The 112344-nt window shown below is 65.5% G+C and carries 111 protein-coding genes, 1 tRNA gene and 3 pseudogenes (1 of these 115 cut by a window edge); 44 read left to right on the top strand and 71 right to left on the bottom strand.

Annotated features, from left to right (window positions below; translation table 11 throughout):
• Positions 1 to 61: 61 nt before the first annotated feature.
• From ROV95_RS08880 to nudE, 7 genes and pseudogenes are all read right to left on the bottom strand, one after another.
• The gene (locus ROV95_RS08880) at positions 62 to 505 is read right to left on the bottom strand and encodes an NfeD family protein (RefSeq protein WP_180877680.1); all 444 of its coding nucleotides are present in this window, start codon (positions 503 to 505) and stop codon (positions 62 to 64) included.
• A 1-nt stretch (position 506) separates the two neighbouring features.
• A pseudogene (locus ROV95_RS08885) lies at positions 507 to 1467 on the bottom strand (SPFH domain-containing protein).
• Positions 1468 to 1533: 66 nt separating this feature from the next.
• Positions 1534 to 1836, bottom strand: coding sequence for a DUF962 domain-containing protein (locus tag ROV95_RS08890; protein ID WP_019660087.1), 303 nt, complete (start codon positions 1834 to 1836; stop codon positions 1534 to 1536).
• Positions 1837 to 1961: 125 nt separating this feature from the next.
• On the bottom strand, positions 1962 to 2291 hold the full coding sequence (locus ROV95_RS08895; protein ID WP_010482716.1) for a YnfA family protein: 330 nt from the start codon (positions 2289 to 2291) through the stop codon (positions 1962 to 1964).
• A complete protein-coding gene (mazG, locus tag ROV95_RS08900) occupies positions 2288 to 3127 on the bottom strand; it encodes a nucleoside triphosphate pyrophosphohydrolase (protein WP_111102081.1) in 840 nt (279 codons plus the stop codon). The genes ROV95_RS08895 and mazG overlap by 4 nt, the downstream gene beginning before the upstream one ends.
• 13 nt (positions 3128 to 3140) lie before the next feature.
• Positions 3141 to 3944: a 3'(2'),5'-bisphosphate nucleotidase CysQ gene (gene cysQ, locus ROV95_RS08905; protein ID WP_021203306.1), complete on the bottom strand. Its 804-nt coding sequence runs from the start codon at positions 3942 to 3944 to the stop codon at positions 3141 to 3143.
• Entirely contained in the window at positions 3941 to 4504 is a 564-nt protein-coding gene (nudE, locus tag ROV95_RS08910; protein ID WP_019660090.1) for an ADP compounds hydrolase NudE, read from the bottom strand. The genes cysQ and nudE overlap by 4 nt, the downstream gene beginning before the upstream one ends.
• Before the next feature lie 77 nt (positions 4505 to 4581).
• On the opposite strand from nudE, the gene bioA reads away from it, so the two are divergent.
• Positions 4582 to 5973, top strand: coding sequence for an adenosylmethionine--8-amino-7-oxononanoate transaminase (gene bioA, locus ROV95_RS08915; RefSeq protein ID WP_312544025.1), 1392 nt, complete (start codon positions 4582 to 4584; stop codon positions 5971 to 5973).
• Complete coding sequence (locus ROV95_RS08920) at positions 5964 to 6701, top strand: 16S rRNA (uracil(1498)-N(3))-methyltransferase (RefSeq protein ID WP_312544026.1); 738 nt, start codon at positions 5964 to 5966, stop codon at positions 6699 to 6701. Before bioA ends, ROV95_RS08920 begins: the two co-directional genes overlap by 10 nt.
• Positions 6702 to 6803: 102 nt before the next feature.
• Here the strand turns inward: ROV95_RS08920 and ROV95_RS08925 are convergent, their stop codons facing one another.
• From ROV95_RS08925 to pilG, 7 genes are all read right to left on the bottom strand, one after another.
• Complete coding sequence (locus ROV95_RS08925) at positions 6804 to 7268, bottom strand: chemotaxis protein CheW (RefSeq protein WP_005410712.1); 465 nt, start codon at positions 7266 to 7268, stop codon at positions 6804 to 6806.
• A complete protein-coding gene (locus ROV95_RS08930; protein ID WP_021203309.1) occupies positions 7265 to 8605 on the bottom strand; it encodes a chemotaxis protein CheB in 1341 nt (446 codons plus the stop codon). Before ROV95_RS08930 ends, ROV95_RS08925 begins: the two co-directional genes overlap by 4 nt.
• A complete protein-coding gene (locus tag ROV95_RS08935) occupies positions 8592 to 15302 on the bottom strand; it encodes an Hpt domain-containing protein (RefSeq protein ID WP_312544028.1) in 6711 nt (2236 codons plus the stop codon). The genes ROV95_RS08930 and ROV95_RS08935 overlap by 14 nt, the downstream gene beginning before the upstream one ends.
• Positions 15303 to 15402: 100 nt before the next feature.
• Positions 15403 to 17439, bottom strand: a complete 2037-nt coding sequence (locus tag ROV95_RS08940; protein WP_019660096.1) for a methyl-accepting chemotaxis protein — start codon at positions 17437 to 17439, stop codon at positions 15403 to 15405.
• Between the two features lie 41 nt (positions 17440 to 17480).
• Entirely contained in the window at positions 17481 to 18011 is a 531-nt protein-coding gene (locus ROV95_RS08945; RefSeq protein ID WP_019660097.1) for a chemotaxis protein CheW, read from the bottom strand.
• Positions 18011 to 18373 (bottom strand): response regulator, encoded by a 363-nt coding sequence (locus tag ROV95_RS08950; RefSeq protein WP_005410717.1) that lies wholly within the window; start codon positions 18371 to 18373, stop codon positions 18011 to 18013. Before ROV95_RS08950 ends, ROV95_RS08945 begins: the two co-directional genes overlap by 1 nt.
• An 18-nt stretch (positions 18374 to 18391) precedes the next feature.
• Complete coding sequence (gene pilG / locus ROV95_RS08955; RefSeq protein ID WP_005418455.1) at positions 18392 to 18793, bottom strand: twitching motility response regulator PilG; 402 nt, start codon at positions 18791 to 18793, stop codon at positions 18392 to 18394.
• Between the two features lie 240 nt (positions 18794 to 19033).
• Here pilG and gshB point away from each other — a divergent pair, with 240 nt between their 5' ends.
• Both gshB and ROV95_RS08965 read left to right on the top strand, forming a co-directional pair.
• Positions 19034 to 19981, top strand: coding sequence for a glutathione synthase (gshB, locus tag ROV95_RS08960; RefSeq protein WP_019660098.1), 948 nt, complete (start codon positions 19034 to 19036; stop codon positions 19979 to 19981).
• Positions 19981 to 20865 (top strand): energy transducer TonB, encoded by an 885-nt coding sequence (locus ROV95_RS08965; protein WP_312544032.1) that lies wholly within the window; start codon positions 19981 to 19983, stop codon positions 20863 to 20865. The genes gshB and ROV95_RS08965 overlap by 1 nt, the downstream gene beginning before the upstream one ends.
• 493 nt (positions 20866 to 21358) lie before the next feature.
• Here the strand turns inward: ROV95_RS08965 and tsaB are convergent, their stop codons facing one another.
• The 5 genes from tsaB to mrcB form a co-directional block, all read right to left on the bottom strand.
• Positions 21359 to 22072: a tRNA (adenosine(37)-N6)-threonylcarbamoyltransferase complex dimerization subunit type 1 TsaB gene (gene tsaB, locus ROV95_RS08970; protein ID WP_180877684.1), complete on the bottom strand. Its 714-nt coding sequence runs from the start codon at positions 22070 to 22072 to the stop codon at positions 21359 to 21361.
• 9 nt (positions 22073 to 22081) lie between these two features.
• Positions 22082 to 24130, bottom strand: coding sequence for an ATP-dependent DNA helicase (locus tag ROV95_RS08975; RefSeq protein WP_312544033.1), 2049 nt, complete (start codon positions 24128 to 24130; stop codon positions 22082 to 22084).
• Between the two features lie 523 nt (positions 24131 to 24653).
• Positions 24654 to 26014, bottom strand: a protein-coding gene (locus ROV95_RS08980) for an IS3 family transposase (RefSeq protein WP_260833086.1) whose coding sequence is annotated in 2 segments (ribosomal slippage) — positions 24654 to 25544 and positions 25547 to 26014 — 1359 coding nt in all. Because the reading frame shifts where the segments join, the coding sequence is not laid out codon by codon here.
• Between the two features lie 162 nt (positions 26015 to 26176).
• The gene (locus ROV95_RS08985) at positions 26177 to 26713 is read right to left on the bottom strand and encodes a hypothetical protein (protein ID WP_312544036.1); all 537 of its coding nucleotides are present in this window, start codon (positions 26711 to 26713) and stop codon (positions 26177 to 26179) included.
• Positions 26710 to 29151, bottom strand: coding sequence for a penicillin-binding protein 1B (gene mrcB, locus ROV95_RS08990; RefSeq protein ID WP_021203724.1), 2442 nt, complete (start codon positions 29149 to 29151; stop codon positions 26710 to 26712). The genes ROV95_RS08985 and mrcB overlap by 4 nt, the downstream gene beginning before the upstream one ends.
• A 96-nt stretch (positions 29152 to 29247) precedes the next feature.
• On the opposite strand from mrcB, the gene ROV95_RS08995 reads away from it, so the two are divergent.
• The gene (locus ROV95_RS08995; RefSeq protein WP_312544037.1) at positions 29248 to 31347 is read left to right on the top strand and encodes a glycosyltransferase; all 2100 of its coding nucleotides are present in this window, start codon (positions 29248 to 29250) and stop codon (positions 31345 to 31347) included.
• On the opposite strand, the gene ROV95_RS09000 is transcribed toward ROV95_RS08995, so the two are convergent.
• Together ROV95_RS09000 and ROV95_RS09005 are read right to left on the bottom strand one after the other, a co-directional pair.
• A complete protein-coding gene (locus ROV95_RS09000; RefSeq protein WP_134731868.1) occupies positions 31344 to 32909 on the bottom strand; it encodes a hypothetical protein in 1566 nt (521 codons plus the stop codon). The two genes, ROV95_RS08995 and ROV95_RS09000, sit on opposite strands and share 4 nt — an antisense overlap.
• A 30-nt stretch (positions 32910 to 32939) precedes the next feature.
• The gene (locus ROV95_RS09005) at positions 32940 to 35096 is read right to left on the bottom strand and encodes a bifunctional (p)ppGpp synthetase/guanosine-3',5'-bis(diphosphate) 3'-pyrophosphohydrolase (RefSeq protein ID WP_058982213.1); all 2157 of its coding nucleotides are present in this window, start codon (positions 35094 to 35096) and stop codon (positions 32940 to 32942) included.
• Positions 35097 to 35226: 130 nt separating this feature from the next.
• Between ROV95_RS09005 and ROV95_RS09010 the strand changes: the two genes are divergently transcribed.
• Entirely contained in the window at positions 35227 to 35763 is a 537-nt protein-coding gene (locus tag ROV95_RS09010) for a hypothetical protein (RefSeq protein ID WP_312544039.1), read from the top strand.
• A gap of 112 nt (positions 35764 to 35875) precedes the next feature.
• Here the strand turns inward: ROV95_RS09010 and hrpA are convergent, their stop codons facing one another.
• Entirely contained in the window at positions 35876 to 39958 is a 4083-nt protein-coding gene (hrpA, locus tag ROV95_RS09015; RefSeq protein ID WP_312544041.1) for an ATP-dependent RNA helicase HrpA, read from the bottom strand.
• A gap of 86 nt (positions 39959 to 40044) precedes the next feature.
• On the opposite strand from hrpA, the gene ROV95_RS09020 reads away from it, so the two are divergent.
• The 6 genes and pseudogenes from ROV95_RS09020 to ROV95_RS09045 all read left to right on the top strand — a co-directional run bounded on the left by ROV95_RS09020 (position 40045) and on the right by ROV95_RS09045 (position 46989).
• Positions 40045 to 40593 carry a Dps family protein gene (locus tag ROV95_RS09020; RefSeq protein ID WP_005418469.1) on the top strand — a complete coding sequence of 183 codons (549 nt, stop codon included), beginning with the start codon at positions 40045 to 40047 and terminating at the stop codon, positions 40591 to 40593.
• A 508-nt stretch (positions 40594 to 41101) separates the two neighbouring features.
• Complete coding sequence (gene recQ / locus ROV95_RS09025; protein ID WP_312544043.1) at positions 41102 to 42907, top strand: DNA helicase RecQ; 1806 nt, start codon at positions 41102 to 41104, stop codon at positions 42905 to 42907.
• Positions 42908 to 43102: 195 nt separating this feature from the next.
• Positions 43103 to 43486 (top strand): CopL family metal-binding regulatory protein, encoded by a 384-nt coding sequence (locus ROV95_RS09030; RefSeq protein WP_312544045.1) that lies wholly within the window; start codon positions 43103 to 43105, stop codon positions 43484 to 43486.
• Between the two features lie 75 nt (positions 43487 to 43561).
• Positions 43562 to 45373 (top strand): copper resistance system multicopper oxidase, encoded by a 1812-nt coding sequence (locus ROV95_RS09035; RefSeq protein ID WP_312544046.1) that lies wholly within the window; start codon positions 43562 to 43564, stop codon positions 45371 to 45373.
• The gene (locus ROV95_RS09040) at positions 45370 to 46395 is read left to right on the top strand and encodes a copper resistance protein B (protein WP_111098886.1); all 1026 of its coding nucleotides are present in this window, start codon (positions 45370 to 45372) and stop codon (positions 46393 to 46395) included. The genes ROV95_RS09035 and ROV95_RS09040 overlap by 4 nt, the downstream gene beginning before the upstream one ends.
• Positions 46396 to 46476: 81 nt before the next feature.
• A pseudogene (locus tag ROV95_RS09045) lies at positions 46477 to 46989 on the top strand (GNAT family N-acetyltransferase).
• Between the two features lie 73 nt (positions 46990 to 47062).
• Here ROV95_RS09045 and ROV95_RS09050 read toward each other — a convergent pair.
• Positions 47063 to 47371, bottom strand: a complete 309-nt coding sequence (locus ROV95_RS09050; protein ID WP_014038203.1) for a zf-TFIIB domain-containing protein — start codon at positions 47369 to 47371, stop codon at positions 47063 to 47065.
• Between the two features lie 150 nt (positions 47372 to 47521).
• Here ROV95_RS09050 and ROV95_RS09055 point away from each other — a divergent pair, with 150 nt between their 5' ends.
• Positions 47522 to 48289: a CPBP family glutamic-type intramembrane protease gene (locus ROV95_RS09055; RefSeq protein ID WP_312544047.1), complete on the top strand. Its 768-nt coding sequence runs from the start codon at positions 47522 to 47524 to the stop codon at positions 48287 to 48289.
• 92 nt (positions 48290 to 48381) lie between these two features.
• The gene (locus ROV95_RS09060; protein WP_312544048.1) at positions 48382 to 48804 is read left to right on the top strand and encodes a response regulator; all 423 of its coding nucleotides are present in this window, start codon (positions 48382 to 48384) and stop codon (positions 48802 to 48804) included.
• A 38-nt stretch (positions 48805 to 48842) separates the two neighbouring features.
• Here the strand turns inward: ROV95_RS09060 and ROV95_RS09065 are convergent, their stop codons facing one another.
• On the bottom strand, positions 48843 to 49781 hold the full coding sequence (locus ROV95_RS09065) for an alpha/beta hydrolase-fold protein (protein ID WP_312544049.1): 939 nt from the start codon (positions 49779 to 49781) through the stop codon (positions 48843 to 48845).
• An 82-nt stretch (positions 49782 to 49863) separates the two neighbouring features.
• Positions 49864 to 50703 (bottom strand): alpha/beta hydrolase-fold protein, encoded by an 840-nt coding sequence (locus ROV95_RS09070; protein WP_191862572.1) that lies wholly within the window; start codon positions 50701 to 50703, stop codon positions 49864 to 49866.
• A 173-nt stretch (positions 50704 to 50876) separates the two neighbouring features.
• On the opposite strand from ROV95_RS09070, the gene ROV95_RS09075 reads away from it, so the two are divergent.
• From ROV95_RS09075 to ROV95_RS09090, 4 genes are all read left to right on the top strand, one after another.
• On the top strand, positions 50877 to 51215 hold the full coding sequence (locus tag ROV95_RS09075) for a hypothetical protein (protein ID WP_111102131.1): 339 nt from the start codon (positions 50877 to 50879) through the stop codon (positions 51213 to 51215).
• Between the two features lie 393 nt (positions 51216 to 51608).
• Positions 51609 to 51752 (top strand): hypothetical protein, encoded by a 144-nt coding sequence (locus tag ROV95_RS09080; protein ID WP_021203155.1) that lies wholly within the window; start codon positions 51609 to 51611, stop codon positions 51750 to 51752.
• 132 nt (positions 51753 to 51884) lie between these two features.
• Entirely contained in the window at positions 51885 to 52394 is a 510-nt protein-coding gene (locus ROV95_RS09085; RefSeq protein ID WP_312544052.1) for a hypothetical protein, read from the top strand.
• Positions 52395 to 52557: 163 nt separating this feature from the next.
• Entirely contained in the window at positions 52558 to 53274 is a 717-nt protein-coding gene (locus tag ROV95_RS09090) for a hypothetical protein (RefSeq protein WP_312544053.1), read from the top strand.
• 867 nt (positions 53275 to 54141) lie between these two features.
• Here ROV95_RS09090 and ROV95_RS09095 read toward each other — a convergent pair.
• From ROV95_RS09095 to ROV95_RS09120, 6 genes and pseudogenes are all read right to left on the bottom strand, one after another.
• Positions 54142 to 55234: pseudogene (locus ROV95_RS09095) on the bottom strand (IS3 family transposase).
• Positions 55235 to 55864: 630 nt separating this feature from the next.
• Entirely contained in the window at positions 55865 to 57001 is a 1137-nt protein-coding gene (locus ROV95_RS09100) for a DGQHR domain-containing protein (RefSeq protein WP_312544054.1), read from the bottom strand.
• Positions 56998 to 57579 (bottom strand): hypothetical protein, encoded by a 582-nt coding sequence (locus ROV95_RS09105; protein ID WP_312544055.1) that lies wholly within the window; start codon positions 57577 to 57579, stop codon positions 56998 to 57000. The genes ROV95_RS09100 and ROV95_RS09105 overlap by 4 nt, the downstream gene beginning before the upstream one ends.
• Positions 57580 to 57588: 9 nt before the next feature.
• On the bottom strand, positions 57589 to 58428 hold the full coding sequence (locus tag ROV95_RS09110; RefSeq protein WP_312544056.1) for a Dam family site-specific DNA-(adenine-N6)-methyltransferase: 840 nt from the start codon (positions 58426 to 58428) through the stop codon (positions 57589 to 57591).
• 96 nt (positions 58429 to 58524) lie between these two features.
• Positions 58525 to 58983 (bottom strand): hypothetical protein, encoded by a 459-nt coding sequence (locus ROV95_RS09115; RefSeq protein WP_312545103.1) that lies wholly within the window; start codon positions 58981 to 58983, stop codon positions 58525 to 58527.
• 77 nt (positions 58984 to 59060) lie between these two features.
• Positions 59061 to 59237 carry a hypothetical protein gene (locus ROV95_RS09120; protein WP_312544057.1) on the bottom strand — a complete coding sequence of 59 codons (177 nt, stop codon included), beginning with the start codon at positions 59235 to 59237 and terminating at the stop codon, positions 59061 to 59063.
• Positions 59238 to 59406: 169 nt separating this feature from the next.
• On the opposite strand from ROV95_RS09120, the gene ROV95_RS09125 reads away from it, so the two are divergent.
• Positions 59407 to 60072, top strand: a complete 666-nt coding sequence (locus ROV95_RS09125; protein WP_312544058.1) for an SOS response-associated peptidase — start codon at positions 59407 to 59409, stop codon at positions 60070 to 60072.
• A 3-nt stretch (positions 60073 to 60075) separates the two neighbouring features.
• Here ROV95_RS09125 and ROV95_RS09130 read toward each other — a convergent pair whose 3' ends face one another.
• The 22 genes from ROV95_RS09130 to ROV95_RS09235 all read right to left on the bottom strand — a co-directional run bounded on the left by ROV95_RS09130 (position 60076) and on the right by ROV95_RS09235 (position 86448).
• Complete coding sequence (locus tag ROV95_RS09130) at positions 60076 to 60867, bottom strand: DNA adenine methylase (RefSeq protein ID WP_004152743.1); 792 nt, start codon at positions 60865 to 60867, stop codon at positions 60076 to 60078.
• Positions 60868 to 61237: 370 nt separating this feature from the next.
• Positions 61238 to 62263 carry a hypothetical protein gene (locus ROV95_RS09135; protein WP_312544060.1) on the bottom strand — a complete coding sequence of 342 codons (1026 nt, stop codon included), beginning with the start codon at positions 62261 to 62263 and terminating at the stop codon, positions 61238 to 61240.
• Between the two features lie 785 nt (positions 62264 to 63048).
• Complete coding sequence (locus ROV95_RS09140; RefSeq protein ID WP_312544061.1) at positions 63049 to 63339, bottom strand: hypothetical protein; 291 nt, start codon at positions 63337 to 63339, stop codon at positions 63049 to 63051.
• A 1028-nt stretch (positions 63340 to 64367) separates the two neighbouring features.
• A complete protein-coding gene (locus tag ROV95_RS09145; RefSeq protein ID WP_312544063.1) occupies positions 64368 to 67967 on the bottom strand; it encodes a hypothetical protein in 3600 nt (1199 codons plus the stop codon).
• Positions 67968 to 67970: 3 nt separating this feature from the next.
• Positions 67971 to 68387, bottom strand: a complete 417-nt coding sequence (locus tag ROV95_RS09150; protein ID WP_043402241.1) for a hypothetical protein — start codon at positions 68385 to 68387, stop codon at positions 67971 to 67973.
• Positions 68387 to 72136, bottom strand: coding sequence for a Laminin subunit alpha-2 (locus tag ROV95_RS09155; protein WP_312544065.1), 3750 nt, complete (start codon positions 72134 to 72136; stop codon positions 68387 to 68389). Before ROV95_RS09155 ends, ROV95_RS09150 begins: the two co-directional genes overlap by 1 nt.
• Positions 72129 to 72779 carry a hypothetical protein gene (locus ROV95_RS09160; RefSeq protein WP_312544066.1) on the bottom strand — a complete coding sequence of 217 codons (651 nt, stop codon included), beginning with the start codon at positions 72777 to 72779 and terminating at the stop codon, positions 72129 to 72131. Before ROV95_RS09160 ends, ROV95_RS09155 begins: the two co-directional genes overlap by 8 nt.
• 71 nt (positions 72780 to 72850) lie before the next feature.
• Entirely contained in the window at positions 72851 to 73651 is an 801-nt protein-coding gene (locus ROV95_RS09165; RefSeq protein ID WP_312544067.1) for a hypothetical protein, read from the bottom strand.
• Positions 73652 to 73664: 13 nt separating this feature from the next.
• Positions 73665 to 74147: a hypothetical protein gene (locus ROV95_RS09170; protein ID WP_312544068.1), complete on the bottom strand. Its 483-nt coding sequence runs from the start codon at positions 74145 to 74147 to the stop codon at positions 73665 to 73667.
• Complete coding sequence (locus tag ROV95_RS09175) at positions 74140 to 74475, bottom strand: hypothetical protein (RefSeq protein ID WP_312544069.1); 336 nt, start codon at positions 74473 to 74475, stop codon at positions 74140 to 74142. The genes ROV95_RS09170 and ROV95_RS09175 overlap by 8 nt, the downstream gene beginning before the upstream one ends.
• A complete protein-coding gene (locus ROV95_RS09180; RefSeq protein ID WP_312544071.1) occupies positions 74472 to 74963 on the bottom strand; it encodes an endopeptidase in 492 nt (163 codons plus the stop codon). The genes ROV95_RS09175 and ROV95_RS09180 overlap by 4 nt, the downstream gene beginning before the upstream one ends.
• Complete coding sequence (locus ROV95_RS09185) at positions 74960 to 75301, bottom strand: hypothetical protein (protein WP_049423649.1); 342 nt, start codon at positions 75299 to 75301, stop codon at positions 74960 to 74962. The genes ROV95_RS09180 and ROV95_RS09185 overlap by 4 nt, the downstream gene beginning before the upstream one ends.
• Positions 75301 to 75732: a structural protein P5 gene (locus ROV95_RS09190; RefSeq protein ID WP_235651097.1), complete on the bottom strand. Its 432-nt coding sequence runs from the start codon at positions 75730 to 75732 to the stop codon at positions 75301 to 75303. The genes ROV95_RS09185 and ROV95_RS09190 overlap by 1 nt, the downstream gene beginning before the upstream one ends.
• Positions 75733 to 75812: 80 nt before the next feature.
• Positions 75813 to 76184, bottom strand: a complete 372-nt coding sequence (locus ROV95_RS09195; protein WP_312545105.1) for a DUF2190 family protein — start codon at positions 76182 to 76184, stop codon at positions 75813 to 75815.
• Between the two features lie 15 nt (positions 76185 to 76199).
• Complete coding sequence (locus tag ROV95_RS09200; RefSeq protein ID WP_312544072.1) at positions 76200 to 78182, bottom strand: prohead protease/major capsid protein fusion protein; 1983 nt, start codon at positions 78180 to 78182, stop codon at positions 76200 to 76202.
• Positions 78179 to 79669, bottom strand: a complete 1491-nt coding sequence (locus ROV95_RS09205; RefSeq protein WP_312544074.1) for a phage portal protein — start codon at positions 79667 to 79669, stop codon at positions 78179 to 78181. Before ROV95_RS09205 ends, ROV95_RS09200 begins: the two co-directional genes overlap by 4 nt.
• 1 nt (position 79670) lies before the next feature.
• Complete coding sequence (locus tag ROV95_RS09210; RefSeq protein ID WP_312544076.1) at positions 79671 to 79886, bottom strand: hypothetical protein; 216 nt, start codon at positions 79884 to 79886, stop codon at positions 79671 to 79673.
• Positions 79887 to 79965: 79 nt separating this feature from the next.
• The gene (locus ROV95_RS09215; RefSeq protein ID WP_199157845.1) at positions 79966 to 80283 is read right to left on the bottom strand and encodes a hypothetical protein; all 318 of its coding nucleotides are present in this window, start codon (positions 80281 to 80283) and stop codon (positions 79966 to 79968) included.
• Entirely contained in the window at positions 80280 to 82205 is a 1926-nt protein-coding gene (locus ROV95_RS09220; RefSeq protein ID WP_312544082.1) for a phage terminase large subunit family protein, read from the bottom strand. Before ROV95_RS09220 ends, ROV95_RS09215 begins: the two co-directional genes overlap by 4 nt.
• Positions 82202 to 82846 carry a hypothetical protein gene (locus tag ROV95_RS09225; protein WP_312544084.1) on the bottom strand — a complete coding sequence of 215 codons (645 nt, stop codon included), beginning with the start codon at positions 82844 to 82846 and terminating at the stop codon, positions 82202 to 82204. Before ROV95_RS09225 ends, ROV95_RS09220 begins: the two co-directional genes overlap by 4 nt.
• A 342-nt stretch (positions 82847 to 83188) precedes the next feature.
• The gene (locus ROV95_RS09230) at positions 83189 to 85603 is read right to left on the bottom strand and encodes a DUF5906 domain-containing protein (protein ID WP_312544086.1); all 2415 of its coding nucleotides are present in this window, start codon (positions 85601 to 85603) and stop codon (positions 83189 to 83191) included.
• A gap of 407 nt (positions 85604 to 86010) precedes the next feature.
• Positions 86011 to 86448: a hypothetical protein gene (locus ROV95_RS09235; RefSeq protein WP_253119652.1), complete on the bottom strand. Its 438-nt coding sequence runs from the start codon at positions 86446 to 86448 to the stop codon at positions 86011 to 86013.
• 164 nt (positions 86449 to 86612) lie between these two features.
• Here ROV95_RS09235 and ROV95_RS09240 point away from each other — a divergent pair, with 164 nt between their 5' ends.
• Positions 86613 to 86858 (top strand): hypothetical protein, encoded by a 246-nt coding sequence (locus ROV95_RS09240; RefSeq protein ID WP_312544088.1) that lies wholly within the window; start codon positions 86613 to 86615, stop codon positions 86856 to 86858.
• 7 nt (positions 86859 to 86865) lie between these two features.
• Here the strand turns inward: ROV95_RS09240 and ROV95_RS09245 are convergent, their stop codons facing one another.
• Positions 86866 to 87192 (bottom strand): hypothetical protein, encoded by a 327-nt coding sequence (locus tag ROV95_RS09245; protein WP_312544089.1) that lies wholly within the window; start codon positions 87190 to 87192, stop codon positions 86866 to 86868.
• A 77-nt stretch (positions 87193 to 87269) separates the two neighbouring features.
• On the opposite strand from ROV95_RS09245, the gene ROV95_RS09250 reads away from it, so the two are divergent.
• Together ROV95_RS09250 and ROV95_RS09255 are read left to right on the top strand one after the other, a co-directional pair.
• Positions 87270 to 87803: a hypothetical protein gene (locus tag ROV95_RS09250; protein WP_312544090.1), complete on the top strand. Its 534-nt coding sequence runs from the start codon at positions 87270 to 87272 to the stop codon at positions 87801 to 87803.
• A gap of 82 nt (positions 87804 to 87885) precedes the next feature.
• Positions 87886 to 88110: a hypothetical protein gene (locus ROV95_RS09255; RefSeq protein WP_312544092.1), complete on the top strand. Its 225-nt coding sequence runs from the start codon at positions 87886 to 87888 to the stop codon at positions 88108 to 88110.
• A 9-nt stretch (positions 88111 to 88119) separates the two neighbouring features.
• Here the strand turns inward: ROV95_RS09255 and ROV95_RS09260 are convergent, their stop codons facing one another.
• A complete protein-coding gene (locus tag ROV95_RS09260) occupies positions 88120 to 88413 on the bottom strand; it encodes a hypothetical protein (RefSeq protein ID WP_312544094.1) in 294 nt (97 codons plus the stop codon).
• A 279-nt stretch (positions 88414 to 88692) separates the two neighbouring features.
• On the opposite strand from ROV95_RS09260, the gene ROV95_RS09265 reads away from it, so the two are divergent.
• From ROV95_RS09265 to ROV95_RS09365, 21 genes are all read left to right on the top strand, one after another.
• The gene (locus ROV95_RS09265) at positions 88693 to 88917 is read left to right on the top strand and encodes a hypothetical protein (protein ID WP_049456195.1); all 225 of its coding nucleotides are present in this window, start codon (positions 88693 to 88695) and stop codon (positions 88915 to 88917) included.
• Positions 88914 to 89186 carry a hypothetical protein gene (locus tag ROV95_RS09270; protein ID WP_312544097.1) on the top strand — a complete coding sequence of 91 codons (273 nt, stop codon included), beginning with the start codon at positions 88914 to 88916 and terminating at the stop codon, positions 89184 to 89186. The genes ROV95_RS09265 and ROV95_RS09270 overlap by 4 nt, the downstream gene beginning before the upstream one ends.
• Positions 89183 to 89431, top strand: a complete 249-nt coding sequence (locus tag ROV95_RS09275; RefSeq protein ID WP_312544098.1) for a hypothetical protein — start codon at positions 89183 to 89185, stop codon at positions 89429 to 89431. The genes ROV95_RS09270 and ROV95_RS09275 overlap by 4 nt, the downstream gene beginning before the upstream one ends.
• A complete protein-coding gene (locus ROV95_RS09280) occupies positions 89428 to 89577 on the top strand; it encodes a hypothetical protein (protein ID WP_312544100.1) in 150 nt (49 codons plus the stop codon). Before ROV95_RS09275 ends, ROV95_RS09280 begins: the two co-directional genes overlap by 4 nt.
• A gap of 176 nt (positions 89578 to 89753) precedes the next feature.
• Positions 89754 to 89900 (top strand): hypothetical protein, encoded by a 147-nt coding sequence (locus tag ROV95_RS09285; protein WP_262222446.1) that lies wholly within the window; start codon positions 89754 to 89756, stop codon positions 89898 to 89900.
• Positions 89901 to 89915: 15 nt separating this feature from the next.
• Positions 89916 to 90188, top strand: coding sequence for a hypothetical protein (locus tag ROV95_RS09290; protein WP_057500285.1), 273 nt, complete (start codon positions 89916 to 89918; stop codon positions 90186 to 90188).
• Positions 90185 to 90511 carry a hypothetical protein gene (locus tag ROV95_RS09295; protein WP_043402299.1) on the top strand — a complete coding sequence of 109 codons (327 nt, stop codon included), beginning with the start codon at positions 90185 to 90187 and terminating at the stop codon, positions 90509 to 90511. Before ROV95_RS09290 ends, ROV95_RS09295 begins: the two co-directional genes overlap by 4 nt.
• A complete protein-coding gene (locus ROV95_RS09300) occupies positions 90508 to 90747 on the top strand; it encodes a hypothetical protein (RefSeq protein ID WP_312544105.1) in 240 nt (79 codons plus the stop codon). The genes ROV95_RS09295 and ROV95_RS09300 overlap by 4 nt, the downstream gene beginning before the upstream one ends.
• Positions 90744 to 91232: a hypothetical protein gene (locus tag ROV95_RS09305; RefSeq protein WP_312544107.1), complete on the top strand. Its 489-nt coding sequence runs from the start codon at positions 90744 to 90746 to the stop codon at positions 91230 to 91232. Before ROV95_RS09300 ends, ROV95_RS09305 begins: the two co-directional genes overlap by 4 nt.
• Before the next feature lie 7 nt (positions 91233 to 91239).
• Entirely contained in the window at positions 91240 to 91632 is a 393-nt protein-coding gene (locus ROV95_RS09310) for a hypothetical protein (protein ID WP_312544109.1), read from the top strand.
• Positions 91629 to 93254 carry a hypothetical protein gene (locus ROV95_RS09315; protein WP_312544111.1) on the top strand — a complete coding sequence of 542 codons (1626 nt, stop codon included), beginning with the start codon at positions 91629 to 91631 and terminating at the stop codon, positions 93252 to 93254. The genes ROV95_RS09310 and ROV95_RS09315 overlap by 4 nt, the downstream gene beginning before the upstream one ends.
• Complete coding sequence (locus ROV95_RS09320; RefSeq protein ID WP_312544113.1) at positions 93251 to 93493, top strand: hypothetical protein; 243 nt, start codon at positions 93251 to 93253, stop codon at positions 93491 to 93493. The genes ROV95_RS09315 and ROV95_RS09320 overlap by 4 nt, the downstream gene beginning before the upstream one ends.
• Positions 93486 to 93683, top strand: coding sequence for a hypothetical protein (locus tag ROV95_RS09325; RefSeq protein ID WP_312544115.1), 198 nt, complete (start codon positions 93486 to 93488; stop codon positions 93681 to 93683). Before ROV95_RS09320 ends, ROV95_RS09325 begins: the two co-directional genes overlap by 8 nt.
• Entirely contained in the window at positions 93676 to 93903 is a 228-nt protein-coding gene (locus ROV95_RS09330) for a hypothetical protein (RefSeq protein ID WP_312544117.1), read from the top strand. Before ROV95_RS09325 ends, ROV95_RS09330 begins: the two co-directional genes overlap by 8 nt.
• Positions 93896 to 94153: a hypothetical protein gene (locus tag ROV95_RS09335; protein WP_312544119.1), complete on the top strand. Its 258-nt coding sequence runs from the start codon at positions 93896 to 93898 to the stop codon at positions 94151 to 94153. Before ROV95_RS09330 ends, ROV95_RS09335 begins: the two co-directional genes overlap by 8 nt.
• On the top strand, positions 94146 to 94373 hold the full coding sequence (locus ROV95_RS09340) for a hypothetical protein (protein WP_312544121.1): 228 nt from the start codon (positions 94146 to 94148) through the stop codon (positions 94371 to 94373). The genes ROV95_RS09335 and ROV95_RS09340 overlap by 8 nt, the downstream gene beginning before the upstream one ends.
• Positions 94366 to 94614 (top strand): hypothetical protein, encoded by a 249-nt coding sequence (locus ROV95_RS09345; protein WP_153856549.1) that lies wholly within the window; start codon positions 94366 to 94368, stop codon positions 94612 to 94614. The genes ROV95_RS09340 and ROV95_RS09345 overlap by 8 nt, the downstream gene beginning before the upstream one ends.
• Positions 94607 to 94969, top strand: a complete 363-nt coding sequence (locus tag ROV95_RS09350; RefSeq protein WP_312544126.1) for a hypothetical protein — start codon at positions 94607 to 94609, stop codon at positions 94967 to 94969. The genes ROV95_RS09345 and ROV95_RS09350 overlap by 8 nt, the downstream gene beginning before the upstream one ends.
• Positions 94966 to 95727 (top strand): hypothetical protein, encoded by a 762-nt coding sequence (locus ROV95_RS09355; RefSeq protein ID WP_312544127.1) that lies wholly within the window; start codon positions 94966 to 94968, stop codon positions 95725 to 95727. Before ROV95_RS09350 ends, ROV95_RS09355 begins: the two co-directional genes overlap by 4 nt.
• Before the next feature lie 292 nt (positions 95728 to 96019).
• Complete coding sequence (locus tag ROV95_RS09360; RefSeq protein WP_099560257.1) at positions 96020 to 96235, top strand: hypothetical protein; 216 nt, start codon at positions 96020 to 96022, stop codon at positions 96233 to 96235.
• Positions 96235 to 97389 (top strand): integrase, encoded by a 1155-nt coding sequence (locus tag ROV95_RS09365; RefSeq protein ID WP_312544129.1) that lies wholly within the window; start codon positions 96235 to 96237, stop codon positions 97387 to 97389. Before ROV95_RS09360 ends, ROV95_RS09365 begins: the two co-directional genes overlap by 1 nt.
• A gap of 86 nt (positions 97390 to 97475) precedes the next feature.
• On the opposite strand, the gene ROV95_RS09370 is transcribed toward ROV95_RS09365, so the two are convergent.
• A tRNA-Lys gene (locus ROV95_RS09370) sits at positions 97476 to 97551 on the bottom strand.
• Positions 97552 to 97729: 178 nt separating this feature from the next.
• Here ROV95_RS09370 and ROV95_RS09375 point away from each other — a divergent pair.
• A complete protein-coding gene (locus ROV95_RS09375; RefSeq protein WP_312544130.1) occupies positions 97730 to 98728 on the top strand; it encodes a DUF2268 domain-containing putative Zn-dependent protease in 999 nt (332 codons plus the stop codon).
• A 64-nt stretch (positions 98729 to 98792) separates the two neighbouring features.
• Here the strand turns inward: ROV95_RS09375 and queC are convergent, their stop codons facing one another.
• From queC to leuS, 15 genes are all read right to left on the bottom strand, one after another.
• Positions 98793 to 99458 carry a 7-cyano-7-deazaguanine synthase QueC gene (queC, locus tag ROV95_RS09380; protein WP_107231785.1) on the bottom strand — a complete coding sequence of 222 codons (666 nt, stop codon included), beginning with the start codon at positions 99456 to 99458 and terminating at the stop codon, positions 98793 to 98795.
• A 78-nt stretch (positions 99459 to 99536) separates the two neighbouring features.
• The gene (gene queE, locus ROV95_RS09385; protein ID WP_021203149.1) at positions 99537 to 100238 is read right to left on the bottom strand and encodes a 7-carboxy-7-deazaguanine synthase QueE; all 702 of its coding nucleotides are present in this window, start codon (positions 100236 to 100238) and stop codon (positions 99537 to 99539) included.
• A 304-nt stretch (positions 100239 to 100542) separates the two neighbouring features.
• The gene (ybgF, locus tag ROV95_RS09390) at positions 100543 to 101361 is read right to left on the bottom strand and encodes a tol-pal system protein YbgF (protein ID WP_019660125.1); all 819 of its coding nucleotides are present in this window, start codon (positions 101359 to 101361) and stop codon (positions 100543 to 100545) included.
• Between the two features lie 3 nt (positions 101362 to 101364).
• Complete coding sequence (gene pal / locus ROV95_RS09395) at positions 101365 to 101883, bottom strand: peptidoglycan-associated lipoprotein Pal (protein WP_005418510.1); 519 nt, start codon at positions 101881 to 101883, stop codon at positions 101365 to 101367.
• Between the two features lie 64 nt (positions 101884 to 101947).
• The gene (tolB, locus tag ROV95_RS09400) at positions 101948 to 103267 is read right to left on the bottom strand and encodes a Tol-Pal system beta propeller repeat protein TolB (protein ID WP_019660126.1); all 1320 of its coding nucleotides are present in this window, start codon (positions 103265 to 103267) and stop codon (positions 101948 to 101950) included.
• Between the two features lie 283 nt (positions 103268 to 103550).
• Positions 103551 to 104606, bottom strand: coding sequence for a cell envelope integrity protein TolA (gene tolA / locus ROV95_RS09405; RefSeq protein ID WP_312544131.1), 1056 nt, complete (start codon positions 104604 to 104606; stop codon positions 103551 to 103553).
• Positions 104596 to 105024 (bottom strand): protein TolR, encoded by a 429-nt coding sequence (gene tolR / locus ROV95_RS09410; protein ID WP_006438804.1) that lies wholly within the window; start codon positions 105022 to 105024, stop codon positions 104596 to 104598. The genes tolA and tolR overlap by 11 nt, the downstream gene beginning before the upstream one ends.
• A 24-nt stretch (positions 105025 to 105048) precedes the next feature.
• On the bottom strand, positions 105049 to 105828 hold the full coding sequence (gene tolQ, locus ROV95_RS09415; protein ID WP_005410752.1) for a protein TolQ: 780 nt from the start codon (positions 105826 to 105828) through the stop codon (positions 105049 to 105051).
• 10 nt (positions 105829 to 105838) lie between these two features.
• The gene (gene ybgC, locus ROV95_RS09420) at positions 105839 to 106270 is read right to left on the bottom strand and encodes a tol-pal system-associated acyl-CoA thioesterase (protein ID WP_019660128.1); all 432 of its coding nucleotides are present in this window, start codon (positions 106268 to 106270) and stop codon (positions 105839 to 105841) included.
• A complete protein-coding gene (gene ruvB / locus ROV95_RS09425) occupies positions 106260 to 107300 on the bottom strand; it encodes a Holliday junction branch migration DNA helicase RuvB (RefSeq protein WP_233653833.1) in 1041 nt (346 codons plus the stop codon). The genes ybgC and ruvB overlap by 11 nt, the downstream gene beginning before the upstream one ends.
• Positions 107301 to 107441: 141 nt before the next feature.
• On the bottom strand, positions 107442 to 107852 hold the full coding sequence (gene rsfS, locus ROV95_RS09430) for a ribosome silencing factor (protein ID WP_005410536.1): 411 nt from the start codon (positions 107850 to 107852) through the stop codon (positions 107442 to 107444).
• A gap of 58 nt (positions 107853 to 107910) precedes the next feature.
• Positions 107911 to 108576 carry a nicotinate-nucleotide adenylyltransferase gene (nadD, locus tag ROV95_RS09435; RefSeq protein ID WP_019662112.1) on the bottom strand — a complete coding sequence of 222 codons (666 nt, stop codon included), beginning with the start codon at positions 108574 to 108576 and terminating at the stop codon, positions 107911 to 107913.
• A gap of 3 nt (positions 108577 to 108579) precedes the next feature.
• Positions 108580 to 109617, bottom strand: a complete 1038-nt coding sequence (gene holA, locus ROV95_RS09440; protein WP_312543908.1) for a DNA polymerase III subunit delta — start codon at positions 109615 to 109617, stop codon at positions 108580 to 108582.
• A 9-nt stretch (positions 109618 to 109626) separates the two neighbouring features.
• Complete coding sequence (gene lptE / locus ROV95_RS09445; protein WP_019662114.1) at positions 109627 to 110211, bottom strand: LPS assembly lipoprotein LptE; 585 nt, start codon at positions 110209 to 110211, stop codon at positions 109627 to 109629.
• Between the two features lie 134 nt (positions 110212 to 110345).
• Positions 110346 to 112344, bottom strand: partial view of a leucine--tRNA ligase gene (gene leuS, locus ROV95_RS09450; protein WP_026347280.1) — the 3' portion only. It continues 644 nt past the right edge of the window; only the last 1999 of its 2643 coding nucleotides appear in the window; its start codon lies off the right edge, out of view; the stop codon is at positions 110346 to 110348.

Raw genomic sequence — 112344 nt, forward strand, 5'->3', positions numbered from 1 at the left:
TCGCGCCGCAGCGCAGCGCCGGAGCCGAGCCCACGCGACGCCCGCACGAAGAGGCCCGGCTCTACAAGGAGCGGCCCGCAGCCTCAACCTGCAGCGTGCTGCCCTTTACCGCCAGCACCCGTACCCACGTACCCGCCGGCAGCTCCGGGCCGCTCACCGGCCAGGACGCGTCATCGATGCTGACCCGGCCCTGCCCGCTGACGATGCCCTGCTGCAAGGGCACCACCCGACCGACCAGCTGCTCGGCACGGCGGTTGAGCAACGGCGCATCGCTGGGCCGCGCCCTTTTCCTGCCCCAGCGCCGGTAGCACTGGATCGAGACCACGCTCAGCACGACGAAGGCAACGACCTGCCACAGCAACGGAATGCCGCTGAACACCGCAACCAGAACGAACACGGCCGCTGCGCCAATGCCGATCCACAGCATGAACGCCCCGGGTGCCAACGCCTCTGCCGCGAACAGCAGCAGCGCCAACGCGCCCCAACCGACGACTTCCCAGCGCATGTCAGCCTCCGATCGGCGGTGGCCGCTTGCCTGCGGCCTTGGTGGTCTGGTCGCCCAGTGCCTGCTTGGCCAGTTCGGCCACGCCAGCGATCGAACCGATCACGCCGCTGGCCTCCATCGGCATCAGCACCAGCTTCTGGTTCGGCGAGCTGGCCAGTTCCTTGAACGCCTCGACGTACTTCTGGGCGACGAAGTAGTTGATCGCCTGCACGTCACCTTCGGCAATCGCCGCCGACACCATCTGGGTCGCCTTGGCTTCGGCCTCGGCCAGGCGCTCGCGGGCCTCCGCATCGCGGAACGCGGCTTCGCGACGGCCCTCAGCCTCCAGCACGGTAGCCTGCTTTTCGCCATCGGCACGCAGGATCTCCGACTGGCGCGAACCCTCTGCCTCGAGGATCTGCGCGCGCTTCTCGCGCTCGGCCTTCATCTGCCGCGCCATCGCATCCAGCAGGTCGCGCGGCGGCTGGATGTCGCGGATCTCGATGCGGTTGACCTTCACGCCCCAGGGATTGGTGGCATGGTCGACCACGCTCAGCAGCTGGGCATTGATCACCTCGCGCTGGCTGAGCGATTCATCCAGGTCCATCGAGCCGATCACGGTACGGATGTTGGTCTGCACCAGGGCGATCATCGCCACTTCCAGGTTGGCCACCTCATAGGCAGCCTTGGCGGCATCCAGGACCTGGAAGAACACCACGCCGTCCACGCGCACGGCGGCGTTGTCCTTGGTGATCACTTCCTGGCTGGGCACATCCAGCACCTGCTCCATCATGTTTCACCTTGCGCCCCACCCCGTACACGATCGGGATCAGGAAATGCAGGCCCGGCGTCATGGTGTGCGTGTAGCGCCCGAAGCGCTCGACGGTCCATTCGAAGCCCTGGGGCACCATCCGTACCGCTTTGAACAGGATGACCACGGCCACGAAGGCCAGTACCACGGTAAAGAACATGGTCGGGAACATCTCGCTTTCCTTATCTGTGACGTCCAGGCCCCAGCATAGCGCGTGAAGGCCACATTCACAGCGGAACTACCAAGGCACGCGCCCGCGCAGGATGTCGGCGAACATCACCCAGTCGCCCATGAACGAGTACAGCGGATGCTGGAAGGTGGCCGGACGGTTCTTCTCGAAGAAGAAATGGCCGACCCAGGCGAATCCATAGCCGCAGGCCAGCGCAGCGAGCAACAGCATCGGCTGCCCGCGCAGGCCCGCTGCCATGACCAGCACCAGCACGCCGCAGCTGCCGATGAAGTGCAGCCGCCGCGAAACCGGGTGGCGGTGCTCGCTGAGATAGAACGGATAGAACTCGCGGAAGCTGGCGAAGCGGGACATGCGCGTGCTCCGGGAACCAGGGCCGCCACCATCATGCACCATCGCTGCCCTTGCAGCATCGAGCCATGCTCGGCTTGCGCGCGCCGGCGCAGTGGGAAGGAAGAGCGGCCGAGCATGGCTCGGCCCTACACCGATGAGGTGCGCGGACCGAACATGATCACTGCCATGCCGGCCAGGCACAGGGCGGCACCGAACAGGTCCCACCGGCTGGGACGGATGCCGTCGACCAGCCACAACCAGAACAGCGCCGTGCCGATGTAGACCCCACCGTAGGCGGCATAGACCCGCCCACTGGCGGTCGGGTGCAGGGTCAGCAGCCAGGCGAACAGCGCCAGGCTGGCGGCCGCCGGCAGCAGCAGCCAGATGCTGCCGCCCTTGCGCAGCCACAGCCACGGCAGATAGCAGCCGACGATCTCGGCCAGCGCGGTCAGCAGGAACAGGCCGAGTGTCTTCACGCTTTCTCCGCTGCCTTGGCTTGCTGCCACAGCGCTTCCTGCGCCTCCAGGTCCATCGCGGCCAGCGCTTCCCCCTGCGCGTCGGCCTGCGCTTCCATCGCACGGAAGCGACGTTCGAACTTGTGGTTGGCCCCGCGCAGCGCCGCACCCAGGTCGATGTCGGCATGGCGGGCCAGGTTGGCGCAGACGAACAGCAGGTCACCCAGCTCTTCCTGCAGGCGCGCCTTGTTGCCGGCGATATCCCCGCGCTCGAACTCCTCGCGCAGCTCCTGCAGTTCCTCGGCCGCCTTGTCCAGCACCGGCAGCGGACCTGGCCAGTCGAAACCGACCTTGGCCGCGCGCGACTGCAGCTTCACCGCACGTTGCCACTCCGGCAAGCCGCGCGAGATGCCGGCCAGTGCGGAGGTGTCCTGCTCGCCCTTGGCCGCACGCTCGGCACGCTTGATCGCCTCCCAGTTGCGCGTCACGCCGTGGGCATCGTCGACGCTCACCTCGGCGAACACGTGCGGGTGGCGGCGCTGCATCTTGTCGCTGATCGCGCGGGCCACGTCTGCGAAGGCGAAGCTGCCCTGCTCTTCGGCCATGCGCGCATGGAACACCACCTGCAGCAGCAGATCGCCCAGTTCATCGCAAAGATCATCGAGATCGCCGCGATCGATCGCATCGGCCACTTCGTAGGCTTCCTCGATGGTGTATGGCGCGATGGTTGCGAAGTTCTGCTCCAGGTCCCAAGGGCAGCCGCCCTGCGGGTCGCGCAGGCGCGCCATGATCGCCAGCAGGCGCTCCAGCTCATGGGTGGCGGCGCTGCCGGTGGTGGGAGTGTCGTGCGCGCTCATGCGGCCTCCAGGGTCAATCGGACAACCAGTCGCGCCATGGCAGGCTGGTGTCACCAAGGGCAATGAAATCGCCGTTCAACAGGGTTTCGCGGCGGTTGTAACGGAACGGCTTGCCGGTCGCGGCCGACAGCACCGCGCCGCCGGCGGCGTGCAGCACGCACTGGCCGGCGGCGGTATCCCATTCGGAGGTCGGGCCCAGCCGCGGGTAGACATCCAGGCCACCTTCGGCGATCCGGCAGAACTTCAGCGACGAGCCCTGCGCGATGGTCTCGATGCGGCCCATCCTTGCAAGCAGGGCCTCGGTTTCCGGTGAGCGGTGCGAGCGGCTGGCAGCAACCCGCAGCGGTGCGGTGGCCGGCGTGCGGGTGCGCAGCACGGTGTCGTGCAGGCCCTGCCGGCGATAGGCCAGCTCGCCGCGCATGGCATGCCAGACGATGCCGGTCACCGGGGCCAGCACCACGCCGAAGGCCGGTGCGCCCTGGTAGATCAGCGCGATGTTGACACTGAACTCGCCGTTGCGCTTGACGAATTCACGGGTGCCGTCGAGCGGGTCGACCAGCCAGTACGCGCCCCAGTGGCGGCGCTGCTCCCAGGCCACCTGTGCCGATTCTTCGGACAGGATTGGCAGGTCCGGGGTCAGCTGCTGCAGGCCCTGTTCAATGACCTGGTTGGCCGCCAGGTCGGCACTGGTGACAGGGCTGCTGTCGTCCTTGATCTGTACATCGAAGCCATCGGCATAGACCTGCATGATGGCCCGTCCGGCGTCCTGGGCGATGGCGATGGCGGTCTCGCGCAGGTCCGTGGTCAGCTTGATCATCGCAGTCCCTGCAGCCACTGGCGGGCGATGAACAGTGCCGCCAGCGAGCGCCCCTCGGAAAAGTCCTCGCGCAGCATCAGCTGGTCCAGCTCGGCCAGCTTCCACGGGATGACTTCCAGTTCTTCCGGCTCGTCGCCGGCCAGCTTTTCCGGGTACAGGTCGCGTGCCACCACCAGCCACGACTGGTGGCTCATGTAGGTCGGGGCCAGGGTCATCGCGCGCAGCACATCGACCCGGCGCGCGCCGAAACCGGCCTCTTCCTTCAGCTCGCGGTCGGCGGCCTGCTCGGGGGTCTCGCCGGCATCGATCCGCCCCTTGACCAACCCCAGTTCATAGCGGTGCATGCCGGCAGCGTATTCACGTACCAGCAGTACGGTCTCGTCGTCGAGCATCGGCACCACCACCACTGCGCCATGACCTCGGCTGACCAGACGTTCGAACCGGCGGCGTTCGCCGTTGGAGAACTCCAGGTCCAGATGCTGCCGCTGGAAGGGGCCGTTCTCCTCATCGGTGATCCGATGGATGATCGGCAAGCGACGCCCGGCACGGTCATCGTTCATGTGGAATCTCCGCGGCGGCCGGCGCCTGCGCCGGTGCCGATAGAATGTGCAGGCAGCAACATGTTCATGAGCCCGAAATGCTAGCAGACCCAACCCCCTCCTCGCTGGCCCAGCACTGGCGGCAACGCGATCTGCAGGTGCTCTGGCACCCGTGCACGCAGATGCGCGAGCACCCGCATACCCTGCCGCTGGTGCCGATCGCCCGTGGTGAAGGCGCATGGTTGATCGACCACGACGGCAATCGCTACCTGGACGCCGTCAGCAGTTGGTGGACCAACCTGTTCGGCCATGCCGAACCGCGCATCGGTGGTGCCATTGCCGCCCAGGCCAGGCAACTGGAACAGGTGATGCTTGCCGGCTTCGGCCATGAGCCAGCCATCAGCCTGGCCGAACGCCTGCTCGCACTGGCCCCACGCCAGCCTGGCCGCGAACCACTGGCCAAGGTGTTCTACGCCGACAACGGGTCCGCCGGCGTGGAAGTGGCGCTGAAGATGGCCTTCCAGTATTTCCAGAACCGAGGGGAACCGCAGCGCACGCGTTTCATCGCATTGGAGAACGGCTACCACGGCGAGACCCTCGGCGCGCTGGCGCTGGGAGACATTCCGCTGTATCGCCGCGTTTATGCGCCGCTGCTGGCCGAAGCGCTGTTCGCGCCCTCGCCCGATGCTTTCCTGGCTGAGCCCGGTCAGAGCCCGGCTGAGCGTGCACGGCAGGCCGCCGATGGCCTTGCCACGCTGTTCGACCAGCACCCGGGCGAGATCTGTGCGGTGATCCTGGAACCGCGCCTGCAGTGCGCCGGCGGCATGCGCATGCATGACCCGGTCTACCTGCAGCGCGTGCGCGAACTATGCGACGCCCATGGCGCGTTCATGATCGCCGACGAGATCGCCACCGGCTTCGGCCGCACCGGCACCCTGTTCGCCTGCGAGCAGGCCGGGGTGATGCCGGACCTGATGTGCCTGTCCAAGGGCCTGACCGGCGGCTTCCTGCCGCTGGCCACCGTGCTGGCCACGCAGGCGCTGTACGACGCCTTCCTCGACGACTCACGCGAGCGCGCCTTCCTGCATTCGCACAGCTATACCGGCAACCCGCTGGCCTGCGCGGCGGCATTGGCCACGCTGGACATCTTCCGCGACGACGATGTGATCGCCCGCAACCGTGGCATCGCCTCGGTGATGGGCACGCTGGCCGCACCGTTCAGCGACCATCCGCACGTGGCCGACGTGCGCCAGGCCGGCATGGTGGTGGCCTTCGAGCTGTCGCGCGACGGCAACAAGCGCACGCCCTTCGACCCGGCCATGCGGCTGGGCCTGCATGCCTACAAGGCCGCGCTGAAACGTGGCGTGGTGCTGCGTCCGCTGGGCGACGTGCTGTACTGGATGCCACCCTACTGCGTGGACGACGAACAACTGGAGCTGCTGGCACATACCACGCTGGCGGCGATTGACGAGGCGATTGCATGCGCGTGACCCGCTGCCCCATCCACCTGGCGCTGCACAGCGGCCAGACCGTGACCCTGCCGGAAGAGACGGCCAACCATCTGGTGCGGGTGATGCGCCTGCGCGAGGGTGATACCTGCGTGCTGTTCAACGGCGATGGCCACGACTACAGCGCCACGCTGACTGCCGCCGGCAAGCGCGAGGTGCAGGTGCGCATCGATGCGGTGCAGGCGGTGGACAACGAATCGCCGCTGGCGATCACCCTGCTGCAGGGCCTTGCCCGAGGCGAAAAGATGGACCTGATCCTGCAGAAGGCCACCGAGCTGGGCGTGGCGGCGATCATTCCGGTGAATGCCGAGCGTACCGAGGTGAAGCTGGATGCGGCTCGGGCGGAGAAGCGCGTGTCGCACTGGAACAATGTGGTGACCTCGGCCTGCGGCCAGTCCGGGCGCGCGCGCATTCCGCAGGTGGGCCCGCCGCTGTCGCTGGCACAGGCCGCGGCGGCACTGCCGGCCGATACGCTGCGGCTGACCCTGGACCCGCTGGGTGCCCATCGCCTGTCGACGCTCGACGCGGCGCCGGCGGGCGGCATCGTGATCGCGATCGGTCCGGAAGGGGGCTGGTCGCCGCGCGACCGGGATCAGTTGGCAGCGGCAGGCTTCCAGGGCCTGCAGCTGGGGCCACGCATCCTGCGTACCGAGACCGCCGGGCTGGCCGCGATTGCCGCATTGCAGGCGCGGCTGGGCGATCTGGGGTGAGGCTGATTGGTGGTAGTGCCGGCCGCTGGCCGGCATCCAAGGGATCATGAGGTTGCCGGCCAGCGGCCGGCACTACCGGGAACCCGACCGGCGGATTGCCGATCAAGCCGCCAGCGAATCCAGGGCGGCTTCCAGTGCGTCCAGGTTCGGCAGCAGCGCGCTCTGCTCACCCAGCAGCACGCGCATGTGCACGATCTGCGGCAGGGTTTCCTCGGAAGCATCGGCCAGCAGGCCATCGCGCGGCACCGAGATCAGCTGCGGGAAATTCTGCGTCAGCAGCGCGTAGTACGGGCGCTGCGCGTTGCCGCTGAGGGCCTTCAGCACCACCACCTTGTTGTGGCCGCCCACGGCTTCCTCGCCCAGGCCGGAAAGGCGCGCGAACGACACCAGCGGCACCTGCCAGCCGTGCCAGCCGATTTCGCCGACCAGCCAGCGCGGGGCATCGGAAACCGGCTGCACCGGCACCCGCGACATCATTTCGGCCACGGTGGCATTGGGCAGCAGCACGCGTTCGTTGCCGGCCTGGATCAGGACGCCTCGGATTTCGTCATTGCTGGCATAGCTCATGGTGCGTCTCCGTTATCGTCTTCCACGCCCCAGCGCGAGGCGATGGCCTGCGCCAGTTCCTGTGGTTCACCGGCCACCATGCCAGCGGCGACCACCGCCGTGGCCGCGGCAGGGTCATAGCAGCCCTCGCCGACCTGCCCGGCCACCCACGCACCGGCGGCGGCCAGATCCAGTGCCGGCCCCACAAGCGCAAGGTCGGCGCCGCTGAGCAGGACCAGCGCGGTGTGCTCAGCCGGCAGCGCGGCAATCGAGATCCCTTGCGCGTCGCTGACGAAATGCAGGCCGTCGCTGGCTGCCTGCACGCCGATGTCATCGGCCAGCACGTGCACTTCACCGGGTGTTGCACGCTGGCCGACTTCGGCCAGCTGCACCGGCAGCGGCGACACGCGCGCCATCTGCTTGACCAGGTTTCCGTAGCGGCCACCGTCCAAGCGCATATGCACCAGTACCGGGACGCTCAGCGACGCAGGCAGCGCGCCCAGCAGGCGACGCAGTGCATCCGGGCCGCCGATGCCGGCCAGCACCAGCAACGATCCGGCGCGTGCGCCCACGGGCGCACCAGCATCCAGATCGACCAGGCTCAGATGGCCGGTATCGAAGGAAGGCAGCGGTGCCTCCGGCGCGGCGTGTTGCGAAGCGGCTGCCGGAACGTCGGCCACGTCATCGACCAGCGACCATGCGGTGTGGTCGAAGGAGATCGGCGGAATGGGCGGTGCTGCGGGCGCGATCTCCGCCAGCGATGGCGGTTCGGGGGCCTCCAGCGGCTCAGGCACGACCGGCTGCAGCGCCGCCAGCGCCTGTTCCAGCGCAATCGGTTCGTGCAGCTGCGCAGGCGGCGAGTACAGGCTGTCAGCGGGGACCTCGTCGGCCCAGCTCGATGCCTGGTCCAGGTGCGCCTGCAGCGCTTCTTCCTGCGGTGCCGGTGGCGGTGCCGGATGGCCCGGCGCCAGTTGCAGGCTGGGTTCTTCTTCGGCCCCCGGCGGCAACACCTGCTGATGGCCATGCAGCTTCGCGGCCAGATGACGGCCCCAGCGCTGGGCCTCCCAGCCATCACGACGTGCGGCCAGTTCGGCCTCGTCGAAGACCAGGGTCAGGCCCGGTGCGGACAACACCGTTTCCAGGCGCTCCAATGCGTCCTCAATGGCGGTCTCCAGCGCAATCACCACGACCTGAGGTCGGGCGTCGTGCAGCAGCTGCGGCTCAAGGCTGTTCGGGTCGTCTTCCAGCACCAGCTGCACATCCGCATGCGACAGTGCCTCGCGCAGGCGCTCGCGCGCCGCGCCGGGACGGGCCAGCAGGGCAACGGCCGGAGCCGCCTGGGTTTCACTCACGGACACGGGCGATCCCCAACAGGTCGTACACGTTACGCATCAGGTCCAGTTCCTGGTACGGCTTGCCCAGATAACGCTGGACACCGATCTCGAAGGCGCGCTGGCGGTGCTTGTCACCGCTGCGCGAAGTGATCATCACGATCGGCACGTCCCTGTAGCGCGGGTCGGCACGCATCGCGGTAGCCAGCTCGTAGCCATCCATGCGCGGCATCTCGATGTCCAGCAGCATCAGGTCCGGTACCCGCTCTTCCAGTCGCTCCAGTGCTTCCACGCCGTCGCGCGCAACGCTGACCTCGAAGTTGTGGCGTTCGAGGATGCGGCCGGTGACCTTGCGCATGGTCAGCGAGTCGTCGACCACCATCACCAGCGGCACCTGGCGCTCCTGGCGCGGCGCATTGGCCAGTACCGGCAGCGTCGGGTTGGCGAGGAAACGGCGCACCAGCGGCGCCACGTCCAGGATCACCACCACGCGGCCGTCGCCGGTGATGGTGGCGCCGTAGATCCCCGGCACCGACGCGATCTGCAGGCCGACCGGCTTGACCACGATTTCGCGGTTGCCCAGCACCTGGTCGATCGCGACGGCGGCGCGCAGATCACCGGCACGGACCAGCAGCAGTGGCACCTGCTCCTGGCCATCGGCACGCGCCGGGGCCTGGCCGACCAAGCTGCCAAGGTCGTACAGCGGATAGTCTTCGCCGCTGTAGCGGTAGCTGCTGTCGGCAGCCTCGAAGCGCTCGCGCGACAGGCGGCCGATACCACTGACCGAGGCCACCGGCACTGCGAAGGTGGTTTCGCCGATCTGCACGAACACCGCCTGGGTGACCGCCAGCGTCTGCGGCAGGCGCAGGGTGAAGCGCACGCCCTGCCCACGCACTGACTGGATATCGACCGAGCCACCCAGCTGGCGCACTTCGTTGCGCACCACGTCCATGCCCACGCCACGGCCGGCCAGCTGGCTGACCTGGTCGGCGGTGGTGAAGCCTGACGCGAAGATGAGGTTGTCCAGTTCCTGCTCGTTCGGCTGCGCATCGGCGGCCAGCAGGCCGCGGTCGATGGCGCGGCGGCGGATCGCTTCGCGGTCCAGGCCAGCGCCGTCATCGGCCACTTCCAGGACGATTTCCGAGCCTTCGCGGTGCAGGCGGATGGCGATCTCGCCCTCCTCCGGCTTGCCGGCGGCGCGGCGCTGTTCCGGCGCTTCCAGGCCATGGGCCACCGAGTTGCGCAGCATGTGTTCCAGCGGCGCGACCATGCGATCGAGGACGTTGCGGTCCAGTTCGCCGTGGGTGCCTTCCAGAGTCAGGTGGACCTGCTTGCCGGTATCCATGCCGGCTTGGCGGACCACGCGGCGCAGGCGCGGCACCAGGCCATCGAACGGCACCATGCGCGCGCGCATCAGGCCATCCTGCAGCTCGGAGCTGACGCGCGACTGCTGCTGCAGCAGCGAATCGTACTGGCGCGACAGATCGTCCAGCACGCCCTGCAGGCCGCCAAGGTCGGCGGCGGACTCGTTCAGCGCACGGCTGAGCTGCTGCAGGGTGGAGAAGCGATCCAGTTCCAGCGGATCGAACTTCTGGTCGGCCTGGTCCTGCTCGCGCTGGTAGCGGGCGACGATCTGCGCCTCGGTTTCCAGGTCGAGGCGGCGCAGCTGGTCGCGCAGTCGCGCATTGGTGCGCTCCAGTTCGCCCATCGCGCCGCGGAAGGCGCCGAGCTGCTGTTCCAGGCGCGAGCGGTAGATCGCCACTTCACCGGCATGGTTGACCAGGCGGTCGAGCAGGTCGGCGCGCACGCGCACCTGTTCCTGCTGCGGACGTGCCAGGGGGTCTTCATCGACCGTACCCTCGGCCGGCAGCGGTGCCGACAGCGGCGCGTCGACAATCGGCGTCAGCGTGGCCGCAGCCTGCGCCGCCACGGTCTCGGCCTCGCTGGCTGCACGCGCGGCCGTGGCGGCTGCAGCAATATCGGTGGTGGTGCGAACCTCGAAGGCCTCCACCAGATCCAGCGCCGGCTCCACCACGCGGTGGGTGCCGGTACGGGTGAGCAGCTGGTGCAGGCGGTCAAAGCCGCGTTCCAGCAGCTGCACGTCGCGGCGCTCGATTTCGGTACGGCCAGCGGCCACCGCTTCCAGCAGCGATTCGATGCTGTGGCCGAGGTCGCCAATGGCATTGATACCGGCCATGCGAGCGCCCCCTTTGAGGGTGTGCAGGTCACGCTGCAGGCCGGCCAGCACCTCGCGATCCTGCGGTGCATCACGCAGCTCGCTGATCAGGCCATCACAGTGGTCGAGCAGGTCCCTGCCTTCCTCGACAAAGATGTCGACCAGCTCGCGGTCGTACACGCTGAAGTCAAGCGCATCGGCATCGGCATCGGCACCGTCTTCGGCATCCGCCGCAACAGGCGCCTGCTCAACATCCGGCGCAGGGGGCTCGATGTCGGCCGCTGCGATCTCCGTGCCGTCACCGGTGTTGATCGTGCCCTGGCCCGGCGCCTCTTCCATTTCGAAGAACCGCACCGGAGCACCACTGCCAACGCGTGCCTCTGCGCTGAACGCCTCAATCACCGTCGCCGGGGACGGCTGATCGGCGCTCTCTCCTTCACCGACCGCCGCCTCCCCGCCGACGTCCGCATCCTCGGCAAAGGCATCTGCCTCGCCCGGCGCGAGTTCGCTGGCCTGGAGGCCGATCACGGGCCATTGCCCGTCGTCGTCCAGGGTCCGCTCTTGCTCGATCACGTGCAGGCCGGCCTCGAGCGCGGCTGCCAGCGTGACCGGTTCTGCGAAACCCGGCACAGCCATTTCATCCTGCAGGCTCGACAGCTCGCTGTCGAGTGGCAATGCAGCAGCGTCGTCAATGACGCTGTCATCGCCGCTGCCCGAATCAAAGGACAAGGACGTATTCAGGTCGATCGCGTCAACTTCCGCAGACACCGGCAGCTCTTCCGCGTCGCGGTCGTCGACCGGCAGCGCACTGGCGTCGAGGTACGGCGACAGATCGTCGGCCATGGTCAGATCAGCGTCGTCGACGGTCTCGATCGTGGGCGCGGCAGCTGCGTCGGCCCCTTCGACAACAGGCGCACTCTCCACCGGCTGGATCGATTCAATCGCGCCGGTGTACGCCACTGCGGGTTCATCTTCTCCCTGCACCGACGGCCAGCCGGCATCGAAGTAACGCGAAAGATCGTCGCTGGCGGTCAACTCGCCGACTTCCAGGCCACTGTCGGCGGCGACGTCCGGCGTCCTGAGGTCGGGCGCAGATGGAACCGGTTCCAGCGCATCTTCGGCAAGCGGCTGCGGTTCGGCAATGAGATCGGGAGCCGCATCGGAAGCAACGCGCATGCTGGTTTCGCCCAGCGCGTCCAGGCCGGCCAGCGGCGCTTCGGCTTCGGATGCCTGCTCGACATCTGGCGCCGGTTCGGTGCCCTCTTCATCCTCGTCTTCCGACGCGAACAGCGGCCAGCGCGCTTCCGGCAGCTCGCCAGCCAATGCCTGCAGCCGCTGCACCAGCGCATCCTGCGGCGCAATGCGCGGGTGTTCGGCCTGCAGCGCCTGCATGGTCGCGGTGATCGCCTGCGCAGCTGCGTCCAGCGCGGCGACACCCTCGTCGCCAGGTACCACATCGGCGGCCAGAGCCCGCTTGATGTAGGACTCGGCGCCGCCGGTAACGGCGGTGATTTCCGGCACTTCGGTCATCGCGAAGGCGCCGTTCATGGTGTGAACCGCACGCAGCAGTGCGTCGCTGACCGGCTGCGGTGCCTGCTGTGCCGAGCGCAGCCACTCCTGCAGGGTCGCCTGGTGGACTTCGACCTCGGCCTCGAGGATCTCGCGCAGCACGCTGTCGATGTTGGCCGGGGTCCCGGCGTCTTCGGCCACCGCCGAGGCATCGGCCTGCGCCGACGCAGCGGCCTCGGCGTCCAGCAGGCGGCTGATTTCGTCTTCGCCTTCGGACTCGGCCAGTGTCGCTGCCGGTGCGGCCGCAGCCGGCAACGGCACGTAGAAGGTCTCCTCGCCGGCGCCGACCCGATCGGCGATGGCCTGCATTGCCTGCAGGTCCACGCTGATGCGCTGGCCATGGCGCAGCGCGGCATTCAACTGCGGCAGTGCGGCGTGCGCATTGTCGACCATTGCCAGCACGGCCGGCGTGGCCGGCCGGCTGCCATCGAGCACGCGGTTGAGCATGCCCTCGATCTTCCAGGCGAACTCCCCCAGGGTGCGCGCGCCGACCAGTCGGCCACTGCCCTTGAGGGTGTGGAAGATGCGGCGGATCGGCCGCAGCCGGTCCATGTTGTCCAGCTGCGTGCGCCATGCCGGCAGCAGCGTGCCAAGGTTGGCCAGTTCGTCGTCGAACTCTTCCAGGAACACCTCGCGGATGTCCTCGTCGATGTTCTCGGCATCGTCGTCGAAGCCGGCCTCGAAGCCGGCCTCGGTCCCAGCCACGACCGGGATGTCCGCAGCGGGCGGAGCCGCCATGGCCTGCGGATTGAAGTCGGCCGCCGCGGCGCTCAGCTCGGCAAAGAACTGTGCGTCGGCTTCGCTGAAATCGATCGGTGCGATGGTGTCGATATCAATCACCGACACCGCCGGTGCCGGTGCATCGGAGGCCGGCGTCAGCACCTCGGCCATCGGCGCGGCCGCGTGCTCCGGCACATCCGCCGCAACGGCGTCGACTTCGGCAACCACGGGGCTTTCGTCCAACGGCTGGGGCGTGGCGTCATCGACGGTCTCCAGCGACGGATGCAGTCCGGCGTCGTCGTCCAGCGACAGCGTCTCCATGGCGTGCAGCGACAGCACGTCGTCGGCGTTATCCAGCGCATCGGCGTCGAAACGGAACACCACGTCGTCACGGGCAGCAACCACATCGTGCTCGGCAGCCACCGGGTCGAACACCGGCGCTGCAAAGCCAGTGGTGTCAAAGGGTACCGACGCGTCGACGTCGTGCTCGACATCCGCCACTGCCACATCAGCCGATACCGGTGGTGTCGCCTCCGACAGCGTCCATTGCGGCACCGATTCCATTCCGGTTTCGGCGCGTTCGATGCTGACCGGATCGAAACTGGCGAAGGTCGGGCTGCGTTCGTCTTCGGCACTCGCGGCCGGATCGGCGTCCGGATGGAACGGCGCGAGATCCCACTGCGGCACCTCGGGCGCAGGCGCGCTGGAGGCGGCGAAGACCAGCGCCGCCTCGCGGTCGTCATGCAGCGACAGCGGTGTGGATGCAAGGTTCCCCAGCGCACCGAACATCAGGCGGTTGTCCAGCACCTCCGGTGCAGGCGTGGCCGGTGGTGGATCAAAGGTGAAGTCCGGCAAGGGCACCGGCACAGTGCCGGCGGCGGGCGCGGCTGGCTGAACCTGAATCTCGATGCGCTCCGGCTGCAAAGGCTCGGCCTGCAGCGCGACCGGCTCCCGGTCCACCAGCAGCGATGCGAACGGAACCGGCGCGGCGGCAACCGGTTCCACCGCGTTGCGGTCCGGCAACGGCCAATAGCGCAGCGCTTCAAGGCTGCTGCGGGTGATGTCGAGGATGTCCTCGCGGCCCGGACGGCGGTCGCGCAGGGCTTCCAGGTAGTACTCCAGGCTGGCCATGGCATCGGCCAGGGTGTCCAGCTGGCGGCCACTGGGCACGCGCTGGCGACCGATCAGCTCGGCCTCGATGTACTGCTGTACGCCACGCAGGTAGTCTGCGGCGGTGCCCAGATCGAGCATGCGCAGCGCACCGGATACATCACCCAGCAGGCGCGGCACATCCTGCAGCTCGGCATGGTTCCAGCTGGTTTCGATGAACGCGACGAAATGCTCGCGGGCGGCGGCGAAGTTGGCGATGGCTTCATGCGCCAGCACCTCCACCGTGCGGCGGTTCTCAACCGCGCTCGGATCGTCCTCGCCACTGCCGCCAGCGCCCAGATGGGCGACCTGGTCGTCCAGCGAGGCGTCCACGTAGAGCAGTGCCCCGGCGATATCCAGCAGCAGGTTCTCATCGATCTGCTGGCGCCCTTCCACCACCCCACGCAGTGCGTCACGCTGCTGCACGACCACGCTGCGGGCCACGCCCAGGCCCATCATGCCCAGCGTATCGGCCACCGCCCCGAGCTCGTTGGCCTGGGTCTGCAGCTGTTCCGGAGCACCGCCGGTGCGCAGGTGCAGGTCCAGCGCATCCTTGATGCGCAGCAGTTCCTCCTTCACCGCACTGCCGACCGTGTCCAGCAACTCGCGGTTGCGCCCGCTCAGGCTGCCGCGGGCATGGTCCAGCTCGGCCTCGGTGGCGGTGACGCTGTCCGGTGCGAATGCCAGCAGCACGCTGTCATGCACGCCTTCTTCGCCACGCGCGGCACGGATCTCGTTGAGCAGCGGCATCAGCACGATCGGGATGTCGCGGTGGCCGTTCTGCAGGCGCTCCAGGTAGTCGGGCAGCAGCACGCTGCCACGCATCAGGGTCGCGCAGGCTTCATCACGTTCGGCCACGCCGTCGGCCCCGATGGCATTGGCCAGTTGTTCCAGTTCCTCGGCCACCATCGCCGGTGCATACAGCTCGACCATGCGCAGGGTGCCCTGCACCTGGTGCAGGTAGCCGGCGCAGATGCGCATGCGGCTGGCATCGCTCGGGTCTTCGGCGTAGTACTCGACCTCGTTGCGCACCTGGCGCAGGGTCTCGTCCAGCTCGGGCTTGACCCAGCCCAGCGCTGCGTGGCTCATCGCATCGCGCAGACTGCTCATGGACGCGCTCCGTTCGCCGCCGCGCGGTGGCCGCGCGAGTTCTGGCGTGGGAAATGGAAATGCTTCATCGACTGGTTCCTTGCTCGCCGCCCTGCCCGCGTCACGCCGGCAGCTTGAAGTCGGCGACCGAACGACGCAGGTCGGCCGCCAGCTGCGCGAGGTGGCCGATCGATTCGGCGGTCTGCCCGGCGCCCTGCGAGGTCTGGCCGGTGATCTGCCGGATCACGCCCATGGTGCGGGTGATGTCCGAGGCCGCGGCCGACTGCTGCTGGGCGGCGATGGAGATGTTCTTGATGAGGGTGTTCAGTGCATTGGACACGCGCTCGATCTCGGTCAGCGCGGTGCCGGCATCCTCGGCCAGGCGTGCACCGGACACCACTTCGGCGGTGGTCTGTTCCATCGAGGTGACCGCTTCGTTGGTGTCGGCCTGAATGGCCTGCACCAGGTTCTCGATGCGTCGGGTCGCGCCGGAGGTACGTTCTGCCAGGCGCTGCACTTCGTCGGCCACGACCGCGAAACCGCGACCCGCTTCACCGGCCGAGGCCGCCTGGACCGCTGCGTTCAACGCCAGGATGTTGGTCTGTTCGGAAATGTCGTTGATCAGTTCCACGATCGAGCCGATTTCCTGCGACGACTCACCCAGGCGCTTGATGCGCTTGGAGGTTTCCTGGATCTGGTCACGGATCTGGTCCATGCCCTGGATGGTCTCGCGCACCACGCCGGCACCTTCGGCGGCAATCACCACCGAGCGCTGTGCCACGTCGGCCGACTCGGCCGAGTTGCGCGACACCTGTTCGATGCTTGCCGCGATTTCGCCGATGCGGTCCGACGCCGAGGTGATCTGGTTGGCCTGGTGGCCGGCCGCCTCTGCCAGCTGCATGGCGGTGGCCTGGGTCTCCTGGGTAGACAGCGCGACCTTGGCCGAGGTGTCATTGATGGTGGTCACCAGGTGGCGCAGCTCGTCGACGGCGTAGTTGATCGCGTCGGCGATGGCACCGGTCATGTCCTCGGTCACCGAGGCCTTCACCGTCAGGTCGCCCTCACCCAGCGAGGAGATTTCGTCCAGCAGCCGCATGATCGCCTGCTGGTTGCGGCTGTTGAACTCCACCTGGGTCTGGTAGCGCAGTTCCTGCTCGCGCGAGCGGCTGCGCACGTTGGTGGAAACGAAGCCGATGATCGCGATCAGCGACAGCGCACCGGAGACCACACCGATCCAGAAGTTCGGGAACAGGCGGGTGTCAGACACCGAGCCGAACGAGGAGAACGCGTCGAACAGCTTGCGGCTGTCATCCAGCATGTGGGCCGAACCCTGGCCCAGCGCGGTGGCGGCGGACTGCGCCGCGAACAGCTGGCGCGAGCTGGCCAGGATCGCGTCAGCGTCCTGCTTCATCGCTTCCCACTTCTGCTGCGACTGTTCCAGCGCGGCCACGGCAGCGGCACCGCGCACGGCGGTGATGCCCAGTTCCTCGTTGCCATTGCGCAGGCCGTCGAGCACCTGCGAGAACACGGTGATGTCACGCGCCAGCGCATCGCCGGCCGTAGCAGCGCCGCTGCCACCGGCGCGCATTTCGGTTACGCGGCGGGCCATGGAGCCGGCCACCACGACCTGCTGCAGTGCGCTGTACACCTGCGACGAGGGCGCGCCGGCAGCGGACATCGCACGCACCAGCTCGTTCAGCTGGGCCTGCAGCCCCGGCACGGCGCCGGTGAAGTTGTTGGCGTTGCCGGCCAGGGCCAGCACCGCCGGTTCACTGGCCACCAGCTGCCCGGCCTGCTTGCCCAGCGGCGCCCAGGTCTCGCCCAGCGTGGCGATCGCACCGGACACGCCCGGCTCCTTGCCATAGCGGCCCTGCAGGGTCGACACATTCTGTTCGATCGCGTTGCGGGTGGCCTTGAAGGCAGTGAACGCCTGCGCGTTGCCGCCCACCGCGTCACGGCCCTGGTTGGCCAGCTGCTGCGACAGCACCTGCAGGTCGGCCGCCTTGGAACCGGCATCGGCCAGGCGACTGCCCTGCCAGGTAGCGACGCCGGTGTTGACGCCGAACAGGATCATCGATGCCAGCAGCAGGAACAGCCAGAGGTTGCTGCCGCCCAGCCGCAGCTTGCCGGTCTTGGTGGCGTCCGAAGCAGTACTCATCGTTCAACCTCGATCTTCAATGCAGGGGGCGATGCCCGGCCTCAGGCCGCGGCTTGCCGGAATTCAGGGGTGCGCGACAGCAGCGAAAGCGAGAATACGCCCCAGTCGTGGCCGTCGGCATGGAAGGCGCGATCGACGAAATGGCCGTAGCGCCCTTCGGCCAGCATGCCGGCCTCGATCTGCTGGTCCAGTTCGAAGCTGCGCTGGCCGAACAGTTCATCGATGGTCAGTGCGACGTCGCCACCGGCCTGGCGCATGATCAGCACGCGCTGGCCTTCCTGCTGCACGGTACGCACGCCTTCCAGGAAGTACTTCAGGTCGACCACCGGGAACAGGTTGCCGCGCAGATTGCCCACGCCGAGCAGCCAGGGCTGCGCGCATGGCACCGGGGTCACCGGCGGCATCGGCACGATCTCCACCACTTCGCGGAAATCGGACACCAGCCGGCGCTGGCCGACGCGGTAGCCCACGCCACGCCAGAGGTCCTGGGCGAACTGCCGTTCGGGCAGCTGCACCGCGTGGGCCAGGCTGCGGCGTTCATAGGCTTCGAGGATGTCGAAAGGCGAGCGCATCAGGCCACCAGTTCGTTGATCCGCGCGATCAGTTCATCCTCGCGCGGCGGCTTGACGATGTAATCGGCCGCGCCCTGGCGCAGGCCCCAGGCCTTGTCGGTTTCCATCGCCTTGGTGCTGACGATGATCACCGGGATGTGCTTGATCGCCGCGTCACGGGCCATCGCGCGGGTGGCCTGGAAGCCGCTCATGCCGGGCAGGACCACGTCCATCAGCACCAGCTGCGGCACCTGGTCGCGGACCAGCTGCAGTCCATCCTCGGCGTTGTCCGCTTCCAGCACCTCGTGGCCGGCACGGCGCAGCCACTGGGTGAACACCGCGCGGTCGGTCGGTGAATCCTCGATCAGAACGATACGAGCCATTGTGCCTTTCCCCCCTGGTCAGGCGTTGACGTATGTGCGGATGGCACCCAGCAGTTCTTCACGCGTGAATGGCTTGGTCAGGTATTGCTCCGAGCCAACGATGCGTCCCCGCGCCTTGTCGAACAGGCCATCCTTGGACGAGAGCATGATGACCGGGGTCGCCTTGAACAGCTGGTTGCCCTTGATCAGCGCACAGGTCTGGTACCCGTCCAGGCGCGGCATCATGATGTCGACGAAGATGATCTGCGGTTGCTGGTCTGCGATCTTCGCAAGCGCTTCAAAGCCGTCGGTGGCGGTGACCACCTCGCAGCCTTCCCGCTTGAGCAGTGTTTCCGCAGTCCTGCGGATGGTCTTCGAATCATCGATGACCATCACCCGGAGTCCTGCGAGTTCCCCGCCCGCAGTCGTGTTTTCAGTCATTGCCTATCCCCAAGCGCACGGCCCGATCTCTGGCGGGGGCCGCTACGAAAGCGTATCTATATCGCACTTTCCGCGCCCGCTTCAAGGCCGCCCCATGGCGCGGGGCATGGCAGCCTCCTGAACGTGACGGGTTTCGCAATGAGTGCGCGAGCGCCGGGCGGACGCTGCGTTGCAGTATGGCAGGGAGGCGCGCGACCGGCGTTGCCGCTACCATCAACGCCTTGCCTGACAGGTGCGCCCATGCCGTTGAACGTCATCGTGGTGATGGACCCCATCGCCCACATCAAGATCGCCAAGGACACCACCTTCGCCATGCTGCTGGAAGCCCAGCGCCGCGGCCATGCCCTGCACTATGTGCGCCCGGGCGGCCTGGCCCTGGAGGGTGGCGTGGCAGTGGCCCAGACCGCGCCGCTGCAGGTGCGCGACGACCCGGCTGGCTGGTATGAGCTGGGCGCATTCAGCCGTACCGAATTCGGCCCCGGCCAGATCGTGCTGATGCGCAAGGATCCGCCGGTCGACGCCGAGTACATCTACGACACCCAGGTGCTGGACGTGGCTGCGGCCGCCGGTGCCTGCGTGGTCAACAATCCGCAGGGGCTGCGCGACTACAACGAGAAGCTGGCCGCGCTGCTGTTTCCGCAGTGCTGCCCGCCGACCCTGGTCAGCCGCGACGCCAAGGCCTTGAAGGCCTTCGCGCTGGAGCATGGCCAGGCCGTGCTGAAGCCGCTGGACGGCATGGGCGGCCGCTCGATCTTCCGCAGCGGCCAGGGCGATCCGAACCTGAACGTGATCCTGGAAACCCTGACCGACGGCGGCCGCAAACTGGCACTGGCCCAGAAGTTCATTCCCGACATCACGGCCGGCGACAAGCGCATCCTGCTGGTCGATGGCGAACCGGTCGACTACTGCCTGGCGCGCATCCCGCAGGGCGACGAGTTCCGGGGCAACCTGGCTGCCGGTGGCCGCGGCGAAGGCCGTCCGCTGAGCGAGCGCGACCGCTGGATCGCGGCCCAGGTCGGCCCGGAGATGAAGCGTCGCGGCATGCGCTTCGTCGGCCTGGACGTGATCGGCGATTACCTGACCGAGGTCAACGTGACCAGCCCGACCTGTGTACGCGAACTGGACGCACAGTTCGGCCTGAACATCGCCGGCACCCTGTTCGACGCGCTTGAGGCCGGCCTGCGCTGATGGCAACCGCACCTGCCGTCCTGCCCCCGCCACCACGCGAAGCGCAACGGCTGGGGGCGACCATCGCGCTGTCGGTGCTGGTTCACGCGCTGCTGATCCTGGGCGTGGGCTTCGCCGTGAAAGGCGATGCACCGCTGGTGCCCACGCTGGAAGTGATCTTCAGCCAGACCCGCACCGCGCTGACGCCGAAGCAGGCCGATTTTCTTGCCGCAGCCAACCAGGATGGCGGTGGCGAACACGACCGCGCACAGCGTCCGCGCGACAACCAGGCCGGCATCGTGCCGCAGGCACAGCCCGGTTTGAGCCCGGTCCCACAGCAGCAGCAATCGGCCGCGCCGGTCCCGCCGCCACAGGCACGGGTGGTCAGCAGCCGCAATGGCGAAGAGGCGGTCGCGCAGGCCCAGTCCCGCCCCACGCCGGATCAGCCCGAACCGGACGCCCCGCTGAGTGCGCGCGAACAGCGCGATGTGGAAATGGCCCGACTGGCCGCAGAAGTGCATCTGCGCTCGGCGCAGTACGCCAAGCGCCCGAACCGCAAGTTCGTGTCGGCCAGCACGCGCGAGTATGCCTATGCCAATTACCTGCGGGCCTGGGTTGACCGCGCCGAGCGCGTGGGCAACCTGAATTACCCGGACGAGGCCCGGCAGCGCCGGCTGGGCGGCCAGGTGGTGATCAGCGTGGGCGTGCGCCGCGATGGCAGCGTGGAGAGCAGCCGGATCCTGCGGTCGAGCGGAACGCCACTGCTGGATGAGGCGGCACTGCGGGTGGTGAAGCTGGCGCAGCCGTTCCCGCCGTTGCCGAGGACCGAGGATGAGATCGACATCCTGCAGGTCACCCGCACGTGGGTGTTCCTGCCCGGCGGCGAACTGCGCGACGACCGGTAGGGTTTGTTGCCCGGGCCTGCGGCCCGGGACCCGCTGAAAGGCTAGAGCAACGGCAACAGCAACAGCGGCGGTTGGTGTACTGAAGCGTGGCGACGCGGTGTCGGGCGGCGAGGACGCCGCAAGTACGTCCGTGTAGGCTTAGCCGCGGCATCCATGCCGCGGCTACCCCGCCGCCCGACACCGCCCCGCCTCTGATAGATCGCGGCGCACCACTGCTTTGGTAGGTGTCGACCTTGGTCGATACACATCCACGCCACGCGTGGATGCAAGCGAAGCGACCCGCTTTTGATTTTGACTTTTCTTTTTTTGATCTTCCGTGGCGGACGTGCACGGAAACTGTCAGAGGCCGGGCGGGTGGGCTGCGCAGGGGCGTGAGCCGCATGGATGCGGCGACCGAGCTTACATGGACGTACTTGCAGCGCCCCCTGCGCAGCCCACCCGCCCGGCCAAACCACGGCTTTTGATCTACGCGACCAACTCCGCCACGAGGGGCTCAGCCGTTGGCCTTCGCCTTCGCCTCGCGCGCGGCCTGCTGCTCGACCAGGGTCAGTGCCACGTTGTCGCGCAGGTAGGCCGGCTCGACCTTCTCCGGTGCAATGGCTTCGCCGCGGGCGAACGCCGGCACCGCCAGTGCGAGCACGTCCGACGCACGCGGCAATGCCGTGGCGTCGAATCCGCGCAAACCTGTACCGAGCTGCGCGACCAGCGCACCCTCGGCTGCGGCGAACCCGGTACCGACACCGTAGGCCGACAGCCCTTCCGGCAGCGCTACCGCAGCGGGTGCGCACACGCGTTCGGCATCGCGTGCCACCGGCAGGCCGTCCACACGCTCGAAGCGCGCAACGTACAACTCTCCCATCCGTGCGTCGATCGCCGACAGGATCTGCGTTTCTTCCGCCGGTGCCCGCAGCGCCAGCACCTGCAGCGTCGAGACCGGCAGCAACGGACGATCCAGCGCCAATGCGATGCCCTGCGCGATGGCGATCGCCAGGCGCACGCCGGTGAAAGCACCAGGACCGCGGCTGAGCGCGATACCGTCCAGCTGGCGGCGGCTGATGCCGGCTTCGGCCAGCAGCGCCTCGGCCCACGGTAGGCTCAGTTCGGCATGCCGGCGCGGGGCGATCTCGAAACGTTCCAGTACCTGTCCATCGACATGCAGGGCAACGGAACAGGCTTCGGTGGCGGTTTCAAAGGCGAGCAGTTTCATCGGATCAGGTCAGAACAGGGGGAACGTGACACCGGGCGCCGGCTCCGGGCCCGCCGCGGCGGCGGCGGTCGGAACGGCATCATCGGCCACGGGCGCCCATTGTGGCGTAAAGAAGGCCTGGACATCGGCCAGGCTGCGGGTACGGCGGAACGGTGGCAGTGAATCGAGAAACACCCGGCCGTAACCCCGGTTGAGCAGGCGCGGGTCGCACAGGACCAGCACGCCGCGGTCGCTCTCGCTGCGGATCAGGCGGCCGACGCCCTGCTTCAATGCGATCACCGCCTGCGGCAGCTGTTCATCGCGGAACGGGTTGCCGCCCTGGCTGCGGATCACCTCCAGGCGTGCCTCGTAGACCGGGTCATCCGGTGCTGCGAACGGCAGCTTGTCGATCATCACCACGCTCAACGCTTCGCCGACCACGTCCACGCCCTCGCGGAAACTGGCCGAGCCCAGCAGCACGCCATTGCCCGATTCGCGGAAGCGCTGCAGCAGCGTCGCACGCGGCGCCTCACCCTGCACGAACAACGGCCATGGCCCATCGCGCAGTGCCTCGGCGGCCTCACGCAGGGCGCGATGCGAAGCGAACAGCAGGAACGCCCTGCCCTGCGAGGCCTGCAGCACCGGCCGCAGGGTCTGGATCAGCGCGGTTCCGAAACCACGTGCGGCCGGATCGGGCAGGCCTTCAGGCAGGTAACACAGCGCCTGCTCGGGCCAATTGAACGGACTCGGCTGGACCAGCGTCTGCGGGTCGTCCAGCCCGAGGCGGGTGGCGATGTGATCGAAACCACCGCCCACGGTCAGCGTCGCCGAGGTGAAGATCCATGCCGCGCGACTGCGCTCACGGTGCTCGCGCAATGGACCGGACACGTCCATCGGCGTGCGCTGGCAGCGGAAACCACGCGGGGTGAGCTCATACCAGAGCACATCGGTGGCATTGCCGGTGTCCGCAGGATCAGTATCGAAGTCGAGGGCGGGTTCGTCATCGCCCAGCCAGCGACCGAGCCGCGAAACCGCCTCACGCGCCCGCGCATGGCAGGCATCCAGGCCCGCTGTGGCTTCGCGCAGCGGCTGCAAGGCCTGCTCCAGCGTCACCAGCCCTGCCATCACCGTGTCGAAGCCATCGCGCACCTGCGGCATCGTCAGCGCACGCCACTGCGTGCCGCGCGGCGGCAGCCCTTCCATTGCCGAGCGCAGCGCCAACAGCGCCTGCTGCAACTGGTCGACCGGTTCCTGCAGCGCCGACTGCGCGCCCCCGACGCCGCGCGCTTCGGCCAGGCAGTCGCGGCCCAGTTCCTGCCACGGACGCATGCCAAAACCTTCGCCGAAGAACTGCGCGGCCAGTTCGGGCAACTGATGCGCCTCGTCGATGACGAAGGCCTGCGCCCCAGGTAACAACTCGCCAAAGCCGTCCTGCTTTAATGCCAGGTCGGCCAGCAGCAGGTGATGGTTGACCACCACTACGTCTGCCGCCTGCGCACGTTGCCGCGCACGCACCACGAAGCAGTCTTCCCAGAACGGGCAGTCGGTGCCCAGACAGTTGTCGACGGTGGAGGTGACCATCGGCAGCAGCGGCGAATCATCGGCCAAACCGTCCAGTTCGGCGATGTCGCCGAACTCCGAGCGTCCGGACCAGGCCAGGATGCGCTGGAACTGGGCCGCCTGTTCTGGGCTTGAGAAGCGCGGCTCGCCCCGCGCCTGCTGCAGGCGGTAGCGGCACAGGTAATTCGAACGTCCCTTCAGCAGCGCACTGCGCAGGCCGACACCGAGTGCCTGGCGCACACGCGGCAGGTCGCGGTGGTAGAGCTGGTCCTGCAGCGCGCGGGTGCCGGTGGAGATGATGGTGCGCAACCCGGACAGCAGCACCGGCACCAGGTAGGCGAACGTCTTGCCGGTGCCGGTACCGGCCTCGGCCAGCAGCAGGTCACGCTGCTGCAGCGCATCGGCGATGGCTTCGGTCAGGCGCAGTTGGGCCGGGCGCGGGACGAAGGCGTCCAGATGCGAGGCGAGCGCGCCGCCGTCGCTGAGGGCTTCGCGGCTGGCATGGACAAGGTCGGACATCAGAGGGAAAGGATACCCGGCCGGGCGCTGCCCGGCACCCGTTTCAGGCCAGAGCGCAGGCAAAGGCAACAGCAACGGCGTGTTTCATGGCTCTGGGTTGCTGCGTGTTTGGCGGGGCGGGAGGGGCAGGCAGGACACGCCGTAAACCCATCCATGGGGGCTCGATGGCGCCATCCATGGCGCCAACGGTCCTGCAGACCCACACCACCCCGCCTCTGACAGTTTCCCAGTGACGGATGCACGCGCGGCGTCGCGTCGAGCTTGCTCGACTGCCCTTTCAGAAGCGGTGGGTGGAACGGAAACAAGAAGGGGTCGGATCCGTTTTCCTGCGGAAAACGGATCCGACCCCACAACGAGTGCGCGCAGCGCGCGACCCGCTTTTGATTTTCTTTTTCTTTTCCGTGGCTGGACGCACACGGAAACTGTCAGAGGTCGGGCGGGGTGGGTTCGCGGGGGTGTCCGCGGCATGGATGCCGCGGCCAAGCCCCCAGGGATGAAGTGACCCCCGAGACTTGGACAGGGGTCAGGCGGCCGATTGGGCCTGTTGGGCCTGCTCCCGGTACTGTACCGGGCTCAGGCCCTTCAATTTCAATTTGATTCGCTCTTGGTTGTAGTACTGGATGTATTCCACCAGCCCCGCCTCCAGACTCTCGATGCTGTCAAAGCTGTTCAGGTAAAAGAACTCCGACTTCAGCGTCCCAAAGAAGCTCTCCATCGCTGCATTGTCCAGGCAGTTGCCACGCCGGGACATGCTTTGTTTCAAAGAGTGCTTTTCCAGCATGTGCCGGTAGTTTTCATGCTGGTACTGCCAGCCCTGATCGGAGTGGATCATGGGGCGCTCATCCGGCGAAAGCTTCTTGATGGCCTCCTCCAGCATCTGACCTACCAGATCGAACACGGGCTGGCGCTTGATCTGATAAGCCACGATTTCGCCGTTGTAGAGGTCCATGATCGGCGACAGATACAGCTTCATGCCTTGTACCTTGAACTCGGTCACGTCGGTCACCCACTTCTGGTTGGGGCGCTCGGCGTGGAATTGGCGATTGAGGTCATTGCCAACCACAACATTGGCGGCCCCCTTGAAGGACCGGTAGCGCTTCACCCGTACCCGTGATTTCAGGCCCATCTCCCCCATCAGGCGCTGTACCCGCTTGTGATTGGTCCGATGACCCTGATTGGCCAATTCCAGCGTCACCGTGCGATAGCCATAGCGCCCTTGGCTTTGATCGTAGATTGCACGGATGCGCTCGCACAGGGCTGCCTCGTCTTGATCCGGATGGGCCAGGACATGGTTCTGGTAATAGAACGTACTGCGTGACAGCTCCGCCGCTTCGAGCAGAAGCGACAGCGTATGAACCTGCCTCAATCCTTGGATGGCTTGCGCTTTGCGTCTTGCGCCGCCTGCTCTTCCCGGATCAAGGCATCGAGTTTTTTTAGGTAGTCGGTCTCCGCACGCAGATAGGCGACTTCCTTGAGCAGCTCATCGCGGCTCATTTCCTCAGGTGGCTTGGACGAACGGGTCTTTTTCATCGGCTTTCGGGGCAGCGGCGGAGGCGGTGCCAACGCTTGGGCACCGCCTTGAGCATACAGGCGCCGCCATCGCCCCACCGCGCCGGCATCACCGATCTGGAAGTAGGTGGTGGCCTCCCGCCCGGACATACCGTCCTGGCTCATTTTTTCCAGGACAGCCAACTTGAACGGGAGGTCATAGAACCGGGCCTGGCGATGAAATCCGCGCCAACCATGCAGCCGATAGGTCGCCACCCAGCGCCTGACCGTGGAGGCCTCCAGGCTGTGGCGACGAGCAACGGCTTTGACTGATGTGGAGGTCTTGCAGGCCTCTTTGGCGACCTGCAGTTTGAAACGAGCGTCGTATCTGTTCATGTATCCCTCGGGGTTGGATCTGGCGTCCAACTCCCGGGGGTCACTTCAGGACGGGTTCACGGCGTCCCCCGCGAACCCACCCCGCCCGGCCAAGCGCGGCTTTTGCTTCTGGCTTCAGCGACCAACCCACAGCCACGAGGGGCTGTGCCGTTGGCTGAAAACTCAGTACCGCTTGATCCCCGGCACCGTGCAACCTTCAATCTGCGCATGCGCCGACACCGCATTTTCCTTCTCGCCCCGCGCCAGGCGCGACTGCTCGATCGTCGCCCAGTGCCGCCGGCACAGCGGCCCCGTCTTCGAACCCAGATCCACCGCCTTGCGCGCGAACGTCTCCGCCTGCGCCCACTGCCCCTGCAGCAGCGCCAGTTCGGCACGTTCCTGCAGTACCGCCGGGTCGCCGGCGACGATTTCCAGCGCGTGGTCCAGGCTGCTGGCGGCACCGGCCAGGTCGTTCGCCTGCCGCTGCGCCTGCGCGGTCACCCGCAGGTCTTCCACCTGCGAATCACGCAGCGGCTGCACCGACAGCTCCTTGTCGTCAGGACCTGCGGCCGCATCGACTGCCGCCAGGCGCTGTGCCGGCGTAGTGGTATCGACTGGCTTGACCACCGGCGGCGCGCTGGTCACACAGGCGGCCAGGGCCAGGCTGAGGCCGGTCAGGGCCAGGGGCTGCAGCAGGGATCGCATGTTCATCGGCTTCATCGGCTCGGGGGAGGAGTAGCGGCGGCGGGCGCTGCGGCAGGTTCGGCGGGCGCTTCCGGCTTGCGGTCCAGGCCGAACCAGCTACGCCAGCCACCGCCCTCCCCTTCAGCTTCGCCCGGCTCGCCCGGCGGCACTGCCGGCGCACACGGCGCATACGCCGGTGCATAGCCCACCACGAACGGGAAGCGGCGTGCGCCCGGGCAGCCTTCATCGGTTGTGTTCAGACCCGTGGCCGCGACCGACTGCCAGTCCAGGCCTTTGTTGCTGACCCGCAATGGCGCACTCGGCAGGCGCTGGAAGATGCCCGACCAGACCCGCATCGCGCCGGTAGCGCCATACAGGCCGGCCTGCTGGTTCTGGTCGTTGCCGATCCAGATCACCGCCAGATGATCGCCGGTGTAGCCGGCATACCAGCTGTCACGGCCATCGTTGGTGGTGCCGGTCTTGCCGGCCGGCTGCAGGCGGCCGAGGCCATCGGCATTGAGCCGCTGCGCGGTACCACTGGAGACCACCTGCTGCAGGCCGACGCTGATCAGGTTGGCGGCAATTGAATCGCCTTCCTGTGCCGGCGCCGGGGTCTTGTCGTAGCGCTTGAGCAGCTTGCCCTGCGGATCGAGCACGCCACGCACCGCGTGCAGCGGCTGGATCTCACCGCCCGAGGCGAGGAACTGGTACAGCTGTGCCATCGCGTACGGGCTCTGGTCGGTCGAGCCAAGGATCACCGCCGGATTGGCCTCGGCCTTGATGCCCGCCAGCACATGGATCAGCTGGGTCACGCGCTCGGGACCGACCTGCATGCCCACGCGCACCGTGGCTTGGTTGTAGGAGTGTGCCAGCGCGTCGATCAGGCGCACCGTGCCGTGGCTGCGGTTGTCCGCATTGCCCGGGCTCCAGTTGCGGCCGCGGCCGAGCTGCACCGTCACCGGTGAATCGTCGACCCAGCTGGCCAGCGAGTAGCGGTCCGGCTGCGCCAGGGCCAGCAGGTAGACGAACGGCTTGAGCAGCGAACCGACCGGACGCTGTGCTTCGATCGCGCGGTTGAAGCCGACCTCGGACACTTCACGGCTGCCGATCACCGCCAGCACGTCACCGTTGTGCACGTCGGTCAGCACCATGCCGGCCTGCAGTTCGGGCCGGCGCTTGCTTTCCAGCGACTTGATGGTGCGGGTCACCGCGCCTTCGGCATAGGCCTGCGCGGAGGGCGACATGCCGGTCATGACGCTCAGGCCAGCGCCCTGCAGGGCAGATTCCGGGTAGTCATGGCCGAGCTGGCGACGGACCAGGTCAACATAGGCGGGGAAGCGGTTGGCCGCCACCAGTCCCGGCGTCTTCGGCACGCCCAGCGGGGCCTTCAATGCGCGCTGGTACTCGGCGTCGTCGATCAGCGTGGCTTCGTGCAGTTTGCCCAGCACGAAGTTGCGACGGTCCAACGCACGTTCCGGATTACGCCGCGGGTCGTAGAAGGACGGGCCCTTGACCAGGCCGATCAGCAGCGCGATCTGCTCGGTCTCCAGCGACTGCAGGTCACGGCCGAACCAGAACTCGGCACCGGACGACATGCCATGGATCGCCTGGCTGCCGCGCTGGCCCAGGTACACCTGGTTGAGATAGGCCTCGAAGATGGTGCGCTTGTCATAGCGCGCTTCCATGATCAGGGCGTAGAGCACTTCGTTGAATTTGCGGGTGAGCGTCTGTTCCTTGCCGATGCCGAGCAGGCCGCTGCGGGCCAGCTGCTGGGTCAGCGTGGAAGCGCCCTGACGGCTCTGGCCACCGGAGCGGATGGTCACCCACACCGCGCGCGCGATACCGGACAGGTCGATGCCGTGGTGGCGGTTGAAGTCCTTGTCCTCCACTGCCTGCAGGCCGGTCACCAGCAGGTCCGGCGCCTCGTCCATGCGGATCAGGCGGCGTTCTTCCTGCTTCTGGCCGTACAGGGTGGCGATACGCGCCGGATCCAGCCGCGCCGCCTTCAGGGCCTTGCGGCTGTCGGCATCGCGCAGCGAGGCGACCGCACCATCGGCCAGCGACAACTCGAGCCGACGCGGGGCAACCCGGCCATCGACGTCGTTGTAGCCGCGGCTGGAGATGACAAAGCGCCCGCCATTCACCGCATAGGTGGCCGGCTCCTTGCCCTGGCCATCATCGCGGTAGGCGGAGGCGGCCAGCTCGGTCTTCAGCGTGGACGCATCCATCGCCTTGCCGGGAGTGAGCACCAGCGGCCGCGCATACACCCGCGTCGGGATCTGCCAGCGCAGTTCGCCGAAACGTTGGGTCACCTGCTGGTTCAGGTACAGCGTATAGGGAATGAGGAAACCCAATCCCAACGCGACCGCAGCCATGCTCCAGGTGATCAGCCGGCGCCGCCACAGCGGGCCGTTGTCCTGCTGGTCGTCGTCGTCGAAATCGTCGATGTCGTCGGAATCGTAGCGTCGGGGCACGGGAATGCGAGAATGTAGAGTCTGGCGAGTCTACCCCAGCCGCTGCGGCTGGCGAATTCTCCCGGGTTCCCCTGCTTAAGCTGGAGTTGCAACCGGATGGCGATGTCCCTGGCCGAGATCCGATACCTGATCAACCGCCTGTCGGGCCTGGCCCGCCGGAGCCTGGCCAGCCTGCGTACCCGTGGCTGGCGGGCGACCTGGCAGCGCATCCGCGTGCATGCCCAGCGCGCCGTGCCCGCGCCACGCACGCCGCTGTTCCTGCCGCCGGCACAGGAGTTCGCTCCCTTCACGGTGCCGTTCAGCGAAACACCGGAAGCGAGCATTGTCATCCCCGTCTACAACCACGTCGATCACACCCTGGCCTGCCTGCGCGCCTTGGCGGCGCATCCACCGGCCGCCGCGTGCGAGATCCTGGTAGTGGATGACGGCAGCACCGACGCCACCGTGCAGTGGATGCCGCAGGTTGCCGGACTGCGCTATGAAGTGCGCGAGTACAACGGCGGCTTCATCGAGGCCTGCAACGATGGCGTATCGCGCGCACGCGGTCGCTACGTGGTGCTGCTCAACAACGATACGGTGCCGCAGCCGGGCTGGCTCGACGCGCTGCTGGACACGTTCTCCAGCACGCCCGGCGCCGGCCTGGTCGGTAGTCAGCTGCTCTACCCGGACGGCCGGCTGCAGGAATCGGGCGGGGTGATTTTCGCTGATGGCAGTGGCTGGAGTTACGGCCGTTTCGAGGCAGCGGACGACCCGCGTTTTGCCAGCCTGCGCGACGTCGACTACTGCTCCGGCGCAGCGCTGATGCTGCCGCGCGACCTCTGGCGACAGCTGGGCGGCTTCGATACCCGCTACAAGCCGGCCTACTACGAGGACACCGACCTGGCCTTCCGCGTGCGTGCGCAGGGCCTGCGCGTCCTGGTTCAGCCGGCCAGCCGGGTGGTCCATGACGAAGGCACCAGCAACGGCACCGACACCGGCAGCGGCGTGAAGGCCTACCAGGTGCGCAACCAGGCCATCTTCGCCGACCGCTGGGCCACCGAGCTGGCCCGCCGCCCGGCGGTGGGCGAAGTGCCGTCACCGGCGCTGCTGCTGCGTGGCCGGCGCCAGGTGCTGATCCTGGACGAGGCAGTGCCGCAGCCGGATCGCGATTCCGCGTCGCTGCGCCAGGTGAACCTGATCCGCCTCCTGCTGCAGGGCGGGGCCCATGTGGTGTTCGTTCCCACCCGCCGCGAACACGGCGGCGCCGCCACCGACGCGCTGCAGCGGATGGGTGTGGAAGTCTGGTATGCACCGTTCCTCGATGGCGTCGCCAGCTGGCTGCGCACGCATGGTGGACGCTTCCACGTAGCGCTGCTGGTCCGCCACCATGTTGCCCACGAGTGCCTGCCGCTGCTGAAGCGCTATGCGCCGCAGGCGCGCACCGTGTTCGACACGGTGGACCTGCACTACCTGCGCGAACGTCGTGGTGCCGAAGTGGCCGGCGATGCTGGACTGCTGCGCGCTGCCGAGCGTACCCGCGCCAGCGAACTGGCGGTGATGGAGCAGTGCGACGTCACCGTGCTGGTCAGTTCCGCCGAGCGCGAGCAGCTGCAGGCCGACGCGCCAACGGTGCGGGTGGAGCTGATCTCCAACCTCCATGACATCGCCGGTGCCGGCAAACCGTTCGAGCAGCGTCATGACCTGGTGTTCGTCGGCGGCTTCCGCCACCCGCCGAACCTGGACGCGATGGAATGGTTCATCGGCGAAGTCTTCGCCGGCATCCGCGCCCGCCTGCCCGATGTGCGCCTGCACTGCATCGGCGCTGCCGCGCCGGAATCCCTGCTGGCCCTGGCCGCGCGCCAGCCCGGCGTGCAGATGCACGGCTTCGTCGAGGACATCACTCCCTACATGGATGGCGCACGCATTTCCATCGCGCCACTACGTTTCGGTGCCGGCGTGAAAGGCAAGATCAACCTGAGCATGGCCCATGGCCAGCCGGTGGTAGGTACCCCCTGCGCGGTGGAAGGGATGCACCTGCGCCCGGGCGAGGACGTGCTGGTGGCCGATGATGCGGCCGGCTTCGCCGATGCGGTGGTCCGCCTGTACCAGGATCCGCAGCTGTGGCGGCAACTGTCCGAAGCCGGCCTGGCCAACATCGCAAAGCACTTCTCCCTCGACGCTGCGCGCGCAACCGTGCAGCGGGTGTTTTTCACCTAATCAGGGAGACCGCCGGCACGGCGCAGGCGCTCTTCGAACGCCGGCAGCTCGGCCAGGTCCGGTTGCAGCAAGCGGGCTTGTTCGGCGGCATGCGCTGCGAAAGCCAGGTCGCCGCTGCCGAGTCGCTCGCTGCCGATGGCCAGCCAGCGCTGGGCCAGGCGCAGGCGTGCCGAGGGGAGCCCGGCCGCAGTCGGCGACAGGGTCTGCCACGCCTGCAGGCAGGCCCCTGCCGCCTGTACGCGGTTCTGCCGGAGGTTGTCGTCGAAGCAGCCGCGACTGGCGGGCAGCAGCCGCGCCGCAGCAGCCTTCACCCGTGCATCGCGCGGCGCCAGTGACTGCGCTTCGCGCAATGCGTCGAATGCACTGTGGCCGGGGGGACTGATCCATTGCCCGGAACGTTCGGCGCGCTCGATGCTGCGCAGGTGGTCGCGCAGTTGGCGCTCGCGCTGCGTGTTGCTGGCCGCCGGCTGCTGCAGCGCCTTCTGCGCCTGTTGTGCGCGCTGCAGGCGTTGCGCGAGCTGCTGTTGCGCGGCCGGCGAAGCGCCCAGCTCCTCCGCCAGCGCGGCATCGGCCCGCGCCGCCTCGAACCGGAAGTCGTCGGCCTGCGTCTGGCTGCGTGCCAGCACCGCCTGCAACGTCTGTTCACGGCCGCGCTGGGCGCTGGCATCATCGGCCGCCACTGCCAGAACGGCGAGAAATCCCTTTGCTGCGGACTCCAGCTGCCCGCGCTGCAGGGCGCGCTGGGCCTGGCGCAGGCGCCGCTCGACGGCCTGCGCCAATGCTTCCTGGCTGGCGGGCAGATCAGCATGGCCGGCATCGAACTGGCGCGCACGCTGCAGTAGTGCGGCGGCCTCGGCCAGCTCGCCGCGTCCCGCCAGCGCGCGCGCCTGCTGCAGCAGATCGCTCAGTGCATCTTCGCGACCTTCCAGCGCGGGCAGATTGTCCGGCTGCAGCGACAGGATGCGCTGGAACAGGGGCAGCGCGCTGCTGTCACCTTCATCCAGCCGACCCGCAGCGAAGGCGTTGCGCGCCTGCGCCAGCAGTGCACCGATGCCGGCACCTGCGCTGCGCCGGGCCCGCAGCTGGCGCGCCACGGCGTCCGCCTCGCCCTGTGGTACCTGCAGTTCCCGGGCCAGTGCCAGCGCCTGCGCGCTGCCGTCGAGATCGTTGGCCTGCATCTTTTCGCGGGCCTGCTGCAGGGCCGCCGCGCCGGTACGGGCCAGGCCTTCGCGGGCCTGCGGACGATCTCCATCCAGCGCCAGCACGGCCTGGTAGCGCTCGCGCGCACCACTGCCATCGGCGGCACTCAGCCGCCCGGCCGCCAGTGCGCCATCACCTTCGGCCAGCAGCTGCTCGATCCGAGGCTCATCCCAGAACCAGTCGGCCAGCGGCTTGCGCAGCAGCACCAGCAGCACAAACACCGCCAGCGCCGCGACCAGCGCCCAGCGCCACACCCGGCGCGCGTGGCGTGCCTGCAGCCACCACCAACGGCCTTCGCGGCGGACGCGGTCCAGCGCAGGAAGTTCAGCGCCATGCGGGCGATGCGGGGGCTCGCGTTCCATGCGTGCAGGGTAGCCGGGGCAGCGTGAAGCTCAGCCGAGGCGACGCGCCTCGCTCACGCCGGGCAGCGCGTCCAGCTTGCCCAGCAGGGTCGACAGCTGGCCGTAGTCACTCACCTTCAGCCGCAGGCGCAGGTGGGCACGGCCACTGTTGCGCACGTTGTCACTGTGGATGTCCAGCACGTAGGCGTCTTCCTGGGCGATCAGGTTGGTGATGTCCTTCAGCAGCCAGCGGCGATCGACCGCATCGACCACGACGTCCACCTCGTAGCCGCCCCCGGCCTGGCCCCACTCCACCGGCAGGATGCGCTGCGGGCTGGTGGCCGCCAGACGGGCCAGCGCAGCGCAGTCTGCACGATGCACGGTGACACCGCGGCTACGGGTCAGGTAGCCGACGATGGGTTCGCCGGCCACCGGCTGGCAGCAGCGCGCCAGTTGCACCAGCAGGTTGCCCACGCCCTGTACGGTGAACTTGGACTTGCCCAGGTTCTCGCGGCGCGCGGTCGGCCGCGGCAGGCTCGGCGCGGGCGCCGGTTGGCTTGCTGCACGTTCGGCTTCCAGCAGGGCACGGCTGACCTGGTTCGGCCCGGTATCGCCCAGCGCCACCTGGATATAGAGGTCGTCAACGCTGTCGGCATGGAACTTCTTCGCCGCGATGGCCAGGTCCGAGTGCTGCAGCCCCAGGCGCTTCAGCTCGCGCTCGAGCAGTTCGCGCCCGGCCTGCACGTTGCGCGCGCGGTCCAGCTTGTGGAACCAGCTGCGTACCTTTTCCCGCGAGCGGTTGCTGGCCAGGAAGCCGTTGGCCGGCATCAGCCAGTCGCGGCGAGGGTCGGCCTCCTTGCCGGTCAGGATCTCGACCCGGTCGCCACTGCGCAGACGGTAAGTCAGCGGTACGATGCGGCCATTGACCTTCGCGCCACGGCAGCGGTGGCCCACCATGGTGTGCACCTGGTAGGCGAAATCGAGCGGCGTGGCGCCCTGCGGCAGATCCAGCACCTCATCCTTCGGGCTGAGTGCATAGACCCGGTCTTCGGTCAGCTCGGCATCGAGCGCCCCGGCCAGTTCGTTGCCCTGCCCGTCCTGGGCCTGCTCCAGCAGCTGGCGCATCCAGGTGATCTTGCGGTCGAAGGACTTCTCCGCGCCCTTGCCGCCTTCCTTGTACTTCCAGTGCGCGGCCACGCCCAGCTCGGCCTGCGAATGCATCTCGTGGGTACGGATCTGCACTTCAATGGTGCGCCCTTCCGGACCAACCACGGCGGTATGCAGCGAGCGATAGTCGTTGGCCTTGGGCCGGGCGATGTAATCGTCGAACTCGCTCGGCACCGGTGCCCACAGTGCATGCACCACGCCCAGCGCGGCATAGCAGGCGGCGACATCGTCGACCATTACCCGCACCGCACGGATGTCGTACAGCTGGTCGAACGCCAGCCGCTTCTTCTGCATCTTCCGCCAGATGCTGTAGATGTGCTTCGGGCGGCCACTGACCTCGGCCTTGATGCCCTGCGCAACCAGCTCGCGCGACAGCACCTTCTTGACATTCTCGACGTAGCGCTCGCGGGCGATGCGGGTTTCGTCGACTTCCCGCGCAATGCGCCGGTAGGTCTCCGGCTCCAGGTGGCGGAACGCCAGGTCCTCCAGCTCCCACTTCAGCTGCCAGATGCCCAGGCGGTTGGCCAGGGGCGCGTGGATGTCGCGGGTCAGCTGGGCCAGCGCGCGGCGCTGCTCGTCGTCCAGCTTGTCGGCCGCGCGCATCCTCGCGAGCTGGCGCGCCAGCAGGATCGGCACCACGCGCAGGTCGCGGATGATCGCCAGCAGCAGCCGGCGCAGGCCCTCGCTGTTACGCCCCGCTTCGCGACCGGCATGCAGCGCCCACACCGGGTCGGCCGCATCCTGGCCGTCCAGCAGGCCGATCACCGCGGTCTTGTGGTTACCCAGCGGCAGCTGCTCCAGGCTGGCACGCAGGCCCGGCAGGTCGAACAACAATGCGGCCACCACTGCACCTTCGTCGGCCGAGAGCATCGCCAGCGCGTCGAGGGTGTCGCCCAGCACCGACCAGGTGGCACGCATCTGGTGGTCGCATTCCGGCGCTTCCCAGTGCTCGCGCAGGGCCTGGCGCAGCGGGGCAGGCAGCACCGCTGCCGAGGGACGGTTCAACAAGGCATCCAGGCCGGGGACGGAAGCGCGGTTCACAGCATCAAGCAGGCAAGACAGAGGCCTCTACACTAGCGCCGGCGCCGTTCAGGGACAATGACCGTGGCCACCATCCCCCGGCATGAAGACATGCCGCTACACTCGCGGGCAAACCCAGGAGAGTCCCGTCATGTCCCCGATCGTCCCGCGTTTCCGCCAACGGCTGCTGGCTTGTGCCGCACTGTTGCTGTCCCTGTCGGCGCCTGCGCTGGCCCAGCGCGTGGTAGAGGGTGACCTGCAGCAGCAGATGTCACCGGCCGAATTCAAGGCTGCTGGCCTGGAAAAGCTCAGTGCGCAGGAACTGGCCACGCTCAACCGCTGGCTGCAGGGCAAGGTCGAGGCGGCCACGACCCAGGCAGTTGCAGCGGTACGGGAATCGGCGCGCGAGGAAGGCCGCCAGGAAGTGATCGTGAAGAATCGCGGCTTCTTCGATTTCGGCAGCAGTGAGCCGATCGTCGGCGTGCTGCAGGGTGAGTTCCGCGGGTTCGGCAAGGGCCGCGTCTACGTGCTGGACAACGGCCAGGAATGGGAGCAGATCGATGCAACCACCCTGGCAGGCGTGCGCAGGCAGTCGCCCGCCGTCAGCATCAAGCCCGGTGTGATGGGCGTCTGGTACCTGAAGGTCGACGGTGTGAACACCCAGCCGAAGGTGCGTCGTACCAAGTAGCCCATCGTGTAGAGCCGAGCCCACGCTCGGCTGCGATCTGCACGGGAAGATGACGAGGCATCAAAAAAGCAGCCGAGCATGGGCTCGGCTCTACGTCATCACATCATCGGAGTCACGCCTGGCGCAGTGCGGCTACCCGCTGCGCCAGCTTCTTCGCCGAGATGCCGGTCCGCGCGCCCAGCTCCTGCGCGAACAGCGACACCCGCAGCTCTTCCAGATCCCAGCGCAGCGCCTGCCATTGCGGGTGCTCGCGCAGGCCCTGCTGCTCAGCCACTTCCAGCGCTTCCAGGAACGGATGCAGTTCCAGCATGCGCGCCTGATCGCGCGGCGGATCACGCTTGGCGCGCTCGGTACGCAGGATCATCGCTTTCAGATAGCGCGGATACTGCGCCAATGCGTCGGCCGGTGTATCGCGCAGGAAGCCTGGATGGATCAGCCCGGCCAGCTGCGCCTCCATGTCGTCCAGGTTGCCGCGCGCCCAGCCCATCAGCGGCGCTTCCAGCATCGGCTTCAGTTCGGCCACCAGCGCCAGGATGGTCTCGGCCAGCTTCAGCCGCGACATGGCCTCACCGAACAGCGCCTTGGCCGCATGCTCGCGGCGCTGCTCGAAGGCCGCCGCATCGCGTATGTCTTCCAGGCCTTCAGCCAGTACGGCGTTCATCGCCGCATCGACCAGGTCGCCACGAAGGCGTTCCTGCGATTCGATCGCCGCATACAGCAGGCCCGTCTTGGCACCCACCGGCAACTGCTTGCGTGCCTGCTTCATCTTCTCGGCCAGCGCGATCTCCAGCAGGCGGCGCACACCCAGCGGATGAGCCGCCTGCGCCTGCTGCCGATCAGCGAAGATGCGCAGCGCCACGCTGTCGCCCTCGTCCAGCAGCGCCGGATAGGCCGGCACGCCGGCTTCGCCGGGCACCTGCAGCGGAATCGGCGTGGCCGGGAAGGTACGCAGGCCATCAGCCGCCATTTCACGTCCGGCGCGTGCAGCGAAGGCGTCGCCCGCGCGCCCACCGAACTTCGCGCGCAATGCGTCCAGGTCGCGCGAGGTGGCCAGCACCCTGCCCTGCTCGTCGCGCAGGCGCAGGTTCATGTGCAGGTGCGGTTCGATCGAGCCGGGCTCGAAATCGAGCGCGGTCACCGTGGCGCCTGTCGCGCGTGAGAGGAAACGCGCCAGTTCGCCGGTGATGGCATCGGCACTGGGTTGCGGGAACGCCTCGTAGAACGCGCGACCGAAGTCCGGCGCCGGCACGTAGTTGCGGCGCATCGCCTTGGGCAGGCTGCGAATCAGCGCCGCAGCCTTGTCGGCAACGAAGCCGGGCGCCAGCCAGCCCAGCTGCACCGGATCCAATGCGTTGAGCAGGTGCAGCGGTACGTCAAGGGTTACGCCGTCATCCTCGGCACCCGGCTCGAAGCGGTAATGCAGCGGCAATCGTGCCTGGCCCAGCGCGAGGTACTTCGGGTAGCGCTCCTGCTCACTGCCTTCGCCCGGCAACAGGTCGGCCAGCGTCCAGTGCAGGGTCTTGCGCTGTTCCGGCGCAAGACCCTTCCACCAGGCATCCAGGCCGGAGGCCGAATGGATCTGCGGCGGCACCCGGTCCAGGTACCAGCGTGCCTGCCAGTCTTCGTCGGCAACGATGCCGGCGCGGCGCAGCTTGGCTTCTTCCTCGCGCGCGACCTCCAGCACCTTCTGGTTGTCGGCGACGAAACTGGCGCGGGTATTGATCTCGCCGGTCACCAGTGCCTGGCGCACGAAGATGTCATGCGCCTCGCCCGGCGCGATGCGGCCGTAATGGACCGGTTTCTTCGGTGCCAGCACCAGGCCGAACAGGCTGATCTGCTCAGACGCCAGCACCTGGCCCTGCGCGCGCGACCAGTGCGGGTCGAAGTGCTTGCGCAGCAGCAGGTGCGGCAGTTCGGCGATCACCCAGTCCGGCTCGATCGCGGCCAGGGTCATGCCCCATACCTTCTGCGTATCCAGCAGGTTGGCCACCAGCAGCCACGGCGGTGGCCGCTTGGCCAGCGCCGAACCGGGGAACGGCAGGAAGCGGCGCTGGCGCGGCGCCTGGAAATCGCCCTTCTCGGTGCGGTGGCCGATCTGCGTCGGCAGGCCCGCCACCAGCGCCCGGTGCAGGGTCTGGTAGGCAGCAGCGCGCACACGTTCGCTGAAACCGCCGCCAACCGGCGCCTGTTCCTTCTGCGCGCGCACGGCCACCGGCGCCGGTGCGGCCTCGGCCTTGCCTTCGCGGGCCAGGCGCGCGGCACGATGCAACTGGCCGCGGGTGGCCTTTACTGCGGCCGCGTCATCACGCGCCGGGGCCGGCGCACTGCTGCCGGCCAGCAACGGTGCCATCGACGCCTCGCTGGCCTCTTCCTTCCAGCCCAGCTCCTCGCACAGCAGCCGCAGCTGCCGGTGCAGCTCTCGCCATTCGCGCATGCGCAGGAAACCGAGGAAATGACGGCCGCACCAGTCGCGCAGCTTGGACTGGGTCAGGTCTTCATGTGCCTGCCGGTAGGCATCCCACAGGCGCAGCACGCCGATGAACTCGGAGCGGCCATCGGCAAACTGCGCATGCGCGCTGTCGGCCGCACCGCGCGCCTCGGGCGGGCGTTCGCGCGGATCCTGGATGCCCAGGAACGAGGCGATCACCAGCATCGGCCGCAGGCAGCCGGCGGCCTGCGCGGCCACCAGCATGCGCGCCAGCTTCACGTCCACCGGCAGGCGCGCCATCTGCTTGCCGATGGTGGTCAGGCGCCGTTCGGCATCGATCGCCCCCAGTTCGGTCAGCTGCTGCCAGCCATCGGCAACCGCGCGCTCGTCCGGTGCTTCCAGGAACGGGAACTCCTCGATGCGGCCCAGGCCCAACTGCAGCATGCGCAGGATCACCCCGGCCAGGCTGGAGCGGCGGATTTCCGGATCGGTGAACTCCGGCCGCGCCTGGAAATCGGCCTCAGCATACAGGCGGTAACAGATGCCCTCGGCGATACGGCCGCAGCGCCCCTTGCGCTGGTTGGCGCTGGCCTGCGAGATCGGCTCGATGTGCAGGCGGTCCAGCTTGTTGCGCGGGCTGTAGCGCTTGACGCGGGCAAGGCCCGGATCGACCACGTAACGGATGCGCGGCACCGTCAGCGAGGTTTCCGCCACATTGGTGGCCAGCACGATGCGCCGGTTCGGCCCGGGATTGAACACCCGATCCTGGTCCTGGTTGGACAGCCGCGCATACAGTGGCAGTACCTCGGTGTTGCGGTACTTTCGCCGTTCCAGCGACTGGTGCGCATCGCGGATCTCGCGCTCGCCCGGCAGGAAGATCAGCACGTCGCCGCGTGCATCCAGGCGGGTAATCTCGTCGACAGCCGACACGATGGCATCGTTGACGGTACGTTCGCCCTGGTCTTCACCCTCGCCTTCCAGCGCGCGGTAGCGCACCTCCACCGGGTAGGTGCGGCCCTCAACGCTGATCACCGGCGCATTGTCGAAATGCTGGGCGAAGCGTCCGGTGTCGATGGTGGCCGAAGTGACGATCAGCTTCAGGTCGGGGCGCTTGCGCAGCAGCTGCTTCAGGTAGCCCAGCAGGAAGTCGATGTTGAGGCTGCGCTCGTGCGCCTCGTCGACGATGATCGTGTCGTAGTTCGACAACCAGCGGTCGCTGGCAATCTCCGCCAGCAGGATGCCGTCGGTCATGAACTTGATGCGGCTGTCTTCGCTGACCTTGTCGTTGAAGCGCACCTGGTAGCCCACCAGCTGGCCCAGTTCACTCTGCAGTTCCTGTGCGACACGGCTGGCTACCGCACGTGCGGCAATCCGTCGCGGCTGGGTGCAGCCGATCATGCCGGCCTGGCCACGGCCGGCGGCCAGGCACAGTTTCGGCAGCTGGGTGGTCTTGCCCGAACCGGTTTCACCAGCGATCACCACGACCTGGTGGTCGCGGATCAGCCCGATGATGGCGTCGGCTTCACGCGCAATCGGCAGCTGCGGGTCCAGAGTAATGGACGGCTGCTGCTGCGCCCGCACCTGCCGGCGCTGCACCGACGCCTGCAAGGCCTGCTCGAAGGTGGCGGCCAGTGCCGCATCCTGTGGCTTGGCCTGGCAACGCGAGAGCATCCCCAGCAAACGGCCCCGGTCGCGGCTCATGGCGCCGTCGATGGCGGCGCGCTGTTGGCGCAGGCGGGGCGATGGATTTTTATCGATAGAGTTCATCAATCGGTTCGTTCAAAACTTTGAAAGCGACCAGTCATCACGACCGGTTTATTGTGAAGGCCAACGATTCCACAAGGAGGAACCCCATGGCGAAGACCAAGAGCACGACCAAGGCCAAGACCGGCAAGCAGAAGCTTGCGGCGGCGGCACCGTCGGCGCCGAACATCGATATCGGGATCACCCAGGGCGACCGCAAGAAGATCGCCGACGGTCTGTCGCGCTTCCAAGCCGATGCGTTCACGCTCTACCTGAAGACGCACAACTTCCACTGGAACGTGACCGGGTCGATGTTCAACTCGCTGCACACCATGTTCGAGACGCAGTACACCGAGCAGTGGGCGGCACTGGACGATGTGGCCGAGCGCATCCGCGCGCTGGGCTTCAATGCCCCGGGCTCCTACCGGGAATTCGCTGCGCTGACCTCGATCGTCGAGGAACCGGGCCTGACCGACAGTGCGGACTGGCGTGAAATGGTACGCCAGTTGGTGGTCGCCAACGAAGCGGTCTGCCGTACGGCCCGTGAAGTGCTGGACGTGGCGGCCAAGGGTGACGATGCCCCGACCGAGGATCTGATGACCCAGCGGCTGCAGACCCACGAGAAGTACGCCTGGATGCTGCGTTCCCTGCTCCAGTAAGCGTTGGGGGTGGTTCGGCAGGGCTTGCAGCCCTGCACCCGCAGAGGCCTTCAAGCCAGAGCCAGAGCAAAAGCCAGTTTCCTGAAGGTTGGCGGGGTGGGTCCGGTTGAGGGGGACGCCGTAAACCCGTCCATGGGGGCTTGGTCGCGGCATCCATGCCGCTCACACCCCCTCAACCGGACCCACCCCGCCTTCGACAGATTTCCGCGATCTGCCAGGGCATTGCTTGGGGCCAGATCCGTTTTCCGCAGGAAAACGGATCTGGCCCCATCTTGTTTGTCGATATCTGACAATTTTCATCCACGCATGGCGTGGATCTACCCGCCACCGGGCCAGGTCTGGGGGAGAGCCCCCTGAGTCAGGGGGCGGACGCGAAGCGGCGGGGGTCTGGGAGCTGGTAAGTGGGGCCCGCGTTTCGCGCAGCGAAGCGTGGGAGCGGCAGCGCGCATGCGATGGCGCGTTCCCGGGGCGCAGCCCTGCCGCCGCCTCCGGGAGGTAAACTAGCCGGATGCCTTCCCGTCCCGCGCACGACCTGCTCCAACGCGTCTTTGGTTACGACGATTTCCGTGGTCCGCAGCAGGACATCGTGGAGCATGTCGCTGCCGGTCACGATGCCCTGGTGCTGATGCCCACCGGCGGTGGCAAGTCGCTCTGCTACCAGGTGCCGGCCCTGCTGCGTGACGGATGTGGCATCGTCATCTCGCCGCTGATCGCGCTGATGCAGGACCAGGTCGAAGCCCTGCGCCAGCTCGGCGTGCGCGCCGAATTCCTGAACTCGACCCTGGACGCTGAAACGGCCGGCCGCGTCGAACGCGAACTGCTCGCTGGCGAGCTGGACATGCTCTATGTCGCCCCCGAGCGGCTGCTGACCGGCCGCTTCCTGTCGCTGCTGTCACGCAGCCAGATCGCCCTGTTCGCCATCGACGAAGCCCACTGCGTGTCGCAGTGGGGCCACGACTTCCGCCCGGAATACCGCCAGCTGACCGTGCTGCACGAGCGCTGGCCGCAGATTCCGCGGATCGCGCTCACCGCCACCGCCGACCCGCCGACCCAGCGCGAGATCGCCGAACGCCTCGATCTGCAGGAAGCCCGCCACTTCGTCAGCTCGTTCGACCGCCCCAACATCCGCTACACCGTGGTGCAGAAGGACAACGCCCGCAAGCAGCTGATCGATTTCCTGCGCGGCCACCGTGGCGAGGCCGGCATCGTCTATTGCATGTCGCGGCGCAAGGTCGAGGAGACCGCTGAATTCCTGTGCGGCCAGGGCTTCAACGCCCTGCCCTACCACGCCGGCCTGCCGCCGGAGGTGCGCGCTAACAACCAGCGCCGCTTCCTGCGCGAGGACGGCATCGTCATGTGCGCCACCATCGCCTTCGGCATGGGCATCGACAAGCCGGACGTGCGCTTCGTGGCGCATACCGACCTGCCCAAGTCGATGGAAGGCTACTACCAGGAAACCGGCCGCGCTGGTCGTGATGGCGAAGCTGCCGAGGCCTGGCTGTGCTACGGCCTGGGCGACGTGGTACTGCTCAAGCAGATGATCGAACAATCCGAGGCCGGCGAAGAACGCAAGCAGCTGGAGCGGGGCAAGCTCGATCACCTGCTGGGCTACTGCGAATCCATGCAGTGCCGCCGCCAGGTGCTGCTGGCCGGTTTCGGCGAGACCTATCCCCAGCCGTGCGGCAACTGCGACAACTGCCTGACCCCGCCGGCCTCCTGGGACGCGACCATTCCGGCGCAGAAGGCACTGAGCTGTGTCTACCGTACCGGCCAGCGCTTCGGCGTCGGCCACCTGATCGACGTCCTGCGTGGCAGCGAGAACGAGAAGGTGAAGCAGCAGGGCCACGACAAGCTCAGCACCTACGCCATCGGCCGCGATCTGGATGCGCGCACCTGGCGCAGTGTGTTCCGCCAGCTGGTCGCCGCCAGCCTGCTGGAAGTTGACAGCGAAGGCCACGGTGGCCTGCGCCTGACCGATGCCAGCCGCGACGTGCTGACCGGTCGCCGCCAGATCAGCATGCGCCGCGACCCGGCCAGCAGCGCCAGCGGGCGCGAGCGCAGCGCGCAGCGCACCGGCCTGTCTGTGCTGCCGCAGGATCTGGCGCTGTTCAACGCGCTGCGCGGTCTGCGCGCCGAACTGGCCCGCGAACAGAACGTGCCGGCCTTCGTGATCTTCCACGACAGCACCCTGCGCAACATCGCCGAGCAGCGCCCGACCAGCCTGGATGAACTGGCACGGGTCGGCGGCATCGGCGGCACCAAGCTGAGCCGCTACGGCCCGCGCCTGGTCGAGATCGTGCGCGAAGAAGGGTAGCGCCGGGCGCCTGGCCAGGCGCCTCCCCGTCGCCAACCGTGCGCTCGTCCCCCTGTAGAGCCGAGCCCACGCTCGGCTGCTTCTGCGTGAACGGCAGCCGAGCGTGGGCTCGGCTCTACACTGGTGCAGGTCCAACCTTGAACCGGCCATTCAGCCGGAAGTGCATCCACGGCCGCTTGCGGCTAGATTAGCGCCATGTCCCTCGCCTCGACCCTGCTCCGTGTGGTGCTCATGCTCAGCCTGCTGCTCAACGGGCTGAACGCGGCCATGGCCAGTGGTCACGAGGAAATGGGCCGGATGGCCCACGCGGTAGCCGCCCTTGATGGCGGCGATGCCGACTGCCACCACCACCACGCCGCCATGCAGGCCGACGAGGCCCCGCAGGCCAAGGCCCCCGCCCACGACGCCCACTGCCAGATCAAGGACTGCGTGCGCAGTTGCGCCCAGCACCCGCTGCTGGTGGTGCAGCCGTTGCCGTACCTGGCGGGCCCGGCACTGTCGCTGGCGCCGCAGCCGATGCCGGCCACTGGCCGGCCGGCGCCGCCGCTGCCGCCGATCTCACGCCCTCCCATCGGCTGATTCCACACGCATCGTGCGCCCTGCGCACCGCAGCCGGCTGCCTGCCGGCGTCTTTACGTGTCTGGAGTCACCACCATGAATACCCGCATTCCCCCCGGTCCGGGCGCTGTGCCCATGCCGTCACGCCGCCTGTTCGTGCAAGGCCTGGCTGCTGGCGGCGTGGTCGCTGGCATCGCCGCCGTCGGCGTGCCGCAGCGCGCGCTCGCCGCCGCCACTGCCGCCCCACGGCTGGCCGGTGCCCCGGCCGTGCTCAGCGATACCCGCATCGAACTGGCCATCGGCGAATCGCTGGCCAACTTCACCGGCCGCACCCGCCCGGCGATCACCGTCAACGGCTCGCTGCCGGCGCCGATCCTGCGCTGGCGCGAAGGCCAGACCGTGGACCTGTTCGTGCGCAACACGCTGGAGCGCCACCCGACCTCGATCCACTGGCACGGCATCCTGCTGCCGGCCAACATGGACGGCGTGCCCGGCCTGAGCTTCAACGGCATCGGCCCCGGCGAGACCTACCACTACCACTTCCAGCTGAAGCAGTCGGGCACCTACTGGTACCACAGCCATTCGATGTTCCAGGAGCAGGCCGGCCTGTACGGTGCACTGATCATCGATCCGGCCGAGCCAGCGCCGTACCACCACGACCGCGAGCACGTGATCCTGCTGTCCGACTGGACCGACATGGACCCGGGTGCGTTGTTCCGCCGCATGAAGAAGCTTGCCGAGCACGACAACTACTACAAGCGCACCCTGCCCGACTTCCTGCGCGACGTGAAGCGCGAGGGCTGGTCGGCCGCGCTGTCCGACCGCGGCATGTGGGGCCGGATGCGGATGACGCCCACCGACATCTCCGACATCAACGCGCATACCTACACCTACCTGATGAACGGCACCGCTCCGGCCGGCAACTGGACCGGCCTGTTCCGCAGTGGCGAAAAGGTGCTGCTTCGCTTCATCAACGGCGGGTCGATGACCTACTTCGACGTGCGCATCCCCGGTTTGAAGATGACCGTGGTGGCCGCTGACGGCCAGTACATCCACCCGGTCAGCATCGACGAATTCCGCATCGCTCCCGCCGAAACCTACGACGTGCTGGTCGAACCCACCGGCCAGGATGCGTTCACCATTTTCTGCCAGGACATGGGTCGCACCGGCTACGCCGCCGGCACGCTGGCGGTACGCCATGGCCTGCAGGCGCCGATCCCTGCACGCGACCCGCGCCCGTTACTGACCATGAGCGACATGGGGCACGACATGGGCAGTGGTGGCCATGGTGGCCACGACATGGCCGCGATGAAGGGCATGGAAGGCGGCTGTGGCGCCAGCATGGGCCACGGTGCGCATGGCGGCGGTGATGCCGCCAGCAAGGCGCCAAAGCACCCGCCCAGCGAGCGCAACAACCCGCTGGTGGACATGCAGAGTTCGGCTACCGAACCGAAGCTGGACGACCCCGGCATCGGCCTGCGCGACAACGGCCGCAAGGTCCTGACCTACGGCGCCATGCGCAGCCTGTTCGAAGACCCCGATGGTCGCGAGCCCAGTCGTGAAGTCGAGCTGCACCTGACCGGCCACATGGAGAAATTCTCCTGGTCGTTCGACGGCATCCCGTTCGCCAGCGCCGAGCCGCTGCGGCTGAACTACGGCGAGCGCATGCGCATCGTGCTGGTCAACGACACCATGATGCAGCACCCGATCCATCTGCACGGCGTGTGGAGCGATCTGGAAAACGCACAAGGCGAATTCCAGGTGCGCAAGCACACCATCGACATGCCACCCGGTACACGCCGCAGCTACCGCGTGCGCGCCGACGCGCTCGGCCGCTGGGCCTATCACTGCCATCTGCTGTACCACATGGAAGCGGGCATGATGCGCGAAGTGAGGATCGAAGAATGAGCCGCTCACTGCTTTCCCCAAGCCTGCTGGCGCTGGGCCTGGCTGCTGCAATGCCGGTGTTCGCGCAGTCGCACGCGGGCCATGACATGGGCACGATGAACGTGCCTGCGAAGAGCGCGAAGACCCCGGCCGAAACGGTCGATCATTCAAAGATGGATCATTCGGAGATGGACATGGGTGCGGCGGATCACGCCGGCATGGACCACTCCACGATGGACCACTCGAAGATGGACCATGGCGCGATGCAGCCAGCGGCGATGGACCATTCGCAGATGGACCACGGGGCGATGGGCCACGGCACGCCTGCACCCACCGAACCGCGCGAACCGATCCCGGTCCCGACTGATGCCGACCGCGCCGCCGCCTTCCCGCCGATCGCGCATGGCGCGATGGAACACGCGCCGGAGATCAACAGCCTGCTGCTGATCGACCGGCTTGAGCATTGGGATGGCAAGAGCAGCAACGGCCAGGCCTGGGAAGCCACCGGCTGGATCGGCGGCAACATCAACCGCCTGTGGCTGCGCACCGATGGCGAACGCAGCCGCGGCCGCACCGAATCGTCGTCACTGGAAGCACTGTATGGTCGCAGCGTGTCGCCGTGGTGGGACGTGCTGGTCGGCGTGCGCCAGGACTTCCGCCCGTCCGACTCGCGCACATGGGCGGCCATCGGCATCCAGGGTCTGGCGCCGTACAAGTTCGAAAGCTCGGCCACCCTGTACATGGGCTCCGGCGGCCAGGTGCTGGCCAAGGCCGAGGTCGAGTACGACGTGCTGTTGACCAACCGATTGATCCTGCAGCCGCTGCTGGAAGCCACCGTTGCGGCCAAGGACGAGCAGGAGTACGGCATCGGCCGTGGCCTGAACAAGGTAGAGGCCGGCCTGCGCCTGCGCTACGAGTTCAGCCGTCGCTTCGCGCCGTACATCGGCATCAGCCACGAACGTACGTTTGGCGACACCGCCGACTATGCCGGTGACCACGCGCGCGACACGCGTTGGGTGGCGGGCGTGCGCATGTGGTTCTGAGCAGCGGATCGTGAGCAATGGCCAGCCCCGGCAGCCGCCGGGGCCGGCTACACTGCGCCACGTTCCAATGCAGGCACCGCCATGTCGTTGCAGATCCGCCGCGCCACCCTTGCCGATGTCGATGCGCTGTCGGCGATCGCCATCGCCACGTACAACGAAACCTGGGGCGATTCCTATCCGCCGCAGGAGCTGCACGATTTCCTGCAGGCGCACTACAGCAGCGAACCGCAGCGCATCGAACTGTCCGACCCACGCAGTGCCATCTGGCTGTTGCTGGACGGTGATGCCGTGGTCGGCTATCTGGCCGCCGGTGCCAACACCTTGCCGCACACGGATGCATGCGAGGGTGACATCGAACTGAAGCGGTTCTACATTCTGGCCGCACACCAGAACGGCGGCCATGGTGCACGCATGATGGACGCGTTCATGGCGTGGCTGGACCAGCCGCAGCGCCGCACCCTGTGGGTGGGCGTATGGGAAGAAAACTTCGGCGCGCAGCGCTTCTACGCGCGCTATGGCTGAAGCAAGGTTGGCGAGTACGACTTCATCGTGGGCGATACCCACGACCGCGAGTTCATCCTTCGGCGGCCGTGATCACGCGCCCCATGTAGAGTCGAGCTTGCTCGACTGTTACCGCCAAAAGTCGAGCATGGCTCGACGCTACAAACTAGAAATCGAACAACTCCGACAGGAAGCTGTCCTTCTTCTTTTTCTTGTAGCCGTGTCCCCGGTTGTCCTCGTAGCGCTGGCCGAGGTGGCGGGTATCACGGTGCATCACCGGTGGCGGTGCGGACGCCGGCTGAGCCTGCACGGGCGCTGGCGGAGGTACGGCAGCACCGGCGCCCGCACGTTCGATGATCTTGTCCAGCTCGCCACGATCCAGCCACACACCTCGGCAGCCAGGACAATAGTCGATCTCGATGCCATGGCGTTCGGCCATCTGCAGTGTCTGGGTCTTGCACACGGGGCACAGCATCGGCATTGCTCCTGTCGGTCTGGTAACGACTGTACCTGCCCTGTGATGACTGTGCGGCAACACATGACCGATGGCACAGGGACTTCCGGCGCGTGCCAGCGTCCCTCGCCATCTTCCACACTGCAAGCTGGTTCCGCAGGGAGTGCGTGCATGACCGTCCTGTCCCGCCGGCCCAGCGCCGCGCGCCTGCTGCTGGTGCTGTTCGGCGTTGGCGTTGGCCTGAATCTGCGCGACATCGCAGCCGCCGCAGGCACGCCGATTCCCGCCTTGCCCATTGCTTACGGCGGCAGCCTGCTCGACAACGCGCTGGCCGTGCTCGTGGCACTTCTGCTGGCCGCGCTGCTGCGGCCACGCGGGATGGGCCTGATGGCCAGCCTGGGGCTGCGCGGCAACGGCTGGAGCGGCCCGTTCTGGGTACTGCTGGCCAGCCTGCCCTGCTGGCTGGGCCTGGCGCTGCTCGGTTCACCGAACAAGGCACTGACCGTACTGGATGCCACCATGCTGGCGGTGCTGTTCCCGCTGGCCGAGGAAGTACTCTTCCGCGGCCTGGGCTTCGTGCTGCTGGTGAAGATCGTGCGCGGCCCCTGGCCATGGCTTGCACTGCCGCAGGCGCTGCTGTTCGGCATGGTGCACTGGCTCGGCTTCGGCGGGTTCGACGGTGGCGGCATCGCGCTGTTCGTCGGCGCAGTGATCGCCCTCGGTGGCTTCATCTTCGCTTGGCTCGACCACCTCGACGGCGACACGCTGTGGTGCGGCCTGGCCCTGCACGTTTCGATGAACCTGGCCTGGAATGTGTTCAGCCTCGACGACGCCGTCGCTTTGGGCTGGCAGGCCACCGGTCTGCGCATCGGCACCGCCCTGCTCGCGGTCGCGGTGCTGGCCTGGCACGTGCGGCTCCGGCGCCAGAGAAGCCTGTAACGCCTGCTTAGCCTGCCGTGCACGTCGGGATCACTACTGGCTTGCGCATACTTGCGCGCCTTTTCACCGTTGCTGTCCGGAGTTGCCGCGTCATGTTGCTGTCCAAGCGCCACGTTGAACCCCGCGTCCTGCTGATCGAGGACGCGGAGGAAACCCGCGAACTGAGCCGACTGGCGCTGGAAAGCCAGGCCTGCCACGTGGCGGGCGTGAGCTCTGCCGAAGCGGCATTGGGCCTGCTGGCGGCCGGTGAGCGTTTCGACCTGCTGTTCACCGACGTCAATCTGGGTGCGATCAGTGGCATTGAAGCCGCCAACCAGGTCCGCAGCCTGTATCCCCAGCTGCCGATCCTGGTGACGTCGGGCATGGACCAGCACCAGGTGCTGCCGCAGCTGCGCGACGGCATCCATTTCCTGCCCAAGCCGTACAACATGAGCGAGCTGCTCGACGCCATCCGGCTGTGCTTCCGGCATGCCGATGTGGGCGTATTGACCGGGCCGGATTCACAGGCGGCGTGAGGCATTCATCCACGCGCATCCACGCATGGCGTCCACCATCAATCGCTGCTGTACGGCCCGCTACCCGGGAACACCTTCAGCAGCGCGCGGGTGATCATGTCCGGGTAGACGGTGAAGTGATCCTCGTCATCGATCACCATGTTCTCCACCTTCAATGATCGCCCGCTGCTGCGCAGCTGCTCGGCGAATTCTGCGTTGTGGCGCAGCATGTCGTTGCGGGTGAAATAACGCGGTTCGGGCTTGACCGTTTCAAAGCTGCCCACCGACAGCACCACCGTGGTCGGCTGCGCCGGCGCCTTGGCTTCGGCCTGCATGCGCGGCACCCGATGGTCGTCGAACCACAGCGATGGGCTGGACAGGATGTAGGTGCGGAACATATCCGGGCGCGTGGTCAGCACGTAGGCGCCGAACAGGCCACCATAGGAATGACCCGCATAGGCACGCCGCGCCGGATCGGTGCGGTAGCGCGCATCGATCATCGGCAGTACCTGCCCAGCGAGGAAATCGCGGTAGTGCGCCGCGCCGCCGTAGCTGACGTCATCGCTGTAATCACGCGGATCGATACTCGCCGGGTCGCTGGGCGTGTAATCGCGCGAGCGGCTCTGCTTGGAGGTCAGCCCTTCCTGCGGCGGCAGCCCAACCAGGATGAAATCCTCCAGGTTGACACCCTTCTGGCCCACCAGGTTGCGCACGCTGCGCACCAGCGGGAAGCTGTACAGCGCGTCGGTCACGTACAGCACCGGATAGTGCTTTTCCGGATGTGCGGCGTAGTCGGCCGGCAACGCCACCCACACCGGATAATCGCGGCCGATCGGATCGTGCACGCGCAGCGCTTCGGTATCCGGCAGCACCACGCCCGACACTGCGGCGGCCGGGCTCTCCTTCGCTTCATTCTGCGTTGCCGGTGGCGCCACCGACATCGCACAGCCATTCATGGCCAGGCAGGCCGCCATACTCCATCCACGCACACGCTGCATCCACACTCTCCCATTGCGGGCGGCGCACCGGATGGCGCCGCTGCCGCATCCTTGCATGGTGCGCAATCCACTGCCAGTGCGGTCAGGGCGAGGCCGGCGGCGCCGGGAACAGTGTGCGCAGCGCCTGCAATGCGGCCGGATGATAGATCGTAGCGTGGGTTTCTTCCGGCAACGGCAGGTACTTCACCAGCGGCGACGGCGAAGCCTGCTGCAGCAACTCGGCCAGTCGTGCAGTGGATGCGGCCAGCTCCGGCTGCCCACTGCTGGCCAGGAATACGCGCGGCTGCGCACGCGTCACCGCCGGCAGCTGTTTGGCTGCGCCGGCCAGCATTGCGCCACGGTTCCACCACAGGCTGGGGTCCAGCGCGATGTAGCTGTTGAACAACGTTGGCTCCTGCAGCAGCGTCTCGACCACGAACAGGCCGGCCAGCGATTCACCGATCAGCGCGCGCTCGTCGGTGGTCGGGTAGCGCTGGCGCACCTGCGGCATCAGCTCTTCGCGCAGGAACGCGCGGTAGGCCGCCGAACCACCAATGCGCGGCGCGATCTTCCGGTCCTGCGGGTCGTTGCTGGGGCCGGTCATGTCGCGGCGGCGCTCGGTGTTCTCGATGCCAACCAGCAGGAACGGACGCATGCTGCCGTTGCCGCTCAGCACCTGCACCAGCCCGGCCACATGCAGGAAGTCCTCACCGATGCCGCCATCGGCCATGTACAGCACCGGCAGCGGCGCCTTCGGATCCAGGCCCCACGGCTGCGGGCGGTAAACATTGATGCGGCGGGTTTCGCCCAGCGCCTTCGACCCGATGGTGAAGGTCTCGCCGATGGCCAAAGGCGAGGCGGCAGCGGGCGGCGCGGTTTCTGCAGCCATCAGCGGCGCGGCGGAGACAGCGGACAACAACAGCGACAGCACGATCAGACGCATGGGGCGGTCCATATTGGGAAAGCGCTGAGCATAGACCGCCGGAGGCACTGTCGTTCGCGGCACTTTGCCGATCGACCGGAACTGGAGCACCATGGAGTCGGTGATGGTCATGCAACGCGCACCATGGCTCACGGACTGGTCACCGCCACGCTCATATCCACAAGGAGGTTCCCATGTTGAGTGTATTGATCGCCACCGCCCTTGCCGCCGCCTCACCTCAGGCCAGCAGCACTCCGCCAGCATCCGCAGCATATGCGGACTGCCTGCTCGCCCACCTCCAACCGGGATTGTCCGACCACGCGATCCCGCTGCTGCAGCAGGCCTGCGTCGCGAAGCATCCGGAGAGCTACGTCGCATATTCAGAACTGGAACGCCGGATCAGCGCGCAGCGCCGGGCTGACTTTGACGCGGCTCAAGCGGAAGCCGTGCGTTCCGCGAATGCGGCAGCGACGGCCGCACAGCAAGCTGCCGACGCGGCGACCGCAAAAGCCAAGGGAATGCGGACGAAGTAGAGGCCTTGGACCAGGCAACAAAAAAGGCACCGCATTGCGATGCCTTTCTGAATGACCTGGGTCATGGGATGCAGTGGTTGGCCGTGAAGGATTCGAACTTTCGACCGAAAGATTAAAAGTAACTGGGTAATTTCATTACTTTCAATGGATTACACCGCCATTCGTTCCACTTCAATCTTTAAGGCGGGCGCTTGTAAGCCTTGAGCTACAACGGGCGCAGGAATTTTGCGGAACGGATTTCCTCCCCCTCCAGTTGCCTCAACAAGGCCTAGCCCATCCCCCCGAATGACGAATCCTGGTCGGCCTTGGCCAGCCGGTTGCCCCGGACCCTCCCCTGCCGTTCCAGAATCTTGGCGACGTCCCGACGCCCCCCCCGCCGTGACCGATGACCCAATGCCGGAAGTGGCCGAGGTGGGCCACGATCGCACCGTCATCAACCTCAAGAGCGAATGGTTGGACACCTGGCTCAACCCCGACCCTGAACATATGGATGAGCTGCAAATGGCGATGGACGATCCGCAGCGTCCCTACTACTAACACGCGCTTGAAAAGGCGGCGCAAGAACGCAATGGGCCCTGCAATGCAGGGCCATTTGCAACCTAACATCGGTGTTGACCAGCGCGGCTACTACCCACCGCACGGAAGAGTCCTTTCAGCGCGCTGCAACAAGTGCCTCAGCTTTACGAGAGGGCGACATCCGCCCTTTATATGCTCTTTCTTTCGGGCGGCTCAGATATCCCAATTCGCGACGGGGTGCCAGCCGCCCTCCACGTAGCAATGCATGTGCGGGCCGCGCTGACCGAATTCGTGGGCATAGAAGAAGCAATGAATAACGCAGGACACGCCTATAGGATTACGAGCAGCACAAGTCCACTTCTTCATTTCATGCGGATGCTTCGCAACTATCAAATCCACATTGGTAGCCAGCCAATGGCAAGAAAGACCGTGGATATAATCTTCGGCGGCAAGGATGCCGTCATCGAAGTCGCCACTATCGACAACCTGCACGCCGACGACTTCATGCAGCTGGACACTATGAGGAAGTACAACTCATACAGCCGGAATGAAGTGGAGCGAATGATTGACTTGTTTCGCGGGCTGCAGGAGCGGCTGGGTGTGTACGAAATTCTTAGGCAAGGGACCAATCGCCTAATCTATGAAGTGCTTCAGCACATCTAAAGACGCGTATACGAACACCCCCACAGTACAGACATCAGGGTGCACAATCATTCCACTGAAGCTTGTGAGTTACGTCTCAGTGCCCGAGGGGAGACAGTGCTAGGCTCGCGCATCGAGAAGCGCGAAAGCCTCCGTGATTTGTTACAAACTCTGGAGATGTCGCATGAAAAGGAAGGTTCTAGGATGCTCCGCAGCACTTCTTGTATCCACCTGCGCCTTAGCACAAGTGCCAAACGCTGACACGCAGGAAGGCAAGGAGATGCAGATTCAGGTTCACAGCTATATGAGTGAACACCCCTCAGTCTCGATAGACGAAGCAATCACGCGCCTAGCGGTTCAAGGTGAGGTGATGTCGGAAATTGAAGCGTTGCGTATCGAGTTCGCAGATCGTCTGACGGAACTGTCGATCAAAGACGCGCCAGATCAACACATCCTGGTGCAGCTCAAGGGGCCAGATCCAGTCGCGGATCGAACGATCAACACCGAGAGCGCGACGACCCGCGTGGTGTTCGAGGTTGGTCACAAGTACACCCAGGACGAGTTTTACGTGCTCCTTGCTAAGCACAGACCTCTTTTTCACAGCGCCATACCAGGCATCACGGGGACGACTGGGTTTCCAGGCGAAGAACGGGTGCTGATTGACATAAACGGCGGCAGCCGCCAAGCAGAAGAGTTGAAGGATACAATCAAGAAGCTTGAAAGAGTCACCGGTCTCAAGATTGAAGTCCGCCCCAACATGCCGAAGCCAGTCAACGCGGAGTATGTTGTTGGCGGCGCCCCCTCCAATCCAACAATAGCTACTGCACCTCAGGATTTCCGGTTCATAAGGCCACTGGACGAAGGGGTATCACCACTGCGGCGCATTGCCCCGACAATCTGATCTATGGAAACTACGCAACCGGCGCAGGGAAGTACACCGTGCCGCTGACGTTCGTGGACCAGATCAATGATGCGAGCCACGACGTTCAGTGGCATACGGTGGGGTCACACACACCGCTCCGGGAGGTGTATGCCACCTCAACTTCGGATTACAGTAGGCGCCGCATCATGTACATGTGGACCAACGCTACTCAAGGCCAGAGCATGTGCTTCAGGAGGCGTCACCAGCCAATACACCTGCGGAACTGTCGTGAGCATCAAGCACAGGCCCGAGCTCGCATGCGGTCCAACCGGAAACCTTCCATGCGCGGACGCTTGGATACGCATCGAAGGATCGTCGCTGGCGTGCGGATTTGGAGATAGCGGTACCGCTATCTTCTTCGGAGACAATGGATACGGCATTGTCGCTAAGGCAAGCCTGAAAGACGGAAGCTGCAAGGGAGTCTCCGCGATGCCCTGGGGCGCAGTCAGCGCATTAGGGCTGGAGGCAGGCGGTTAGTCGCTCCAACGAAACGTCCGGCAGAGGATGCAAAGCCAGCATGCTCAGCCGGATATCTGAGATCGATTTTTAATTGCTTGAGTGAACGCGCCCGGTCCAGCCCTTATTCCGACTCAGCAATACCTGTGGCAGTGATCAATACAGGCGTCTGCTGCCGCCCAGTACGCGAATGGTAAAGCGTTCCAGTCATATTGACGCGCTTACCTTTAAGAAGTTGGTACTTGCGCATCAGATCGCCGCTCAAGTTCAGTTGGATGAGTAAGACGCCTCCGGCGTAAGGCGGGTATTCGTCCTGAGCCTGTACCGAAATTGGCGTGAATAATTTGATCGCCGGGCGACGCCCACCCCCGCCGTGAGTAGTGGTCGGGTTTAGAGTCCGGGGTTGATGATATCGATGTTGGCCAGATGCTTGGCGTAGGCGGCCGGCCGATGGCGTCCTTGGGGCGTTCCTCGTTGTATTCTCGGCGCCATCGCTCGATCTCGGTGCGGGCGTGTAGCAGCGTTGGGAACCAGTGCTCGTTGAGGCATTCCTCGTGCAGGCGACCGTTGAACGATCTCACATAGGCGTTCTGGTTCGGCTTGCCGGGCTGGATCAGGCGAAGCTTCACGCCACGTGCGTGTGCCCAGCTCACCGTCACCTTGCCGCAGAACTCCTTGCCGTTGTCGGTACCGATCACCTGCGGCAAGCCGCGCAGCGAGGCCAGCTGGTCCAGCACACGCGAGACGCCGTGCCCGGAAATCGCACGTTCCACCTCGATTGCCACGACTTCGTATGTGGCGTCATCGACGATCACCAAGCACTTGATGACCCGGCCTTCGGCCGTACGGTCGAACACGAAGTTCATCGACCACACATGGTTGGGCCGGGCCGGGCGCAGCAGTGGCTGCCGCTCGCCGACCGCCACCTTTTTGCGCTTGCGCCGCCTCACCTGCAGCTGCTGCGCCTGATGCAGCCATTCCACGCGCTTGTAGTTCACGATGCGTCCTTCCTGCGGCAGCTTCAGGCAGATCATTCCGACGCCGTAGCGCTTGTGCCGATACGCCAAGGCCAGGATGCGCTCGCTCAATTCAACGTTGCGATCCTCGCGCCGGACATAGCGCAGCGCGCTGACACTCATCCCGATGATCGCCAGGGCACGGCGCTCGCTTGCCCCGCGCTGCATCCACTGCCGCACCAGCGCACGCCGCACCGGCGCGTCCGCTACTTTTTTCGCAGCGCGTCCTTGATCAGATCGTTCTCGAACAGCTGCTCGGCCAGCAACTTCTTCAGCCGGACGTTCTCGGCTTCCAGGTCCTTCAACCGCTTGGCGTCGGGCACGCTCATGCCACCGAACTTGCTGCGCCACAGTTGGTACAAGGCCTCGCTGAAGCCATGTCGACGGCACAGGTCCTTCACCGCCATGCCGGCCTCTGCCTCGCGTGGGAAGCCGATGATCTGTTCTTCGGAAAAGCGCTTCTTCATGTCCAATCTCCGGCTTGTTGGGGATTGAACTCCAAATCGCCGTGCTACTCAAAACCTGAGGGACGTCGGGAGCACAAGAGCGTCGCCATGCGCGATAGATACGATCATCGCTTGCCTGTCGTGAAACCTGCATCTCTCCCGAAGTGTTCGGTAGGGTTTTCAGGAGCAAAAGAAAAAGGCGCCCAAAAGGACGCCTAAGTCGCTGATGCAATTGGTGGGCCGTGAAGGATTCGAACCTTCGACCAAAAGATTAAAAGTCCGCCCATCTATTCTTAGAAATCAAATACTTGCCTTCAGATATTCTACGGAGGTCGGCCACCCTCCGCCGCGAATTTCGTCTTGATCCAGAGCCATATTACGGAGGCCCGACGACGCAAAACGCGTCTGGACACGCCTGGCCATGAAGCTACCTGGCGACCACTTCCGGTCGCGGCTGCGGCTTGGGCAGCGTCATGTCAACGGCTTTGCAATCCCAATCTAAACCATTCAAATCAATAGCTTACATCCAAATGACACCCGAGATGCCTTCCGCGACGCTCCTAAGCACGTTAACTGAGTCTCCTCAGAACGCTAAGGCCGCCCGAACATTTACCTTCCAAGGCAGAAGGTGCACTCAGTACAGGCGCGCCATCAATCAAGCAATTTCAGCGCACGAGCCATGTACTTAAACAGCGCAGTTTCACCGCCGGTGCCAGGAACGAACTCATCCTTGTGGAAGTCCTCATCATCGAGGTCAATATTTTCAAACAGCGCGCCAAACCTTTTTTTAGAAACAATGGGCTTCTCGGGATCCGCGAAAGGCTTCTCCTTCAGATATATCAAATGCAGGAGCCTCATCAGCGCCCTAAAGCCGTTGGTTCTAGGCAATATGTGACCACGCTCCCGGCTAAGCCAAGCATCTGGCCATCGCTCTTGAACTGCAGAGAAGTAATTGACCAAAATTTTTGCTATATCCGCATCACGCTCTGCAACCCATAGAAAGCGCAACGGTGTCTTCTGATAGTCCTGAGGCTCCGCCTTCACCTTCCGCCCCTTTGCAAGGGCATATCGGTCATCCTCCGGCTTCCTACTTATTAATGGAAGAAGAGAGCCGACGAACGTAGCTTGCGCTAATGTTTCGCGCCCAGGTGCACGTCCCGGGGTAGCAGTCCCGAGACGTTTGATCATCTGATAGAACGGACCACCCTCGAAACCATCAAGAGCCACTGCAATTTCATGGGCGCTCTTCTGCGGGCTTCTGGCTTTCGCATAGTCCAGCAGATCATAAACCAAGCTCTTATTAACCTTGGTCTGTGCGAGATTGACCGTCGCAAAAACATACGCTTGGTCAGCGATATCGGCGTCAACGAATATCGAAACCGGCACATCGAAGACACCAGTAACGGATTTCAATCCCTCAACACGATGCTGACCATCCAAAATCTTTGCTATTTCCCCGAAGGGGATGGATGCCCCACTTTCATCCTCTCCTGCAGCGAGTGTCAGTCGACCCCTCTTCTCGTCGAACTCGACGCATGCACCAGGAACCGCCAGAACTATAGATGTAGGGAAGGTCGCATCGGAAGAAGCAACAAACTTGGAGATCTCCTCAACTCTACCGCCGTCCAGTTTTCTCTGTATGCCGACATACCGATCAAGATCACTCTCGATCCGGCGCATGTCTGCGTATGAAATCGCAACGAGCTGTTGCGCCGATATGACGGCCGAGAAGAACTCGCCGATAGGCTGGACTACGCGGATCGCCGGAATGCTGATCGAGCTGCTCATTCGCCACCACCGTTAAGTTCAGCCAGAATTGCACCACTCCCTGCGGCGCTACTTGCTCCACTTGCGGTCGCAGTGACCTCATTGAGAAAAGCACGCTGGAAGAACACAGTCACATACCAGATAAGAACTGACATCGGGAAGCAAATCATCGCAAATCGCTTAACGAAATCCGGATTAGCGAGCTCGCCAGTCTTCGAGACACCATAGATGTAAAAGCAACAAACTATGATTGCCACCTGGAAGAACCCAAGAATCCAGAAAATAACATTGTACTTTCGAGCGCGCCAGTTGCTGACCATAATCCACATTGCGGGAGCAAGAACAGCCAATATATAGACTATAATCTCGCCAAGATTAATGGACCGCACTATCACACCAAAGGCCACATCATAGGTGAGAACGGCACTTTTAGTATTAACCAGATATATAAATACTGCAAAAAGCAAGGCACAATTAGATACGAATAGCGAAAAGAAAACCTCAACCAAAGCCATGAACCAATGCCAACGCTTAACGGCCTCAGTCGCAGCTTCAATTTTTCGCTTGACCTTGAAATGAAGCCCCCTGCTTCCATTCATAGTGCAACCTCAATAGCACTTAATAAGAACTTCATTAAATTGTCCGCGTGCACGACTGGCGCCAGCAATCACCCCAGCCCTGCTCACACAAACCTGCTCGAAGCCATCGTACAGCTCGTAAATAGAGGCGTGGGCCGCATTGGTAATTAATACTTTTGCGCCCCTCTCGGCAGCCCGGCCGACACATGCACGCAGACGCTGCTGATCAGCCCAACCGAATAGATCCTCGTTGTACTTCACAAAACCGTTGTTGTTGTGAGCAACCGTGTAGGGAGGATCAACGAAGACAAAGTCACCCTCCATTGCGGAGTCAACAGTAGCCTCAAAATCACCAGCAACAAGCCTCGCCCTCCCCAAAATTTTGGATAGGCGAGCGAAGTCGTCAGATTCTAAAACAACCGACGCTTTCGTTCCGATCGGCACATTGAACTCACCCCGCTTATTAACTCTGTACAGACCATTCCAGCAGGTTCTATTCAAGTAGAGCATGCGCGCAGCACGTCGCAGCGGGACCCGGGGCCTCTGCTTTCTCACTTCATAGTAGAACTCAGCGCAGTGCCGCGCATGATAGTAACGAAGAAGACTCTCCAGCTCGCCGGGAAAGTCACGAATGCATTCGTATAGGTTAATTAAATCAGCATTCGCATCTGACAACACAGCAGTAGGTGGCTGGAGCGCGAAAAACATGGCTCCCGATCCCACGAAGGGCTCAATATAGTTATTGAATACGGCCGGCACCATATCCATATGACGCGCGACGAACCAACGCTTTCCTCCGGCCCACTTCAAGGGCGGAACAACCGGAGCGCTAGATAGCATGTCCATTGCGATTACATCACTGTTCTTCATCCGCCGGCATCATGCCGCCATCCCCTACCAGTAGTCTAGTGCCACCGGTGGAATGCTCACTGGCTTATGCCAGCTGCGTGCCGGACGCGAGGCCCGTCAGCTACGGCGGCCCTTGTCCTGCGAACTCTGCAGTTTGCGCGGACCTAGCGCGTCTTTGGCGCTCGCGGCCGCCTTGGACGCAGCATTTTTCAGCCGCTGTGCCTGCAGCTTCTGCTCGCGGGCGGGCGGCAGGCCCGGCAATGGCGGCGCCGGCTGGATCGAAGTGCTGTCGGTCAGCCGGGCAACGGCCTCACGCAGAGGCAGCTCGGGATACAGCCGGGCTGCGCACCAGCGCTCGGCGTAGCGCTTGGCCTGCCCGATGCTGGCAGCCCATTCGTCCTTGGTTTCCCACATCTTCCTGGCATCAAGGTGCGCACGAACCCCGCCGTCCTTTGCCGGCACGACGTGGGCGATCTGCCGGCCGCTCCACCACAGCACCCAGCCGTCTCCCATCTGGAACCAGCCAGAGGGTGGCGGTGCTGAGCGGAAGCCTTGGTAGCCGTGCGAGGGAAGCATGGCCGGAAGGATACGGCCGGCCGTCGCAGATCCTGCGAACGCGGCGACCACTTGGCTGAACCATTTGGCCAGCTGGACTATTTCGCGAGCAGGAGTTCCGCTCTTTCCATGCAGTAGCGGCGCAACTCAGGATCCGGAATTGATCGGAGCGCCCACTGTTCGATATCGAAACATGTCTTTGCCTTTGCCTGTGCGTCGGCAAGCCGATCGTCGATCTCGGTTCGGCTGCATGCTGCGTAGGTATGGACGTTCATGGACCACCTCATTCGTTTAGGAGGCCGACGATAGGCAGCGCACGCTCAACGGGTCAACACTTTCGTTGAAAATTTTCTATTGCGTTATCAGCACGTTACACCGGAATAACGGAGTGAATAACTCCGCCCTACACATTCACACCACGGCCGGCCCCACTACGCTCCGGGAATGTGCGGCCGATTCGTCCAGCTCCCCGTGATCGACTTCGGCCAGCCGGGGCTGGCTGACCTTGCCCCCGGCCTGGCAGAGATCCAGCCCAGCTACAACCTGGCCCCGACTCAGCGCGCATCGGTGATCCTGGATCGCGGCGAAGGCCGGCAGGTAATTCGGCTGGCGCGGGGCCTGCTGCCGTTCTGGGCCAAGGCCAAGGGCCTGCAGGGCTCGACAATCAACGCTCGGATCGAGACGGTGGCCACCAAGCCGGCGTTCCGCTCGGCCTTCAAGAAGCGCCGCTGCGTCATCCCCATGGCCGGCTACTACGAGTGGTCGGTCAGCCCCGAGGACGGGAAGAAGGACCCGTGGTTCATCCACGCAACCGGGCCGCTGCTGGCCGCTGGCCTGTGGGAGGACACCAGCCCGCTGCTGCCTGACGGCAACCTGGGCACCTTCACCATCATCACCGGCGACAGCAGCGGCGTCTCGGCCGACATCCATGACCGCATGCCGGTGTGGCTGCTCGCAAGCCAGATCGATGAGTGGATGGCGGCCAGCCCCGACGACGCCATGGCGATGCTGCTGGCCGGCTCGCCTCCATCCATGGAGGCGTACAGGGTCAGCCGTGCCGTCAACACGCCACGCAACAATCGCGAGGACCTGCTCCAGCAAGTTGCATGACGTCTACAGCAGGGTGGCTTGGCTGTCGTCCCAGCTCTTGATGATCAGCTCTCCGAATTTCTTCCCTCTTCCCTGCCCGCCGCCGATGGTGTAGTCCAACTGCAGCGGCACCAGGTCGAAGCCGGCGAACACTTCGCGGATCTCAGGGTGGTCGTTGATCGAGACCACAAAGCGCCCGACCGAGGTGCGCATCAGCTCGGCCATGGCCTCGTACTCCGCGAAGGGGAACTCGACGCCGTAGCCCTCTGTTTCCCAATACGGGGGATCGAGGTAGAACAGCGTACCCGGCCGATCGTAGCGCCGCACGCACTCTTGCCATGGCAGGCATTCGATAACTGTGTTCGCCAGGCGCAGATGTACAGCGCTCAGCTCTTCCTCGATGCGCAGAAGGTTCAATCGTGGACCGCCAGCGGTAACCACGCCGAACGACTGCCCCTGCACCTTGCCACCAAACGCGAGCTTCTGCAGGTAATAGAAGCGGGCGGCGCGCTGGATGTCGGTCAGGGTCTCCGGCCGCTCCATCTGCGCCCACTCGAACATCTGGCGCGACACCAGCGACCAGCGGAACATGCGCACGAACTCGTCCAGGTGGTGGCGAACACACCGGTACAGGGACACCAGCTCGCCGTTGATGTCGTTGAGCACTTCCATCTGTGCTGGGTACGGCCGCATAAGCAGCGACGCGGCGCCACCGGCGAACGCCTCGACGTAGCAGTCATGGATTGGGAAGTGCGGATAGAGGTGCTTCAGTAAGCGGCGCTTGCCGCCCGGCCAGGAGATGATGGGCTTGGGCATGGGTTCTCAGTATTTGCGATAGGGGGAGCCGACAATCCCGCCGCTCTCGCGAGGGCGGCAGGGCCACGGCCAATGCCAGGTGCTGAGATCACCTGTGTTGCGGCGCTGCCTGGATGCTTGCCGGCATCCGGGCAGCGCCCTGCTTCTTCAGACGACTACTTCTACCAATGGGAGATTGGGCGCGGCTTCCAGCAGTCGACCGCCACTGACCCAGACGTTGTACGGAATGGGCTGCTGCAGCTGACCGAAGGCACGCATCTGCGCCCCGTCATAGGTTGTCAGGCTACTGGTGCCATCTGCGTTGTGCGCAGTGACCGTTGCCAACAATCGTGGCCGTCCACTGACCAGCTCGCCGAATTGATCCCATAAATCAGTCCGCATCGGTGAAATGCCTCTCCAGAGTTGCTGTCTGCTCGATCACGACAGCCTGTTGATCCACGACGACCTCAATGCGGATCGACTCGCATTGGCCGTGCCAGGTTCCTTCAGAACTCAGCACCTGCACCAGGTCGAGAGGCAAGATCACCCCGATCTCCCCTGCTTTCAGCGGCTTCGGGAACAGTGGCACGGTCAGATCCACTGCGGCCTGTTCACCGCGATCGCACAGGATGTTGCGCCCCCGCTCGGCGGCGGCGGCAGCGACGTTGATCAACGGGCTACTTACCTGCTGCGCGTAGAGCTGGCCCGCCTCGCCAGCCTTGCGCACCTTGCAGGTGACGCCCTTCCCGGCCAGCTCTCCCGTGACCACCACCGCGTCATACAGGGGCGCACTGCGCATCTGCAGGCTCTCGGTCAGCACAATGTCTTCCTGCAGTAGGTGATCCGGCGTTGTCTCCCGCCACAACCACGGACTGGCCGGGTAGCTGGCGCGGACAACCAGCGCCAAGTCCGAGGGATGGGACTGCACCACCCCGCCACTCGCACCAGCGAGCGCGCTGATGGCATCCAGTGGCGTGCTTGCGTCATAGAACCATGCGCCGGGCGGAACCAACCAATCAACTGTGTCGTACTGGCTGACAAAGCCCGTGCCCGCCAGCTCCTCGGCCACAAGCTGGGCCATGCTGCGCTCCTCCGTGGTGGCCTTGACGCGAGCCGGGGCGTAAGGCGGTGCCAGCAACGCTGTCCTTGATCGCCCACTCAAACGCACACCGCCCCCAGCAAACTCGCGCTGTTTCTGGAAGCTCTCGATGATGCCCGTCCAGACGTAGCCGTTCAGCACCAGCTCGAACTGTCGCGGGCCCGAGGCCGTGGGCTTGAGCAGTCCCAGCTGATCGGCATCGGCCAGCTCGATGTCAAAGGTCCAGCCCCAAGCCGAACGGCCGGCGCTGAGCGAGACGCGGGCCAGTTCGATCGGCGTCCGATCAGGAAGCCGCACAAATGAAACCTCATTGATCACGACGTAGGTCCTACGTTGGGGGCGCACCACATAGCACGCCGAGATGCCAAGATTCAGGGGAGCCAGTCCGGGCACGCCAATCACGGTGCAGCCGAGATTGAGGCCGACACGGTTGCCGGGCGGGAACGTGGGATCTGGATCAGGGTCGGGCCCCGGGCCAGGGGTTGGGCGAACGCCCCATGGAACTCGCCGCGCAGCGCCCCAGGGCAGCCGGTAGGCCCCTCGGCCGGCCACTGGGTGCATCCACGCTATCGAGCTACCGGCGCTAATCGGCGGAAGGCGACTATCCCATTGCAACCTGCGAGAGGCCTGCGCAGCTGCAAGCCAGCGAACTGGCAGGGCGGTCAGTCGCGTCAAGCTGTGCATCGAAGAGTGCCATGCGTACCGTGCTTGACAGCCTGCAATCGGAAGAGTGCCCCACCCCGCTCGCCACTTGCCACCAACCGAGGCCATGCCGGTTCGCCACAGGAACCCCGCCTCTCCGTGGATCAGACCGCTCATTCCCCAACCGACAGAGATCTCTCGCCGAACTCGAGGCGATTCAGCCCACCACTGGCAGACAACCCTATCGACTGCAACTGAGCGTTGCCACTGGATCGAGGAAAGACGGCCAAGCCGCCCCGAAGGCGCCCAGGCCATGGCAGCAGCCTGCCGAATTCCCCGGATGACCGGCTCCGGAGCATCGTCGTCCCAATACACACCAAGATTGAGTCCAGTGCGTCGCGCATCCGCCTCGACGAAGGGGCCCAGATTAAGCCGCAGGCGTAAAGGGGTAGGATCGGCCATTAGCTTTCGACGTAGGGCTGAACCCAATCCTGGATCGCAGAGTTGACCTCAGCCCTCGCGTCTATGCCGATCACCATGTAGCGGTAGTTGGGCGACAGGCCGCTGACCAGCCACTGCCCGGCGCTATCACTGCGAACATGAGCGCAGCAGATAAGCGTGCTTCGTTCAAGCACCAGAACCTGCCCCCGGAAAGGTTGATTGAGTCGACGGAGCCGCCCATCCACTACATCCTCATCAGGCGGCAAGCCGCCGATCACCCCTCGACCACAGAAGTCGATCGGAATCGACATCGTGGAAGTAAATCCCTGAGCGTTCATGAACCCCACCCTCCACTTATGCGAATCAAGAGCACGCCGCGCCAGGTGATCGCACCTTCGATGTTGCAGGCACGATTGGTCCGTACCACGAGGACGCGATCGTTAACGGTCCCATCGAGCCCCTCAATCACCTGACCGTCCTGCAAGTACTCGGTGTTTGCGATGTTCTGAATTGGTGCAAGAGCACCCGGAAGCTCACCGCGCGGCCCGTACGAAGTGCTAATGAACCGTGCGGGCTCATAGAAGAGTCCCTGATTGATGCTGCTCGGATAGCCAGCGCCCCCCTGCCCACCGAACATCGTACCTTGGCCTACAACGCCAAAGTGATCGCAGGCTACCGCGCCTACCGCCCCGGTATGAGATCGCGCAATGAACAAGCCGCAGTTCGCAGGATCAGGCGTGAAAGTGAAGTTCCTCCACGACAGCAAGTACTCGCTATCGGAGTACCCACCTGTCCAGCTATCAGTCTTGACACAGGACATGACGAAGGCGTGCATATCCCCTGGCTTATAGCTGATGCAGTCACCTGCATACCAGCAGAACAAACTACCTGCGCTGCGCGTGTCCACGAATACATAGACAAAGCGCTCATTAGCAATCACCCTCCAACGCCTCGCAACAGAATCCAGCGTCGTAGACTTCGGCAGAAGGATCCCATTCGCCCGATGCGCGACAGTGGGAACCGGATTGGTACCTGCCATCGCGGACGTCATGGCCTCATAGCCTCGACCCCAGCCATGGCGCGCGTTTCCCACCACTGCGGAGTCGTCAATACGGAGGTAATAGCCGCTCCCGGTTACAAGGCTTCCGCGATAGACCCGCACGTTGGTAGCACTGAACTCGCGCGTCCAGCCAGCTCCGTTCTTGCGCGCGGCGCCAACGCCGTACCCATCGACAAGTACGGCGTCAAGCAAAGCGGTAAGGCTCCCGGCCTGGCCAGTCAGCTGTGGCGCTCCCGGATCGGTGCTTTCGTAAACGGTTGGTACAAGACTCATAAATGGTTACTCGCCTGGAATATTGCCAATGACCTGGAACCGGGTGGAGTCGGTCGCGCCCTCCGGCGTGCCGGGCAACGTCGTGCGCATCATCCATACGGGCGCCAAACCACCCACGGTGTTAAAGCGAACAACGTTGTTCGTAGACCAACCAGTTCCCCAACCCTCTTTCTTCATCACGAAGTACGGTTGCCCGGTGCGAGGATTGATGGGCGCAAGATCCGTAGTGGTGTTTCCAGCAGAGATCGTGCCGACCGTCTCGCCGATCACCTCGAACTGCGTCGCACTGGTAAACCGCACCGCCCAACGCTCAGTGATCGCGTCCTTGTTCGTCACGGCGAGCGGATAGTCCGTGTCGTTGTAGGTGCCGGGCGCAACACTGCCGCTCGGGGAATCGGCCCACACGTTGGTCCATGCAGCCTGGTCGAACAGACTCACCACTCGCGCCTGCAGGTCCAGAGACCCATTGGCCTCGCCCAAGCGCAGTGCGGTGCTGATCATCGACTCCCCCACCGGATAGTCGTGCGTCAGGGAGGTGTTGATCTCGATCTCACCGGTGATCTGCGGCTGAACCACCAAGCGCCGGTCCTCGACGCGCTCGCTGATCGTCAGTGGCAGCGTGTACGCGGCCAGGTTCAGCGGGTCACTGAAGCGCAGGTTGCCAATGTCCAGATCCGCCGTGAACCACGCTGCGTCGACCGGTCGCCCATCCGCGTCGCGCACTTCGATGCCTGCGACCCTGCCGCGACCAAAACTGACCAACTGCCCTGCTTGAGGCGACGGCACCACGTGCTTGGCAGTGTGGTGGATCAGCACGGTCTGCCCCGGCTTGAACGCTGGCGCACGGCCGTCGCTGGGTAGACGCACAGACGACAAGCCGATCACCACCTCCGACAGCGGGATCGATCGATACACGACCGCGCCCATGTAGATGGTGCCCGGCAGCACGAGCGTCGGCCTCCAGACCTGATCGCCCTCAACCTGATCGGGATCAAACCAGGGCTTGCCCTCATTCCCGGCCACGGGCACCAGCTGGCCGAACTGAACCTTGACGACGCCACTTTCCCAATCGACCTTGCCACGAATTTCCGCAGCTGATAGCACACCGTTAATGTCCGCAGTCACCGTGAGCAGTTCGCCATCGATGCGGGTCGCGCGCAGCGTGAACATGCCCGGCCGCAGCGGTGAACCAGGCGCACGGAAGAAGCTGACCGCCACACCCGGATCGGCGATCCGTGTCAGGAGGGATTGGATCTGGACAGTGTTCTCGCCGCCTGCCAGCCACTGCACCAGGTTCACCACACCTGCTGCGTAGTCGATCGTCCCTGCATAGATGCCCGAGCCAGTGGCGGGATCGATGGAGTGATACAGCCCGCCGCTACGGTCAACGTAGGTGCGCCCCCGGAATGCGAAGCGAACGCTGCCCGGAACGATGCTGTCGCTGATGGTCGGGGTGAGCTGCAGTTGGACCGCCGGCAGCGGCATGACTTCCTGCGCGGACTGAGCCGCTTCCCCCGCGAGCATCCAACCGGCCGACACGATACTGCCGGCGGAGAATTGTGCGAGCACGTCCAGGCGCTCGTAGCCCACCACCTTCAGCCGCCCTGAGCGGATCTCATACACCGGATAGGAAACCTGCCGGACCATGAACTTTCCGGCCTGCAGCGAGACCGCGCCCGTGCTGTAGTTCACCGCCCCCAGCACCGTGCTGAAGGCCGTGTCCCCCACCGACACGCCGACCAGGTTGCCTGCGCCATCATCCTTTGCGATGACTCGCATCGCCTGAGGGGCCGACGACAGGTCATCGCGATCGCGCCGCACACTCACAAGCCAGTCGAGAAGGAGTGTGCCCTGCCTCACAGGTCCCTGCGGCAGGGTGAACGAGACGATCCCGGCCGCGTCCGGAACAGGCTGCGGCGCTGCGTGTAGCGGCTGTCCCCAGTCGTAGGCGATCGAGAGCTGACTATCCGCATCAGGCAGAGTCAGCGGCCGGAGCGAGATCTCACCGGTCGAGTAGCCGATCTGTCCACGAACCTGCCCGCCAATCAGCAAGCCGCCGTTCCCGTTATCTGTGACCGCCACATTGGATCCGCCGACGCGCAACGTCAGCTGCACCGTCCCCGGTACCGCCGAGCCCTCGCCGAGCACAAAGCGGAGCGCCGGCGGCAGGATGGCAGTATCACCAACCCGGGCCTCCGCGATGATGGGAGTACCCCAGTTGGAGATGATGCTGCTCTTCAGATCCGGCAGCGCGCCAGCGGTCACCACGACGGAGCCGGTCTGGTAGTTGATCGTCCCGGTGCCTTGGCCCGGCTTGCCAATCAGACGGCCGCGGCCGTTGTCGGTCAACCTGATCCAGCGCCCCAGGGCGCGGTAGTCGACCACCACCGTTCCTGGGGCCGGCAACGGGGTCAGCTGGAACAGCCAGACCATGCCCTGGTTGTTCTGCGTCACCTCAATCTCGTCGGTGAAGCCCTGCATGGGGATGGAACCCGCCGGGGACGCGGTGATGCTGATACTGGTACTGCCGACGCCACTCGCATGCGTCAAGGCTACGACCCCACCCTGATAGTCGACCGTGCCGCTCCAGGGCGTCGCCACGGCGGAAGCGAGCCCGCCAGTGCCGTCATCGGTGAGTTCGACACTCCCTGCGACAACCCTTACTGCGCCCACCACCAACCCAGTACCGAGGTATCGGCTGACCGGCACGCCAGCAGCAAAGCTGGCACTGAAGTTCTGGCCGAGGCTGCCGGCAGGGCCGGACGGGACCTGGCTGATGGTGCCCATGCCGGCCAGAACGTCACTGACCGGGGTTTCAGCCGTGGAGGTAGGGACGATGGACACATACGGGGTATCGACTTGCACAGCCAGATCGCCAGGCTTCCCTGCGGCGGTGAGGCGTTTGACGCTGTGATAGCTCGTGGCCTCCACCACGTTGGTCTCGTAGATCCTGGTCGCGGGCTTGGTGGCCGAGTACCGCACTACCTCCTGGCCGAAGAAATCGCGCAGCAACGCGTTCACCAGCTCGATCACCAAGACATCCCGCTCAAATGCTCCTTGGTCATCGGTAAACGTCCGTGTCGTACGGGACAGCACGCCTTTGACCCGCACGTACTGTTCTGCCGGATCGTGCCCGGAGCTTGCGAGGGTCAGCAGCGAGAAGTTGTCATTGATGTCGGGGCTCGGCGCGTCCTTCATCGCGTAGACCTGGATAGTCATCTGGCCGCTGAAGTGGTTCCCCAGTAGGACAAAGCGGGACTCTGTGCCTCGCGTGATGTAGCTCTCGACGCGGTTCTTGGCGTCGAGGCGCACGTCACTGTAAGAACCAGTGGCAAACATCGTGACGGTCACGCGCGGGTCTGCCGGAGGATCGATCAGCACCGCGATCGCGTCCTTTAGCACGTCTGGCGCCGGTGTATCCACATGCACGAACATCTTGCGGAGGGTGGTTCGGCCAGTGGTCCGCTCCTCATCACCGATATCCGGAAAGAGGTTGTTCATCGCCCCATCAATGATTTCGGTCTGAACCATGCGGCCACCGCCATCAGGGTTATCTGTCAAGCGCTGCGACTGTCGCAGCTTGATATCGGTAGCAAGAATCGTCATGGATTACACCGTCATGAGGCGAAGGGTGATGGAGAAAAGGTCCGCATCAAGCGCGGGGACAGCAAAGCGGGTGGGATCGACTTCGATGGCCGGCCCATCGGTGCGGCGCCACCGCACCTGGAATGACCGCTCGCCGCTGTTGTGGGCCGGCATGACCAGATCCAGCGGCGCCAGGCGAGCCTCGCTCTCACTGGCCTGCAGCGCCCGTAGAACAGGAAGACTGACGACGCCGACGTAGGCAGTACCGTCCCGGGTTGTCTGAAGCGTGATCGGCCGCCCGGCCTGTCGCGCAGACTCCTGGACGATCAAGGCACCCGTCAGGCTTGTACGCGCCTGCTGCCCAACCTTCCAGGCTGTGAACTCATCGGTCCACTGAAGGTCAGCCGGCAGTTCGATTCCAGCAAGAACGATGCGGGTCATCAGCTACGCCCCCGAACGGAAACGGCCCTGCTTTGCTGAACCTGCCGCAGGACCAACGGAGCGACGAGGCCCGCGAGGCGCTGCGCTTGCTGCACTTCGGCTGCGGTGGCGCCGGCAACCACTTCCTTCGAAGGCAGCTTCCAGTCAATGACAATGACCTGCTCGTTGGTGCCGTTGCTGCCGATGCGAGCGGCGTCCGCCTTCGCCTGCGCCTCTGCCTCAGCTTCAGCCTGCTTGCGGCGCTCGGCGAGCGCGGCAGCGGCCTCCTGGTCTCGCTGCTGCCGCTGCCGCACGACCTGGGCCTCCAGCTGCGCCACCTCTGCGATTTCGCCCTTGCCCACGTAGTCGAACTGCCCTGCCAGCCGCTCCTTCGCTGCTTTGGAAAGTTCGTCCTCCGCCTCGGCGGTCGCCTGAAGCTCTGCCTTGTACTCAGCCAGCTGCTTACGCTGCTCAGTGACCCGGTTCAGCGCGTTGGCAAATTGGACAAGCGGGTTGGGCCCGCTGAGCTTGCGCATTGCCTGCAATGCAGATTCGGAGACCTCGCCAATGCTGAACGCCATTCCTTGCGCAGCGGCCCCGGCCTGCCCCATCTGCTTGCCCATTCGTTCGGAGCTACTCCCCACCCGGTCAACCTCGTCCGCCGCACCTCCCGCGCTCTGGCGCACCTCGTCCAGCCGCTCCCGGCTGCGGCTGGCACCGTCCTGCAGCTGGCGCATTGCTACGTCGCTCACATCGCCCAGCCGCTGCATGCTGCGCTCGGTGTCGTAGATCGATTCCTGCACTGCGAGCTGGCTATCGACGTTGTCCCGGCGCCACTGGTCGCTGTCCGCAGCTGCAGCGCGGGTTGCATCGGCATATGCCCGAAAGGCTCGACGCACGTCCTCCACGGACGCCTTGCCCCTAGCCGCGCCGTCACGGATCGCTTCGAAGGCGCTCTTGGCGGCGTCCCGCGTCGCGTTGAGCGACGCCTGGGACTGGATGCCAAGCCTGGCGAATTCGTCGGCCAGCGGATCGATGGCAACCTGAATTTCGCGGATGCGAGCGTTGAGCGCTGCCGCCGACCGCGCGGCCGCATCGAAGCCGACCTTACCCTGCCGCCCTGCCGATTCCAGCAGCGCGCCCAACGTACGCGCTTCGTCCAGCGTCGCGACCTTGCCAAGCGCTGCCTTGAATGCGGTCTCGATCTGGACACCGGTAGCGATCGCGCTCTCGGCCACAGCACCAAACGCCGCGATCGCGTCTTTGCCACCAGCACTGAAGCCGACGCCCATGCGCGATGCGGAAACACCAAGCCGCTCCATTGCAGCAACAAGCGTGGTCTGCAGCACGGCGGCGGCATTGGTGGCGCCTTGCGGCATAGCCTCAAACGCCGACTGGGCCGAAGCCTGGAAGCGGAGCAGCTCGTCACCGGACAGCTTCTTCAGCGTCTCCAGCAACCCATCACGCACATTGCGCTCTGCGGCGGCGCCTTGGGAGGCAATGTAGCCCAACGCCGCTCCGACCGCCTCCAGGCTCGCCGTGTCTGCGAAGTTGAGCCCCTCGAACACCTTGCCGATCGATTCCTTCGCGAGCTTTGCGTTCCCGTCGATCCCAGCCAACTGCTGCACCACCAGCTGGGCAGCCGGGCCGATTCCATTCATGAGCGCGTCCGCAGCCGTCTGGACGCCACCCCGGAGCGACGCAAAGCCCGTCGACACCTCCAGCAACTTCTGTGTGACCAGGCCCAGCTGCTGCAGCTGCTCCGCCGTCGCGACGCCGGCCTTCTGCTGCATCAGCAGGAAGCCTTCCTGCGCTGTGAGGTACTGCTCCAAGCCGGACAGACGCTTCTCGTATGCCTGCCGCTCCGCCTCGCCCAGCTTGGCGACTTCCTCGGCCGACTTGATGACTACGTCACGGTACGCAACGAAGGACACCGCCTGTTCACGCAGCTGCAGCGCCGAATCGCGTACCTGGCTGATGTAGGCCCGCTGCGCTTCACCGGCACGCTTCAGCGCCGGGTCGTGCTGCTTCCAGATGTCCTGCGCCACGGTCTTGAGGACATCCAGACCGCCCATCGCCGCTTCCAATCCCAGCACGGCCACCGTGATGGGGACTGCCTTCGGCAACCCGCGCAGCAACGCGCCGAACCGACCGATACCCCGGCTGCCGCTTGCGACCGCTGCATTGTTGGCAATCTGCGCATTCGTGGTCGCGATCAGTGCTGCGCGCCATGCGTTCAGCTGGAGCAGGGCCCCCACGATCTTGAACTGCGCATATGCGGCAGCCATCAGGCCGATCACGCGGGCATGGTCCACAACCCACTGCGTCGTGCCTTTAACCGCCTCGGCCATGGTGATGATGGCCTGGGCGGTCTGCTTGGCCCAGCGGGACAGGCTGCCATCGGCGGCCAGTCGATCCAGCGTCGCCAGAAGGGTGTTCAGCTGCTCCTTGAAGTAGGTCAGCACCCCCTGGTCTGCGACCTCCTGTTTCCAATCCTTGAAGCGATCAGTGGCCGTCTTCCACAGGCCAGCGATGGTGCCAACCTTCGCTGCGGCGGCCGCGCCGCCATAGGATTCGGCCAGTAGATCGAGGATGATGGCCTGCGCCTTTGCCACCTGGCCGGTGGCTTCCAGGCTCTTGATCAGCGCCTTCTGGCTGTCATCCAGTGTGAAGCCCTGCTTGCTCAGGCTTTCCATCGCCTTCGACGGCGTCTGCAGTGCCTTGCCAACGACCTCGGCAGACCCCTCCAGCGACATGCCCAGCCGCTGAGCCTGATCGATGGTGATCTGCATTGCTGCCGGGAACTGCTCTCCGACGATATTGGTGTATGACAGCAGGCGTACCTGGGCCGCACTGATCTGTCCATCGTCGAAGAGCCCGCTCTGGAGCTGCTTGCGCATTGCGGCCAGGCTTTGCGCGGTGAACTCACCGCTTCGGCCGGTCGCCTGCAGAGCGGCTTCCAGTTGCGACAGCTCCTGCTCAGCGTCACTGCCTTCCTTCACGATGGCCTTGATGCCATCGACCACTCGGTTCAGGCCGACAAACGCGAGCGCGCCAGCCGCCACAGCCTTCAGCTTACCGAACCAGCTGACAGTGCTCTCGGTGGCCGACGCCAGGTCGGCACTGCCGGCGGTCGCGTCGTCGGCACGCTCGCGATACTCCGCCAGCGACTTGGCCGCAGCCCTGCTGGTGTTGGCCTGCTTGCGGAAGGCCGTCTCTGCCTCATCGATCTGCTGTTTGCGACGACGGCCCGCCTCAGCCTCTGCCGCTGCGGCCCTGGCTTGTTCGGTAAGCGCAGCCGCACTACGGGCGACTTCGATCCGCAGGCGCTGCTGGTGGTCAGCTAGGTTCGCGGTGTTGACGCCGAGCGAAGAAAGCTCGTCGTCGGCCTTGCCGACGGCATCCCATTGCTCGTTGAGCGCTTTTTTCAGCCGCTCGCCTTCCTTACGCAGATCGCGCTGGGTTGCCAGCACCTCGCGGGAGGGCTTGTCCATCTCGCCGATGCTGAGGCTGAGCGCCAGTGCGGCCTTCTGGTTGTCGTCAAACTGCTGCTCCAGCTGCGCGAGCTCGGCCAGCATGCCGTCAAAGGCATCCGCTTTCGCCGCCGCCTCGTTCAGCCCAGTGAGCGAGTCGAGCAGCTTCGTCGCCTTGCCAGCGGTCTCGACCGACATGTCTCCCAGATCGCCGAACGCCGCGCGCAGTTCGTCCACACCTTCGCGGCCCTGCGTTTCGATGACGACCCGAATTGCTTCTTCCAGCCGATCAGCCATTGGAGCTTCCGTTGACGCGCCACTGGCGGCGCAGTTCTGTCAGGTAGGTGGTGTGGACGCGCTCGATCAGCCGGCGACGGGCCTCCAGGGCGCGGCTGTTGCCATCAGCACCCGAGAGCATCTCGAACGGGCTGGGGCCTCGGAGGATGCGAACCGGGCCTCGACCGTGGCGTTTCTGCTGTGCCCGATCCCAGCCGCGCACACGGATGGCCCTGCGGCCCTTGATCGTCGCGATGAAGGCGCCGTCGTAGGTCTTCGACTCGCCCACGCCAATTCCGGCCGTCGCACCTCGGGATTTGCGACCGGCCCAGCGACCACCGAACTCGATCAGCGAGATCTGCCGCGTGCTGGCCCAAATGGAAAGGAAGTCGTCCCGGCCGCGCTTGCCGGTGCTGTAGCCGCGCTCGCCCGTCTCCACGCGATACTTCCCCCGCAGAGCAGAAGCGCGGATGTTGTAGGAGCCACGTACCTCTTGCGCAGTAGCCGGCCCAGCCCGGCGCTGCAGACCAACAAACGCCCGCTGCACCGACAGGTCGTATCGATTCAGAACTTCGCCAGCCAGGTCGGTCAGACCATGGAAACCTTTTGCCCGCCGGCCGCTGACGAAGTACTTGAGCAGGTTGTTGTTGCGATTGGACGCCACAGTGCCCTTCCTGTTTCAAACCGGGAGGGCGCCCTCGCGGCGCCCTCCCCTCGCCGGGGTCACCGGCACGCTCAGCCCGCCGACTGCGCGGCGATCTTGAAGGTGTAGAGATCGGTCTCGCCGGCCTGGAAGATGACCGGACCGGTCAGGGTCACCTGGATCGGCTCGTCGCTAAACCAGTCAACGTCGCCATCGACAGTCAGGTCGACATTGGGGATCGACAGCAGGCCTTCGTCGCCACTGATGCGGTCCTGCATGTCGCCCAGGATCTGGAAGGACTTGCTCGGTGTCGTGCCGCCGCTGATTGCGGTTTCCAGGTAGGCATCGAAGCTGTAATCGGCCGTCACAACATCACCGGCCTGCAGCGCGCCACCCTTCTTGGGGATCAGGAGACCATGACGGGGTTCGAGGTCATAGTCGGTGCCCTTCACCAGGTCCACTGCGCCCTTCTTGAACGCCGGCGCCGGCGTTGCTTCGATGAAGTTGTGCGGCAGCTTCACGGGGGTATCCACGCTGCCAACAGTGACCGACACAGCGGTGGCCGAGCCGGCTGCCACAGTGGTGTTGACCAGGGTGCCGTACAGCATGCGAGCCAGGAAGGCCGTCGGCACTTCCAGCGCGGTAATCGAGACGTTGGTGACGCCCGGATTCGAATCCTTGTGGATGATCTGCTGATAGCGAGCATCGCGGCGCTTGCTCTTGATCTCCACCGAATCGCCGGCTTCGTAGCTGAAGGTCAGCGAGGACTGCTCCAGGGGCTGGTTACCGAACTTGTCGGCGGGCTCGGGAATGACGGGGGCGCGAACGCCCTCGGCGCCGTGCTCCCAGAAGCGCAGGTCACCTGCGAACTTGCGGACTTTTGGCTGTGCCATGGTTCTGGTTCCTTTACGGGTTGGACACGGGCTCAAAGGTCTCGGTCAGACCAGCCCGCGCGGTGATCTGAGCGACTACGGCGGTATGCCCGGCATCGTCCTCAAGGGTCGCCAGCTCGGTTTCAAGCAGCTCGAAGCTGGTCACCCCAAGCGGCAGCGACTTCTCTTTGAACGTCAGGGCGCGAATCAGGTCGTGGCGCGCACGATGAACGAGAAGCCGGGGATTCGCTTCATCGCTACCACGCGGAACTTCGAACTCGATGGTGATGGCTGCGTCGGAGTTGGACTGGGCCACACCCCCGCCGCTGCGGGAGAGCCGGCGGACAGAGATGATCGTTGCAGGCTCGGTGCTGTCCTCGCTGATCTCGGTTTCATCAATGATCACGGTGCCCGCACCGATGTCGGTGCGGAAGCCATTGCTGCGCGAGATCAGCCGGACGCGAGCCTCCAGGAATTCCACCAGCTGCCACGACAGCGGCTCTGCGAGGTCAGCCACGGCTCACCAGCCAGCGGCTCTGCGAGCCGTCATCGCTGATCTTCTTGCTGTTAACGAAGACCTCTGCGCCGAAAGCGCTCGAAACCACCTCGAAACGATCGCCTTGTTCAGGCGCTACGTCCGAACGCAAGTACGCGATCTCCACGCGTCCTGACCTGAACTGGCGTAGTTCACCTATGGTCTCAACGTCGCGCTCCACGTAGGCACGCACGCCCTCGGTGGCCGCACCATCCTTGGCCGTGTACCGGCCTCGCGAGGCCATGCCCGCCAGCGTAAAGGCGGCGTGCAACGTGCCATCCAAATCGCGGAGGAAGTCGACCTCGCTCACCGTGCACCTCGCGAGCACAGCAGCGCATAGGCCTGAAGCGCCCTCACTTGGGCGTCGCACTGGGCGGCAGCGCCAACAGCTCGGCCCGCACTTTCAATTCGGTCGTCGGCTCGACCATCAGGCTGGCTGCCGGCTGCGGCGGCTGCGGACAGCTCGGCGGTGGCGACGGTCGCTTGCCAGCGCTGGTGCAGGCGCTGGTTGCCAGCGCGAAGATCAGCGATAAGGCGATCAGAGGCTTTCTGTGCATCGTCCTTTTCCTTTTCATATGTGGCGGCCAAAGCGTTCGCAGCGGCTGCGCTGCCACGTTCGGCCGCCAGCGTGGCGGCCGTTGCATTCGCCTCGGCGCGGGCCGCATCGCGTTCGCGCTCCATCACGTCACGGGCGGCAGCTGCCTGGTCGGTCGCGCGGTGCGCGATAGAAATCGACCCTCGCTGCCAGACAATCACGCCCAGCAGCAGAAGAGTGGCGAGGATGAGGGCACGGATCATGCGGACACCACCGGGTCTTCAGGCGGAATGACTGCACCGAGCCCACGCAGCGTGGATTCAAGCTGCCTGACTCGCATCCGCAATGCGCTGGCCTCCTCCTGTGCCTTGAGCCGCATCATCATCTCTTGCTGCAGCCGCTCGTCCTGGACCGAGACCCTCTGTTCCAGCGACCCGATACGCTCGGAAAGACCCTTGATGAGATCCACGTTCGCATCAGTCTCGGTGCGTTCCTTCTTGCGCGACAGAAATGCAGCCCAGGTCTCGCGCAGAATCCACACGGCTACGACGCTGCCCGCAGCCCACCAGGGAGCCGTGGCGGTGACACCGCCGCCGACCATCAGCTGAGCGCCTCGGCGACACCAGCGCTGACCACATCGGCACTCCAGTACATGCCACCGTTCTCGTGCTTTGCGATGGCCGTCGCGAGACGCCCGAGCGTCACCGGGTTATCCAACCGGATGACTTCGGAAGGTGCGACGCCCACCGCCGCCGCAACCTGCCGGACGTAGGCGCCCGTATCGTTCTCCACCGGTGGTGCCCAGCGTCCGATGATCTCCTTCACCGTGCGGAGGCCGTGCTTGCGCTGATAGGTGAGCAGTGTCTTGCCCAGAGCCCTGAAACCCGCCTGCGGGGTCAGGAAGACGCAGAAGCGAGCCTCGCGGGCGATGGCAGCTGCCGACCGGTCCTCGCCCTGCCAGGGCGTGCTGGTGCGGTCGATGTTGCCAGGATTGTTGTTGCGTACGCCGCGCGGCGTGCCAGTGGTGCCCATGCGATCCCCCGTTGTCGCTGTGGAAGAACCGGCACCGCTCACGCCACCCGGGCTTCTGTGAGCGGTGCCGGCCAGTTTGATTACGCCTTGGTGGCGTTGCCGGGCGAAAGACGGACTTCGGCGGTCGTCTGGCCGGTGGAGCCGGCGGCCCAGGCGAACGCTGCGCCGGTGATGTCGCCGGCCACGGCAGTCGCGGAACTACCGTCGACTGCCTTGGCGCTTGCGCTCCACACCAGCTTTTCACCCTGCTCGAAGACCGCCGTAGGCACCTTCGGCAGCGTGAACACGCCGCCCAGGGCTACGCTGCCCGTCGCGCCGGCGGCGATGTTGACCAGGGCAACCCCCAGCTGATGACCGACGACAACCGCCTGACCCGATGCAACCTGCTGTTCGGTGGTGTTGGTCCAGGGATCACGTCCCCATCGGATACGAAGTTCTGTGCCATGTCTCAGTGCTCCAGTTGGGGATCAGCCGCAGCGCTGCACGCCGCGATAGTCGAGGGCGGCAATGCCGAAATCGAGGCGGGCCTTCCAGCGCACACCGTCGACGGTGAAGCCTTCCTCGTAGTCGAGGAAGGGTTCGGTGATCCCATCAAGGAATGCGACCTCGATGGCCGGACAGTCGTTCGGATCGGCGAACAGGTACCACTTGTCGTCCTTGATGCGCGCGGTGTCGACGATGTCGCGGAAGAGACCCTGCACCGCGTTCGGGCGCTGCAGCTTTCCTTCAGCGTCCGGGTCGTACTCGGCCTTGTTGGTGACACGCGCGGCACTGCCGTACTTGGTCGGACCGAGCCAGAGTGCCGGCGACAGATCCAGTACATCATTCCCGCCCACGTCCTTCTGCTGGGCCAGCTGGACGCGCATCGCGTCGACCGAGGTGACGCTCGGCACTGCTGCCGCCAGGATGTTGCCGTGGTCGGCGTGGAACAGCGTCTTGTTGGAATCCAGCTTCGGATTGCTGGCGAGGAACGCATACGCGTCGGCCTCAATGGTCCGCTTTGCGGCACGACCGAAGGCGGTCGCCAAGCCGAGGAACGCACCCAGGTCGTCGTTGATGATCGCCTGACGCGTCAGGTTGATGGTGTTGCCCTTGGTGCCAGCGGTGATGGTTGCCTTCTCGCCGTCCGGGATCTTCTTGTTCTTGAACTCGCCAGCCTCGGTCAGCTTGTCCAGGTTGCCAATGCTGCCCACGCGGTAGCGCGAATGCTCGCGGAAATCACTGACGGTGCCGGTGACGCACCAGCGGGACCAGGTGTCCGGGGCAACGGCGTAGGCCGCCTGCAGCGCCTTGTGCATCGTGCTTTCGAGCAGCACCGGGAAGTCACTGCCGCTCTGCGTGAACGCGCGGCCGACCAGCTCCAGCTTCGCCATGCCATCGGTGCGTACGCCGCAGCGCTCCAGGCTACGACGGGCCAGGTCCATCAGGGTCAGGCCGCGCACTGGATTGTCACCGGTGAGCGCGAAGATCCGCTTGGTTGCGGGATCGATTACCTGGGCTCGGTGCAGCAGCGCATGCGTCACAGCGGAGCGCTGCAGATCCTGCTCGTCCTCGGTGACGCTAATGCGGTTGATGTTGCCGCCAGCAGCGGCGTCGCGCTGCTCCAGCGTGGTCAAGATCAGGCCACGCACGTGGTCGACCGAGTGACCAGCGCGAATCCAGCCAGCTGCATGCTCGGTCTGGCCGTGGCGGGTTGCCAGCTCCACGATTTCGGCTGCGCGCGTGTCACCTTCCGGAACCTGAGCTGCGGCCGGCGCTGCCGGAGCCGGGGTGTTGTTGATGGGTTCCTGCTGGACCGCCGATTCGGCGGCGCGGGCGGCGGGCTGAGGCATGGTGTGCTCCTGCGACGATGCGCTACGGGTGAATACACAGGGGGTCCCCTGTGCGGGTTGATTGCTGCGAGTACCTGCTGCCGGGTCGGCCGGCACAGTGACGAAGCTGATCTCGCTCGGCGTCCACTCCACCGCGCGGTAGATCGGCAAATCGCCGGGGTTGACGGCGCGCTCGATCTCATAGCGCTGCACGGTGTAACCAACCGAGATATTGCGAATGATCCCGGCACCGATATCGGCGATTACGCCGGCCAGCTCCTCGCGACCGGAGAGACGGATAAGGGCGTGGCCTTCACCATTGGAGAGCCAGGCGCGATCAACCACTCCCATCTGTGAGCCGATACCCCAGGTGTTATGGCTGTCCAGGACCGGAGCAGCGCCAGAGGACAGACGCTCCATGTTGCAGGCAGCCTCATCAACGACCAGCTCCTCCCAGTAGTACGTGTCATTCCACCAGTCGTAGCGGCGCACCCTGGTACCGGCGGTCCACTGGAGTTCGATCGTGCGTGCCTCGCTATCGAAGCTGGTCGGCTGCAGCTCGGCCTCACGCAACTGCGGGGGCATGAGGCGTGTCGTACCGTCCTGCGTCGGAGCCTGGATTGGCTGGGGCATGGTCATTCCTCGTTGGTTGTTGAGGCGTCGACCAGGCCGGTCCGGGCGCCACTGGATTGAAGGAAAGTCATCAGACCGAGGGCGCCGGTCTCTTTCATCCGCTTGAAGTCCTTGCCCATCTCGACGTAGACCGCATCCGGGTCGTAGCCACGCCGACGCAGCGCTTCACTGGGTGAGTTGAGACCGGCGCCCATCGCTGCGATCTCCGATTCGATGTCCTGCTTGGGGTTGACGTAGTCCCAGCGCGGCGTGCTCCAGTCGGCAGTGCTTCCCGTGGAACGCACCCCACCGCCAAGCGCAGCTGCTTCGTCAAACCAGCGCCAGATCGGCTTACACATCTGCGGGACTAGCACCAGCCACTGCATCTGCTCGCAATCACGACGGAACTCCATCTGCCGGATGCGGGCACTGGAGAAGTTCACCTCACGCATATCACCGGTGGCCGACTCGTACGGGACACCGATGCCAGCAGTAATGATGTGCGCGTTAAACTTGCAATATTCGACGTAGCCCCCTGCCGGCTTTGGCTCGACAGTCTGGAAGGCTGTGGCACCGGTGATGTGGGTGACGCCACCGCTGGGCAGTGGCCCAAGGTCGGTGACCTGGTCGCGATCTGAGCCGAGCTGCGAAGGGCCGTCATCGTCCGCGTTGGACATCGAGTCGATGTCGCCACTGACGATCACACCAAGCCGCGCTTCCAGGTTCTTCCGCGCCAGCTCGGCGTCTTCGTACAGCATCAGGTCCCGCACTCGCGCGATCACCGGGGCGAAGCGCGTAATGCCGCGTCCCTGCCCGGGACGGACGGGGTTGTAGAGGTGGATGATGTCGGATGCCGGCACCAACGAACTGCTCAAGCGTACAGAGCCACGCACAGCCTCACCGGGATGCGCTCCGAACAACCAGTAGCCGCGAATCCGACCGATCGCGTCGTACTCAATGCCGTTGATGATTTGACCACCGCCCGACGCAGACCCGTTCTTGTTCCCGTCCAGCCAGTCGATCTCCAGTACCTGAAGCTGCAGCGGGACTGCGAGACCGTCCGACTGACGCCTGGTGCGGCGGCGAATCATGACCTCACCGTCCTGCTCCATCGCGCGATACGCGGTAGCCATGAGGCCGTAGATGTCCGACTTTCCATCAGCATCCGCCACATCGGCCCAGCGGCCCCACAGGGTGTCCAGCGCGGAAGCGTTTGGGCCTTCGGCCTTGGGAGTAATGCCGGTCCCGATCGTTGCGCTCACCAGCACTTGGAGGGACCGCGCGCAGTACGGAACGTTCTGCACCAGCGCCCGAGCTCGGTTCCGCAGCTCGCGGGCGTCTGCCAGGTGATCGGTGTTCGCGCTGGCCCCCGCCCTACGAACACGCCAACCGTCAGTGCGCGAAGCGCCCTCGTAGGCACGTACCGCATCAAGCGTTGCCCTGGCGCGGTGACGCTTCAGGGCTGCCTGCGGAGAAATGGCGCCGATGACCCTGTCCAGCAGCGAGGCCGCCATGTCAGAAGCCCCTCAGCGTCGTGAAGCGGTAGCGGCGTGTGGCCGACTTCCGTCGGCCAGCCGTCACGGCGGCAACCTCAGCTTCCATGCGGTCCAATGCCGTCAACATGGCTTCGACGGACTGATACGTGATCTGACGATCACCATGCCGAACGGACAACTGACCGCTGGCGATGGCGGCCTTCAGCCTCTGCACATCCTCTTTGGTCCAGCTCATCAGTGAGGCATCCGCGAGATCATGGATGCCAGTTTCCTGATCAAGTGCGGGTGAGTCTCGGGGAACTCACCCGCACCCCCTACTCATTGGCGCAAGGCTCATCAAGCAAGCGGTACAGCGTCCGTCTGTCAATCCTGAACCTCCTGCACAGCGACCGTACAGACTCCTGTTCCTGCATCCCTTTTCGGATCTCATCCACAGGGTAGGCACTGATTTGCATGCTGGCGGGGATGTACAGATCCTGTGCTGGGTACTCCTCGACAAGGTAGGCCACCACGGCCTCCACAACGCTGCGTATATCGTCGCTATCACATCGCAGGCGCAGCGCGGCGCCGACCGCGAGCTCCTCCGTCAGCTCACTGATTCGTACCTTGTTTCGGACTGTGTTCCTGCTCACCACTGCCTCCCCGTGCTGCGAGGCTGCGCGGGACGTTGCCGGCGAGGAACACTCGATGTTTCACGGGAATCAGCGGACGTGTCGGCCTCCGACGCAGCACCTTGCGTTTCGCGTGAAACGTTCACGCTTGGCGGCGCAGCCAGCCTTTGTTCCAAAAGGTCCCAATCGGAACGCGTGAAGCGGTTGATGCGGACCTCTGGGTGATGGGTCGCCGCGTAGGCATACACCCAGGTGTCCAACGGCTCGTTTCGGGTCACCTTCTTCTCAAAGCGGTTCTTGACAGGGTTGTAGACCTCCGACACCAGGCCCGGGAAGAACTCCTCCGGTAGCTGGTCACTGAGGTGGACCATGCGATTCTCGGGCTTACGCTCGGCGTCAGCCGACAGACGGCTGTAAAGGTAGTGCTTGGCTGCAACGGTACCCACGTGGTTGATGGTGATGCCGCGCTTGTCAGTCTTGCCCTTCCAGGTGACGTCAGCCAGCTTGCCCTTGGACAGCACGGGAGCGTTGTTGGGTACAGCACCAAAGATGCACATTGGTCGGGTGATGCGCCGCTGACGGACGTAGTTTTTGACGGCTTCGGTGCGGTGGCCACCAGCGTCGATGGCCACTGCCATCGGCCGGAGCAGCGCGCCATCTTCGCGCTCGATTGCGCGGTTGAGCAAATCGGTCAGGGCTACCCAGACCGCTTCCTCGGCTGGATCGCCCTGCAGCTCAACATAGTCCAGGGTCCATGCGGTCATACCCCGTCCCCAGCCGACGACATGAACAGCAAGACGGTTGTCCTGCGTATCCACACCTACGGTGATGGCCAGCACACCTTGCGGAGCCGAGCGAAGCGCATAGGGCTCGGCACGATCTTTGATGACATTGTGCTTCACTGCCCGCATTGCCGGGTCTTCCCACGTCTCGGCCAGGCGATCATTGACGAAGGTCTTTAGAGAAGCGGGATCGCCCTGCGCCTCCAGCCATTCCTTCACCAGGTCCAACCAGCGCGGCCCCAGGCCGAACTGGTAGTAGAGGCAGTTGATGGTGTAGCCGCGAATGGGCGAGTCAGGGTTGGCCGCGACCCAGCGCCCGTTGGCGATCATCTCGGTCTTGAAGTGTTCCTCGATGGCGACGCCGCACTCGCAGCACGCATACCATGCGTGGCTCTTGTCGGGCGACCACACCAGGCCACTCCAATGCAGCGCCTGATAATGGCCGCAGTGGGGGCACGGCACGTGATACCGGCGCTGATCGCTCTTGTCGTACAGCTTGGCAATCCGACTGAGGCCGGCGATTCCCGGGGTGCTGATGTACTGGCGCTTGTACGTCGTCGGGAAGGATGAGGTGCGGCCGTCCAGCATCTTCACCGGGTCGTCGCCGGTGGACAGCTGCTGCGGTGCCTCATCGATCTCATCCACCTGCAGGTACTTCACGGTAGAGGACTTCAGTCGCTGCGGGCTGCCCATGTGTTCCACGAACAGCTGGCCGCCGGCAAAATCCTTGAACGTGCGCTGGTTGGCGCTGTCACGGCTGGCAGTGCTGGTCAGCGCTTTCTTGACCGCTGCGCACACCTCGATCATCGGGTTGAGCTTCTGGGCAATCCACTTGTTCATGGACACCTCACCCGGCAGCGCATACATCATCGGGCCCGGCGCATAGTCCATCCAGTAGGCCATGGCATTGGTCGCCAGTTGGCTCTTGCCGAATTGGATCGGAAACATGCAGACCTGATCGTGCACCGGGCTGCGGGCGGACATGTTGTCCATCGGCTCCCGCAATGGCGGGTTGCGGTCCGTCACCCACCTCCCGGGCTTGCTGCCGCTCTTGGTGGAAAGGCGCATGTGCTCATCGCACCACTGCGACACGCTCATGGGCCGCCGCGGCTGCAGCGAGCGCGCCAGCACCGACGCCAAGCAGCTCTGTGCCTGCATCATTCCGAAGCCTCCGCAGCCTTGGCTGCTAGCGTGCGGAAGCCCTGGCTGAGCTCTTCCAGGGCGTGGCTCACCTCATCCCAGACCAAGCGCCGGCACCCGGCCTCATCCAGTGTCGCGGCGAGCTGCGGCGCCAGCGTATCGGCGAGGCGCTCCATCGCTCCCCGAAACGTCGTTGCGTGCTCAGCCAGGAATGCTTCCACGTCCGCGCGCGGCAGCAGCAACCCCAGCTCCTTCTGCAGTGCGATGTGGGCCATGTGCGCGTCGGTCTCCGCCTTGTCGGCCAGCGCTTTCGCTTTGCGCGCGGAATCCGGGGTTTGCGGGCGGCCGGCGCGTGAGGGCCTGGCATCGTCGCCATCGTCGTCCTCTTCATCGTCGTCGCTGTCGACGTCGAGGGCATTGGCGCCCTCCCCGCTCCCCACGAGCGCGCTGCCACGCTCATCTGCGTGTCGCTGGGCGACACCGGCATAGACCGGGTCAGCGGTACGAGCGTAGAGCTCCAGGGAGGCGGCCTTCAGGAATCCCTTGCCGCCGGCCCCAACCACCACCCTGCCCTTCTTCCTCAGCTCGACCACGTAGGACGGTCTGCAGCCGATCAGCGAGGCCAGCTCTTTGCCAGTGATCGTGACGTCTTCCTCAGCCATTGCTACCCCCCACTCCATTTCCTTCGAAGATCGTCAAAGCGGGAAAACGCGCGCGCGCGAGCATGTGCGGGCTGTGCGGCGGCGTGTGCGGGATGCGATGCTCGCTGAATCGCCGTGGCACAAGGCGTGTGCGGCGTGTGCGGGATGTGCGGTCACCTGTACACGCACGCGAGGCGCATCGTTGTGAGGCGGTGTGATGCCCGTCCCCGCCCGCGCCCGCCCATGTAGGCCGAGTCCCGCACGTCCCGCACATCGCTACTGCTGCAAGCGATTCACTGCAATTCAATGCCCGCACATCTGCCCGCACATCCCGCACACACCGCACATTGATGGGCATAGTGATCACGCACGCCCCTTGTAGTCGGAGAACATGCGGCGGAAGGACACGACCTGGTCTCCCAGCCATGCTGCCTCTGTCTTCCCGTCAGGCACGGTGCAGTTGCCGAGCATCAGGAAGCCGTGAGGCCCGTTCACGCTCTGCTCGATCTGGTAGCGCTTGCGCGCCCGATCGGGATGGGTAATCTGGCGCTTGCGCACCAGCGCGTTGATGAACTTTGGTGACGGCGCCGGGCGCGGCAGGCCCTCTCGCGCACACCAGGCCTTATAGACCTCGTACCACTCCTTCGAGAGCGCCGGCATGGGCTTGAGCCCGGGAATGTCGTCGCCGTAAAGCTCGTCCAAGAAGCGCTGTGGGCTGTCCTGGCTCAAGCCAATCAGCTCCTCCTTCGCCTGCGTCATCGGCGGGTTGGTGCCATTGGTGAAGCCGGTCAGATCCACCTGCAGCAAATAGTGGTGCAGCGCCGCCGTGGCGCCATTGCGAATATCGGCCAGCACCTCGGTGTAGAACTCTTGACTGAGCTTGTCCGGCGTCCAGATCACCGCGTGGCGGCGGTCATCCTCCTCCAGTACGACAGGCATCGCTTCGTTGGAGAGGAACACCAGGTTCGCGTGATTGTCTTCCTCGTAGGCCTGGATGTTCTTCGGGTTGATGCGGATGCGGTCGCCCGTGATCAGCGCCTTGAGCTTGTTCTTGAGGTGGTACACCTCGGTGCGTGCAACCACCTCATCAGCCAGCAGGAACAGTTTACGGCTTGCCCAGTCATTGAATTTGTCTTCCAGCGCCGCCTGGTCAAGCACGCGACCGTAGTCACCGTAGAGCTTCATGTACTCATCGAAGAACATGTTCTTACCGGTGCCCTGCGGACCATGAATGACGATGGTCGATTTCATCTTGGCGCCAGGATGCTGCAGCGGGTACGCAAGCCACTTGACCACCCAGTCGTACAGCGCCTTCTGGTTGGCCTCGTTTCCGCACATGTGCCAGAGCAGCTGCAACAGCCGGTCGCAGTTGCCCTCCTGCGGTACGGTTGGCCACCCGGCGAAGAGATTGCATGTCACCCCAGGTTTCTCGCACGACGGGTCAAAGTCCACTTCCCGCACACGCACGATGGACCGATCCGAGTGCTCCATCCACGCCCGATGCAGTTCCTTGCGCACGCAGGCATCGCGCATGTCGCCCAAGGCAACCAGCATGTGTTCTTTGTGGTCGAACACCGTGCCGCCCTGCCCATAGACCAGCGCGAAGCGCTCGAGCAGCTCAGCTAGCGAATGGATGGGGGCCAAGTGATCATTCCCCTCGCCCCCGTCGTTGGTGATGGAAGGCGCGCGTTTTTCTGCAGGCACCCGCCATGAAAGCTCCGTGAGACGGGCTTCGACCTGCGCCCGCACGACATGCAGGCCCTCTTGTGCGTGCAGATCGTTGAAGTCGCTGACCTTACGGCCGTTGACGATGAAGCGCTCACGCCTGGCCGCCTCATCGGCGAAGACCGGGTGCAGCACCGCTCCGCCCACGTCCAGCGCAGCGGCCTCTGCACCGAGCAGGCCGGCATTCGACGCGCCATGCGGCTGCGCGCACGATGGGCAGAACTGCGGATGGTCGACCAGCACCAGGCGGCTCTTGCAGTGCCGGCACTTCTGCAGCACGTCGTCGTCGGCGCACAGCAGCATCTTGATGCTGCGATAGCGCTTCGCCAGGGCCGATGCGACGGCCAGCATATTGCCAGCGTCGAAAGCCACGGCTACCGGGTAGCCCGTCGCCATGTGCAGCGTTGCCGCAGTGGCATAGCCCTCGGCCACCAGCAAGATCCACTGCGGGCTTCCGCCGATCAGGTGGAAGTGGCCCTTCTTGACCATGCCTGCCGGCCAGTACTCCTTGGCCGGCTTGCGCCCTGCGGCCGCCAGCTTGGCGCTGCGCAGTACCTGCAGGCCGTGCACTTGGCCGTTGACGTCCAGCAGCGGGACAAGTGCGGCACCCGTGGTGCCATAGCGCAGGCCGAAGCCCTGCACGCCCTTGCTGACCAGGTAGTCAGCATCGCCGACTGCATTCGCCTTGGCCCAGGCCGACGATGCCCGCTCGGCCGCACGCTTCGCTTGGGTCTGCCGGGCGGACTCCGCCTTGCGACGATCCTCGGCCAGGCGGTTGCGCAGCGCTTCGCGCTGTTCATCGGAGAAGGTCTTGTCGCGCTTACGCAGATCAACCTTGGTCGCGCCGTTTTCGTTGCCGTGCCAGACACCGTAGGTGCCGACGACCAGCACTTCGCCGGCCGAGGTGTTCAGTTCGTGGAGCGCGTACCAGCCCCGGCGCTCGCGTGAACCTTCGACGCGGCACCGGACCATGCGCCCGGTGGTGTCCAGTTCGGTGACCAGCAGGCCGGCAGACTGCAGCTGCTGCAGCACATCCCCATAGTTCTCAGACATTCAGTAGTTTCCCGAGCCGCTATCTACCCAGGAAATGCGCGTCGGAATACCCGCGTCCGTCAGGTCCAGGGAGGACCCATCGCTGGTATCGCGAATGACTCGCAATGCCAGGGCGGATTCAGTAGCGCGGGCAGCACGCGGCCTTTCACAAGCCACCCGGGGGGATGGGGCCGAATCAGTGCTTGCTTGGTACATCTGGATTCCCCAAAGGCAGACAGTGCTGCCGGTTGTCTTGCTGCTCTTGTCGCTGGCGGATGCGCTCGCGCTCTGCCAATGCTTCCTCGCCTATCAGCCCCGGCACTGCGTCGGTCAACGCAAGTGCAGCGATCTCCATGGCATGCCGCGCGGAAGCGCTGGCCTGACCACGCCGTCGATACTTGGATCGATGGGCGCGGTGGTTTGCCACGTCAGTCCTCAGCCCCCTGCTGACCAGCAGCGCGGCACGCGTTCCGCTCCAGCCTGAAGCAGAGCGTGCGCACTTCGCGGGACAGGTCCTGGATGCGATCAGCCTCTGGAATGCTCAGCCTTCGATCGGCCAGTGCGTCAATGCCCGCACCAGCCAGCTGGCCCGTCAGTTTGTGCAGTTCGAGGAGCTTGCTCTGGATCGCAGCCAGCTCGTCAGGCCAACCGCCGACAGGTGGCGCTGGCACGTAATCCACCATCAAGCCGAACTGCCCGGCCAATGAGCACACCCAGTCGGTTGCCATTGCCTGCGTACCCACGAATCGCTGTAGGTACTCGGTAAGGATTTCGGCCATCTCCATTGAGACAGACTCGCCCTCGATTCCACGCAGCTTCTTCCGTAGCGTCTCTGTCGTAATGGACTTTCCGCGACGCTTGCTCACGTGTGCTGCCGCGTCCTGCACACCGCCTGGTGCGCAGGACACTGCATTGTTTAGAGCGTCCCGCCAATGCAGATCAGAGCGAAGACAGGTCATACGCCCTGCCCCTGAAATGCCGAGCATTTCATCGTTCCATGCCGGTCGGTGCCGCCCTCAGAATCCCGGCTATGCCAGAGATCATCAGCTTCCCTCGGCGCATGCGCTTTCAGGCCATTCGATCCTTCGATGTTCGGACTGGGACAGGTGGCGTTGTTGCGGTCCTGTGGGCGCCCCTGCACTCCGAACACCAGAAGGAGAATCATCGCCAGAAGCATCACAACCACCCCGCCCTTGCGGAGCTGCTGCCGAATGAGGCGCAGACGGTGGCGCTGGTGCCCGCGAGCCCAACCGAAGCGGGCTATGGCGACGGTTAGGGCAGGATCACGGGCTGGCACTAGCGCCCTCCGCCGATCCGACGACTGTCTTGAAGTAGCCCACGATTGCGCCGCCAGCATCGCGCTCCCAGCGCACACCCGGGATCAGTTCCTCGGCGGTCACTTTTCCACCGAGGGTATCGGCGCGCAGCGCAGCGTCCCGGTTCTCGGCCATCGCCGACGCAACGGCGCGCTCAATAGCGATCGCCACCTCCTCAGTCACACCATTCTTGCGCCAGTGATAGACGTAACCCGTGGCGGGCTTGCCGGTAACCCGACGCGCAAGCTCACTTTGGGTGCCACAGATAGCAATTGCCCGTTGCAGAGGGGTCATGGAATGCCTGCTCACAAGAATTCTTGCGGTAAACTACCGCAATCTTTCTTGCGAATCAACAGTGCAAGATTGCTTGCATGTTGATCGGTGAAATCACACGGGGCCTGATGGAGGCCCACGGGCTTGGCGTGGAGGCTCTTGCAGCCCGTGTCCGCGCTGCGGGCGCACCCAACGTGAAGTACCAGCACATCCAGCAACTGCTGGACACGCCAACCCGCCGCCCCCGGTACATGCCGGAGTTGGCACGGGCGTTCGGCATGTCTGTTGAGCAGTTCCTGACTTGGGACAAGGGTGAGCCGCTCAGTGCCCTCTCAGCACCCCGTTCTGCGCAATCTCAATCAGTGCAACTCGACGCCCCTACGCTTGCCGCGTCGTACCAACTTGTCCGCCTAGCCTGCCTTGCGCTCGGGTCTTCATTCGACCCAGAAGACGCGAACGACGCCTCGATTGTCATCCTGGCTCACAACTACCTGGCCGCCCGTCAGGAGAAGGCAGTTACGCCGGACAACGTGGTCGACTTCACCGCACACCTGCGGAAGCGCCAGATTTCAAAGGGGGTTGATCATGAAGGAAGCGGCAGCACTGGAAGCTCTCGCGCAGGCACTCGCTAGCAAAGTTCGGCAGCAGGCACGGCCGCCCGACGCGAGGTGCCCACGACAGTGCCACGCGACGCCGTCAAATGACGCCATCGCCTTGGCCTACATCCGCAGGATTCGCGTGCTATGTGAAGCCTTCCAGCTGAGCTGGCTAGTCGACCAACACCTGGTCCTGAGGCAACGCCTAAGCGACCTTACAACGCAAGAGCTTGGTGTGTTGCTCTGCGAGATGGAAGAAGCAAGGGAAGCCATCATGGAGGGCTTCCCGCTTGAGCAGACTGGGCTCATCAAGAACATGGCCGAAGTGCTGCCGAACCCTTGACCAGTGCAGTTATGCGCTACGCCCGCTACGTTCCCGGATGAAGTCCTGTAGCGTCTGCGGCTCACTGTCATCTTTGGACGTGGCCACGCCTGCCACGTCCCCTGCCTCAATACCCTGGTCCCGCAACCCCTGCCTAGCCAGCAGCCGATTGTTCCTGCGTTGCTCCTCGATAAGCACCCGCAGTAGTGGCTTGATGCCGAACACTGCAAAAGGCATGAGCAACCCCATAACTACCAACGCCAGCACGGCCAAGGCAATCAGCCAGACGCCCAAAGCGCCCAGCGTGCTGAAGAAGACTTCCATACAGCTCCCCTCCCTCCATAGAAGGCCTGAAGGTTAGCATTCGAGCGCGCATTCAGCTGCGGTGAGGACTGCCTCCAGGCCGGCGGTAGCTTCTCCAAATGCAAACGACGCAAGTTTTCTTGTTGACGAGTGCGCAAGTTTGTTTGTAGAGTCCGCCCTGCCAGCTGTGGAGCTGGCGGGCGACCGGCGGGTCGCCACCCTGCCGGCCCTCCCCTGACCAGCAGTAGCCGCCCCTCGGCCAGTGACCCGCCGGCGCCCTCCTTCGAACAGGAGCGCGCCATGTCTCATCGCTACGCCGATCCAAGCCCCTGCCTGCTGCCGCTGTTGGCCGTGAAGGCCCTGCGGGCCGTGGCAGCACGCGATCACAGCACCGCCCGGACCCTGTGGGCCCGCAGCAAGGGCGAACACAGCCGCAACCAGCTGCGCCGCTCCCGGCGCATGGGCGTCGCCAGCCTCCGTCTGGAAGCCTGCTCGCGCGACATGTCAGCCGAGGTGCGGGCATGAGCGCACGAACCGCAAGCGCGATCTGGCGCCGGCTCGACCGCTTGGCGTTCAGCCAGCTCTGCGCCGAGGCAGCACGTTTGGCCGTCGAGAATGAGCGCCTTCGGGAACAGCTGTGGCGAGCGGAAGACGCCGCTCAATTCTGGCAGGAGGACGCTCTCGACCTGCAGCAGGCCCTGTGCGAGGCAACAGGCGGGCGTCCTGGGCTCACCCTCGACGGTTCTCTCGTCGTTGCTCCGAGCGGCAACGCGTCAGCCGAGGTGCGGGCATGAACGAGCTAGCAGCCAAGGACCATCACCTGTGGTGCTTCAACTGCGACGAGAACAGTCCTGGCGCTGCAAGCACGGACGACTGCGAGGACCTCGCAGGGCGCGAGGGCTGGGTGCTTGGGATCGACATCGACGGCGGCGGTGGAGCGCAGTACGCATGCGCCGACTGCGCCGAACTCCTGGATGAAGCGCTTCCTGTCAAAAGCCTGCGGGCAACGCGGCAAGAGATTGGCGGAGGTGCAGCATGAGCCGTCGTCTCCGACTCGCCTGGGCAGCTGTCGCGCTATTGGCCGCAGTTGTCGTGCCACTGCGCATCGCAGAGATCCACCAGGCGCACAGCGACCGCGATGCGGCCAAGGTGCGCTGGGCGCTCAGCACCTCGGTGAGGGGCTGACCATGCGCCAGACCTCTCGCCCGCTCCCCGACTCCGTGCCGCTGTGTGGCCCCGGCCATCGGCCTCACGTCGTGGTGACTGAAGGCGCCCCGACCGGCCATCGCCTGGGCGCCCCCTGCCCGCCGCTGCTACACATCGAATGCCATCGGTGTGGCCTCGCCACGCGTCCGGTACCGATGGAAAAGGCCGCGCTAGCCGAGCTGCGCTGGACCGATCCGAGCCTTGCCCACCTGCGCATCCCGATCTCCCTGCTTGCCCGCCATCGGGGCGAGGTCCTGGCCGAGATCGCTGCCGCGTCCCCTTCCACGCCCATCGCCGCCTGACCAGGAGAACTGCCCATGGCCGCTCCACTGAAGCCGAAGGAAAAAGCCGCGTTGCTCGCAGCGCATGGCGCTTCCGACCTCACCCTCCACCGCACCGCCAACGGCTTTGCACCCCGCAACCGCCCCGAGAAGCTTTTCACACGCCGCGTCATGAACTGGCTGGATGAGCGCGTGCTGATCAGGTACGACGACCCGCAGCTGCCGCGCAAGGCGACCTTGACCACCACTGGCATCGCCGCCGCCGAGGCAGAGATCGCCAAGGCACGCGACCTGGCGCTGACGGCATGAGCGTGCAGCCCATCCTGCCAGTAGAGCAGCAATTCGCCACCGGACATCAGGGCGAGTCGCTCGTCCTGCTGGTGTGCCAGGGCTGGCTATGGGCCGGCCTTTACACCGCCGCGCCCCGCGAGTCGCTCCTGAAGGTCGCCGCCAGCGCCAGCCGGAGCGTGGGGGTATCGCACCACTCGCTCACCCTCGGCGGCGTCACGTTTTCCCTCAACCGACTGGCCGCACAGGCCGCACACCGCTGGCTCGACCGCCAGGGCGTGCGGGTTCGGTCGTTCTCCCCCACCAACCGCGCTACGCGCCGCACGCGAGGAATCCCGGCATGAGCCGTTCTGTTGTGATTTATGGTCCGCACCTGTGCGGCAAAAACGCAAACGCGGAGGAACTGCGCGAACACTTCGGCCTGCAGGCCGTGATTGAAGACTGGGATGGGCACAGCAGCTACCCGTTGGATAACACGCTGGTCCTGACCGAGAACCCCGACGCTGTCGCCGACAGCTCGTCCAAGGTGTTGCATCTCGGTTGGGCCATGCGCGAACTGCTTGCGGAGGCCCACGCATGAGCGCCCGTCCACAGCAGACCGGCCGAGCTGCCGAAGTGCGCAGGGTCCTGTCCATGTTCCCGCAAGGCGCCACGGTCGAGCAGATTAAGACCGCTGGCCGCATCAACAGCACCCACCAGGCCATCGGCTACACGCTGAAGGGGCTGGCGCGCAGCGGCCAGGCCATCTGCCACCGATCCGGCGTGCGTGGCATCTGGCGCCTCTCCAGCCACACGCAACATGCGATCGCCCCGCTGCGCGCTGCACCTGCCCGGGTGCAGCCGACCTGCACGCCAGGTCCGCTTACAGGCGTCAGTGACGCGGCGACCACGATCCGACACCGGGAACTCGACCGGCAGCAGCTGGCCGACGACCTGGACGCTTTCCTCGCAGCGAGCGGGCAGATCGAGGTGCTGGGGCACACCCCACTTCGCCCGCTGATCAGCCGTCACGCCGCCAACCACGGCAGCTATGCAGAGCGCATGGCCGCCCTTGACATCGACTGAGGCACACATGAGGAGCGATTCGCACGCAGCGACCGTCACTGAACCCGGCAGGCCCGGCAGTACCTATTCCGACGGCCCGGCATGGCATGCATTCGGCGTCAGCCGCGCCGCCTACCACGTGGTGCCGCGACGCACCCTGCAGTCGATGCCGGTCGAATGGCAGGCGCGCTTTGTCGCGCTGATGGAAGAGGCACGCGATGCGCTGCCGGATGAGGCGTTCCCCGAGTACCAGGTGATCCGCATCGAAGGCGGCAAGTTCGCATCGGACCCAAACCGCCGCTATCGCCACACCGCGCCATTCCCCCTTCGCCCCGCTGGCGCCGAGCAGGCGTCTCAGGTGGCGCCGCTCGCTGGCGCGTTCATCAACACCGACACCCAATTCGAGCAGGTCCGCCGATGACCGAGAAATTTGCCACTCTCCCCACGAACTGCCCCGTTCTGCGCGACGCATTCGAAACGATCAGCGCGATCGCTGTCGAGGCTGTGTGGCTGCCCAACCAGGCAAAGGCCATCACCCTCGGCCAGGCCCAGACCGCGCTGCGGGATCTGCACCACCGCCTTCCGCGCTTGCAGGATCTGCGCGTATTCGAAACCGCCGTCACCGCCTATCGCGCCACCCTGCGCAGCAGCATGCAGGATGGCGACACGCCGCTCTGCGATACGACCCGCGCCCGGCTGGCGCAGGCCGACGAACTGTTGGAGCTGGTCCGGAATCAGAGCCGCACTGTCATCGATCCTGCGGACCCGTGGCGCGGCCTGTACCACCCGAGTCGCCTCCCGGCGCGCAACGCCGACGGCGAGATCCTGTGCCACCCGGACGTGCCGATGTGGCCTGACGGTCGCGAGGTATCGCTGCGCCCTCTGTTCCTTGCCCAGGGCTTCGACCTGGCCGTGGTCGAGGGCGAGTTTTCCGAAGAGGGCATCGGATCGGGCGTATACGCCGCACAGGAACTGCACGACTGGAATCCTGAGGCACCCGGAGAGGACTGGCGTCTGGCGTGGCTGGGGGAGACCGAACACGGTCTCGCTGCGTGGTTCGTGCGGCCTCTGGCGATCGCTGCAATGAACAGGCCGACCGCTGCCTCCACCCTGGCGGACGTGCAGCCCGGTGGGATGGTGAGGCTGGGGGATGCTCCCTGGCCGGAGATCGACGCCATTCTGGCTGATGCATATTCCGCAGGCGCAGTGGGTCTGCCGTTCGAAGGTGTCGCGCGACGCCATGCCGTGCGTGCAGCCGTCGCTGCCCTCGCCGCCCAGCCCTCCCCGGGTGGTCAGGGGGATGCGCCGCCGTGCTGGTGGATTGACCACGGCACCTATGGGCAGATTACCCAGCGCCAGGACGAAGCGGATGCCGCTGTCAACGCTGGAAAGCGAGTGGTTTCCTATGTCGCCCGCCAGCCGGTGGGGGAGCCGATCACGGTCGAGGCGGTGGCAACCGTTCGGCGCTGGGCGACCGGCGACCGCTACATCGACTGGCTGACGGAAGGTGGGATTGCCGATCTGGAAGTGGGTGACGTGCTGATGGTGTCAGACCGGGCAATCACCGATGAAGACGGATCGGGCGAGGTCTACGCCGCTCCGCCCGCGCAGGCGGTGGACACGTGGCCCGTGATCGAACGTGTGGCGAAGAACTGGGACGGATGCAGCATCGGCGCTGCGATTCGCGCTGAGGCCGAGAAGGTGATCGGGCAGCCCGCGCAGGCCGTGGACCTGGGAACCGGCGTCAAGGCCATCGCCGCCGAACGCGAACGACAGCTGCAGGCCGAGGGTTTCACCCGGGATGGCGACCAGCAGTACCGTCGCGGCGAGCTGGCAAAGGCCGCGACCGCCTACGTCCAGCTGGCAGCGATGGATCTGGAAGCCGGCACCCGTCGCCACATCGCATGGCATAGCCCGGCGGCTGTGTGGCCGTGGGCACCGGAGTGGTGGAAGCCGGTCGACGCACGCCGCGACCTCGTGCGCGCTGGTGCGTTGATCGCCGCACAGATCGACCTGATCGACAGCCAGACGGTGGGCAAATGAGCCGCGACGTGACGGAACGCGATCTTCGCCATCCGGCCTACGCTGAGGGGGAACCAGCTGACTACGAGTTCCGTGAGGACGGCCGGATCGTCCGAAAGGACCGGTGGGAGATGGCTATCCACTCGATTCGCTATCACCTCGGTGACCGCCGCCGAGAGTTTGAAGTCAGCGAAATCGTGGATGCCGTCAAAGCAATGGTCGCTAGCTATCCCGACCGAGAGGACGAAACCCATGGCTGACCAGCTGCTCACCGCGCGATCGACTCTCGGGCGCCGCTACAGGTTCCTGCGTCACCAACTCGGACTCGGCCCGTTCACTGCCGCTTACGTGGCCGCGCTCAACGAGTTTTCCAACCTACCTCCCAACAAGGTTGGCGCCATGCATCTGGTGTGGGACATGGACGAAGTGGAGCCAAGCACCTATGGCTAAGAAGCTGCTTCAGATCCACATCCGGGGCGACCACAAGTCGTGGAGCTTCGAGTTCATGGACGACCCGAAGCACATCCCGGAATGGCGGGCCGATGGCCTGGACGTGTGGGAAGTCTGCAACGTCGTGCCGGAATGGGTCGCAGATCTCGGCCTCACCCGCCTGTGGGTGTTCGCGCAGGACCTTTTCAACTTCAAGAACCCGTGGGGGCGACATGGCTAAGCCGAAGATCATCGAGAGCGAGGCCGTTTCGGCAGCCAACGGCGAGCTCTGTGCATTCTCGTCGCGATGGGAACTCGATGGCGACTACATGCGCTGCCGGATCTGCCAGCGGCCGCAGCTGACGAGCTACGCCCGCTACCCGTTCCCGCACGTTGACGGCTGCAAGGGCGCGCAGAGCCATGAGGCACACCCGTGGATCACGTTTGTGCAGCTGCTGGCTCCGCTCAGCCAGGCGGTGGGCAATGGCTAAGCCGATCATCCGCACGTCCACATCCGCCCTGGTGCAGGTCACCGTGGAAGTTCGCGCCGGTTCATGGGGTGAGGGTTGCCAGCTCGACCAGGTCTATCGGCAGGCCTCCGAAGAAGCACTCGGCAAGCTGAGGGGCGCGCTGCACAAGCATGGCATCCACGTCGTTGGCGTGGCGTCCATCAAGGCGATCACCACCGATGCGGAGGTGCGCAATGGGTAATTACATCAGCCACTTCCACCTGGACGTGCGTGGCGCCCTGACCAACATGAGCAAGCGCGAGCTGGCCAACATGTTCTCCAATTCCAGCACGGGGCGCGGACTCTCCGCCGAGGAAGCGCGCAGCGTCCTGCTCGACCACTTGGAAGCAGGCCACAAGGTCATCCCGCTGGGCAAGGCCTGCGAGGGCTTCGACTATGCCGGTGGCGGCTGCCCGGGGCATGAGGTGACCAGCAATGGCTGACCAGATCACCACCAGAGTTCTGTCGGAAGCCGAGCTGCAGATCCTTCGCCACGCCCTGGGTGTTGGCGAGGGCGGCTTGGAACGCAGCTACCGCAGTCACTTCGTCACCGGCCCGGGCGGCGCCGACCACCAGCACTGCATGGCGCTCGTCGCGCGCGGGTTCATGGTCCACCGCGCGGGCAACGCGATCACCGGCGGCAGCGACCTGTTCAACGTCACCCAGGCCGGCCGCGCAGTGGTGCAGGACCATACTCCGCCACCGCCTAAACTGACCAAGTCCCAGCAGCGCTACCAGCAGTTCCTGCGCTACGACGGTGGCATGACGTTCGGCGAGTATCTGCGGGGCTGGCGATGACGGCGATCACCACCAACACGTCGGCGCCCATGGCTGACCAGCTGCTCACCGCTGCACCGTGGCAAGGCCAACCCATCATCGATCCAGACCTGGCACTCAAGATCGCCGACGGCATCGTTTCGCGACGGCTGGCCAAGGGATGGTCGCGTCAAGCCATCCTATCCAGCATCGAGGGCGGTTCCTCGCCATGCGGGCGTGCGTTCTACCTGATGCGCGGCGGCATCATCGTCGTCGCCCTCTTCCCGATGACGCAGCTGAGCGATATGAACGGTCGCGGGTACTGGTACTCAATCCGCGACCTGTTCCCGCCACTTCCAGATCGCACCCATGTAGGGACTGAAGATCTGCAGCCGTTCCAGGTCGGTGACAAGGTCTGGGCTTGGTACAAGGACGAGCCCAGGGCTAATTACGGCCAACCCGATCAGCCGGGGGACGACACAAACTGGAGTCGATGCATTCCGCTGTTCACCGTCAAGAGCGTGACGGGCCCACACCTCGAACCGGCAAAGTTCGCCGGTCGACCGCACTACCAGGTTCGGCTCAGGTATCGCGAAGGGCCGCCCGCCGGTCACTACGACGCGGGCTACCACGACGTTTGCCCGATCAAGGGGCGAGCCTGGCAGATGCGCGGCGACGGCGACTACCTGCAGCTGGCGCAGCGTGCGAAGTCGCCCGCCACGCTCCGCAGGGTCAAGCCTGCGTCCCTGACACCAGTCTCTCCCCCTGTACTGCATGGGCAACTGGACCTGTTCTCATGAACCTATCGCCATCCCTTGGGCTCGGTGCTGTGCAGTTCGCTGCACGACAGGAATCTCCCCGATTGATAACGCAACAGAAACGGCCACGGGCGAAGCATGACCTTGCCGGCTATGGACACTTGCGCACTGTGCTTGAGTTCTCCAAATGGGCGCACGAGCAATCAAGGTTTCCCACTATTGGCGCGACATGCGCGCGGTTCAACGTCTGTCGTGCGACCCCGTACCGCTGGACCAGCGCACTAGCAGCCACCTACGGCATTGAGCCTCCCGCTCGCTCAGGTCCGGAGGCCCAATGATCGGAGACGTTCTCCAGTTCCAGGACCTGCAGGAGCTGTGCAGACCTGGCGAGCGTCCGCGCCTTGCGACCGTGGAGGCTTGGGCGCGCACCTGCGGCATTCGCTACAAGTACGACGGCAAAGGTGGAATCTGGACCACCGCCGCAGCTATGAACGCTGCTCTCGGCCTGCAGCAGGCGTCGAACGATGCATATGGGACTGACGTAATCTGATGGCACCTCGACCGCGAAAACACAATCCGTCCATCCCGCCGCACATCGAGCAGGCGAAGATCCCAAAGGGCGTGTACTGGGACGCGACGGGACGTGGCCGTTGGTACATCTTCGAAGCCGCGACCGGCATCGACGGCCCGCGCAAGGCTCGCAGAACGGTCGCGGGCCCCGAGGCCAAGCTTTCCGAGTTGCATGGCCTCATGGAATCCGGAGAGAACACCGGAACCGTCGAATGGGTCTGCACTCAGTACCACGACAGCGCCAAGTTCAAGGGGCTCGCGACCGGCACACGTGCCGACTACGAGTCGGCGCGCAATGTCCTGGTGAGCTATCCCACCAACCTCGGCGTGCCGTTCGGCAAGCTCCAAGTGAACAAACTGCGGAATCACAATTTCCAGCGCCTTGTTGATCGGATTGAATCTGCAGGGACACCTACTAAAGCAAACAAGGTACTGCGCTACTCACGGCTCGTTTTCCGCTGGGCGTTGAATAGGGGCATCGTGAACCACAACCCCGCGCAGGGCTTGGAGCAGGCGAAGGAGCGCAAGCGGCAGCGCCTGCCCACCGATGATGCATACATCAAGTTGCTCAACTTCGCACAGGAGCGCGCCCAGCGCGCAGCAAGAACTGAGGGGTCGGTGCCGCAGTATCTATGGATGATCATGGAGCTGGGCTATCTCTGTCGGTTGCGCGGCATTGAGACCCTCACCCTGACCGAAGCACAAGGGACGGCCGAGGGCTTGCACACCAATCGACGGAAGCGCAGCCGGGATAATCTCGTGGAATGGACGCCGCGACTGCGTAGCGCCTGGGATGCTGCCATTGCGCGCCGCGACGCCATCATCAAGCACCACGGGCTGCCCGTGCAGCTTCGTGCCGACCTGCGCTTCCTTTTCCTCGCAGAACACGGCGAGCCGCTGCAGAAGACGAGTCTGGACAGCACCTGGCAGCGCTTCATCCAACTCGCGATTAGCGCCGGGGTCATCTCGGCCGATGAGCGCTTCAGCCTCCACGACCTCAAGCGAAAGGGCGGTACCGACACGGCCGGAAACCGCGCTGAACGCCAGGACGCACTGGGCGTGACCGATGCGATGATGAAGGTCTACGACAAGAGCGTTCCACGCGTGAAGCCATCCACGATGAAGGATCGCTGAGGAAGGAATACGCGGGGGTTTTACGGAGTGAATTACGGAGGCGATGAAAAAAGCGCCACTCGGGCGCTTTAAGTCATTGATCGCAATGGTGGGCCGTGAAGGATTCGAACCTTCGACCAAAAGATTAAAAGTCTTCTGCTCTACCGACTGAGCTAACGGCCCATTGCACTGCCCCAGCCTTTCGGCGGGGTGGGCATTCTACCCTACTTTGGCGGGCCGGGTGAAACCCCAGCGTGTCGAGGATGCCGGCCAGCGGCCGGCACTACCCGATCTGGCGAACCCGCTTAAACCTTCCAGGCCTCACGCGCATCCCAGCTGTGATTCCTGCCCGGAGCCACGGATGCGCCTGCCCCTCTGCCTCGTTGCCGCCCTGCTGCTGCCCTGCGCGGCACTGGCCGCCCCGCCCCAGGTCGTCACCGACGACATCGGCCGCTTCTGGGCCACCTATGACGCGGTGCGCGCCGAGCCCGACGTTGAACGCCAGGTCACACTCGTGCAGGAGCGCTACATCGATCCAGGCAGCCCCGGCCTGCATGCGCTGATGCAGGTCCGCAACTATACCGCCCGCGAATACGCCGAGGCCATGCGCGCGTGGCCGCGCTTCTGGACGTCGGTTCGGCCGTTGACCGCCAACGCGCAGCAGGCCAGCGCCACACTGGAACGGGATCTTTCCAAATTCCGGGGGCTCTACCCGGCTTTGCGTCCGGCCACCATCACCTACGCAGTCGGTGTGCTGCGCACCGGCGGCACCACGCTGGGTGACAAGGTGCTGATCGGTGCCGAGATGGCGCTGGGCGATGAGCGCGTGGACGTGAGCGAACTGCCCGAAAAGATGCGCGACCGGCTACGGATCTTCTACGACAGCCGTCCGGGGGCGAACAACGCGCAGAACAACCTGCACGAGTACGTGCATACCCAGCAGCGCGAGACCACCGGCAGCCTGGCCCAGTACGCGGTACGCGAGGGTGTTGCCGAGTACGTGGCCGAACGACTGAGTGGGCGTCGGCCGGCGCTTCCGCTGTACAGCTACGGACCCGCGCATGAGGCGGACATCCGCGCGCGTTTCATTGCCGAGATGGACGGGGGTAACCTCGACAACTGGCTCTACAACAGCGCCCGCAATCCATTCGGGGTGAGTGATGTGGGGTACTACGCCGGGTATCGCATCGCGCAGGAGTACATGCGCCAGCAGGCCGACGAGAAGGCCGGTATCGCGCGGATGATCGAGTTGGACTATGCCGATCCGAAGGCGGTGCGGGCGTTTATTGACGCGTCGGGATGGTTGCCTGATGAGGCTGCCGGCCAGCGGCCGGCGCTACCAGACTCCAGCCGCCGGTAGCGCCGGGACAGAGAGTGCGAACCAACGGTTCGCACCCACCACGAGGGACATCACCCCCATCACCTCAGGCGTACAGCGTGGGGTCGGCCACGCCGGCCTCGGTGAAGCCCTGCGCGCGCAGGCGGCAGGCGTCGCAGTGGCCGCAGGCGGCGCCGTTGGCGTCGGCGTTGTAGCAGGACACGGTCAGGCCGAAGTCCACGCCCAAGCGCACGCCTTCGCTGACGATCTGGCCCTTGCTGAGGAACTGCAGCGGCGCGTGCACCTTGATGCCCGCACCTTCCACGCCCGACTTGGTGGCCAGGTTGGCCAGTGCCTGGAATGCAGCCACGAACTCGGGGCGGCAGTCCGGGTAGCCGGAGTAGTCCACGGCGTTGACGCCGCAGAAGATGTCATTGGCACCGAGCACTTCGGCCCAGCCCAGCGCCAGCGACAGCATGATGGTGTTGCGCGCCGGCACGTAGGTGACCGGGATGCCGGCGCCACCGGCCTCGGGTACGTCGATGTCGTCGGTCAGTGCCGAGCCGCCGATGCTGCGCAGGTCCACGTCCACGGTCTTGTGCGCGACCACGCCCTGGGCCTTGGCCACGCGGGCGGCGGCATCCAGTTCGGAGGTGTGGCGCTGGCCATAGCGCACGCTCAGGGCATGCACGGCGAAGCCCTGTTCCTGGGCCATGGCGATGACGGCGGCTGAATCCATGCCGCCGGAGAGAAGCACGACTGCCTTCTTCATGGGAAAAACATCCGGTTGGGAGGGGAAAGCCAGCACGCTGTCCCGCGCCGGAGCTACATCAGGGAACGCTGCGCAGGCTCATCGGCCCGGCTCGTCGTTCCACAGGATTTTATGCAACTGCATCTGGAAGCGCACCGGCAGGCGGTCTTCGACGATCCAGTCGGCCAGCTGGCGCGCGGTGATCTCGCCCTTGCTGGGCGAGAAGAACACGGTGCAGCGCTTCACCAGCTCGTGCTCGGCGACCAGGGCCTTGGCCCAGTCGTAGTCCTCGCGGCTGCAGATGACGAACTTGATCTGGTCGCGGGCGGTCAGCAGCGGCAGGTTTTCCCAGCGGTTGCGCGCCACTTCGGCCGAACCGGGGGTCTTGATGTCGACCACGCGCGATACGCGCGAATCGACCGCGCTGACGTCCAGCGCGCCGGAGGTTTCCAGCGAGACGTCCATGCCGGCGTCGCACAGCTTCTGCAGCAGCACCAGGCAGCGTTTCTGCGCCAGCGGCTCGCCGCCGGTCACGCAGACGTGGCGCACGCCCTGGGCCAGCACCTCGGCCACGATGTCGTCGATGTCCCACCAGGTGCCGCCATGGAAGGCATAGGCCGTATCGCAGTACTGGCAGCGCAGCGGGCAGCCGGTCAGGCGCACGAACACGGTCGGCCAGCCGGCGGTATCGGCTTCGCCCTGCAGCGAGGTGAAGATCTCGGTGATCTTCAGGCGTGGCAGGGGCGACTGCACAATCTCACTGGGCGTGGCGGCGGCGCTGGACGGGGTAACGGCGGTCATGGTGGGCACTTCTTGGTGGGACACGTGGCGGGTGGGCTACCGTGGCCGGTAACGAAAGCAGCCGAGCGTGGGCTCGGCTCTACAACAACAACCGGGCGGGCATGGCCCAGCCGGTAACGAAAGCAGCCGAGCGTGGGCTCGGCTCTACAACAGCAACCAAACGGGCATATCCCTGCCGGTGACGCGAGCCGTCGGGCATGGCCCGGCGCTACCGGATCCGGGCGGGGTTTGCCGGTCCGGAAACGAAAGCAGCCGAGCATGGGCTCGGCTCTACAGGGCACACATTGTACGCCCGGTCCGCGGATCAGCGGATCTGCTTGCCCAGGCGGATGGACTGCAGACGGTCCTGCGCGGTGCGCGCGGCGTCCGAGCCGGGGTACTGCGCCACGACGGTCTCCAGCGTCTGCTGGGCCTGGTCTACCTTGCCCTCGCCGTACTGCGAGAGGCCGATCTTGAGCAGGCCGCCCGCGGCTTTGTCGTGGGTCGGATAGCGCGAGAGCAGTTCACGGAACTGGGTCTCGGCCATCGGGAAATTGCGGGTGGCGTAGTAGCTCTCGCCCAGCCAGTACAGCGCGTTCGGCGCGTAGACGCCATTCGGGTACAACTCCAGGAAGCTCAGGAACAGCTGCGCCGAATCGTCGTACCTGCCGGCCTTCAAGGCATCGAAGGCAACGTTGTAGGAGGTGCGCTCGTCACCGGTGGCGGCGAGGCTGCCGGCATCACCATGGACGGAAGGCGGCCGCTCGGAAGTGGCCGCCGCTGCGGGTTTTGCCGGGGCCGGTGCGGCCTTGGGCGCGCTCGCCGGAACGGGCGGCAGGGCCGGGGCGGCGTTGCCCCCTTCCAACCGGTTCAGGCGGCTGTCCAGATCCAGGTACTGGTCCTGGGCGGACTGCTTGAGCTGGGCGTTGTCGTGCTGCAACTGCTCGATCGAGGCCTGCAGGCTGGTGACCTGCTGCCGCAGCTGATTGATCTGGTTCAACAGGTCCTGGTTGGCACTGTTGTTGTACATCTGCTGCTCGAGCGCGCCGACACGGTCAGCCAGGCTCTGTCGCTGTGCGTGCGCCGGTGCGGCAGCCACGAGGGCTGCCGCAACGACCAGCATCAGTTTGATGCCAATGCGCATGGATTACTGCGCGGTGTAGACGATTTCGACGCGACGGTTCTGCGACCAGCAGGACTCGTTCGACTCGGTGCAGACCGGACGCTCTTCACCGTAGGACACGACAGTCAGCTGCGAAGCCGAACCACCGTTGGCCTGCAGGGCCGAGCTGACGCCGTTGCCACGACGCTCACCCAGGGCCTGGTTGTACGCGCGCGAACCGCGCTCGTCGGTGTGGCCCTGCAGGGTGATGCGCGAGGACGGACGGTCACGCAGGTACTTGGCGTGGCACGCCATGATGGCCTGGAATTCCGGCTTCACGTCTTCCTTGTCCAGGTCGAAGTAGACCACGCGCTGGCGCAGGCAAGCGTCGGTGTCCAGGTCGCCCGGGCCGTACAGGCCGGAGGTCGACGGACCGGTCGGGGTGGTGGTCGAGGTGCCGGTGTCGACCGGGGCTGCCGGCTCTTCCTTCACCTTCTTCGAGCAACCGGCCAGGACGGCCACAGACAGCAGGGAAACAAGCAGAACGCGGGTGGACTTGTTCATGGCGATACCTTTGTGGCTCCTAAGCCGATGAGGGGTTCAAGACAACGAAAATATTAACACTCTTTTAGCGCTGGGTACGGTATGGGGACCATGCCGGTTCGCGCACATCACCGTCAGCCAGGACCAGGCGCTGGCGAACCCGCGCATCGGCCGAAACGGCATACAACACACCACGGCCACCTTCGCGGGCGGCGTACAGCACCATGCTTGCGTTGGGCGCAAAGCTCGGCGATTCATCCAGCGAACCCGGGGACAGCGTGCTCCAGCGGGGCGACCCCAGCGAGCTGTCCATCATCGCGATCTTGTAGCTGTTGCCAGAACCCTGGGCGACGACGATCTTCTTGCCGTCGTAGGACACCGACGGCTTGGCATTGTAGTTGCCCTGGAAGGTCACGCGCTCGGCGCTGCCGCCACCGGCACCGACCTTGTAGACCTGCGGACGGCCGCCGCGATCGGAGGTGAAGTACACCGCGCTGCCGTCCGGTGCCCAGGTCGGCTCGGTATCGATGGCGAAGTGGTTGGTCAGCTGGGTCAGCTGCTTGCTGCCCAGGTCCATGACGTAGATTTCCGGGTTGCCCGAACGCGACAGGGTCAGGGCCAGCTTGCGGCCGTCCGGTGAGAACGCCGGGGCGCTGTTGATGCCACGGAAGCTGGTGACCAGCTCGCGCGCGCCAGTGCCGATGTTCTGGATGTAGATGGCCGAATTGCCACGCTCGAAGCTGACGTAGGCCAGCTTGCTGCCATCCGGGCTCCACGACGGCGACAGGAGCGGCTCGGCCGAACGCACGATGGTCTGCGGGTTGAAGCCGTCGGAGTCGGCCACCATCAGCGCATAGCGCATGGCGTCGCCCTTGCCGCTGGCAGTCACGTAGGCGATGCGGGTCCAGAAGGCGCCGCGGATGCCGGTGATCTTCTCGTAGATGGCGTCGGCCATCTGGTGGGCGACGTCGCGCATGGCGTTGCCGCGGGCAGTCATCGCCAGGCCCAGCAGGCGCTCGCCCTTGGGCACGTCGAACAGTTCGTATTCGACGCGGTAGGCACCGGCACCGGCGTCGAGTACGCGACCGACCACGATGTAGTTCTGCTTCAGCGCGCGCCAGGTGGCGAACTGGATGTCGCCGCCACGCACCGGCTTTTCGACGATCTGCGCTTCCGGCAGCGTGCGGAACTGGCCCGAACGCTCCAGGTCGGCACGGACCACGCCGGCGACGTCGGTCTGCGGAGCGGCCGACGAACCCTGGTAGGGCATCGGCACGATGGTGATCGGCAGCGCGGAGGCATTGCCGCCGATGATGTCGATATCCAGCCCCTTCTGCTGCGCGACGGCAGCAAAGGGCAGCAACAGGGCCGCAAACACGGCAAGCCAGCGAGGCATCTTTTTCATGGAGCGCTCAATAGGGGAAACCGGAACGAGGGATAGCAAAGCAGGAGTGAACCGCTTCGCAATCATGAACCAAGGGTACGTGAATTCCGGGTCAGTTCCAGCCCGTCCTCTCACGCACCGTTAACGTCGTGGCTAACATCGCACCTGCCTGCCCCGGTCACTCCGCCCAGCGGGGCGGTGTTCGACAGAAGCCTAAAGCCTGCCCGGCCGAAACCGAGCACACCAGAGGCAAGCGCGACATCCATGGGCAGGAGTGGCCCGAGCCCCCCCTGCCCTGCCCGCCTCAGCGATCCTGGGCGGTAAAAGTGAAGTTGAGCGTGCGCGCGAACACCGACTCGAAGCCGCGGTACGGCAACGGCTGCGCATTGAGCACGGCGGCCTCGATCGAACGCTTGCCGGCCTCGTCGTACGGGCAGTTCGGGCTGACCTTGGCCTGCATCACTGTGCCACCCGGAATCTGGGTGATGGTGATCTGGCAGCGCTGGCCCAACGGCACCGTATCCGGACGCACCCACTGCGACAGCACCTTGGCCTGGATCGCGGCAGCGTACTTGGCCGAAAGATCATCGCTGTTACCACCACCACCGGCGGCTGGCTGGGATGCACCGCTGGAACCGGCGGCGGCACTGCCGGCAGCATTGCGCGCGGCGGCGACCTCGCGCAGCTTCCGCTCGGCCAGCTTGGCTTCCTTCTCGGCCTGCTCGCGGCGGGCACGGATCTCGGCGATCTTCTTCTGCTTCTCGGCCTCGGCCCTGTCAGCGGCCACGCGCTCCTGCTCGGCCTGCTTCTTCTTCTCGTCCGCTTCCTGCTGCTTGGCCAGACGCAGCTTCTGCTCCGCTTCTTCCTGGCGCTTGCGTTCGGTCAGGTCGATCTGTTCCTGGCGGCGCTTGGCTTCCTGCTCCTGCTTGGCCTTCTCCTGCGAGATGGCCAGCGCGCTCACTGCTTCCTGGTCCTTGGTGTCCGGCTGTGCGACGCGCTCCTGCGCCTGTTGCTGCTGGGGCGTGGGCGCGTCCTGCGGGCGCGGCTCGGGAATCGGCTGCGGCGGCGGAATGGTGTCTTCCGGCACCGGGATCGGCTCGGCCACCGGCGGCGGCAGGTCTTCCAGCTTTTCCGACTGGCGCAGGGCCTGGCGCGCGGCGGACGCCTCAGACGCGGACAGCGCCAGGCTGGCCTCCACCGAAGGGTCACCGGCAGCGGCATCGGTGTTGCGCTCGGGTGACCAGAACCAGGCCACGATGAAGACCAGCGCGACCAGCAGGTGCACCAGCAGTGCCAGTGCCAGGGGCAGGCCCCAGCCGGGTTCGCGCTGATGCGAAGGTGGCAGGGCGTCAGCGTGCATCGGTGGCCAGGCCTACCTTGTCTACCTTGGCGCGCTTGATCACATCCATCGCGGCGATGACCTTCTCATAGGCCACGGCGCGGTCGGCGGCGACGATCACGCGCACGCCCTTGTCCTGGGCGGCAATGCCAGCCAGGCGGCCTTCCAGTTCCTCGGCCGACACGGCGGCCGGTTCCTTGGCGTCGGGCAGCTTCAGGCTGAGCTGGCCGTCCTGGCGCACCGAGACGATCACCGGGTCCTGCTTGCTTTCCAGCGCCTTGGCGTTGGATTGCGGCAGGTCGACGTCGAAGCTCAGGGTGAGCAGCGGCGCGGTGACCATGAAGATGATCAGCAGCACCAGCATGACGTCGATGTAGGGGACGACGTTGATTTCCGATTTCAGCTTGCGGCGCTTTCGGCGGCCGATGGCAGCGGACATGGCTTGGACTCCCGGGTCAGGCGCTTACTCGTCGCCAGCGCTCTGGCGCTGCAGGATGGAGCTGAACTCTTCGGCAAAGGTCTCGAACCGCACCGACATGCGCTCTACGCGGGTGGTGAAGCGGTTGTAGGCCCACACTGCCGGGATCGCCACGAACAGGCCGATGGCGGTGGCAAACAGCGCTTCGGAGATGCCCGGCGCGACGGCGGCGATACCGGCCTGCGCACCGCTGCTGATCATGTCGTGCATGGTCACCATGATGCCGAACACGGTACCGACCAGGCCCACGTACGGCGCGGTCGAGCCGATGTTGGCCAGCAGTTCCAGGTTGCGCTCAAGCTGGTCCACTTCGCGGGTGTAGGTGGTACGCATGGCACGCTGCGCGCCTTCCAGCTGCGCACGGCCGTCCAAGCGGCGCTTGTCGCGCAGGCGGGTGTACTCGCGGAAACCGGCTTCGAAGATGGCTTCCAGGCCGGTCACGCTGCGGCTGCGGTCGGTGGCGGCGCTGTACAGCTTGCCCAGGTCGGCGCCTGACCAGAAGCGGTTCTCGAACTCGTCGGCTTCGCGGGTGGCCTGCTTGAACACGCGTGCCTTGCGGAAAATGATCACCCAGCTGACGAACGAGCCGACCAGCAGGAGCAGCACGATGATCTTCACCGGCAGGCTGGCCTTGGCCATCAGTTCGAGGTAGTTGATGCCGCCGCCGGTGGTGGCCTGGGCAAGGGTCTGTGTCGCGGCGTTGCTGACGTCGGCCGGCAGTGCCTCGGTGACCGTGGCCTGCAGGGCCAGGAGCGTTGCGATCATCCGTTGTTCCTCAGTGTTCGGATTCGGGGTGGAGGTGGGGTTGCAGCACGGCAAGGACGGCCTCGTCCATGCCACGCGGGCGGAAACTGGCCGCGTCCAGTGCGGCGATGCGGACCTGGGCCGACAGCAGCAACTCGCCGTCGCGCAGGATCTGCTGGTCGAAGACCATGCTGGCCTTCTTCAGCTGGACTAGACGGGCGCTCACCTGCAGGGTGTCATCCAGCCGTGCCGGCCTGATGAAATCCATCTGCATCGAGCGCACCGCGAAGACCATCCCATGCTCGGCGCGCATGCGCTCCTGGCCGTAGCCGAGCGCACGCATCCATTCGGTCCGGGCCCGTTCCATGAAGGCCACGTAGCGGGCGTGGTAGACCACGCCGCCTGCGTCGGTATCTTCCCAGTAAATGCGTGTCGGCCAACTGAATAGTGGCTCAACCAACATCGGGAACCTCCGCGAACAGGTCCTGCGGCGGGTTCTTCGGCTTCAGGCCCATGTGCCGGTAAGCCTTGTGGGTGGCCATGCGGCCACGCGCGGTACGCACCAGGAAGCCCTGCTGGATCAGGTAGGGCTCGACCACGTCTTCCAGCGTGCCACGCTCCTCGGACAGGGCCGCGGCCAGCGACTCGATGCCGACCGGGCCGCCATCGAAGTAGTCGACCAGGGTCCTGAGCAGGCGCCGGTCGAGCTCGTCGAAGCCTTCCGGATCAACCTTGAGCATCTTCATCGCGGCCTGTGCCACGGCCTCGTCGATGTGGCCGCCCGCCTTTACCTGCGCGTAGTCGCGCACGCGGCGCAGCAGGCGGTTGGCGATACGCGGGGTGCCACGCGCGCGGCGCGCGATCTCCCCTGCCCCATCGGCGGTGCAGTCGATGGCCAGGATCGCCGCCGAACGGCGCACGATGCGGGTCAGCTCTTCGACGCTGTAGAACTCCAGCCGCTGGACGATGCCGAAGCGGTCACGCAGCGGTGCGGTCAACAGGCCGGCACGGGTGGTGGCACCGATCAGGGTGAACGGCGGCAGGTCGATCTTGATCGAGCGGGCAGCGGGGCCCTCGCCGATCATGATGTCGATCTGGAAATCTTCCATCGCCGGGTACAGCACTTCCTCCACCACCGGCGACAGGCGATGGATCTCGTCGATGAAAAGCACGTCGTGCGGCTGCAGGTTGGTCAGCAGCGCAGCCAGGTCGCCAGCCTTCTCGATCACCGGGCCGGAGGTCACGCGCAGGGCCACGCCCAGTTCGTTGGCAATGACGTGGCTGAGCGTGGTCTTTCCCAGGCCGGGCGGCCCGAAGATCAGCACGTGGTCGAGCGCGTCGCCGCGCCCCTTGGCCGCTTCGATGTAGATCTCCATCTGCTCGCGCACCGGGGCCTGGCCGAGATAGTCGGCCAGGCGCTTGGGGCGGATGCTGGCGTCGGCGGCGTCATCCTCGCGGGTGGCGCCGGCGCCGATGATGCGGTCGTCGGTCATGTGCTGATTATGCGGCAAAAGCGGGGTGATTCGGCCGGGCTGCGCCCGGCACCCCCCCCCCCCCCCCCCCCCCCCCCCCCCCCCCCCCCCCCCCGCCCCCCCCCCCCGCCCCCCCCTCGAAGGGATGCATCATCGTGTGGCTCAGGCCACTTCGTCGTCGCTGGACGGCGGCTGGTCGCCGACGGTCCACAGGCGCTCGAGGGCGTAGAACTCACGCACGCGCGGCAGCATCACGTGGACGATAACGTCGCCCAGGTCGACCAGCACCCACTCGGCCTCGCGCTCGCCTTCCACGCCCAGTGGCATCACGTCCAGGTTCTTGGCGAAGCGCACGACTTCATCGGCAATCGACTTGACGTGGCGGGTCGAGGTGCCCGAAACGACGATCATGTAATCGGCAACGCTGGACCGGCCGCGCACGTCGATCTCGACCAGGTCCTTGGCCTTCAGGTCTTCGGTGGCTTGGCGGACGCTGGCCAGCAGTTCCGGCACGGACGGCGGCGGGCTGGGAAGATCGACCTTGATGGTCTGGGGCTGGGTCTGGTTGCTCAAAGTGGATCGACTCGATAAACGTGGGGGCGATTATACGGGGATGGCGCGGCCGCGCCATTCACGCCGTGGCCGGGCGGTACAGCCCGTGTGCAGCGACATAGTCGGCCACGGCCGGTGGCAGCAGTGCGCGCCAGGGGCCGCCAGCGGCAATCTGCGAGCGCACGGCGCTGGCTGATTCCTCGCGCAGCGGGTGGTGCAGGCGCAGGACGCGCCCGGCCGGGCTGGCGAACAGGGCCTGCTCATTGTCGGCCCAGCGCCCTTGCAGGGCACGCCCCAGCTCGCCATCGATCGACGCCTGCAACGGACTGCCCGGCCGTTCGGCCACCACGAAGTGGGCCAGGTCGAACAGGGCCTCCCATTCGTGCCAGCCGGACAGGCCCAGCAGGCTGTCGGCGCCCACCAGCCAGGCCAGCGGCCGGCTCGGGCCCAGCTCGCCACGCAGCTCGCGCAGGGTGTCGACGGTGTACGACGGACGACCGGGGCAGCGGGCGGCACGATCCAGTTCGCGGCGGTCCAACAACAGCCCCGGCTCGTCGCCGATGGCCAGCGACAACATCGTGCAGCGCTGCTCAGCGGTGGCACCGGGCACCGCGCGGTGCGGCGGATCGGCGGCCGGCAGCAGGCGCACGGCGACCTGCAGTTCATCACGGGCCGCACGCGCGATCGCCAGGTGCCCCAGGTGCACCGGATCGAAGGTGCCCCCGTAATAGATCCGCAGGCTCATTGCTCAGGCCCGCGCCAACAGGCGCACGGCACGCGGTTCGGCCACCACCACCAGCAGGCGCTCCAGCGCCAGCCAGGCATCACCCTCGGCGCGGCCCTTGGCGATGCGGTCAACCAGCCCGGCTTCGGCCACGAAGCGTTCCCAACGCTTGCTTTCCGGATGCCGCTGCAGCGCGCGCTTGTACGGGGCCTGCCGCGATTCCCAGATACCGCGCGATTTCATTTCAGCCGCCAGGTTGCCGCCACGGGCCTGCACCCGGGCCAGGCCAGCGCCCGCCAGCAGCTCGCGGATCACCATCGGCATCAGCGCAGCCACCGCCTCGCCCTCGCCGCGCAGTCCGGCCAGCATGCGCAGCACCGCCGGCGGTTGGCCGGAAAAGGCCGCTTCCACCAGCCGGAACACGTCATAGCGGGCGGCATCGGCCACCAGCGACTCCATGCGCTCCACGTCCAGCGGCTGGCCATCGGCCAGCAACGCCAGCTTATCGATTTCCTGGGCAGCAGCCAGCAGATTGCCTTCCACCCGCTCGGCCAGGCGCTGCACGGCGGCAGGATCGGCACGCAGTCCCTTGCCACGCAGGCGGCGCTCGATCCAGTCCGGCAATTCATGCGGCTTGACCGCCCAGGCCACCGACAGCACGCCGATGCGGTTGATCGCTTCGGCCCACTTGCCCTGGTGGGCCTTGCTCCATTCACTTGCGGTGATCATCAGCACCACGTCCGGCGCCGGGTTGGCACAGAACTGGCTGATCACTTCGGCCCCGTCCCTGCCAGGCTTGCCGCTGGGCAGGCGCACCTCAACCAGGCGGCGGGCACTGAACAGGCTGGGCGCGTTGAAGCTGGCGTCGAGCTGGTTCCAGTCGAAATCACGGCCATCGGCGTCGAACACTTCACGTTCGCCGATGCCGGCGGCGCGTGCGCGTGCGCGGATGGCGTCAGCTGCCTCCAGCACACGCAGGGTTTCCGGGCCGGCAATCAGGTAGACCGGCGCCAGCGCGGTATCAGCGCCCTGGCTGGCCAGCTGCTCCGGACGCAGTTCCATGGCCGCGGCTCAGTGCTTGGCTGCGGGGACCGGCTCGGCCGGTACCGCGCCTTCAATCGGCTTGGCTTTCGGCGCCGACAGGCTGCCGCCCTTCTCGAGCTCGGCACGCACCACGCTGTCGATGCGGCGGATGATCGAGGCGGACATTTCCCGGCGCAGCTCGTTGGCCAGGATCTCGCGTTCGGTGGTGGTACCGGTGGCGTCGGTCGGTGGCGACACGTAGTCACGCGAGAGCTCGATCACCTGCTGCGGCACCAGTTCGCTGCCATCCTCGCGACGGAAGATGAAGATCACCGCATAGCGCAGGCTGTACTCCTGGGCGCGGCCCTGCGAGTCGATGGCGATCGGCAGGTCGCCCCAGCGCTCGGACAGCACCTGCAACTGGGTACTGGGTTCGTTGCTGTCCTCATCAGCCAGCCTGGCACCGGAAGCCAGCAGGCTGCGGTTGAGCAGCTTGACCAGTTCACTGTACGGGGCGGTGGATACCACCTTCACCGGGGCGGTGTCGGTGGGCAGCATCAGCTTGTTGCGCAGATGGAAGCCGCAGCCGGCAAGGCCGAGGACAAGAACGAGGGCAAGCAGGATTCGGGTCATGGAGACAGTCTGGCGGAGCCGGGCGATCACGGCAACACACAGCCTGCCCGAAGCCGCGTGAATGCAGGGCCATCAGACGCCTGGCCCTGCACCGGAATGGCACCGGCCACCTCGCGGGCGCCGGTGCGGATACATCAGGCGGCGACGATGTTCACGATCTTGCCCGGCACGATGATGATCTTGCGCACCGTCAGGCCTTCCAGGAACTTGGCCGCGTTGGGCTCGGCCAGCGCCAGTGCCTCCACCTGCTCGCGCGCGGCGTCGGCCGCCACGTCGATGGTGCCACGCAGCTTGCCGTTGACCTGCACCGCCAGGGTCAGCGCGTCGCGCACCAGCGCACTGGCATCGGCCTGCGGGAACGGCTGGTCTTCCAGCAGCGTCTCCGCGTGACCCAGCACCTGCCACAGGGCGTGGCTGGCATGCGGGGTGATCGGGTTCAGCAGCAGCACGATGGCCTGCAGCGCTTCCTGGCGCACCGCACGGCCCTGCTCACTGCCGTCCTCGAACTTGGCCAGTGCGTTCATCAACTCCATCACCGCAGCGATCGCGGTGTTGAAGCTGTGGCGGCGGCCGTAGTCGTCACCGACCTTGCCGATGGTTTCGTGGGTCTTGCGGCGCAGCGCCTTCTGGTTGGCGTCCAGTGCTGCAACATCCAGCGCCGGGGCGGCGCCGTCGGCGGCATGCTTCTGCACCTGGGCCCAGAGGCGGCGCAGGAAGCGGGCCATCCCGTCCACGCCGGCCTCGTTCCACTCCAGCGACTGCTCCGGCGGCGCGGCGAACATCGAGAACAGGCGCACGGTGTCGGCGCCGTACTTGCCGACCATCGCCTGCGGGTCCACGCCGTTGTTCTTCGACTTGGACATCTTCTCGGTGCCACCGACCACCACCGGCTGGCCGTCGGCGATCAGGGTGGCGCCGGTGATGCGGCCGCGCTCGTCGCGCTGCACTTCCACATCGGCCGGATTGATCCAGTCCTTCGAGCCGTCCGGGTTCGGGCGGTAATAGGTTTCGGCGATCACCATGCCCTGGCACAGCAGGTTGCGCGCCGGTTCGTTGCTGTCCACCATCCGCGCGTCGCGCAGCAGCTTGTGGTAGAAGCGGAAATACATCAGGTGCAGGATCGCGTGCTCGATGCCACCGATGTACTGGTCCACCGGCAGCCAGTAGTTGCCGCGCTTGTCGACAGCGTCACGGGCACCCGGCGAGGTGTAGCGGGCGTAATACCAGCTCGACTCCATGAAGGTGTCGAAGGTATCGGTCTCGCGCTCGGCCGCACCGCCGCAGTCCGGGCAGGTGGTCTTGCGCCATTCCGGGTCGGTCTTGATCGGCGAACCGGTACCCGAGAACGCCACGTCCTCCGGCAGCACCACCGGCAGTTGTTCTTCCGGCACCGGCACCGCGCCGCACTTGGCGCAGTAGATCACCGGAATCGGGCAGCCCCAGTAGCGCTGGCGGCTCACGCCCCAGTCGCGCAGGCGGTAGTTGACGCGGCGCTGGCCCTGGGCCTTGCGCTCGAAGCGTTCGGCCAGCGCTTCGAACGCGCCCTGGAAGTCCAGGCCGTCGAATTCGGCCGAGTTGACCAGCTCGAAGGCACGGCTCTTGTCGCTGTACCAGTCCTGCCAGCGGCTGCCGTCCCAGGTGCGCTCTTCGTCGGTGCGCGGATCCTTCAGCGCGATGACCTGCTTGATCGGCAGCCCGTACTTGTTGGCCACTTCATTGTCGCGCTGGTCATGGCCCGGCACCGCCATCACCGCGCCGGTGCCGTAGCCCATCAGCACGAAGTTGGCGACCCACACCGGGACCGGCTCGCCGGTCACCGGGTGCAGCGCGCGCAGGCCGGTATCCATGCCGCGCTTTTCCTGGGTTTCCAGCTCGGCTTCGGACACCCCCCCCTGCTTCAGGTCGACCAGCAGCGCGGCCAGTTCCGGATTGTTCTTCGCCGCGTGCAGCGCCAGCGGGTGTTCGGCGGCAATCGACACGAAGGTCACGCCCATCACCGTGTCCGGGCGGGTGGTGAACACACGCAGCGGGTCCAGCGCGCTGCCGTCGACATCGCGCACGTCGAACTGGATCTCCAGGCCTTCGGAACGGCCGATCCAGTTACGCTGCATGGTCTTTACCGATTCCGGCCAG

The sequence above is a fragment of the Stenotrophomonas maltophilia group sp. msm1 genome, from assembly GCF_032025805.1.
Taxonomy (GTDB): Bacteria; Pseudomonadota; Gammaproteobacteria; order Xanthomonadales; family Xanthomonadaceae; genus Stenotrophomonas; species Stenotrophomonas hibiscicola.

Excerpts from the sequence above, each read along its gene's own strand:
- ROV95_RS09240 (WP_312544088.1), top strand. The coding sequence starts at position 86,613 with ATGCCAGAGATCATCAGCTTCCCTCGGCGCATGCGCTTTCAGGCCATT.
- ROV95_RS08880 (WP_180877680.1), bottom strand. The coding sequence starts at position 505 with ATGCGCTGGGAAGTCGTCGGTTGGGGCGCGTTGGCGCTGCTGCTGTTC.
- tolA (WP_312544131.1), bottom strand. The coding sequence starts at position 104,606 with ATGCACGCTGACGCCCTGCCACCTTCGCATCAGCGCGAACCCGGCTGG.
- gshB (WP_019660098.1), top strand. The coding sequence starts at position 19,034 with ATGCCGTTGAACGTCATCGTGGTGATGGACCCCATCGCCCACATCAAG.
- lptE (WP_019662114.1), bottom strand. The coding sequence starts at position 110,211 with ATGACCCGAATCCTGCTTGCCCTCGTTCTTGTCCTCGGCCTTGCCGGC.
- ROV95_RS09030 (WP_312544045.1), top strand. The coding sequence starts at position 43,103 with ATGTCCCTCGCCTCGACCCTGCTCCGTGTGGTGCTCATGCTCAGCCTG.
- ROV95_RS09020 (WP_005418469.1), top strand. The coding sequence starts at position 40,045 with ATGGCGAAGACCAAGAGCACGACCAAGGCCAAGACCGGCAAGCAGAAG.
- ROV95_RS08965 (WP_312544032.1), top strand. The coding sequence starts at position 19,981 with ATGGCAACCGCACCTGCCGTCCTGCCCCCGCCACCACGCGAAGCGCAA.
- ROV95_RS09165 (WP_312544067.1), bottom strand. The coding sequence starts at position 73,651 with ATGGCACAGCCAAAAGTCCGCAAGTTCGCAGGTGACCTGCGCTTCTGG.
- ROV95_RS09345 (WP_153856549.1), top strand. The coding sequence starts at position 94,366 with ATGGGTAATTACATCAGCCACTTCCACCTGGACGTGCGTGGCGCCCTG.
- ROV95_RS09365 (WP_312544129.1), top strand. The coding sequence starts at position 96,235 with ATGGCACCTCGACCGCGAAAACACAATCCGTCCATCCCGCCGCACATC.
- ROV95_RS09375 (WP_312544130.1), top strand. The coding sequence starts at position 97,730 with ATGCGCCTGCCCCTCTGCCTCGTTGCCGCCCTGCTGCTGCCCTGCGCG.
- ROV95_RS09230 (WP_312544086.1), bottom strand. The coding sequence starts at position 85,603 with ATGTCTGAGAACTATGGGGATGTGCTGCAGCAGCTGCAGTCTGCCGGC.
- ROV95_RS08950 (WP_005410717.1), bottom strand. The coding sequence starts at position 18,373 with ATGGCTCGTATCGTTCTGATCGAGGATTCACCGACCGACCGCGCGGTG.
- ROV95_RS09000 (WP_134731868.1), bottom strand. The coding sequence starts at position 32,909 with ATGGAACGCGAGCCCCCGCATCGCCCGCATGGCGCTGAACTTCCTGCG.
- pal (WP_005418510.1), bottom strand. The coding sequence starts at position 101,883 with ATGAACAAGTCCACCCGCGTTCTGCTTGTTTCCCTGCTGTCTGTGGCC.
- ROV95_RS08920 (WP_312544026.1), top strand. The coding sequence starts at position 5,964 with ATGCGCGTGACCCGCTGCCCCATCCACCTGGCGCTGCACAGCGGCCAG.
- ruvB (WP_233653833.1), bottom strand. The coding sequence starts at position 107,300 with ATGACCGACGACCGCATCATCGGCGCCGGCGCCACCCGCGAGGATGAC.
- ROV95_RS09205 (WP_312544074.1), bottom strand. The coding sequence starts at position 79,669 with ATGGCGGCCTCGCTGCTGGACAGGGTCATCGGCGCCATTTCTCCGCAG.
- tolB (WP_019660126.1), bottom strand. The coding sequence starts at position 103,267 with ATGAAAAAGATGCCTCGCTGGCTTGCCGTGTTTGCGGCCCTGTTGCTG.
- ROV95_RS09190 (WP_235651097.1), bottom strand. The coding sequence starts at position 75,732 with ATGGGCACCACTGGCACGCCGCGCGGCGTACGCAACAACAATCCTGGC.
- ROV95_RS09285 (WP_262222446.1), top strand. The coding sequence starts at position 89,754 with ATGGAAAAGGCCGCGCTAGCCGAGCTGCGCTGGACCGATCCGAGCCTT.
- ROV95_RS09260 (WP_312544094.1), bottom strand. The coding sequence starts at position 88,413 with ATGGAAGTCTTCTTCAGCACGCTGGGCGCTTTGGGCGTCTGGCTGATT.
- ROV95_RS09350 (WP_312544126.1), top strand. The coding sequence starts at position 94,607 with ATGGCTGACCAGATCACCACCAGAGTTCTGTCGGAAGCCGAGCTGCAG.
- ybgC (WP_019660128.1), bottom strand. The coding sequence starts at position 106,270 with ATGTTGGTTGAGCCACTATTCAGTTGGCCGACACGCATTTACTGGGAA.
- tolQ (WP_005410752.1), bottom strand. The coding sequence starts at position 105,828 with ATGATCGCAACGCTCCTGGCCCTGCAGGCCACGGTCACCGAGGCACTG.
- mazG (WP_111102081.1), bottom strand. The coding sequence starts at position 3,127 with ATGAGCGCGCACGACACTCCCACCACCGGCAGCGCCGCCACCCATGAG.
- cysQ (WP_021203306.1), bottom strand. The coding sequence starts at position 3,944 with ATGATCAAGCTGACCACGGACCTGCGCGAGACCGCCATCGCCATCGCC.
- pilG (WP_005418455.1), bottom strand. The coding sequence starts at position 18,793 with ATGACTGAAAACACGACTGCGGGCGGGGAACTCGCAGGACTCCGGGTG.
- ROV95_RS09220 (WP_312544082.1), bottom strand. The coding sequence starts at position 82,205 with ATGATGCAGGCACAGAGCTGCTTGGCGTCGGTGCTGGCGCGCTCGCTG.
- nudE (WP_019660090.1), bottom strand. The coding sequence starts at position 4,504 with ATGAACGATGACCGTGCCGGGCGTCGCTTGCCGATCATCCATCGGATC.
- tolR (WP_006438804.1), bottom strand. The coding sequence starts at position 105,024 with ATGTCCGCTGCCATCGGCCGCCGAAAGCGCCGCAAGCTGAAATCGGAA.
- ROV95_RS09105 (WP_312544055.1), bottom strand. The coding sequence starts at position 57,579 with ATGAATGGAAGCAGGGGGCTTCATTTCAAGGTCAAGCGAAAAATTGAA.
- holA (WP_312543908.1), bottom strand. The coding sequence starts at position 109,617 with ATGGAACTGCGTCCGGAGCAGCTGGCCAGCCAGGGCGCTGATACCGCG.
- ROV95_RS09130 (WP_004152743.1), bottom strand. The coding sequence starts at position 60,867 with ATGCCCAAGCCCATCATCTCCTGGCCGGGCGGCAAGCGCCGCTTACTG.
- hrpA (WP_312544041.1), bottom strand. The coding sequence starts at position 39,958 with ATGAACTCTATCGATAAAAATCCATCGCCCCGCCTGCGCCAACAGCGC.
- ROV95_RS09185 (WP_049423649.1), bottom strand. The coding sequence starts at position 75,301 with ATGGTCGGCGGCGGTGTCACCGCCACGGCTCCCTGGTGGGCTGCGGGC.
- ROV95_RS09010 (WP_312544039.1), top strand. The coding sequence starts at position 35,227 with ATGTCCCCGATCGTCCCGCGTTTCCGCCAACGGCTGCTGGCTTGTGCC.
- ROV95_RS09140 (WP_312544061.1), bottom strand. The coding sequence starts at position 63,339 with ATGTCGATTCCGATCGACTTCTGTGGTCGAGGGGTGATCGGCGGCTTG.
- queE (WP_021203149.1), bottom strand. The coding sequence starts at position 100,238 with ATGACCGCCGTTACCCCGTCCAGCGCCGCCGCCACGCCCAGTGAGATT.
- ROV95_RS09150 (WP_043402241.1), bottom strand. The coding sequence starts at position 68,387 with ATGACCCGCATCGTTCTTGCTGGAATCGAACTGCCGGCTGACCTTCAG.
- ROV95_RS09065 (WP_312544049.1), bottom strand. The coding sequence starts at position 49,781 with ATGCAGCGTGTGCGTGGATGGAGTATGGCGGCCTGCCTGGCCATGAAT.
- ROV95_RS09330 (WP_312544117.1), top strand. The coding sequence starts at position 93,676 with ATGGCTAAGAAGCTGCTTCAGATCCACATCCGGGGCGACCACAAGTCG.
- ROV95_RS09315 (WP_312544111.1), top strand. The coding sequence starts at position 91,629 with ATGACCGAGAAATTTGCCACTCTCCCCACGAACTGCCCCGTTCTGCGC.
- queC (WP_107231785.1), bottom strand. The coding sequence starts at position 99,458 with ATGAAGAAGGCAGTCGTGCTTCTCTCCGGCGGCATGGATTCAGCCGCC.
- ROV95_RS09325 (WP_312544115.1), top strand. The coding sequence starts at position 93,486 with ATGGCTGACCAGCTGCTCACCGCGCGATCGACTCTCGGGCGCCGCTAC.
- ROV95_RS09335 (WP_312544119.1), top strand. The coding sequence starts at position 93,896 with ATGGCTAAGCCGAAGATCATCGAGAGCGAGGCCGTTTCGGCAGCCAAC.
- ROV95_RS08940 (WP_019660096.1), bottom strand. The coding sequence starts at position 17,439 with ATGAGTACTGCTTCGGACGCCACCAAGACCGGCAAGCTGCGGCTGGGC.
- ROV95_RS09070 (WP_191862572.1), bottom strand. The coding sequence starts at position 50,703 with ATGCGTCTGATCGTGCTGTCGCTGTTGTTGTCCGCTGTCTCCGCCGCG.
- nadD (WP_019662112.1), bottom strand. The coding sequence starts at position 108,576 with ATGAGCCTGCGGATCTATTACGGGGGCACCTTCGATCCGGTGCACCTG.
- ROV95_RS09115 (WP_312545103.1), bottom strand. The coding sequence starts at position 58,983 with ATGCTTCCCTCGCACGGCTACCAAGGCTTCCGCTCAGCACCGCCACCC.
- ROV95_RS09265 (WP_049456195.1), top strand. The coding sequence starts at position 88,693 with ATGTCTCATCGCTACGCCGATCCAAGCCCCTGCCTGCTGCCGCTGTTG.
- ROV95_RS08935 (WP_312544028.1), bottom strand. The coding sequence starts at position 15,302 with ATGAGCAGTCTGCGCGATGCGATGAGCCACGCAGCGCTGGGCTGGGTC.
- ROV95_RS09075 (WP_111102131.1), top strand. The coding sequence starts at position 50,877 with ATGTTGAGTGTATTGATCGCCACCGCCCTTGCCGCCGCCTCACCTCAG.
- ROV95_RS09245 (WP_312544089.1), bottom strand. The coding sequence starts at position 87,192 with ATGACCCCTCTGCAACGGGCAATTGCTATCTGTGGCACCCAAAGTGAG.
- ROV95_RS09155 (WP_312544065.1), bottom strand. The coding sequence starts at position 72,136 with ATGGCTGATCGGCTGGAAGAAGCAATTCGGGTCGTCATCGAAACGCAG.
- tsaB (WP_180877684.1), bottom strand. The coding sequence starts at position 22,072 with ATGAAACTGCTCGCCTTTGAAACCGCCACCGAAGCCTGTTCCGTTGCC.
- ROV95_RS09340 (WP_312544121.1), top strand. The coding sequence starts at position 94,146 with ATGGCTAAGCCGATCATCCGCACGTCCACATCCGCCCTGGTGCAGGTC.
- bioA (WP_312544025.1), top strand. The coding sequence starts at position 4,582 with ATGCTAGCAGACCCAACCCCCTCCTCGCTGGCCCAGCACTGGCGGCAA.
- ROV95_RS09100 (WP_312544054.1), bottom strand. The coding sequence starts at position 57,001 with ATGAGCAGCTCGATCAGCATTCCGGCGATCCGCGTAGTCCAGCCTATC.
- recQ (WP_312544043.1), top strand. The coding sequence starts at position 41,102 with ATGCCTTCCCGTCCCGCGCACGACCTGCTCCAACGCGTCTTTGGTTAC.
- ROV95_RS09110 (WP_312544056.1), bottom strand. The coding sequence starts at position 58,428 with ATGAAGAACAGTGATGTAATCGCAATGGACATGCTATCTAGCGCTCCG.
- ROV95_RS09280 (WP_312544100.1), top strand. The coding sequence starts at position 89,428 with ATGAGCCGTCGTCTCCGACTCGCCTGGGCAGCTGTCGCGCTATTGGCC.
- ROV95_RS09275 (WP_312544098.1), top strand. The coding sequence starts at position 89,183 with ATGAACGAGCTAGCAGCCAAGGACCATCACCTGTGGTGCTTCAACTGC.
- ROV95_RS09125 (WP_312544058.1), top strand. The coding sequence starts at position 59,407 with ATGTGCGGCCGATTCGTCCAGCTCCCCGTGATCGACTTCGGCCAGCCG.
- ROV95_RS09210 (WP_312544076.1), bottom strand. The coding sequence starts at position 79,886 with ATGAGCTGGACCAAAGAGGATGTGCAGAGGCTGAAGGCCGCCATCGCC.
- ROV95_RS08995 (WP_312544037.1), top strand. The coding sequence starts at position 29,248 with ATGGCGATGTCCCTGGCCGAGATCCGATACCTGATCAACCGCCTGTCG.
- ROV95_RS09300 (WP_312544105.1), top strand. The coding sequence starts at position 90,508 with ATGAGCCGTTCTGTTGTGATTTATGGTCCGCACCTGTGCGGCAAAAAC.
- ROV95_RS09305 (WP_312544107.1), top strand. The coding sequence starts at position 90,744 with ATGAGCGCCCGTCCACAGCAGACCGGCCGAGCTGCCGAAGTGCGCAGG.
- ROV95_RS09290 (WP_057500285.1), top strand. The coding sequence starts at position 89,916 with ATGGCCGCTCCACTGAAGCCGAAGGAAAAAGCCGCGTTGCTCGCAGCG.
- ROV95_RS09200 (WP_312544072.1), bottom strand. The coding sequence starts at position 78,182 with ATGACCATGCCCCAGCCAATCCAGGCTCCGACGCAGGACGGTACGACA.
- ROV95_RS09145 (WP_312544063.1), bottom strand. The coding sequence starts at position 67,967 with ATGACGATTCTTGCTACCGATATCAAGCTGCGACAGTCGCAGCGCTTG.
- ROV95_RS09055 (WP_312544047.1), top strand. The coding sequence starts at position 47,522 with ATGACCGTCCTGTCCCGCCGGCCCAGCGCCGCGCGCCTGCTGCTGGTG.
- ROV95_RS09040 (WP_111098886.1), top strand. The coding sequence starts at position 45,370 with ATGAGCCGCTCACTGCTTTCCCCAAGCCTGCTGGCGCTGGGCCTGGCT.
- ROV95_RS09360 (WP_099560257.1), top strand. The coding sequence starts at position 96,020 with ATGATCGGAGACGTTCTCCAGTTCCAGGACCTGCAGGAGCTGTGCAGA.
- ROV95_RS09080 (WP_021203155.1), top strand. The coding sequence starts at position 51,609 with ATGCCGGAAGTGGCCGAGGTGGGCCACGATCGCACCGTCATCAACCTC.
- ROV95_RS09295 (WP_043402299.1), top strand. The coding sequence starts at position 90,185 with ATGAGCGTGCAGCCCATCCTGCCAGTAGAGCAGCAATTCGCCACCGGA.
- ROV95_RS08985 (WP_312544036.1), bottom strand. The coding sequence starts at position 26,713 with ATGAAGCCGATGAACATGCGATCCCTGCTGCAGCCCCTGGCCCTGACC.
- ROV95_RS08945 (WP_019660097.1), bottom strand. The coding sequence starts at position 18,011 with ATGCGCTCGCCTTTCGACATCCTCGAAGCCTATGAACGCCGCAGCCTG.
- ROV95_RS09120 (WP_312544057.1), bottom strand. The coding sequence starts at position 59,237 with ATGAACGTCCATACCTACGCAGCATGCAGCCGAACCGAGATCGACGAT.
- ROV95_RS09060 (WP_312544048.1), top strand. The coding sequence starts at position 48,382 with ATGTTGCTGTCCAAGCGCCACGTTGAACCCCGCGTCCTGCTGATCGAG.
- ROV95_RS09310 (WP_312544109.1), top strand. The coding sequence starts at position 91,240 with ATGAGGAGCGATTCGCACGCAGCGACCGTCACTGAACCCGGCAGGCCC.
- ROV95_RS08975 (WP_312544033.1), bottom strand. The coding sequence starts at position 24,130 with ATGTCCGACCTTGTCCATGCCAGCCGCGAAGCCCTCAGCGACGGCGGC.
- ROV95_RS09250 (WP_312544090.1), top strand. The coding sequence starts at position 87,270 with ATGTTGATCGGTGAAATCACACGGGGCCTGATGGAGGCCCACGGGCTT.
- ROV95_RS09355 (WP_312544127.1), top strand. The coding sequence starts at position 94,966 with ATGACGGCGATCACCACCAACACGTCGGCGCCCATGGCTGACCAGCTG.
- ROV95_RS09035 (WP_312544046.1), top strand. The coding sequence starts at position 43,562 with ATGAATACCCGCATTCCCCCCGGTCCGGGCGCTGTGCCCATGCCGTCA.
- ROV95_RS08890 (WP_019660087.1), bottom strand. The coding sequence starts at position 1,836 with ATGTCCCGCTTCGCCAGCTTCCGCGAGTTCTATCCGTTCTATCTCAGC.
- ROV95_RS09270 (WP_312544097.1), top strand. The coding sequence starts at position 88,914 with ATGAGCGCACGAACCGCAAGCGCGATCTGGCGCCGGCTCGACCGCTTG.
- ROV95_RS09180 (WP_312544071.1), bottom strand. The coding sequence starts at position 74,963 with ATGATCCGTGCCCTCATCCTCGCCACTCTTCTGCTGCTGGGCGTGATT.
- ROV95_RS09050 (WP_014038203.1), bottom strand. The coding sequence starts at position 47,371 with ATGCTGTGCCCCGTGTGCAAGACCCAGACACTGCAGATGGCCGAACGC.
- ybgF (WP_019660125.1), bottom strand. The coding sequence starts at position 101,361 with ATGCGCATTGGCATCAAACTGATGCTGGTCGTTGCGGCAGCCCTCGTG.
- ROV95_RS09320 (WP_312544113.1), top strand. The coding sequence starts at position 93,251 with ATGAGCCGCGACGTGACGGAACGCGATCTTCGCCATCCGGCCTACGCT.
- ROV95_RS08925 (WP_005410712.1), bottom strand. The coding sequence starts at position 7,268 with ATGAGCTATGCCAGCAATGACGAAATCCGAGGCGTCCTGATCCAGGCC.
- ROV95_RS09225 (WP_312544084.1), bottom strand. The coding sequence starts at position 82,846 with ATGGCTGAGGAAGACGTCACGATCACTGGCAAAGAGCTGGCCTCGCTG.
- ROV95_RS09090 (WP_312544053.1), top strand. The coding sequence starts at position 52,558 with ATGAAAAGGAAGGTTCTAGGATGCTCCGCAGCACTTCTTGTATCCACC.